This window comes from Curvibacter lanceolatus ATCC 14669, assembly GCF_000381265.1.
Classification (GTDB): domain Bacteria; phylum Pseudomonadota; class Gammaproteobacteria; order Burkholderiales; family Burkholderiaceae_C; genus Curvibacter; species Curvibacter lanceolatus.
Genome location: NZ_KB906256.1, coordinates 1 through 115,343 on the forward strand (window position 1 = coordinate 1; position 115,343 = coordinate 115,343).

The following is a 115,343-nucleotide window of genomic DNA, read 5'->3' on the forward strand; positions in this document are numbered from 1 at the left end:
AGCAGGCGCACCCAATACGCGAACACCTCACGGAGGTTGTCGGGATCGGGCAAACGGGTGGGACCTGATGGCTTTGCAGACACATCCCAAGCATCCGATTCTGATACATTTGCATCTACGGAGTTTGCTTCTCATATCTAGCCGCAATCTCCGCATGACATCCGGCCGGCGCCCAGCTTCGCCATGCCTCGGATTCGTTCATCGGCACGTTTAGGGAGATCTTTGACTCATGAAGTTGAAGCACAAGCTTTTGCTCGGCTATTTCGCAATCGGTTTGCTGTTTGCGGTCTACAGCACCTTCTTCGGCGACACCTCCAACCGCGGTTTCGCCTTCAATCTGGGCCAAGGGGTGGTATGGCCTGCAGTGATGTTCCCAGGCCTTGGGAAGGTCATCGGTGCGCTGGTACTGGTGGCTTTCATTGCCCTGGTGGTCTACAGCTGATCGCCACGAGCGCCCTCCTCCATGGCTTGGCTTGCCAGACTCATCCTGACTGTTCTTTCGGTTGTGGCCTATTTCTGGGCCCTGGGCTTTGTCTGGGGTATTGGGCTCTTGGTGGTGTATTGGCTCGCGACGGTGGCCAAGAAGGAGTAGGTGGCGCTCCACCTCTGAATACTCATCGCCTAGGCACTCACGTGCCTGGCTTCACTGAACATTTCTCATGAGCATGAACAACACGCTGCTGCGAGCGGCCGGCTCGCTGGCGGGCATCGCTGCCCTGACATTGGCCATGGGTTGCTCCGACCAGGCCTCACGTACTCGAAAGCACATGATCAAGGCCTGCATGTCCAACGACGTGTCGGAGGAGAACTGCAAGTGCGCCATCGACAAGACGCTGGAGAAGCATCCCATCGAAGAGATGATGGCCATCGAGGACAAACGCAAAGCGCCTCCGCCAGAGATCTTTGAGGATGTGGCAAACGCCACACTGGCCTGCGTGCGCAAGAACGGACTTTGATGGACTCAGGCGAACGCCTGGGCCACATCGGACATCTCAGGGAAGAAACCATGACTCGCAAACATTGGATCACAGCGCTGGCATTTGCAGGCTGCACTGCCTTGGGGCACGCACAGACACAAGGCATTGAAGGGGTTCTGGAGGTCGGGCCCATGTACTCGGCGCTGTTCACGACCGGCGGCGAGTCGGGTGACTTGATCGGCTATGCCTTCAAGACGCAATCTCCTACAGGCCGCACCATTCTTCAAAAATGCGCTCCAGGCCTGTTCTGCAAGGTGCCTAAAGGCAGTGCCAGGTTGATGAATGACACCTCCGCCCTGAAGTTCAAGGACTCGCCCTCGGGTTGGTACGAAATCACTGCGGCCAGGGACGCGGGGATGGAGACTGTGACGTTTGGCTATGAGAAGGCAGTCAAGACCCGCTTCGGTGTGATCAGCGTTCGATCCGATGACAACCAGCTGTTGTTCAAAGGCAAGCCGATCGTTCCGGCCATCGAAGGCAACAACGGTCTGAGCATCGTGGCCAACTACGAGATGGGCAAGCAAGACGTGGTTTTGGTGCAGAACAATGGAGGAAGCGCATGCCCTGCGATGTTCCTGTTCCTGACGATTTCGGCATCAGGAATTCGAGTCAGTCCAGAGTTTGGGACTTGCACGGACATCATCTATCCGACGCTGGACGACAAAGGTGGCGTCAATGTGGCAATGCCTGATTTCTCCGGACCGTTCGAACCCGCCTCGAAGCAACCACCGGCCAGGTTGAGCACGAAGGTCTTTCGATACCTAGGCGGTCAGCTCTTCGAGAACGGCAAGGTCGTGAAGTAGGCCTGGGTACGGATCGCACCACGGCATAAAGAGCTGCCCCCCGGTTGGGAGCAGCTCTTTTTTTTGTTTGCAATGAGCATTCGCTTGGCCTAGGGCCTCGTTTACCCGCCATCAGGTCAGCGGGAAGCGAACGGCGCGCGTCAAGTTACCTGTCGCCTGAACTAAGCAGCTATTTGCTGTTTTCGTTGTCCTCCTGCATGCGCTTGAACAATAGCCTTTCGCTCCGGATTCAGGGTCACGGCGCCGATCGGCGACCAGTTGCGCGTATCACGTGCCCAGCGAGCGGGATTGCGTTCTCTTGCCTTGACGTAGAGTTCGTGAAGCGCTTTGAGGATCGTGGCGTCTTCGCCGGCATGGCGCTGTGCCGGACTCACGTACCGGATACCGCTGTGACGATGCTCGTGGTTGTACCAGTGCACGAAGCGATGCGCCCATTCACGCGCCGCCTTCAGATCCGCGAAGCCCTTTGTCGGGAACTCAGGTCGATATTTCGCTGTCCTGAACAGACTCTCCACGAAGGCGTTGTCGTCGCTCACACGAGGCCTAGAGTACGACGGCTTCACGCCCAGCCAGTGCAGCATTGCCAGCACCGTCGTCGCCTTGAGCGTGGCGCCGTTGTCCCCGTGCAGCACGGACCTGTCCTCGCGCGGCACCGCGTGGATGCCTTCCGCCAGCGCGGTTCTTTGGACCAGCCGCGCCGCATGGTCGGCATCGTCACTGTCGTGAACTTCGAAGCCCACAATCTTGCGGCTGAATACGTCCAGGATCAGGTACAGGTAGAACCAGCGACCCGCCACCTGGGCAGGCAGATATGTCATATCCCAACTCCACAACTGCCGCTCCGCTGTGGCCACGTGCGTGCTGGGTGGCCGGCTCTGGCGTGGCGCTTTGGCGCGCCCGCGGTGACGCGTTTGCCCCTGTGCACGCAGCACGCGCTGGAAGCTGGACTCGCTGGCGATGTACTGGCCTTCGTCGGCCAGCATGGGCACGATGCGCGCTGGCGGCAGGTCAGCGAAGCGCGGCTCGTTGGCCACGCTCATGATCTGCTCGCGCTCCTCGGGGGTGAGGGCGTGCGCAGGGACGGGCCGCACCGCATCCGGCCTGCCATCGCCCGATACGAGGCCGTCCTGCGCCTTCCAGCACTGCAGCGTTCGCGCAGCAATGCCGACGACCTTGCAAGCCTCCGTCAGCCGCGCGCCAGCCTGGCAGGCGGCTTCGATGTTGCAGGCATGTTCTTGGCGATCTTCCAGGCCGATCATTCGTCCTGATCCTGCGCGATTCTTTGAAAGATCGCCGCCGCATTTTTTAAAGTACCAGCAGTGCCGCTGCCTCCGCCAAAGCCGATTCCTTGCGCCGCAGCTCGCGCTCGAGCTCTTTGATGCGGCGGCGATCCGCCTGGGTTTGCGACGGGCTCGCCCGCGTCTCTTCGGGCGCCGCCAGCGATTGGGTGGCGCTGTCCTTCCACTGCTGCAGCTGATGCGCGTACAGACCGTTCTCTCGGCACCAGGCGTTGCAAGAGACCTCGTCCATCGCCGCTGTGACGATCACGGCCTACAGCCTCGCTGCGGCCGTCCATACCTTGTCTTGAGCGGGCTTGCCCAGGCACTGCGAGCGCCACTTCTCCAGCGTGCTCACGCTCACACCTATCTCACGCGACACCACTTCCGGTGGCGCGCTCTCCGGTGGCAGCATGCGCGCTACCGCTCGGTCTTTGAATTCTTGTCAGTATCGAGCCAAATTGTTCTCTCATCTGCGCCCCCATTCTGAATCTATGGAGACGACAGGTATTCTGACACGGGGGGCATCCACGTCGCTTGTAATCCGGGCGGTGTCCATATAAGCCACACTTAGGCAAGTCCTGGCGCTGCTGATACTTCCGATACCAACCTTTCAATGAGTTCTTGGTTGGGGTACCCCAACTGCTTGATGGCGGCCTGACTCGAATAGCCAGCTTGATGAAGAGTGCAACTGCTCGGATTCTGTCTTCATAGGAATACATGAACTACCTCTTGGTAGCCCAAGTTTTCGTCCGAACTCCCTCCTGGGATTAGTGGGTCACTGCTGCGTGGAAATCAACTGCTCAGCGCAATCTTTGCTCGCAACGCAGCCGCTTTTTGCAGATCTCCGCTTATTATCACGGCGGCGAGATATTTGCCCCATATTCTCGGGGCGTTTAAAAAACTCAACAGCGCGACCAATTTTACATTGGTCGACGTAGCTAGCCACCATACCTGACTGCTCAGATACCACACAAATTCCCATGAGATCTTACGGCGGAATTACTTATTTGTAATCCCCATACTCTGCGCAATAAACTAGAATTCATCTCTGCGTCAGAGGTCTAAAATAAAGACCTGTTTCGATGAAAACATCTAGACTGGTCTTTCGAGACATTCCTCGCGGCGCAGGGAGAGCGCTACCTCTTCAGGTCTTTGTTGGCCGATTTTTCATAGCGCTTATCTTGGCTCTCACCACGACATCAAAAGGCGAGCAATGGGTGATGAAATCAGATTTGAGGATGCAGCGCTGGCCTTGCGCTCTCAGAGGATGACCGTGTTGGCGAGCAATATCGCCAATGCAGATACGCCCGGCTATAAAGCGCGCGACTTCAGGTTTTCCGAAGCGCTTGCTAATGCTACCCGTTTCGTCATGCCTATGCAGCAGACGAATGCAGAGCACATCGCTACGCCCCTTCGATCCACAGTCGATTTGGATTATCGGACTCAATTGCAGCCCGCAATGGACGGGAGCAGCGTCGATATGGACCTCGAACGAGCTGCATATTCCGAAAATTCCGTGAGAACCCAGATCGCTCTCCAGTGGGCCATGGAAGAATATATTGAGACCGGCAATATGATCAATAGCCTAAAGGGCTGAGTGGTGCCGATTCAAATGGACAGGCAGTTCGAGCTGCCTATACAGGCCGTGTACTTCTCGCTGTATTGATCCAGCACCTTCTGCACATGTCCTCTTGGGCTGTGGGTCAAGACCAAGCGTGATCTGGTTAATGTGCAAAATCTTGCACAAAGTTCAAGCCCAAATTTGAATCGGGAGCCAGGGGTTTCGCAGAGTCGCCCTAGGTCAATCTCTTTCTGTCGAGCGGCGCATGCCTAGTTCGACAATCTAGTCGAACTCGGCATGCTCTCGTCCAGCTTCAGTTGATTTCCGAGTCGTTGTTGGCGACATAAACTATCAGTTTCTTGTCGGTGAAGCCTGCGGGAGCGACGGCCTGCAGATTCACACTCCGATGGGTGGCGACATCGAATTTCCAGGTGAACGATTGCTTGCCGTTGGTGAATTGCACCACGTCTCCGCAGTACACATTTACTGTCTTTGCAGTGTTCACGTCCACGACTTTCGTCGCCTGCATCCCTTGGCCGGCTGTTCCGTAGACCGACTGGCCGTTCGGCAACGTCGCTGTGCTGGCCGAGGCAGCACCGGCTGCCAATGTCAGGCTGAGGGCGAAAGCAGAAAAAGTATTGCGATTCATACATTGCTCCTTATGGATATTCGGCGGCCTGCGTTTGGAGGCCTCCAACCGAACACCCTGGTAAGAACTTTAATGAACCAAGCCTGCATCCGTCCGACGCAGAGATTACAAATTGGTAGGCTGCCAGAAAACTGTCTGAAAATTCAAAACTCCAAGAAGCCAGCGGCGATGAAACAAATATTCCCCATTTTCAAGTGGGCACACATTTGCGATGTCGTTGCGGCTATGGCGATGTTCACTCTAATTCGTTCTGCGATATTCGTTATGTAGTAGTGAGCGTCGCCAACCAGCGATTTTCGTACTCCATGAGTCTCATTTGGCCAGAGTCATGGCGATGATCTTGGTATCACCTGGGCTGAGAAGATGTTCAAGTCAGGTGCGTAAATAGCGCTGCGCATTCCGAGCGCACCCATGACGCTGTGAAACACGTTGGATTGGCTGTGGCGAGAGCGTTCACGTAGGCGGTGTTCATCCAGTTGATGCAGGCGCTGGAAAGCGGGAGACATCCAAGCCACGAATGGCACATCTTTCTGTACGTCGGGGGCCAGCGCCATCGGAGTGCCGTGCAAGTACAAGCCGTGTTCCCCAAGTGACTCGCCGTGATCGGACACATATAGCAGGGTCGATGAAATCGACGGCATTTCTTTGAGGACAGCGATGGCGTTGCCAACGACATAGTCCGTGAAAAGAATCGAGTTGTCGTAGGCGTTGATCAGCGACTCTTTGGAGCACTCTCGCAACTCTACCGATTGGCAGACTGGTTTAAATACTTCGAAGGTGGGTGGATATTTCGAGGCGTAAGAAGGCCCGTGACTTCCTCCCAAATGCAAAACGACCAGAATCTTTTTCGCTTCTGAGCTTGCAATGCGCTGAGTGAGGTTGGTGAGCAGCAGGCCATCGTGAGAGCACGCTGGGCCATTGCATTGTTGAGTCAAGTCAGAGGCCCGCTCATACGATCTGATGTGCAGCGGCGGTTCCCCCCAATTATTGGTTCTCCACATCACATCAACACCATGTCGATCCAGATAGCTCGGCAGCAGTTCAACAGAGCCAGCTAGGCGCAGGCTAGGATCGTCATGGGACAAGATGCAAAGCAAGGCCTCCGTGGTGTAGGTAGCACAACTCTGGGCATTGGCCAGCGGGATCGCGCCCATGGCGGACAAGCTAGGGTTGGTCGGGCGCTCGTAGCCATAGAGGGCGTAATTGCGAGCCCGGGACGACTCTCCAATCACCAAAACGACCACCGTCTTGTCCTCGTTCAAGAAGCTGGCATCAGGAAGTGGGGACGCCTTACGCTCGGTCGCCCATTGCGAAGCTTGGTATCGAGCGAGGTTGATGGTGTACGACCATGGCAGGATGAGGCCACCCAGCGATTTGGCATGCTTGTCGATCCAGAGCCATGAACCTGCCGTTGCATACAGCCAGATGGCACCCGCGACCGTGGTCACAACCGCAAAACCTGCCAATCGCAGTCGCCGGGAAGGCCGGATGCGTACCCAGGCCAGCACCAAGCAAGGCCCACCTCCAAAAGCGAGGAGGTACAGAAAAAGCGTGGGATGCCACAACGCACTCGCTTCCTGATAGTGCGTATTGAGGACGTTTCCTATCATGCTTTTGTCCAGCAAGACGCCGTAGGTCTTGATGAAATACAGGGCCAAAGCATTCAGGCAAGCCGCAAGCATGCAAACGGGCTTGAGCAAACGAGACGACACGAGGCCTATCAATGTCAGGCCTATCGTGGTCATCACCGATACCAGCATGAAGAGGGTGCTCAGGACAACGAGATTGTCCAGCAGTCCCCCAGACAGACGCTCGCTAGCAAAGGAGAGCAATGGGGCGTGATAGATCGCGGCATTCATGAACGATGCGGCGCCTACCAGCTTCAGCCCAGAAATCGACGGCCCCCCCTGAAACCAAGCCCGCATTGCGCCGGCTTGTCTTGGCATGAACCTTCGGTGATAGGCGAACACATTCTTCAGCTTGCGCATGGACAGAACATTGAAATTGACGAAACAGTTGCGGAGCGGATCTTCAACTGGACCTGGACAGATGAGGGATCACTGGCTGATCGCTTCGGTGCGACCAGAGTCCCAGGCAGGTTACGAGACCGCACAGGGTTGTCGCAGCCAGAACCACATGCGTGCCAATGAATTCAGTGGGGCGAAGCCACAGCAGAGACGACCAAACCAGAAGCACAGCCGTGAGGGCGAATCGTCCACGACCTGCAAACACCCAGGACCACCAAGTGCTTCGTCGTGCCAGTGCAGCCCCAATGAGCCCCGACAACCATCCGCCTGCAGCGCCAGTGAGTAAATCCAACGGCCAATGCGCTCCGACGGCCACACGCGACATGGCAATGAGACAGGCAAAGCCAAGGACACAGCCCACCAAGGTCCAATCTCGCTGCGATCTCGGGGTGGGTGCCAGCGTCGCAAGCAACGCTGCTGCCACGGCAAAAGCGGTTACGCTGTGACCGGAGGGAAGGCTGTAATGCTGCAGCAGAGGGCCAATCACATTGAACAGCGACGGCTCAATGACCGACGCTGGCCTGGGAACGCTAGCCCAATGTTTACCGACCACAGAAAACAATGCCCCCGTCGGAATGGACGCCAGGATTGCAAACCAAACCTGAGGCTTGGTGAGCACGAACACCGCCAATGCAAGCATCAAGATGGAGGCATCACCCAGCAAGGTGACCATGGCCCAAAACCCAAAAGGCAAGTATGAGAACACCTGATTGAGCATCAGAAAGGCGTCGTGCTGAATTGACCAGTAAGCCGTCCGCACCGGACCGCCACCGTCTAACAGGATACTGACTCCGGTCAACCCCAGTGCGAGAAATGCGGGGGCACTCCATGCCCACCACGCATTTGTTGAGACGGCGTTGGTCAGATGGCCCGCACGACGTCTGCCTTGTCTGTTTGTTTCGTTGTTCATGAATCGATGACGTTTGATTTTGCTGATCGGTCTTCATGCCTTGACGAGCTGCCAGCCTGCCAGCTTTGAGGTCGCCACTGCATGTGGGCAGGTTTGCCGCACCCAGTCATTGCTTGGGCAGTTCGCCAGAGTTCAGGTGACTGAAGCCACCTGCAATCGCCCCTCTTGATCTGTGCGATTGGCGGGCGGGTCACGCTGGCCCGGCCGGAGATAGTGGGCGCGAGACTATTCCTTGTCTCGGCGTTTATGCCGTGAACGAAGGAAGGAGGAAAGTCGGCGCCAAACCAGTCGCCATCTAGCGAGTCTGGTCCGGCAGATCAGCAGCGCGGGGGGCGCTCTAGTCGATCCAAGAATGGGTAGGGATAACCCAAGTCAGAAATGACCGTCGGACGCGTCATTTCTCGGCCGGCGGCAACAACTATGGCTCCAACGACCACTACCACCCGGAAAGTGGAGGTCAGAAAAAGCGCTCGCTTGAGCGCTTTTTCGTTGGCGCCGCCGGTGTGATCGTGACCAGCAGACATGGGGATTCCTTAGGTTGAGTGAACGACAGGCGGTTGGGGATCCGTGTCGTGTTCTTTGACCATCTCGTCGGGCTTGTCTTTATGGTGAGCCCAGCTGTAGAGCAGCGGCAGTACAAGCAAAGTCAGCGCGGTGGACGACAAAATGCCGCCGATCACCACCGTGGCCAAAGGCCGCTGGACCTCGGAGCCAGTACCCGTTGCGAGTGCCATCGGGATGAAGCCCAGAGAGGCGACCATGGCGGTCATCAGCACAGGACGCAGACGCTGCACCGCACCTTCATGAACGGCCTTGTCGAGGGGCATTCCTTCCTCACGCAGGTGGCGGATGAAGGACAGCATCACCAGGCCGTTCAAGACCGCCACGCCACTCAGCGCGATGAAGCCGACGCCTGCGGAGATGGACAACGGGATATCGCGAAGCCACAAAGAGACTACCCCACCGGTGAGCGCGAAAGGGATGCCGGTGAACACCAGCAGACCATCCTTGACATTGCCGAACATGGCGAACAGCAACACAAAGACCATTCCCAGCGACACCGGGATCACGATCTCCAGACGCTTGGTGGCCGATTGAAGGTTCTCAAACTGGCCGCCCCATGCCATCCAGTATCCGGCGGGCAGGGTGACCTGCTGCATCTTCTCTTGTGCCTCTGCGACGAAAGAGCCCAGGTCACGGCCTCTTACGTTCGCACTGATCACGATACGGCGTTTGCCATCCTCACGGCTGACCTGATTGGGGCCTGGCGCCAAGTCAAAGTTGGCGACTTCACTCAAGGGAATGAAGGTCACGGCGTTGGCGTTCGCACCCTTGGGCAAAGCGACAGGCAGGCGCTTGATGGCGTCGAGATCCTGGCGCGTCACCTCGGGCAGACGCACCACGATGCCGAAGCGGCGATCCCCTTCGAACATGATCCCTGAATCACGGCCACCAATGGCCGTCCCAATGGTGTCCTGGACATCGGCAACATTCAGACCATAGCGAGCCGTCTTGGCACGGTCGATGTTCACCGTGAGCATGGGCAACCCGGTAGTCTGCTCAACCTTCGCTTCGGAAGATCCTTCCAGCCCCTGCAGAATCGTCAATGCCTCAGCGGCGGACTTGTTGAGTTGGTCCATGTCGTCGCCGAAGATCTTGACGGCAACGTCGCTCCGAACCCCGGAGATCAGTTCGTTGAAGCGCAGCTGGATGGGCTGAGAGAACTCGTAGCTGTTGCCAGCCATCTTTTCCGCCTCTTCTTGGATTGCATCAAGCAGTTCCGCAGGGGTCTTCCTCGGCTCTGGCCACTGATCCACCGGATTCAGCATGATGTAGCCGTCCGAGATGTTGGGCGGCATCGGATCAGAAGCGATCTCCGCGGTACCCGTTCGAGCGAATACGCGTTTGATTTCAGGGAATTTCTGCTTGAGCATGGTCTCCAGCTTGCTCTGCATCTCGAGCGACTGTGTGAGACTGGTGCCGGGAATGCGAATCGCCTGGATCGCGATGTCACCTTCGCTCAAGTTAGGTGCGAACTCAGTGCCAAGGCGAGTGGCGAGGAGTCCCGACAGCACCACGGCCACTACAGCCAGCGTCACCACGATGGTCCGAGCCGCCATCACCCTGTCGAGCAGAGGTTCATAGCGCAACCGGACCCAGTGCATGAGACGGTTTTCTTTCTCCGCCACGTGCTTGCCGATGAAGAGCGCCACGGCCGCGGGAACGAACGTCACAGACAGCAGCATTGCGCCGAGCAGTGCGATCACGACGGTGAAGGCCATCGGGTGGAACATCTTCGCCTCGACGCCGGTCAGGGCGAAGATGGGCAGGTACACCACCATGATGATGAGCTGACCGAAGATAAGCGGACGTCGTGCCTCCTGAGAAGCGGCAAACACCTCTTTAAAGCGCTCTTTGAACGTTAGATTTCGACCCGATGCAGCTTGGGCGTGCGCCAATCTTCGGACACAGTTTTCCACGATAACCACTGCGCCGTCGACAATGATGCCGAAGTCCAGAGCGCCAAGGCTCATCAGATTGGCGCTGACCTTCTGGCTCACCATGCCCGTAAAGGTGAACAACATCGCCAGCGGAATCACCGTTGCGGTAATCAGGGCCGCACGGATGTTTCCAAGGAACAGGAACAACACAACGATCACCAGGATCGCGCCTTCCAGCAGGTTCTTTTTGACGGTTGCGATGGCCTTGTCGACCAGAACGGTTCGGTCGTAGACGGTGACCGCCTTCACGCCCTTGGGCAGAGAGCGATTGATCTCTACCATCTTCGCGTCCACCGCCTGTGACACGACTCGGCTGTTCTCCCCGATCAGCATGAAGACCGTGCCGAGCACCACCTCGCGCCCATTGTCGGTCGCGGCACCCGTACGCAGTTCCTTGCCGACCATGACTTCCGCAACGTCGCTCACGCGGATGGGCACGCCTGCATAGTTGCCAAGGATCACATTGCGAAGGTCATCCATGTTCTTGACCTGGCCTGGCGCGCGGATCAGGTACTGCTCGCCCTTTCGCTCGATATATCCCGCACCGACGTTGGCGTTGTTGCGGTCGAGCGCCGTCACGATATCGGTCATGGTCAGACCATAAGCAGACATCTTTTCCGGGCTCGGCGCGATCTGGTACTCCTTCGAATAGCCGCCGATGCTGTTGATTTCGGTGACACCCTTCACGTTGCGCAACTGGGGTTTGATGATCCAGTCCTGAATCTCGCGCAGATCTGTGGGTGTGTAGGCCTCGCCATTTGGCTTTCGAGCGTCATCTTCGGCCTCAACAGTCCAAAGGTAGATTTCGCCCAAACCAGTGGAGATCGGACCGATGGCCGGACTCACTCCTATCGGCAACTGATCCCTTGCGGACTGAATCCGTTCGTTCACCAGTTGGCGTGCGAAATAGACATCGGTGCCGTCTTCGAAGATGACGGTGACTTGCGACAGACCGTAGCGTGACAGAGACCGTGTCTGCTTTAGGCCGGGAAGGCCCGCCATGACCACTTCGATCGGGTAGGTGACACGTTGCTCTGCCTCCAGCGGCGAATAACCCGGCGCCGAGGTGTTAATTTGGACCTGGACGTTGGTGATGTCCGGGACCGCATCGATAGGTAGCCGTTGGTAATTGAAGATTCCCAGGCCGATTAGCCCCAGGACGCCCAGCATGACGAACCATCGCTGCGCGATGGAGAAATTGATGATGCGTTCAAACATGATTTGCGATCAGTGCTCGTGGCCTGCGGAACCCTTGCCCTTTTGCGCCTTGACCACATAGCTGTTCTTGCCAGCCAAGGTGGTGCCAGCTTCCAGGCCCGACACAATTTCAACGCGCTTGCCATCGGAGCGACCGATACGCACAGCACGTGCCTCGAAGCCCCCATTGACCTGTACGAAAACAGAAGGCCTTTCTTCGATGGTCTGAATGGCCTCTGCAGAAACTGTCACTGGTGCATTGGACTTACCCGAGACCAACTCAACGGTGACGAACAGGCCCGGGCGCCAGGCGAGATTGGGATTGGGCAACGTCACCCGGGCAACTGCTGTACGGGTTTGCTCACCCAGCAGCGAGCCGACGTAAGAGATCTTGCCCGTCGCAGATTGCTCGAATCCGCTTGCGCGAATCGTGGTGACTTCGCCCACGCGGACTAGGTTGAGGTTGGCGGCGTTTACGTTTATTTGAGCCCATACCGACGACAGGTCGGAGATGGTAAAGACTTGCGCGTCCTCGCGCACGGACTCGCCAAGAGAGAGGTGCTTCTCAACGACCATGCCGTCGAACGGTGCGCGCAACTCATACCGCGCCAGCGTGCCAGAGCCGCCTGTGGCGCCGATGGCCTGGAGCTTCTGAGATGCATTCGACACTGCGATTTCGGCCTCGCGTTGCGCTTGTTCTGCCTGCAAAAAGTCCTGCTGGGCAGAGATCTTGTCTTCGAAAAGACGGCGCTCACGGTCTGCCGTTACCTTTGCCAGTGCAAGCCGCTTTTGCGCGGCCAATAGTTCGCTGCGTTGCTCGGAAACGCCTACGCTGGCAAGCACGGCCAGGACCTGCCCCTTACGCACTTGCTGGCCGAGGTTCACTGAGACGCTCTCGACGACACCGGCGACACGGGGCACGACGTGGGCCGTGCGGTCTTCGTTGAAACGGATCTCACCGGGCAGTTGCACGCTTCCGGCGACTTCAGCGGGGCCCGCAGTTTCGATCTCGATACCGGACGTTGCAATCTGCTCTTTGCTAAATTCGACCTTCTCGTTGTGCTCTGCCTCCTTCCTGGGCGCAGCAGCCTGCTTCTCGCCGGCTGTGCTTGAGTTGTCCGCCACAGCAGCCGACTTCTCTGCTTCGGACTTAGCCGCTTTCGACTTGACGTCGTGACCATGCTCATCCTCGTGTTCGGCCGAACTTTCCACGTGCCCGTCTGCATCTTTGTGGTCTCCGCCGTCCTTTCCTGCAGTCTTGGCGTCGGCATCATGCTCGTCGTGAGCATGACTATCGCGTTGCGCTTTGGCCACCTTGGCGGGGTCGACGTCTTGGCCGGATTTCCCACTACGCATGATTGCCACCCCAGCCACAGCGGCCAGGACGACGATGACTGCGATGACGACCCACTGCTTTGGCGAGGAGCCGGTCGGTACGTTGTTGCTGCTCTTCATGATTCAGAAGGTCCGAGTTATTGGGGTTTGAGCAAGGCCGACGTTTCATCGGAAATGCTGAGAAGACGTTCCAGTTCCGCTGCAGCCTGGTAGGTGTCGGAGAGCGCGCGCAGATACTGCGCCTGGGTCCCGACCAGGGTCCGCTGGGCGTCAAGCGTTTCAAGGTAGCTGAACTTGCCCAAGGTAAATCCCTGGGATGCGGCTTCATAGGCGCTGCGAGCGCCAGGAACGGCGTCGCGTTGAAGGGTCAACGCTTCGGTGCGCGCGGCGCGCAATTGCTCACGAGCCTGGTTGACCTGTGTTGACAGTCTGACTTCTGTCGCAGCAAGTTCATCTTGGGCCTTGTATTCTCGGCTGATAGCCTCGGCGATATTTCCCTGATTGCGGTCGAAGATGGGAATCGGGACAGTGATGCCGACAACTGCCATGGTGACGCCTGCGGTTTGGTCCCGTTTTGCTCCTGCAGTGATCCCGACATCGACCACACCGCGTGCTTTCTCCAAGTTAACGGCGGCCGTAGCCCGTTGGACTTCGACTCGGGCCCTTCGTAACAAAGGGGAATTTTGCATGTGCGCGAAGACAAACTCGTCGGGCAGGTCTGCGGCCGGCATCACTAGATTGCCGAGTACCTCCCCATAGGTCGTGTTCGTTTCGCCCCATAGTGACGAAAGTTGCTTGCGAGCCGCGCGCACATCGCTCTCCGCCCGGGCAAGCTCGGCTTGTGCTGCTGCCTGTGCTACCCGAGCGCGAGTCTCCTCGACCGGAGACACTTTGCCGGCCTGGACGCGCTTGCCTGCAGCATTGGCGCTGCCAGATGACAGGGCCAGCGACTCTTGCGCAAGCTTGAGGCGCTCCTGCGACAAGAGCCCCTCATAGTAGGCGCTGATCACTGCGGCTCGAACGTCTGCGCGTTTTTGCTCGATGTCAAGCGCTGCCTGGTCCCGTACCCTGCTGGCCACTGCTATGCGTGCCTCACGCTTTCCACCGCGCTCGATGGGTACCGTCACCTGCAGGGTCGAAGTACGACGACCGTTCTTGAAGTCTTCCTGCAGGAATGACCCCTCTGGGTTCGGTCGCAAACCTGCCTGCGTGAGGCTACCGGCTGTAGCGTCCCATTCTCGACGGACTGCGGCGAGGTCTGGGTTCGCTGCCAATGCACGCCGGACAGCCTCGACCATGGTGATGCCGTTGGCGGTTGAAGGAACCGTCAGCGTTGTTGCTGTCGATACCGGGGGGGGGGGCTACTTGCGCCTGCGCAGCGCAGGCAGTGAAGAGCAACGCGAACACAACGCGCGGCGCCGCCTCACGAAATGAGGGACGAAGAAATGCCACTGGGAACTCCGAAATAAATGAAAAATTCGGCAAGTCCGGATGATTTACTGGTTATTAACCAGCATCAGGAGATCGCCGCCAGATATTGGCGAAAACCCCATTTGGGCCTTTCTATTTCGCTGGGAGAGCGAGAGCCCTGCGGAGTTACATAATCAGAAATCGTCCACGTTTTGCCTGTGACGATCGGCCAGTCGGCCGCGTCGCATGCTACGAACATCGCAGCAGGCTGTGAGAGCTCATGGAACTGGCAGATGCCGCCAGGTTCGTTCGTGTGGATGAGATGCTGACTGACTCCCGCGATGCCGACGGTGATGGCGGAAATCGCGCCCACGTCATCGCCGACCTCATGCGCCTGTGCCGCGGACCACTGGACCGGGAACAGCATCAGCATTATGACGATGACGAAACGGCTAAACATTTGGACACATTCTTCGAGCGGAGAAGTCAGCGTAGAGGCCACCGTTTCAGAAGCCTTCGCTCGTGCGGATCTGTCCGCCCTTCATAGTGCGCAGCGTCTCGCGCTCGCCTAGATCATGACTCAGGCCATCACCCTCGGGTGCAGGATAGTCCAGCGCATCGCAGGTCGGGCCGAGACTCTGCTTGGCCGCATTGCGCTGCGCGACTGCTTCGGCACGGCTGTTGCTCAGTACTTGGTGCAACGGGGACTCGGTGACACCCTTTTCACTACGGCCGGGATGGATGGGGTCAGCAGCCAGAGAGTAGGTAATGAGGAGGTTGTGAGCCTTAAACATGGTTATTCCTTTCGTTTTGCCTACCTCTCGTGGAGGTGGGCCGGACAACGTGTTACGGTGAATGAATTTTTAAAAACCAGTCCTCTGATTTGCCTACACCAGGATTACAAATAAGTAATCACCCTAGTTGCGTCCGAATTCTTATCATTGCCATATGCGAATATTAGTAATCGAAGACGACCATAAGATGGGTGACTACCTCCGCAAGGGGCTCACTGAAAACGGCTTCCAGGTCGACTTAGCTAGGGATGGACTGCAAGGCCTCAATATGGCGCTGGCGAGCGACTACGACTTGCTGCTCCTGGACGTGATGTTGCCTGGTCTGGACGGCTTCGGTGTGCTTTCCGCAGTGCGCGCGGCAAAGGCGCTGCCAGTTCTGATGCTGACGGCGAAAGACGAAATTGACGACCGCGTGCGAGGACTCCAGGCAGGTGCAGACGACTACCTCCTCAAACCTTTTGCATTTTCGGAACTTCTCGCCCGCCTGCATGCTCTGCTTCGCCGCGGCAAGCTACAGGAAGTCACGCAGTATCAGCTCGGAGGTCTGCAGCTGAACCTGGTGGCCAGGCGAGCCACGCGCGACGGGGTACGACTGGAATTGACCGCTAAGGAGTTTTCGCTGCTCACGCTTCTGATGCGACGTACAGGGCAGGTCCTCTCTCGAACCATGCTGGCCGAGCAGGTCTGGAACATGAATTTCGATAGTGAAACCAACGTTGTGGAGGTCGCGATCCGGCGTCTGCGAAGCAAGATGGACGACCCCTTCGATACCAAACTCTTGCATACCGTGCGCGGCATGGGATATGTCCTGGAAGACAGAGGCGCCTGATGGCCAAACGGTCTATCCAGAGCTCGATGTCTCTGTGGTTGGCAGTTCAAACATTTTTCTTCCTGGCTGTCAGTTCCACCGTCATCTACGTAGTTGCCGACTGGACATTAAAAAAAAGCCAAGAGTCAGAGATCCTGCGGCACGAGGGGATGATTCGTAGTTTGTATGGTCAGGCCCAAAAGTCAGGTGACTTGCAAGAGCTGCGCGCTGAACTCACAGAATTTTTCCGCATCCACGACGAGCTGGCGGTTCAGCTGAAGCTCAACGGCGAAATGATTTTCGAAGCCGGCCCTGACGCATCGAATGACAACTGGCGGCAGGAGCACATGCCGCCGACCGCAGATGCCCCAGAACTCGATCTGATCATGGCGGTAAGGGTCACAGCAGACCGCCAGATGCTCAGTACTTTGGCCATTGCCTTGGTGCTAGTGTCTCTTGCCGCATCTCTGGTGGCATCGATGGTCAGCGCAAGATTGGTCCGGCGCGGCCTTTCTCCCTTGAGAGCGTTGGCCAAAGAGACCCAAGAGGTTGGCCCGCACGCTTCCGGCAAGCGTCTGAACGAGGAGGCTTATGGCACCGAGATGGAGCCCTTCGTCCACCAGTTCAATCTGCTGCTCCAGCGAGCTGAACGCGCCTATCAACAGCTTGAGTCATTTAATGCCGACGTTGCACACGAGTTGCGGACCCCTTTGGCCAATCTGATTGGCGAGGCAGAAGTCGAGCTTGGGCGGCCACGTAATGCCGAGGAGCTCAGAGAGGTGCTTCTTTCGAATCTGGAGGAAGCTCGCAAGCTCTCCGCGATCGTGTCCGACATGCTTTTTCTGTCTCGAGCAGATCGAGGTGTCATTGCACGCACGGTGCAGGTCAACTCCTTGTGCGAACCTACCCTGGAGGTTGTCGAGTTTCACGAGGCATTGCTTGAGACCAAGGATCTCAGGATCGAGGTCAAGGGCGACGCGCAGGTAGAAGCAGACGTCGGGCTGGTCAAGCGCGCAATCTCGAATTTGCTAGGCAATGCAGTTCAGTATGCGAGATACGGCTCCAGAATCCGCATTGACATCCTGATCGAGAGCGACGGTACGTGGATTGACGTCTCCAACGATGGTCCTGATATCCCGCCAGAGACTGGCGACAAGATATTTGAGCGGTTTTATCGTGTAGACCGGAGCCGTACGGGAGCGAACTATGGATTAGGTTTGTCCATCGTGGCAGCGATTGCGCGCATGCACGGCGGCGCGACCAGATCCGTATCCCATCATGGAACCACAACTGTGGGCTTTTCCATAGCCAGCGTCCAGGGCTCGCGAGCTTTCAAGCACAGGCGGTCCAAGGTCCATGAGCAGCCTCCGGGCGGTGGTGGCACATGAAGCAAGTCTACGACCACCAATACGTCGATGGCCAGATCGCGGCCACTTACGTCGTGTTGATCGTTGTCGCTGTGATTGCCCATTTCGCCTGCAAGCGTTGGTGCGACAAACATGAAAAAATGCCTGAGCCCAAGGTTGCCTACACCAAGCAACTTGTCAGATCGGCTCTCAGAGAAAGTGGCCAACCGCACAGGGCAAAGGGCGCACCGGCGCGGCAAGAAGCGTTAAACCCCACACGCCGGTGCAGCACGGGCATTTTTCTCGATGGATTGCATTGCGGCGGTCACCAAGCTGCTGCACACCGCACATCTGCAATGCTAACCAATAACGCATCCCTCGTGGCAAGACCAAATGCATAAAAAACCAGCTGCGCTGGCGGACGCTACAGCCGCGCACAAAGCACGGGCCGGTCTGCATCGACTTTGGTATGCGGGCGGCCACTCGATGGCGGGACTTCGTGCTGCATGGGACGAAACAGCGTTTCGCCAAGAGGTGTGGATTGCTGTTGTATTACTGCCTGCATCGGCGCTTGTCGGTAAAAACTGGGTCGAGGCAGTGTTGCTGGCTAGTACGGTCGTCGCAGTGATAGTCGTTGAGTTGTTGAATTCGGCTGTTGAGGCAGCCGTGGACCGAGTGGGTGTGGAGTGGCATGTGCTTGCGAAACGTGCCAAGGACATTGGGAGTGCAGCAGTGCTTGTGTCGCTGCTGTTATGTGGAACAGTCTGGGCAACTGCGCTCTGGTCTCGCTGGAGATAAGCGGGCCGCATTCGGCATCTATCACTGTCGCATCGGGCGGCTCCGGACTCGCGGCTTAAAGCTCCCTGGCTGAAGTTCGATTTCTCAGCCGAAAAGCCCAAAGCCGCGAGAGAAAAAAACTGAGCGCGGCTTGTCCGGCAATTGTGATGGCCAACCCGCATCGGCCAAGGCCTGTTCGGGTGCCTTGGTTGCACGCACCGCCGCCTTTGTAGCGCGCGTAGAACTCCTTGAGGTCCAGCGCATCGACCGCGTCACTGATGAAGTACGCCAGGTGCCCCTTGGGCAGCCAGTCCTGCAGCGACGCGGGTAGCAACATCTCCTGCTGTGGTTCGCACGGGCGGTAGCTCATGCTCAGTCAACGTTCACCACGTCTGCGCCGTCGTCAGAGACTTCCCTTCTGCCGCCCACGCTCCTAGCCGATGCCTTCCTCAAGCGGAAGCAGGGCCAGAAAGCCGGCAAAGAACATAGCCGTTACCCAGGGACAATCTGGTGTTTCGTGCGCTTCGATCAACAATTCCTCGGTCACGAGGTAAAACAGCGCAATCAGACCAAAGGCGAGGAAGCCGGTCCCAATGGCGCTGGGTAACAACGCCACCGGCGCTCCGAGCAAAGCCCCGATTGGCAGCAAAAGCACGAGAGCGGCTGTGATCCAGACGACCTTGGCACGAGAGCGAACACCTAGTCGAGTTCCGTTGCCACCGTCAAGCCAAGAAACAACACCTCGATGGTCAGCAGCAAGCCGACATTCGGGCCAGCCGCGAACCCGACGCCAAGCACTAGGCCATCAATCACGGATGTCGATGCAGATCACTGTCAACAGGCTGATCGCCCCTTTCGCCAACGCCCCCAAGTGCTTCACTATCAGCATAGTGACGATGCCGATTGCGCCGCCGATCACCCTGGCCCAAGGCGAGCGCCGATGCATGAAGTCGGGTAGGATTTCGCCGGCCGCTGCAACGAACACGACGCCAGCGGCGAAGTGCTGAATCGCGCTGACCAGCGTTGATCCAGGGCGCACGTTCACCGCAACTGCGGCGCTGATGATGGCGGCCACTGCCGGGATCAAGGTGTAAATCCAGGCCGAGATCGCAATGACTCAGATCACCGCGTTGCCACACTGGGCACAGAATTTCGCGCCGATCGGAATGACGCTACTGCACTTCGTGCACGATGCTGGCACCAGCGATGTCCCACACTGGCCGCAAAAGCGAGCGCCTTGCGGATTGATCACTTTGCATTTCGGGCAGGTGATGCCGCTGGCCGAAGGCGCTGGATTGCGCCCCCAATCATGACTGCTGGAGTTGCCGTGGCCGTGGCTATTGCCATGCCCTCCGCCGTGTCCTCTAAAAATTCGATCAAAGATTCCCATCTTCAAACTCCATATTTGGTTTATCGACCCGCCCGCTGCCTGAGCAACCTCAGCCCGTTAAAGACCACCAACAAGCTCGCCCCCATGTCGGCGAACACGGCCATCCACATGGAGGCATCGTCGAAGATCGCCAGCAGCAGAAACACCAACTTGATGCCCAGCGCGAGCGCGATGTTCTGCCATAGCACGGCGTGGGTGCGCCTGGACAGCCGGATCGTTTCGGGCAGGCGGCGCAGGTCGTCATTCATGACCACCACATCGGCAGCCTCCATCGCGGTGTGGGTGCCCGCGCCGCCCATAGCGAAGCCGATGTCAGCCTTCGCCAGCGCCGGGGCGTCGTTGATGCCGTCGCCAGTCATCGCCGTGACGCCCAGGCGCTGCTGAAGCTCGCCGATGGCCTGCAACTTGTCATCGGGCAGCAGGTTGCCGCGCACCTCGGCGATGCCCGCCTGGGTGCCGACGGTCTGCGCCGTCGCCAGGTTGTCCCCCGTCAGCATCACCGGCGTCACGCCCAGCACCTTCAGGTCAGCCACGGCCTGCGCAGATGAAGGTTTGATGGTGTCGGCCACCGCACAGATGGCCATGACCCGTTCGCTGCTGGCCAACAAGGTGACGGTGCGGCCAGCTTGCTCATGCAACGCAAGGCGGACTTCGAGTTCAGCCGAACACTGCCCGCGCTCTTCGATCCAGCGGTGGTTGGCCAGCACATAGGGTTGGCCGTCGATCACCCCCTGCACGCCACGCCCGGCGACAGCCTGAAACTCGCCCACCTCTTGCGCGGCGGTCGACACGCCGTCCGCGATAGCCTTGGACACCGGGTGATCCGACCGCGCCGCGAGGCTTCTGGCCAGTTTCTCCAGCCCCTCCAGGGATTGCTTGCCGAGTCCGGCGTCCACGGGCTCGAAGGCCACCAGCTTGGGCTTGCCTTCGGTGATGGTGCCGGTCTTGTCCAGGGCCACGACCTTGATCTTGCGCGCCTCCTCTAGGTACACACCGCCCTTGATCAGGATGCCCCGTCGCGCCCCGGCGGCCAATCCGCTGACGACGGTGACGGGCGTGGCTATCACCAAGGCGCAGGGGCAGGCGATGACCAGCAGCACCAGGGCCTTGTAGGCGGCCTGCATCCAGGTCAGCCCCATGAGCCACGGTGCCAACAGCGCAACGGCAACGGCCAGGACGAACACCGCAGGCGTGTAAATGGCGGCGAAGCGATCCACGAAGCGCTGGGTGGGCGCGCGGGAGGACTGGGCCTGCTCGACGGCGTGGATAATGCGCGCCAGTGTGCTGTCGGACGCGGGGGCCGTGACGCGAATTTCCAACGCCGCAGCCTGGTTGATGGTGCCGGCGAAGACTTCATCGCCGGGGCTCTTTTCCACTGGCAGGCTTTCGCCGGTCACGGGGGACTGGTCAATTGCGCTCTGGCCCAAGCTCACGACGCCATCCAAAGGAACGCGCTCACCAGGGCGGATACGCACGGTCGCGCCCATAGTGACTTCCTTGACGCTGATGCGCGCCCATCTGCCATCGTCTTGACGCACTTCGGCCTGTTCCGGCGCGAGCGCCAGCAGGCTCTTGATGGCGCCGCGCGCGCGATCCACGGCGCGGGCCTCGATGGCTTCTGCGATGGCATACAGAGCCATGACCATTGCCGCTTCGGGCCACTGGCCGATAAGGAAAGCTCCGGTCACGGCCACGGTCATCAGTGCATTGATGTTCAAGCGGCCCTGCCGCAGCGCGGCCAGCCCCTTGCCGTAGACCGAGAAACCCGACAGCGCGATGCCCGCTGCGGCCAGCGCCATTCCCAACGCCTTGACAGGCATACTGTCTGGAAAGGCGAATGCTAAGCCCTCGGCCACCACAGCAAGCCCCAAGGCACCCAGCGACTTGCCCCACGTCGTCCAAAAGCCCGCTGGCGAGGTGGTCGCAGCAGTGGCCGATGGGCCTGTACCGCCGAGAGGTTCCGGCTTGAAGCCCGCCTTGCGGATCGCGTCCAGCGCCTGCTGCAAGGCAGGACCATCGGCGGCAATGGCCAGTTCGCGGTCGCCCAGGTTAAATTTCAGGCCACGAATCCCCGCCATGCCATCCAGGGTGCGGCGGATCTCCGATTCCTCGTTGGCGCAGTCCATGTTTGCTATGCGAAATCGCTGCGGCTCGGGAGTCATTGCATCAGACGCCGCAGGCTCGCGCACCGCAGGCGCTGCTGCGCTTCCACTCCCGCAGCAGGCAGCATCGGCGTGTTGGTTTTGGTGGGCAGGGCTCATGAAAATCTCCTTGTCAGGTGGATTAGAAACCCTATACCAACTACAGAGTCAAGAGCTTAAATACAATGAGTTCCAAGGTAAACCTGCCACCGCCCAAGGTGAAGCCATGAAAATCGGTGAACTGGCCAAGGCCACACATACTCAGGTAGAGACGATCCGGTACTACGAGCGCGAAGGCTTGCTGCCGGAAGCGGCCCGTACTGGCAGTAACTACCGCATCTACACAGACGAACACGTTGCCCGACTGTCCTTCGTCAGGTATTGCAGGAGGTTGGACATGACGCTAGATGAAATCCGGGTACTGCTGCGCGTCAAGGACGCTCCGAACAAGAACTGCGACCAAGTGAACGACCTGCTTGACGAGCACATCGACCATGTAGCCCTCCGCATCAATGAATTAAAAGCACTGGAATGTCAGCTCAAGATTTTGCGGGAAAGCTGCCGCGAATCCCAGTTGGCCAACCAGTGCGGTATTCTGACCCAGCTGTCCACGGCATCGCAGCATCTACATGAGCCAACGGCGCGCATGGGGCACGTTCATAGAGCACACGATCTCAAGTGACTCCCCCAAAGGAGTCGTGAGCTATCTCCTGATTCCACCATCAAGAGTTGCTTATATGGACACCGCCCGGATTACAAGTGACTTGGATGCGTGAGGGATCGGGAGGACGGGCTGCAGTCTTATGTCCTGCCTGTTGTGCAGGCGTTGCCTGCTGGCCCTGATGGCATTCGCTGATGAGGTTCCCATCTAACACTCGAGCTCGATGCTCTTGGCTCTTATCGGAGTATCCCCATCACGGTCCAACCTATCTGGCCCATCACACATTTGACGTCGCTTGCTCTCCTCAAACAGTGGTTCTTAAATTTCCGATCAAGGCCTCGTCATACGGTTCCCTGCCATGCATTGGTGTTCCCAGGCTGACCCTTGATGAGCACAGCCCAGATGGTGCGCGCCAGTTTGTTGGCGATCGCGGCGACCACGACGTTGTGTGGCCGGCGTTTGACCAGTTCCGTCAGCCATGGCCACGTGCTGCCTTCTTTGCATTTGAGTGCCACTGACCGTGCGGCATGCATCAGCAGTGTTCTCAGGTATGCATCACCTCGCTTGCTGATACCCAGCTGCCTGATGCGGCCCCCAGTCCCGGTTTGCCGAGGCACAAGACCAACCCAGGCAGAGAACTCCCTGGCATCTTTGAACGCTCGCGGGTCGCCCATGCTGGCCACGACCGCCGTTGCAGTAAGTAGCCCCACGCCTGGAATCTGCGCGATGGCCTGACACGAAGGGGATTCGCGCAATTGCTGCGCCAGCCTGCGCTCGATCCTATCAATGTCTTCAGCAATCTGTTTGATGCGTCGCACCTGCTCATCCAAACTGTCCATCAGCATGGCCGGCAAACGCTGCCCTGCTTCGTTCAACGTGTCTGGCAGCGCCAGGAGTAGTTGCCTATGCCCCTCAGGTAGGACGATGCCGAGCTCGTACAGAATGCCATCTAACACGACTCACTTCTGAAGGCCTGCGGAGCAGGTATGCTCTGCGCCCCCAACCAATGCCCTCGCAAGGGATTGCAGGCAAACTGACGGTACTTCAGGGAGATCAGAAGAGCGAGGTGGAGGTGAAGGCAAGCAGTGAAAACAAACTGCGCACAGAAGGCGTGAAAATCGTCCCCGGAACCAAGATCGTTGCAGTACTCAACAACATCCATGGCAAAGCACGTTACCGTGCGTTTCTCGGTGAAATGAGGCCCCAATGAACCGACACATTCTCAACCTTCCTGCACTACAAGGCGGCTTTCTGGCGCTGCTTGCCGCAGCACTCTTCGGTGTGAGCACGCCGCTGGTGCAGAAATTGGGCATGGGCATGGGTCCCTTCTCGACGGCAGCACTGCTCTATGCCGGAGCTGCCGGCATTGGAGCGCTGCTTCGCCAACCGGCAGAAAAAGAGGCTCGCTTGCTGCGTTCGGATTGGCCTCGCCTGATCGCCGTGGCATTGTTCGGAGCGGTGATCGCACCCGTGGCCATGGCGTGGGGCCTGCAGCGAGCCAGCGGCACCGGAGCCTCGCTGATGTTGACCCTGGAGGCACTGTTCACGGCAGTGCTTGCCTGGCGTCTTTATGGCGAGACCATGGACCGCAGAGTCTGGGCAGCCGTGCTGCTGTTGCTCGGTGGTGGCATCGCTTTGGTTTTGGATCAAAGTCAGAGCGGCAGCAGCCAACTCTGGGGCTTGGTGGCGGTCATGGTGGCCACCGTTGCCTGGGGGATGGATAACACGTTGTCGCGAGCCCTGGCTGAGCGCGATCCCGGGCAAGTGGTACTCGCTAAAGCTGTGCTGGGTGTCACCGCCACGGGTAGCCTGGCCGTGCTGACTGGGGAGCCCTTACCGGGCGCAGGGGCTGCCTTGGGCCTGATGGCTGTTGGGGTGAGCTGCTACGGGCTGAGCCTGCGCTTTTACCTATTGGCGCAACGGGCCTTCGGAGCCGCCCGCACGGGATCTATTTTCGCGTTCGTACCCTTCATCGGTGCCGCCTTGGCGATCCTGCTGGGAGATCGGTCTGGTGGATGGGGCATGGTGTTGGGTGGTGCGCTGATGTTGGTCGGCGTTCTCGTCCACCTGATGGAGTCCCATCACCACGAGCATGATCATGTGGCCTTGAAACATGAGCATGCCCACACCCATGCGGATGGCCACCATGACCATGTTCACGACCCCATGCCGACGGGGCAACACAGCCACCTTCATACCCACACGCCGATGCGACACAGACATGCTCATGTGCCCGACGTTCACCACGCGCATCCCCATTGACGTGCCTGCGCGGGTTGATCCCGCCCCTGCCGTTCGACCGATTCAATCAAGTACCCTGGGGCTGCGGGCAAATAGTTCACGGCGCCGGCATCAATCTTTCTGTGGCATCGGCCGTATCAAACCTCGGTACGCCACGAAACGGTCGTCCCGATATTGAAGTTCATCTCCGATACGCACGACGCGATAACAGACGGGCTCGTCCTTGCTGATCTCGGGCTGCAGCAAGCAGAGTCTGTCGCCCCTGATCGACCAGCGTGCGGGCCTGCGTCGGCCGTTCTCTGAGCGTTCGACGCGCCCATCTGAAAAGTATTTTTGCCCCCAATGGTGCTCATCGGTCAACGTACTTGTCGCTGATGGCCGCACGGATCTGCGGACCGGTGCCGTCACAGCACCCCAAAAGCCTGACACCAGAATGCCGACGAAGCAATCGCTGACGTTCGGCTGCGGGAAGTGCGGGTAGAGGCTGGCGGGCTTGTGCCAACTCCTCCAGCCAGGGCGTGTAGTCAGCCCCCCGATCAAACAGTGCGTGGAAGGCCGCTTGCTCGACCATGTCACGGGTGTGCACGTGCAGCAGCCAGGCTTGTCCATCCTCCTGCAGGGCATCGTCGGCAAGTGCTTGCAGTTGGGTGGCCTGCTCCACGTGAGCAGGCAGCAGGTAGGTACCGTCACGCAGTGCAGCACAGCCCAGTGCCTTAAGGATGGTCTGCACAAATGTCGCGTTGCTGTGCTTGCAAGCTCAGTGAACGACTGAGACGATCGCAGCCATGAAGCAACAAAGTCTGGGCCTGGGCCACTCGAACAAGCGCACGCGGCGGCGAGAGCTTCTTGGCGAGATGGAGCACGTGGTGCCGTGGGCCGAACTCGTGGCGCTGGTGGCGCCCTACATGCCTGAAGGCCGCCGGGGCCGTCCGCCTTTTGCGGTGGAGCCGATGCTGCGTGTCCACTTCGTGCAACAGTGGTTCAACCTTTCGGATCCGGCGATGGAAGACGCGCCGCACGATGTGCCACTGTTTCGAGAGTTCGCCGGGCTGGGCGGTTGGGACAACCGAGTGCCCGACGAGAGCACGATCCTGAGGTTCCGCCACCTGCTGGAGCAGCACAAACTGGCCCCGCAGATCCTACAGGTTGTCAATCAGTCGCTCACGGCCAAGGGCCTGCTGCTCAAGAGCGGCACCGTAGTGGGCGCCACAGTGAACGCTGCGCCGAGTTTCACCAAGAACGCTTCGGGCGAGCGCGACCCGGAGATGAAACAGAACAAGAAGGGCAACCAGTGGTACTTTGGCATGAAGGCCCACATCAGCGCGGACGCCGACTCGGGCCTGGTGCACACCGTGCGCGTCATCGATGTGGTGCTGGCCAATAGCCCATTGCACGGACATGAGACCAAAGCCTTGGGTGGCGCGGGTTACAGGGGCGCGCACAAGAGCCTTGATGCTAGGGACGGCGTGAACTGGAGCGCGGCCATGCGCCCAGGCCAGCACCATGCACTGGACATGAATGCCCCTAGGCAACGTCTCATTGACGAGATCGATCGCGTCAAGGCCCGCATCCGCGCGAAGGTGGAGCACCCGTTCAGGGTCGTCAAGCGCCTGTTTGGGCACGTGAAGGTGCGCTACCGCGGGCTGGCCAAGAACACGGCGCAGTTGCACACGCTGTTTGCGCTGGCCAATCTGTGGATGGCAAAGCGCAAACTCATGGGAGTTGCGGCATGAGTGCGTCTGCAGCACGCCAAATCGGCGTGGGCGGCGCTGATTCGCGCCGGCAGTGGGCAAATCGGCGGAGTCAGATGGGCCGTAAACCAGCAGAAGCCCATATACCCCGCCCACTGCCGCGTTCAACTCGTATTTGTGCAGACCATCCTTAACGGCACGCCAAATCCGCATACGAGCCGCGGTGCTTGCGGAGGGAAGGCTGACAACCAACGCCAACCAAAAGTCTGTGGGACGAATCATGGCGGCAGCTTAGTTTGCCGTTGCGATTGCTGCAATGCTGTAGCGATCTCTACAAATTACGTGTCGTTCTTGATTGGAGTCAAGTTACTCAATCACCGCCCCCAGTTGTCAGCACCAAAAATCGGATGCGAATTACCCTCTGGGCGGAATTCCAGCGACAGAGTCGGTGCACCCGTTACCGCGCCTTCCAAAGTATGTCGAGGCCGCTTGATGTCGGCGATCTGGCCCTCCATGATGCGCAAGGTCTGCTCGACCGCTAAGGGACCGACGGCACCAAAAGGCCGCTTGATGTTCCGCTCCAGGCGCAGAATCCCTTGGGTTCTCGTGAGGTACATAGCACAGTGCTTGACCCTGTCCAACTTTGAGTAGAGCTCGGCAAGGTCCGGTGCCATGCCTCGGTAGAGGAAGGGTAAGCCCTCAGCGCAGGTGTCAAAGAACTCCGCACAGGGCCCGGCGACCTGCCGCCATTCGTCAGCGAAGGAGCGCAAGAACTCCTGACGCTCCTCTTTACTTGGCCCATCCACCAGCGCCACGCAGTGAATCACTGGGGCCCACAATGTTTCCTGCAGGCGCCAGGCAAACCCAGAGATCGCTGGGCCGTAGTTGGTCTTGATCCGCTCAACCCAAATCTTCTGCGCTTCCAACAAGTGCTCCAACGTATCGTCTATGGAGTCTTTGCTCTTGTAGCCATCCAACATGCTCAGCTCGAACTGCATGAAGACGGATGAAGGATTCGCCTTCAGCACCTGTTTGAAGTAAGTGCTGTAGAGCTTGTAATCCTCATCACAACGATGTTCAAAGTCATGAATGATCGACTTGATCGTCGTCTTCAGCATTTGCACCCGAACAGCATTGATGATCCAGTTCAGCATCATGGCCATCGCGTTAGGGTTGCTACGGCACGTCGCCTCCAACTCCTCGGGACTGACTGGCACGCATTTGATATCCATCAGAGCCCCGACCAAGATCTGGACGGCAGGATGAACTTGTGTGACGGGGTGAACCAGGACTCGGGGGAAGTTCAACCAAACAGGAAGGTACTGCAGCAGTTGCTTACCCAAGGCGTTCGGACTCAGCACTGGCTTCCCCTGACGCCACACGACACTGCAGCCACGGTGATCAAAGGACTTCGCGGCGGACCAGGCAAAGGAGATTGCAGCCTGCATCGCATCAACAAGCCACCGACCACTTTCAAAGTTGGTAGGCAGCCGTTGAGGGGATCGATCTACTTGAGCGATCATTTCCAGGACGGCTTGGCGAAGAGGCAATTGAGGGGTCTTGAAGGACATTTCTTACTCGACAAAATTTGATGTGAAAACAACTGAAACACCGCTGGGTGCTTCAACGAAAGTCAGGGATGCAAGCGCAGTTCGACGACTGCGCCTTAAGCCTTGTGAGGCTCTGTGGAGCCGGCTGGTTGGGGCTGCTTGCGTGGGCGACCAGGTCTGATGGCCTTGATCCTGGGAAGCTCTCCGCGCCCCATCGTTCGCATGCCACGGGAGAGCTTCACCCCCAGCAGTTGGTCAGCCTTGCAGATGTAGGCCACGTTCTCGCGCAAGCGTTCCCGCAGCAATACATCGTCATGGTTGATCTGCCCGAGGAAAGGCTTTTGGTATTCCGACAGATTGCAGTTGTGGAAGGTGGCCTTGCCAGGCGTCGTCGCTAACGAATCCAAATCTGTCCTTGGTTCGGGCCGGAAGCCTTTCATCGTTTGTAGGTCACGCTCAACCGAACTCACCCACTGCTCTCCGATCTGTTGGACCAGGTGCTTGTGGTTCTGGTGCTTTGATCCATCAAAGAACACCAGCATGTGGTAGTGGAAGCCGCGATCTCTGGTGCATTCCAAGCACCAGATGGAGCCGACCAACATCTGTCCCAGTACCGTGGCCCTGAGCCGGTTCTTGAAGGCCTTGAAGAAGGAATCCACCTGCTTCAGGTCAATGCTCATGACCAGTCGCTTTTCGAAGCCAAGGTCAATGCGCCCAACCAACAACCTGGAGTGCACTTTGAACAGAGCGTCGACATACCCAACACCGCTGTTGTAGGCCTCCTCGCACCGACGCACCGATGCTGAGACCTTGCGGCGGTAATCAGGGCTCTGTACCTCTACCTTCAAGGCTTCGAGTGCCTGGTTGTAGACCTCAGCGGCCAACCGTCCAGAGCGGTCAACGATGTGGCCACCGATGCCATGGACGAGCAAGTCCTTGATGCGCAATTGCCCCATGACTTTGGCAAACGCTTCGACTTGAGGGCTGTAATGAAGACCCGGCGTGAACAGAGTCTCACTGCACATCTCATACAAGCGTGTAAAGGATCTCTGAGGACCATCAAACACCAGTTTCTTGCCGTCCTTCTTTATGAACACGAACGGCGTGCCCTCCAGGGTCGGCAACCGTTCCATGAACTGATGGATGCATGAAACGATCTCAGGCTCGCCACAGCAGTCCTGATATCGGTAGTCCATCCCACCGCCTGGACGGGGCGTGTACACCCTGTACCGGTCTTCCCTGACGTAGTTGCCCACATCAAGTACTTCAGCCCCCTTCGGCACTACTTTTGTAGCTGCCAGGTCTTGGGGACCTGGTGGTTCTTTGGGAATTTCTTCTTTGGCCATAAAATCTCCATGAGGGCACGTATTCACAACGAACCTGCCCAGATGGGTTCATTGCGGCCGAGCTACTCTCTCGGCATGCGTATTCCGATAAAATTCTTCCTAGTGAGGAATCAGTCCTCGAGAGACTGATTCAGATTTGAAGACAGCACTCCCCCTCCGACTAAATCGGATGAATGAGCTGTGATAGGCTTAACGAACTTGCAAGCCCTGATGCATTTGCATCAGCAGAGGTTGAGTGACTGGATAAGCCTCGAAGAGGTCTAATCAACGGTCATGCTCTTGATTGGTCCGCAGTACCCGACTGTGTCGGTTACCTGCATATGAAGATGTATATCGATAGAGTGCCTTACTTGAGCATCTTGAGGATGCGACCAAGAAGGTCTAGAGACTGAGGTGTCCTAAGAGGGGCCATCTGTAGGGTTAGGGATTACCTGCTAGAGCAGGTTTTCCCATGATGTAGATGGATGTTCTTAGATAGCATTAAAAACCAGAATTCCTCGAACCCCAGTTTCTCCAAAAGTCCCTAGACCTTCCCGGCGTTATCCACACAACATACGACAACCCGTTACTACGAGTTACCGCACCAAGCACAGACCATAGACCCAAGTCGTAAAGCCTCTCAGCTCTACGACTTGGGGTGGTTTCTTAGTGCTTGGGCTCAAGTCTATAGGAACAAAAGCTTCCGCCTAATTGACGTAGCAGCTGTGCCGAATCATCCGTCAACTCACATAAACAGCAATACATACAAAACCCTGCAATCAGGCATCGCGACGGATACAATTCTTTACAAAAATCTTTTCAGAGTAACCTTGGAGGCTGCAATGCTTGGAATTTTTAAGCAAAGGAGGTAACGCTAGCGCTGCAACCAAATCAGTAAGACATATAGCACTAGATGTGTTGAATTGGATTTCAGGCAATGGACTGTGACCAACTTCGAGGCCGCTATGGCTAGTTCCTAAGCACGAGCTACCCCCCGCCTTGTTCACCGATCAGCTGGTTTGATACTTTCTGATAGGCGTGCACCGCACCGCACAGCTCTCATCTCAAATTTCAGTGGCAGCAAGATCGCCGCAACATGCCGATCTTCACAAGGCCTAATCATTCACACCACAGACGGCACCAGCAACTTAGGACTCGGCCAAGCGTGTTGTAGCAAGGCATCTTTGGAAGGAACCCCTACGGTTCGAACAGAGAGTTGGTCAGTGGAGACTGATGTCGCGCGCAAAGTCTTGCGCTTCGATCCACTCGCAAAGTGCCGGACAAATTTTCCCAGAAGGGGCCCGTCGGACAACAACTGCGGACAACTTGTAGGGGACGATTTGTGCTCATGCCGATCCGGGGCTGAGCACCGGTACTGTTGAGTCACGAAGTGGCCAGCCTACGTAGAACGCCCTGAACTGCTGCGGGTGGCCAACGAGCTGCGCTTTGCTGATATGCAGCCAGCGCGTATTGTGGCTCTGTTAGCGACGAGGGCCGTTGCCAGACAAGGAGATAGCAATCTTATTGCTGAGGCATCTATGTAGTCACAGAGAACCGGTGATTGGTGCACTGGTTCCTCTGGTTGGCAGAAGTGGGTTGGGGCGAGACTGGTTGCTCACCCTCTGACCAAGCGCCCAAAGCACTGTGCACAGCTAAGCTGCGTTAAGGGGCGCTTAGTACATTTAAGCAGTTGAACGCCTACCCCCAAGGTCTTGAACTCCATCATCACCCATCTCTAACCGAAAGGAACTTCAGATGGACTTCAATCCAACCGCCCCCTACCAAACCTCCAACGAAGCAACGAATGCAGAGACCAGAGGAGCTGACCTTGAGCCCCAAAGTCAAGAACTTGGTGAACCACAAGAGCGGCAAGAAAAGGTCGAACAAGGACAACCGAGCACTAGCCAGAAAAAGCCACGGCCCACACGACAAGACAAGGTTTACCGTCCACTAGTTGAGGTGCGACATGAATTCCTTACAACTGACGAGTTAGCCTACTACCTTAGGCTAAAGGAACAAACCATAAGGAAGAAACGTATGAACGGCACGCTCGGCATAGACCCCGTCAAAATCGGTGGAAGATTGCGCTGGCCGAGGCAATTCGTCATTAATTACCTCAGTAAACTTTTTTCATACCCTGCATGACGTTCTCCAAAAACCAATCCAAAGACCCTTCGGGGTCTTTTTTGTTAACATGGAAAATATTATCACAAGAGTCAATCACCTTAACCAAAAACTCAAGCAACATAGTCAATCAGAAATTTGCAATTCGCAATTAAATCCATCAAAACAATTTAAATCAATACACAGCAAATACATAGAAGACATCACCAATCAGAGCAAACACACAGAAAAACACAAAGCAATAATCAACAAATGCAAAGCCACGCAGACAATACGGATCGCCCACCACTAATCGCAGGTGATCATCTACACCACCTTATCCTTAAGGCTACTGCCTCTTTGGGTGGTCTCGCACCCCAACCATATGCCAAAATACTGCAAAATTGAACGACTACAATACACTAACCACAGAGAATCCTGCTTAGTCACAGCAGAAAAATCAATCAGACAAAATAACAAATTTGTCTATAAGCTTATCAAGCCAATTTTGGCTATCATTCAAATTTCGCTCCGACTTAGAATCAAGAACGATCAACAAATTGTGATTTTCAGGATCACGCCTCAACGGCCAAACAAAATCCTTACCATCAAGACGGGCATACCAACATTCGAGCAAGGAATCTACTGTAGGAAAAGGAGCTCCGGCCGCCCATAATTCTTCAAGTGTTGTATGAACAAATTTAGATCCAGTTCTATCCCTAAAAGGGACCGCCTTCAGCTTACCTTTTACATTCTTTATTTCAGCGCTCCCTCCCCACGGTTTGACCGACCACTTCTTCGAATTAATTAAAGGAACCATCTTATCCGCGGGCAATTCCTTTACCTCATACACCTCACTTTCAGCATACCCAAATAATTTAAAAAATAGATTCTTACTTACAACCAGTGACACGCCTCGCTCGCGAGAATTTTTAATAATACGTTTTGCATCAATAAACGCCCTTGCTTTACAGAAGTCTTCAGAAAACAATTCCCAACAAAAGGAGGCATCGGCAATAGGATATTCACACTCATCATCGACCACGACCAAACCCATATTTGCCATAAATAAAAAACCTCCCTCCGACGTCAAAACTCCGCTATCGAATGATTCGAAATCTCCACGGAAATATGGATTCAGCAATTCCACATCCAAACACATCTCCTTCAACTGACGCATCACACCTTCACGACGAAATTTTCGCTCCCACTCACACCCCGAATAGTCCGCCTTAGTCCAGGGAACAGGAATCCAACACGAATACAAATTTTCGTCAGGGAGTTTAGAGAATATAGGAATTAATTCCTTATTAGTCTCATCCCAGTAATTTGAATAATTTTCAGAAACAAATTGATAGTACTCGAAAGCAAACTTACGGTAATCCTCTATCGTCATTAAACTTTTAAACTTCGAAATCGATGAAGCAGCCTCCAAATCAACAATTATCTTATCTACAACGCTCAAAAACTCATCGTCCTTCGGCAACGCAAGATACCCCGACCATGTAGGTCGAGATTTAACAGCACTAAAAAGCCAATTACCACCTTTTGCAGCTCGAATCCCCGATGCAATCGGAACCGGCGGATACGCAATATCGACGTAAAAATCAACAAGCTGCTTAATTGAGACAGATTTCATGAGACTGAGAACTTTTAAAAAACAACCCAAAATAGTCAAACCTATTAATTGCAAACAAAGCAATTCAGCTTTCAGAGCAACCGCAGCCATGGACTTGCATCCGAGTCATTAACATCACAAGCAATGGAATGAACGCCCCACTAGTTGTCAGCGTCAACAATACTGCCAAGTGAGGGCGTTGATCTTTCACTTGAACCGAGAGGGGCGTCCACTGTCTTGCATGTCCATTTACAAGGGCAAAACGTCAGCATTCATTACAGATCGCCTGAAAAAGTGGTCGCAAGTGGATGCTGGGGCGCGTCGGTGAGCCAACGTTTCCACCATCGCAGCCAACGAATTCATCACTATTCATCGCAATTTGTGCCATCGGTTTCCTTCCTCTTGAGCGGGCTGTGCTTGGCTAGATCATCTCGGATTCTGCGCAGCACGTGTCTCTGAACTCTGCCGAATGGCAACAAAGGCTGGTTGCAGCCCTTCCGACAAGGCCTACCAACCGGCTGCTCTCGATCCTTAGCGATTTTTGGACTCGCCGATCTCGTTGACGAAAAGCGGTAGCTCATGTCTGATCTGTCATTGAGTGGGGCACGGGAGCAAAATATTGGTAAGCCGCAGTTGTCGCTAACTAGCGCGTTCGCTGTTCAGCGCATGGTGAACATCAACCCTGCGTTTGCGATTCAACTTGCTGCCAGTCATCCGCAATAGCCTTCCAATCCACGGTGCGTTCTGTAGCTTGCCCTGCACTGTCCTTGCCTGACCACACCGCCCAAAAGTCCGGATCGTCTGACTTTGGGCGATGATGTTCGAGCAGCGCGTTCATCTGCACTAGCACAGGCAGCTCCGACGCCCATCCCAGCAAGATGGCGTGGCGGGATGGTAGCGAAGGCAAGTCGCGCAGCAGACCACGCAGGTTGTCAGGCACTAGCTTATGCACCAGCTCCTGGTCCCGGTCGTTGCTGATGCGGTGCAGCAGGTAGCTATTACACTGGGACAGCACGGTTGGCGACAGCTCGCTGGGGCGCTGCGAGGACAGGACCAGACCCAGCCCGAACTTGCGCCCTTCACGGGCGATCTTCTCGAACACCTGGCAGCAAATAGCTGCTGAGTTCTGGTTTTCCGCGTCGTCTTGGTAACGTTTGATGAAGGTGTGTGCCTCTTCCATCACCAGCACGGTGGGCAAGGTCTTTCCGTGGTGTAACTTGCGGTAGCGCTGTAGCGCCTCCAGCGTCATGCGGGCGATCACGGCCGCGATGATGTGCACCACCTCGGCAGGTACTAGTGAGAGGTCGATGACGGTGACCGATCCGTTGGATGCCTGATTGTCACCGATGTAGTTGCGCAGCCAGTCGTCCAGCGTAAGGTCTTGGGCGGTGCCTGAGACGATCTTCATGCGGCTGTCAGACAGCAGGGTGCGAATTCGCATCTGCATGGTCTCGACGTACTCGGAGACGCCGAGCAGTTCAGCCGTGGCTTCGACGCTGCGGAGAAGCTGGTCGCCGGTAAATGGGCGCGGCACATCGGCGTCGATGGGTAGTATGTCGGTGTCACTGCCACCGAAGGTGGCGTGCGCGGACTGGATCAGCGACAGAAGTTCGTCGATTTCGCCGCGCGTGAACTCGTAGGTTGGATATTGACCGGTGCGAGCATTGATCAAGCCTGTGAGCTTGTCCCGGACAGCAGCGAGTGCCGCCTTTTCGTCGTGCGAGAAAGAGTCCTGGTCAGCTAATCCTTCCTGCCATTTCTTTAGCTTTTCAAAGAACCCCTTGGGTTGGGGGAACCGACCCCATGGACTACCTGCATTGCGTTCTAGCTGCAGGATGCTGACCAAGGTGCGTAGATAGCGGCGCATTTCATGGCTAGGAGTGACCGTGGCGCCAAACACGCCGTCACGGACTGATCGGAGTGCCTGCACAAGGGTTGGTCGCTGGGTCTTGGAGCTGGCTTGGGTGAATGCACCCCATTCAGCGCTGTTCCAGAACCACAGCGGGATCTGCAGCTGTTCCACGCCTGCGCTTGGCTCAACGGCAAACACTCGCACCTTGCTCATGTCGCGGAAGGTGTTTGCGTACTCGCCGTTAGGGTCGAGTAGGATGAAGCGGGCATTGGGGTCTGCGCCGCCCCGGGCTTTGCTGGCTTCATCCATCGACCAACGGATCAAACCAGCGACCGAGCAGGACTTGCCGCTGCCGGTGTTGCCCAGTACAGCGAGATGACGGCCAAACAGGCGATCTGGGTCGATTCTGACTTCAGCATTGGCGGCCAGTGGGCTTGTGCCAATTAGTACATGGCGGTTGTCGCCAGACTCGACGATGGCGCGTAGCTGGTTTTGCGTGGGCAACAGCACCGCATCGCCCACGGTGGGATAGCTTTCGACGCCGCGCCGGAAGCGATAAACGTCATGGCCCTTTGCGTCTTTACTTTCATACGCCAGTACCCCCAGCGGATTGAGGCTCATCTTGCGCAAGGGATAAGGCAAGTCCACCAGACCGAAGTCCTGCATACCCTTGCGCTTTGGGTACTGCGAGCGCTCAATGGTGATCCACTCGACCTGGGCGACCAGATACCCTTCGTCGCTTGGAATCAGCACATAGCCATTGATACGCGGAAAAGGGCGCGGCGTGCCGGTATTGAGCGCTACGCCGTCGGGTGCCTCAATGTCGAGTAGCACCTTGATCTCGTCGGGCGAGACAAAGTCGATGGAGCCGATGCGCAGTGAGTCGGCATAGGCCAGGGGCGACAAGCTCATACCAAATCACTCCCGTCGAGGGCATCCGACCCGGGTGCCAGTTGTTTAGCTGGCAGAGGTTCTGCCCCCATGCGCTGTTTGAGCAGTTCGCTCATGCGGAAGGTGGTTTTGTCGATGGCTGGCTTCGGTAGGTAATGCTCGGTCAGGGTGGTCAGGTCCGCCAAAGCAGGCCCAATCAACAGGCTGATCTGGGAGGGCCGGCCCAGCTCTTGGTAGGTTTGCATGATGCGGCCCAGTGGGTCGTCGTAGGAAATCACTACCAGATGCGTCGAAGGGATGGTAAGCATGTCGCGGATGACGCGATTGATGTGCTCATCGCCAAAGCTGTAGCCGTAGGTTACTAGCGTGCTGTTCGGGCGGCACACTGCAGCGGCAAGGTCGCGGAACAGCTCCACGTAGGGGTAGTCAGCGGTTTCCCTATCTTTGGCAGCGTTGGGATAGATCATCAGTTCATGCGCTGTGGCTCCACTCAGGCCGGGTGCCTGCAAATAGGGTTCAACGCTAGCAGCCCCAAACGGCAAACCAACGCGGCGAATGTCTTTGGCCGTCTGCACCCAGTCCACCGATCCATGCAGCTTGGTGTAGCGCGCTACGCCTTCCAGATAGCGGGGCTCGCCACGAATGCCGGGCGGGTTGTAATGCATATCCAGATCCAGTCGAGATGACCGGAAGATGGGCATGAGTTTGCCTAGGAAGCGATCCAGCAGGTGTAGTCCGGCCAACTCGGCGCCGGCCTCGATCAGCCGGTCGTAATTAGTGGTGAAGATGTTCAGGCGGTCTCGTACCCCGGTGCGGCTGGCAAAGCTCATCAAGAAGGTGACAAGGGTGTTGAAGGCCTGCTCGCGCTGCTCGTGGTCGGAATTGGCAATGCCTGCCTCGCTCGCAAGAATGGACTGCGCGAAAGCATACATGCCGCCTTGAAGTTCTTTGCGCAGGGCCTCCGACTCGCTGGTCCTCTGCAGGATTTCCAGGCCACGCAGCAATTCGTTGGCCACGCGCAGTTGGTCTTCTAGATTGCCCTTCTCACGCCCGGCCGCTTCGGAAGCCTCTTCTGCAGCTCTATCGATTTCGGTTTGATAGTTGGTTAGCGCCAACGCCCCCATGCCCGCAGCGCCTTTGCCGGCGGCCAGGTAATGAACTGCGTGGGTCAGCCCCGAGCCAGCGAGCAACGATAGATGCTCCGACTGGAACAGCGACGTCAGCCACGGTTCAACGCGGTTGCGCAGTTCTTTACGGCCGAATTCTTCACTGTGTAGCCATGAGACTTGCGAGCCTGTTTGAAGCTTGAACGATTCACCATCCGCAGTGAATACAATTGGTTTAGCGTCATCGCGCGTCTTGAGCGTATTGCTCGCCATTTTTCCTCCCTATGAAATACTTTGCACAGCCTACATCCAAGCAGCCCCATTGTGGCTGCTCGCAGCTAAACAGAGATTGATTTTGCCGGCTGGACGTCTATCTACGTGCTGATGCGATGTGCCGAGGAACGCCCCTCCTCTCACAGACTTACGAGTGGCAGCTACGCGTGAATCAAGTATCGATAACACGCACTTGTCGACACTCAGGTTGGCAGCATGTAGCAAAGCCGCCGATCGTGGGCGGCCGTTACTGGCCGAATTCCGCCTACTGAGGCGCATGCCAACCTAGCCCCATGCCGTTGTTTGCTACCTCTGCAAAAACAGTGAACTCACGATTCGCGATTCGGATGGTGCTGTGGCATACCTTGCCTCTCAGGTAGAGGATGACTGTATCAATGAGCAAATAGTCACCCAACTTCCGATGAACCGCTATCAGCACCGCTTGAATGCCGCGCTCCATGAAATGCGCCAGCAGCACAACTTGCGCCCGATCTTCGATGAGAAGACCATGTTCGTCAACTAGATTGGTCCACTCCACCTCTTCAGCACCTTCTGCTGCAAAGTGAGCACGCATGAGTTCATGAACGCGACGTGGATTCATTTTTCAGCAGTAGTTTGATGGGCGCAGTCAACGGCCGCTCCTGGCCGACATTAGCCTTCCGCAAGCATAGCGCCAAGGTCAGCAATCGCTGCACAGCCGCCTTCAAGCGGTTGATTTTGGCTTCAGGCTGATTGATGTCGCCCAAGCTTTGAGACTCAATGGCCGCTAGAGCTGGCACCGGTCATTCGCAGGCGCGCGCGCGGGATGGCCATAGCTAGAGGCATCGGGTGGCTAAACGATAGCTCTCTCGAGTGACGAATTGGTAGTACCAGCCCAGAGCACTCAGTCGTGACGACAGATTTGGCACCAGCTTGTAACTAACCCGTCGAAACGCCCCCTGCGAGAACCCGCAGCTTTTTCGATGCCATCTTGGAGAGAATCTCAAGTCGCAACGATGAGCCGTCGCGGTAGATTCGGTCGTACGCGCGCCGCGGGACAAGAGCCCAATTCAGGTGCACCTACAATCAAGCATCTTGCGCATACAGGATTAGGGAGTAAGAAAACAATGAACCTGTCTATTGAGGCACTGGAATGGAGTTTGCTGCATCACCGCCGGTACGGCGACACGGACCTATTCCCTCGTGCCTTCGAATTCGAGGTCATCGAGGCGAGGTGGCCGGAATACCGCAAGATGCTGGCTGACCTCGATCTCGCCACCTATACATGGCGAGCAGGGCGGTCTATGCTGTTCATGAAGGATCAAGTTTCTTTCCGCCGGGCAACTCAGTTCGAACCGGTGGATTCGATCCTGTTTGGCGCGTTGATCTGGACAGTCGCGCCGCAAATTGAGGCGCGACGCGCAGCTCGCACGCAGAACGCCGTCTTCAGCTATCGGTTCGAAGCTTCATCGACAGGTCAATTGTTTGCACCAGGTAAGGCCAAGCAAGCCTTTTGGACTCACACTGCCGACGCCTGTAAGGACGAGAAATCCTGGCTGCTGACAACGGACATTGCCGACTTCTACAACCAGATCCGACACTCGTCTATCAAGAGCGAGCTGGATGCCACGGTCTCGAAGAAGCACTCCGCTGTGTTTATGAAGGCACTCTCGGCGGTCCAGAAGAACAAGGAAGTTGGAGTTCCGGTGGGCCCGCACTCGGCACATCTGCTGGCTGAGCTTGTGCTCGCGCCATTCGACGAGCACATGCTTCAGCACAACGACCTACGGTTTCTGCGCTTCGTTGACGACATCCACGTGGCTTGCAAGTCCGAGAATGATGCCCGTGAGGTGCTGTACGAGATCGCGGACTACATGCACCGTCACTTGCAACTGTCTCTGTCTCGGCACAAGACGCAAGTCCTCAACGGCGAGCAAATGCGTGCATATGCGCGCACAGCTCTGGGCCCAACGGAAGGGACCTCCGATGAAGCGCCCCGCACAAAAATCGAGGTACTCGTCGAGGACCACACTTCAGCGGGGGACGATGAAGAAGTCGACATCTCTGGCCTGGATGAGGAGTCGCAACAATCTCTGAGCTCGGACAACGTCAGAGAGACTCTTGACGAGTTGCTCGACAGTGACACTCAGATCAAGCTTCGCAAGTACCTTCGCGGGCTGATGCATTTGCGTGCGCCCGGGGCGGTCGAGTGGGTGGCAGATCACTTGTATGAGATCTTGCCGGTGTTACCTCAAGCGATCGAATACCTGCACAACGTGTTGCCCCGCTATGGCGGCAACAAGAAGTCCATCTTCGAGGTACTGGTTAAGGCGCTACAGCAGCCGATCGTCGCGCGGTCTGAACACATGCAGACCCTTCTCTTGGCCATGTGCGTGCAGTTCCCGAATTTGGTCGATTTCCAGGTCATCAAGAAAATGTCGGGGAAGCTTCTGCCGGCAGCTCAGCGAGAGCTTGTGCTGCTAGCTGGTAAGCTTAAGCATCGTGCTTGGATTAAGGACTTTTCGGCTGTAACCAGCACTGCCGATCCATGGCTTCTGCGTGCGATCGTCGAGGCCGCAAAGTGCCTGAATGAAGACGAACGCCTACCCCTCAAGGTGCTGGCGGAGAAGGTTCTGGGCCCTACTTGGTTGCTTGAAGACTCGACACTACCGATCGGTAGCTCGCTCCACGATTCGCATCTCGCCCCGGAAGTCGTTCGCGAGGCCAGCAAGCTGGATGTGACTCTGACCTTGTCAGGAAGATCGTCTTCTGGATCACCACCAGACTTCTATGGCGGCACATTGAAGGACACAGATGGCATCAACTTTAGGCTTGAGGGCGTCGACCTACCGCGACTGCTTAACGATGCCAGAACGGGTAAGTTGGATGGCAACGGGCGAGTGCCAGACGTCGTCCAGATCATGCTCTCTGATGGTCAGTGCCTGTTCGAGAAATTGCCGGATGTCATCGTGGCGTCGCAGGCTATGACTGACGCCGACAACAATAAGCTAAAGGAGGTCTTAAAGAGCACCGACATATTGATCGTGACGAGCGCTGAGATTGAGAAGCGCGCGGTGCTCGCCCGGTTCACACCTCTTAAGGGTGAAGAAAAGATCCTAGTGGGTACAAGTAAAGGCGTGACATTTCGTTGTGGCCAGTTCGGCCGCTACTCGGCAGCACACGTGCACACGACGCAAGGCCCAGATGGCAGACATGGCGCAACACTAACGACGATGCTGGCTCTCTCGGGAACGAAGTTCAAGGCCTGCTTTGTAATCGGCATCGCCTTTGGCTTCGACCGAAAGAATCAGCGGCTCGGAGATGTGTTGGTTGCCGAGCAGGTACAGCCTTACGAGCACGCTAAAGTCGAGGGGGACGCAGAGCAATTCTCCAGCCGAGGTGCGCCCATTCAATGCGGGCTCGAACTGTCGAATGGATTCAGAAGCCGTATGGACGACTGGGAAAAGCATCGCACTCTCACTCGCGTGAAACTGCATCAGGGTGTTGTGCTTTCTGGTGCCAAATTGGTGAACAGCAAGCCGTTCCGCGACCGGCTCTTGGAGCAATTCAACTCACTCAAGCCGGTGGGTGGCGAAATGGAAGGCCACGCAACCTACGCCGCAGCTCAGGTCGGCAAGGTGGAAATCATTCTCGTCAAGGCGATCTGTGATTGGGCCGACGGCGACAAGGACGACAGCGCTCAGTTGTTCGCAATGGAGATGGCGGTAGACGCGTGCCAACACCTCCTGTCCAAGCCAGACATCCTGTCGGAGTTGAAGGCGAAGGACAGGGGCCTGCCCACGCATACATCGAATGAACTTCCAGATGTTTCTAAGGTGCTGGCAGAACCCAAGAAGGCACAAGCGTCTTTTGAGAACGATTATGAGGTGCCCTTTGACATTTTCGACTAGCCAGGCCTTACCGCGCTCGACACCAAGGAGCAGCCGAGAACGAGGGTGCTGTGGAGAACCCCAGCTCACGGGCACACTGACTACGGATATCGTCCGCAGTTCATTCAGTGTCAGCAGGCATTAAAACTACTCACTTGCGAGCAGTTACGCGACAGGAGCATTCTCTTGACTTCCTGCCAAAAATTTCATATCGGTTTCGTGTCGGGGCCACAAGCTCACCCGGTAGAGAATAACTCGCCGGCGCGACTACCTGCTTGTTGTAGTCCGGTGGCGGCAGTACATCGTAGATCCTCCGCTTATTCCAGCGCCTGTCGCTCATTTCAATGGCTGCTTGATGTCAGAGAGCATTGGTCGCTGGCGGCGGCCAATGGCAGCAACCGCTGCAGAGCCAACGTCCACCAGCGAAAGGCGACTCCAGGCCGCTGGTTTCGGTCATTTAGCCGATGATGAAGGGCCAGCAGCTATCGACCCACAGCTGCCCTACGTTCGACCAAATTCGCCACCCAAAACCTGACGTTCGCGATCAACGGCTGCGAACGTCAGTTACCGACCGATTCTGTTGAAAAGCCGTGTGGTCGCCGTCGCGTGCCGAGTCGACGTAGCGGCCGCTGCGCTGCCGGCACGAATCAACGACCGAGCGGGGTGCATTCCGCCAACACGACCTCAGTCGGTCGGCGGACGCAATGTCAATCGCGCTCTCGATAGCCGTCGACGTAGTGGTCGTGATGCTCTTCGCACAGGAACCCGAGTTCGACTTCGTACTCGGCCGGAGCGTCGCAAAACTCGCACGTCGCCGAGGCAATCCATGCGGCCTCGCGACAGGACGGACAGGTCCGAGCGTCGGCATCAAATTCATCATCGACGAACTCGAAGTCGGCAGGTCTGGTCGTCACACCGCAAACCGAGCAGGGCTCGGTCGTGTGCTCGATCTCTGTGCAGACACCATCGAACGGCGCTGCGTTCACGGCGCCGCCGCCAACCTCGGTCGCGAGTCGACCGCTACTCACGATGGACCCCGCGATTGAGCGCGGCGAGAAGCGCCGCGTCGCGCTCCCAGGCGGTCGAAAGACGCCACTGGGGACGATGTTTCATGGCCAGAGCCCGGAAGTCGGCGTCGATGACCTCGTGCACCAACGCGAACATCAGCGGACGCACGGGGCCGCCGTCGATCACGACCATGCCCGAAGTGAACTCCATAATGCGATCGACGAGCGAGTTCGCCCAGCGCGCGCCAGCGTCGAGCGCGAGCAACGCGATCTCCAAGGCGTCGGCGAAGTCACCTTCGACGACCAAGAGCTCAGCCAAGGTAGACAGCGCGTGCGGAAATTTGCCATCATGCGCGCGGAGCAAGCAATCGACCGCCTCGTCGCCGAGCGGCCGCTCTGAAGTGAGCAACAGCGCTGCGACCCAGTTTGCATAGACGTGGCCCTCGTCGGCGATTCGAATCATCTCTGCCGCGTCGGAATCTTCGGCCCAGCAGTCCAGACCACACAGCACGCGTCGATCGCGCTCTGAGCGCGCGCTGGCCCTCACATCGATGGCCAACACCTTGTCGAACGCCGCAACGAAGCGCCCGACCACCACCCCCCGCAGCTCGCTGACGAGCACGCCGTACGAACGGCCGAAGTGGGTCTTGGCGTACTCGTCGAGACGGCGGTTGCCCGACTCGATATGGGCGAACTGCTCGTCGGCCAGAGCTCGAATGTCGCCAACGGTATTCGCGTTGGAGGTGGCGCTCGACGGCAAGCGCATGTATTGATCACGAACCACCACCTTGGCCGCGTCAAACACACCCTGCATCTCCATGGCCTCCAACTCGAACGAGTTACGGGGCAGGAGCGCGACGAAATCGTATTCGCGAGGCGGCTTGCCTTCCTCCGACTCGTGCCGGATCGTGCGCATGAACTCCGACTTGTCGTAGCGTCGTCGGAACACCGGGTGGCGCTTCGCGAGCGCCTGGATGGTGAATTGAGGAACTTTGGCCATAGGGCCCTCCGGAAAAAAAATGCGCCGCCCCGCCGCTCGTCATCGATCGAGCGTGCAGATGATTGGAGGGGCCGCAGTTCTCGCCAGGGGGCGACGCGAGCGTCGCTGACGATGGAGGGCGAATGCCGTAGCCAGAATTTAGCATAAGCACAGGACACGCGGCGAACACGACGAGAGCACAGCCTTCGCGTCTCGAACTTGTGTTCGCAGCGGCGGCTGCCCCCCTCAGAACCAAGGACATCAAGTCCGGCAAGCTTGCCGGACTTGATGTCATCTGGTACTCAGTACAACACTCGGAATTTGGCTACACAGTGGCTACACGTCTCAGAAAAACAAAAACATCGCTACTAATTCGATAGCGCGATTTCCTTGTCTAGCTTGGTAGGGTTTGAGGGACTTGAACCCGCGACCAAAGGATTATTAGACCCACTCCAGGCCGGCATAGACATTCCCCTTGCGACCCACGGTCGCCCCCACGGCGCGCAAAGCAAGGGAGTAGACCGACGTGAGACAGGCGTTAACGTTGATCTCTATGGATTCAATTTGCCTACAGATTGCCTACAGGCACCCCAAAAACAAAAAAACCTTGCTACGTTTTCGGTAGCAAGGTTTCCTTGTGTACTGGAGGAGAGAGAGGGATTCGAACCCTCGATACAGCATAACTGTATATCGGATTTCGAGTCCGACGCATTCGACCACTCTGCCATCTCTCCGTGGTCCCGAAACACAGGATGCCGGTTTGAAGGGCTTCTTGTGCCGCTCTGCGCGAGACCGCAGAGCTGAATTTTTTGACATTCGGTATGCTGCCGTTTGTCGAGCCTCGAATTCTAGCAGGGTTTTTTGGCCCTTTTGAAAAATCTCAGCAACAACGCCCCATGCGCCCTTTGCCGCCACCGTAGCGGGCCTCCTGGCGCTCGCGGAAGAAGGCCTCGTAGCTCATCATCGGCTCACCGGGGTGGGTGCGCTGGCGGTGGGCCACGTAGGTGTCGTAGCTGGGCTGGCCCACCATCAGCCGAAACGACTGGGCGATGTAGCGCCCGGCTTCCAGCAGCGGGCTGCCGGGGCCTAAGCCGGCGGCGGTGCCGGTGCCAGAGGTGGGGGCAGGCGCAGGGTTCATGCCCGGGCCTCGGCCGGCAGGGGCTGGTAGGGCACTTCGCGGGTCTGGTCCTTGGCCTGGCCGCGGGCACGCAGGCAGGCGCGCACGCTGTAGACCAGGGTGCTCAGCACCACGGCCATGAACAGCACGCACAGGCCGGCGTCCAGGCGGTCGTTGAACACCACGCGGGCCATGGCGGCCGCGCTCTTGGCCGGGGCCAGCACCTGGCCTTGGGCCAGGGCGTCGGCGTAGCGGTTGGCGTGGGCCAGAAAGCCCACCTTCACATCGGCCGAGAAGATCTTCAACCAGCCGGCCGACAAGGTGCAGGCCAGCAACCAGGCGGCCGGCAGCGCCGTCACCCAGGCGTAGCGCTCGCGCTTCATGTTGAACAGCACCACGGTGCCCAGCATCAGGGCCACGGCCGCCAGCATCTGGTTGGAGATGCCGAACAGCGGCCACAGGGTGTTGATGCCGCCCAGCGGGTCTTGCACGCCCTGGTACACAAAATAGCCCCAGGCCGCCACGGTCAGGCCGGTGGCCAGCAGGTTGGCGCCCAGCGATTCGGTGCGCTTGAGGGCGGGCACAAAGGTGCCCAGCAGGTCTTGCAGCATGAAGCGGCCGGCGCGGGTGCCGGCGTCCACCGCGGTCAGGATGAACAGGGCTTCGAACAGAATGGCGAAGTGGTACCAGAAGGCCATCATGGCCTGGCCGCCCACGGCCTGGTGCAGGATGTGGGCCATGCCCACAGCCAGGGTGGGTGCGCCACCGGCCCGCGCCAGGATGGTGTTCTCGCCCACGTCCTTGGCGGTCTGGATCAGCACGTCGGGGGTGATCACAAAGCCCCAGGTGGAGATGACCTGGGCCACCGCCTCGGGCGTGTTGCCCACCAGGGCGGCCGGGCTGTTCATGGCGAAGTAGATGCCGGGGTCGATCACCGAGGCCGCGGCCAGGGCCATCACGGCCACAAAGGATTCGGCCAGCATGCCGCCGTAACCGATGAAGCGGGCCTGGGTTTCGTTCTCCAGCATCTTGGGCGTGGTGCCCGACGAGATCAGCGCGTGGAAGCCCGACACCGCGCCGCAGGCGATGGTGATGAACAGGAAGGGGAACAGGTCACCCGCCCACACCGGGCCATTGCCCTGGGCAAACTGGGTGATCGAGGGCATGGCCAGCGTGGGGTTGACCACCACGATGCCCACGGCCAGCGCCAGGATGGTGCCGATCTTCAGGAAGGTCGACAGGTAGTCGCGCGGGGCCAGCAGCATCCACACCGGCAGCACCGAGGCCACAAAGCCGTAGCCGATCAGGATCCAGGTCAGCGCCTCGGGGCTGAAGTCGAAATACGGGCCCCACACCGGGCTCTCGAACACGGCCTGGCCGCCTACGATGGCCGCCATCAGCAGCACAAAGCCGATCACCGACACCTCGCCGATGTGGCCCGGGCGCAGGTAGCGCACATAAAAACCCATGAAGAGCGCAACCGGCACGGTGGCCATCACGGTGAAGGTGCCCCAGGGCGAATGCGCCAGGGCCTTCACCACGATCAGCGCCAGCACGGCCAGGATGATGATCATGATCATGAAGGCGCCGAACAGCGCGATCACGCCGGGCACATTGCCCATCTCCTGCTTGACCATCTCGCCCAGCGAGCGGCCGTCACGGCGGGTCGAGATGAACAGCACGATGAAGTCTTGCACCGCACCGGCCAGCACCACGCCTGCCAAGATCCACAACAGGCCGGGCAGGTAGCCCATCTGCGCGGCCAGCACCGGGCCCACCAGCGGGCCGGCGCCGGCAATCGCGGCAAAGTGGTGGCCGAACAGCACGTACTTGTGGGTAGGCACAAAGTCCAGCCCGTCGTTGTGGCGCCAGGCCGGGGTGTTGCGCGTGGCGTCCAGGCCCAGCACCTCGTTGGCGATGAACAGGCTGTAGTAGCGGTAGGCGATCAGGTAGACACAGATCGCGGCCATCACCAGCCAGGTGGCGCTGACGGCTTCGCCGCGGCTCAGGGCCAGGGTGGCCAGGCCCCAGGTGCCGAGCAAGGCCACGGCCAGCCACGGCAGGTGGCGTTTCAAGAATTCCATGCAGGTCTCCGTTGTGTGAGAAGGCCGGCGCCGCCCCTGCTGGGGCACGGCGCCGCGGTGCGGCCATTGTCAAGAGCGGGTCGTGCCGCCGCATCCGTCGCACCACGTGGGGGCGCACGCGGCAACACCTAATGGAAAACCCTGATCAAACCGTCAGGATCACAGACGCCCCTGCTGCGCCTCGAAGGCCGCCAGCGTGCGTTTGGCGATGTTCAGTTGGTGGATCTGGCTGGTGCCCTCATAGAGCCGGAACAGGCGCACATCGCGGTAGAAACGCTCGATCGGGTGGCCATGGATGTATCCGCTGCCGCCCAGCATCTGCACACAGCGGTCGGCCACCCGGCCACACATCTCAGAGGCAAAGTACTTGCAGACCGAGGCCTGCAGGCTCACGTCCTCGCCCTCATCGCGTTGGCGGGCGGTTTGCAGGATCAGGGCGCGCGCCGCCTGGATGTCGGTCTGGCAATCGGCGATCAGGGCCTGCACCAACTGAAACTGCGCCACCGGCTGACCGAACTGGTGGCGCTGTGTGGTCCAGCGCATGGCCTCTTCCAGCATGCGGATGGCCGGGCCAGTGCACAGGGCGGCCAGGTGGATGCGCTGTTTGTTGAGCACCTTCATGGCGGTCTTGAAGCCCTGCCCTTCGCGCCCCCCGATCAGGTTGGCGGCCGGCACCCGGCATTGGTCAAAGTGCACCTCGGACACCGGGGAGCCCGCCTGCCCCATTTTTTTGTAGGGCTGCCCGGTCTGCAGGCCCGGTGTGTCGCGCTCGACCAGGAAGGCCGAGATGCCGTGCGCGCCCGCCTGCTCGGGGTCGGTGCGGGCCAGCACCGTGAACAGGCCGGCCAGCGGCGCATTGGTGATGAAACACTTGGTGCCGGTCAGGAGGTAGTCGCTGCCGTCGCGCTCGGCCCGGGTGCGCAGGGCCGTGGCATCCGAGCCGGTCTCGGGTTCGGTCAGGGCGAAAGCGCCCGTGATCTCGCCGCTGGCCAGGCGGGGCAGGTAGCGGGCCTTCTGCTCGGGCGTGCCGTCGGCCACCAGGGCCTCGGAGCCGATGCCGGTGTTGGTGCCCACCCGGGCCCGGAAGGCCACCGAGGCCTGCGACAGCGCCATGGCGGCCAGCACCAGCTCTTCGGTCGTCATGCCCTGGCCGCCCCATTCCTCGGGAATGGACCAGCCGAAATAGCCCAGGCTGGCCATCTCGGCTACCAGCTGCGGGGGCACTTCATCACGGGCCTCCACCTCGGCCTCGCTCGGGATGAGACGCTCACGCACATGGCGCTCGATGGATTGCAGGGCTTGGGAAAACGCTTGGGGGTCTCGGATCATGCTGTCTCCGTTCTTGCGGCGCTCCGAAGGGAGGCCATCGACAAGAGCCTAGAGCGCGAAACCTCTGTGCTCCCACGTGACGGCACCAGATCGAACAGAGACCGCCAGAAGCGCCCTTCGGCACGATCAAGGGCGCCTGTCACCGGCCTGTCACCGCCCCATCACCTCCCCATCACCCGCTCCTGCGCGCCCACGCCCGCGTCAATTTCAGCGCTGAAACCCGGTCTCAGGCCCCGCCTCACTGCCCGCCCGCATGCTCCACCGCGTACTTGATCAGCTCGGCCTGGCCCTCGATGCCCAACTTGCGCTTGATGCTCTGGCGGTGCGCCTCGACGGTGCGAAAGCTCAGGCCCAGGCGGGCCGCCATCTGCTTGCTGGATTCACCGCGCCCCAGGGCGCTCAGCACCTCGGCCTCGCGGGGTGACAGCAGCGGTTTGGGCTGGTCGTTGCGGAACAACCGACCCGACACGCCCGGGCTCAGAAAGGTGGCCCCGCTCATCACCACGCCAATGGCGGCCACGATCTCGTCGGCCGGCGCGTCCTTCAGTAGGTAGCCGCTGGCCCCGGCCTGCAGGGCGCGCTGCACGAATTCGGGGTTGTCATACATGCTGAACATCAGCACCTTGAGGCGCGGCCAGCGCGCCAGCACCTGGGCCGTCAGCTCGAGGCCATTGACCGGCTTCATGCCGATGTCCATCAGCACCAGGTGGATGTCGTGCCGGGCCAGGCTTTGCAGGGCCTCGGTGGCCGAGCCGGCCTCGTCGACCACCTTGAACTGCGCCACATGGCTCAGGCGGGCTCGCAGGCCCTCACGCACCATGGGGTGGTCGTCCACCAGCAGCAAGCGCACTTCAGATTCGCTCATCCTTCAGACTCCTGATTCAAACCTGGGGCAGCCCCGGGGCCCAGGGGCACCTGGGCATCGAGCTGGGTGCCCTGCCCTGGCGCGCTCAAGAACTCCACCGAGCCGCCCACCGCGGCCATGCGCTCGCGGATGTTGCGCAGCCCGATGCCCTGCTGCGGATCGTGGTGCAGGCGCTCGGCCTCGAAGCCCCGCCCGTCGTCGCTGATCTGCAGGTGCAGCGTGGGGCCCGCGCCGGGGCGGCCGGCGTCGGCCAGCAGGCTCAGCTGCACCTGGCTGGCGGCCGCGTGCTTGGCCACATTGGCCAGGGCCTCCTGTGCCACCCGGAACAGCGCCGTCTTGATCTCTTCGCCCAGCTCGGGCACCTGGGGGCCCACAAAGACCTGCGCGGCCACGCCGCTGGCCTCGCTCCATTCGGCCACCAGCCGCTCCAGCGCGGCCGGCAGGCCCAGACGGTCGAGCATGGCGGGGCGCAGGCGGTGCGACAGGCGCCGGATCTCGGTCAGGCTGTCGCCCAGGCGGGCCAGGGCCTGGCGCAGGCTGTGCTCGGGCGGCGGCCCGCCGTGCTGCACCGTGTGCAGGGCCGATTCGAGCAGCAGCTTGGTCGACACCAGGGTCTGGCTGCTGCCGTCGTGCAGTTCACGGGCCAGGCGGGCGCGCTCGTCTTCTTGTGAACGCACCAGGCGCTGGGCCAGCAGGCGCAGCTTCTGGTCCGCGATGCGCTGCTCGCTGAGGTTCAGCCACAGGCCGCTCACGCTCAGGCACAGCAGGGCCAGGCCGGCAATGCCCAGCATCCACCACAGGGTGGCACTGATGTTGCCGCGCACCTGCTGGTCCAACTGGGTCAGGGTGTCGTCCATGTCGTCCAGGTACAGGCCCGTGCCCAGCATCAGGTGCCAGCGCGGCAGGGCCACCACATAGCCCAGCTTGGGCACCATCTTGCCGCTGGAGGGCTTTTGCCACAGGTACTCCACGTAGCCGCCACCCTGGCGGGCCTGGGCGATCAGCTGCTGGATGGTGGGCTGGCCCCGGGGGTCGCGCAGGTTCCACAGGTTGCGCCCCAGCAGCTCGGGCTGGCGTGAGTGCATGAGCACTTCACCATCGAGGTCGTACACGAAGAAGTAGCCGTCGCTGCCGTAGTCGAGCGAGGCCAGGCGCTGGATCGCCTGCTGGCGCGTGGCCGGGTCGGTCTGCCCGCTGTCGTACAGGGGGCGCACCGTGCTGACAGCCAAATCCACGTAGTGGCGCAGCTCCACCCGGCGCGCGTTCATGTAGGTCTGCAGCACCAGCACGCGCTCGCGCTCGGCCAGCTCGTGGTCCTGGTGGGCCACGGTCAGCGCCATCAGGCCCAGCGCCCCCAGCAGGGGCAGCAGGGCCAGCAGCACGAACTTGGCGCGCAGGCGGCGCGCGGGTGACCAGCCGCCCAGGCGAAACATCATGCGCTCAACCGGGCGGCGCCTGGGTGGGCCAGGCTCAGGGCTTGAGCACCGTCAGGCCGCCCATGTAGGGGCGCAGCACTTCGGGCACGGTGATGCTGCCGTCGGCCTGCTGGTTGTTCTCCAGCACGGCCACCAGGGTGCGGCCCACGGCCAGGCCCGAGCCGTTCAGGGTGTGCACCAGCTCGTTCTTGCCTTGGGCGTTCTTGAAGCGGGCCTGCAGGCGGCGCGCCTGGAAGGCTTCGCAGTTCGACACCGAGCTGATCTCGCGGTAGGTGTTCTGCGCCGGCAGCCACACTTCCAGGTCATAGGTCTTGGCCGAGCCAAAACCCATGTCGCCGGTGCACAGCGCCATCACACGGTAGGGCAGGCCCAGCTTCTGCAGAATGGCCTCGGCATGGCCGGTCATGGCCTCCAGGGCTTCGTAGCTGCGCTCGGGGTGCACGATCTGCACCATCTCGACCTTGTCGAACTGGTGCTGGCGGATCATGCCGCGGGTGTCGCGCCCATAGCTGCCGGCTTCGGAGCGGAAGCAGGGGGTGTGGGCCGTGAGCTTGATCGGCAGTTCGGCCTCGGCCAGCACCACGTCGCGCACAAAATTGGTCAGCGGCACTTCGCTGGTAGGGATCAGGTAGAGCGCGGCGTGGTCAGGCACGGGCTCCCCATCCTGACCGCCCTTCTTGGCGGCAAACAGATCGCCTTCGAACTTGGGCAACTGGCCCGTGCCCTTGAGCGAATCGGTGTTCACGGCGTAGGGCACATAGCACTCGGTGTAGCCGTGCTCTTGCGTCTGCACATCGAGCATGAACTGCGACAGCGCACGGTGCAGGCGGGCGATCTGCCCCTTCATCACGGTGAAGCGCGAGCCCGACAGCTTGACGCCCATGTCAAAGTCCAGGCCCAGGGGTTCGCCCAGGTCAACGTGGTCTTTCACCTCGAAGTCGTACTGGCCCGGAGTGCCCCAGCGGCGCACCTCGACGTTGCCCGACTCGTCCGAGCCCACCGGCACCGACTCGTGCGGCAGGTTGGGCACGGCCATCAGCAGGTGGTTGAGTTCGGGCTGCAGGGCCTCCAGGCGGGCGGCCGAGGTGTCGAGCTCGGTCTTGATGGCGGCCACGGCGGCCATGATGTCGTCCACGCTCTCGCCCTTGGACTTGCGCTGGCCGATCTGCTTGGACAGCGTGTTGCGCTGGGCCTGCAGTTCTTCGGTGCGGGTCTGCAGGGTCTTGCGCTCGGCCTCCAGGGTGCGGAAGGCGTCCACATTCAGGTAGGCCTGGGGCTTTTTGCGGGTTTCAAGGCGGGCGACGACCGAATCGAGGTCTTTGCGCAGGGAATTGATGTCTAGCATGGGGCGATTTTAACGAGGGGTCTTGGGGCAGTTCCGGTGGCGCGCTTCAGGCCAGGGTGGCGGGGTCGAAATTGGCGCCACACAGCACCAGGCACACCTTCTCGCCGGGGGCCGGCACATAGGCGCCCGACTGCAGGGCGGCCAGGCCCAGCGCGGCGGCCGGCTCGACCGCCAGCTTGAACTCGCTCCACAGGGTTTTGCGGGCCCGGGCGATGGCGTCGTCGCCCAGCAGCAGGGCCTGGCCCACCTGGGCCTGCGTCACCTGCCAGCCGATGGCCCCGATGCGCCGCGCGCCCAGCGAGTCGGCCGCAATGCCCGACACGGCCACATCCACAGGCTGGCCGGCCTCGCGGGCGCGGAACAGGGTGGGCGCACCTTCGGGCTCCAGGGCCACCACACGGGCGCGTTGCTCGAACCAGGCGGCAATGCCGCCGATCAGGCCGCCGCCGCCCACACTCACCAGCACGCTGTCGGGCAGGCCGGCCTCGGCCTCGATCTCACGCGCCAGGGTGCCGGCACCGGCCACCACCTCGGGCTGGTCGTAGGCATGGGTGATCAGGGCCCCGCTGACCTGCTGGCGCGCCATGCAGGCCTCAAAGGCCTCGGCATAGGTGGCGCCCACCACCTGCACCTGGGCGCCCAGTTCGCGCAGCTTCTGGCGCTTGGCTTCAGGGGAGACCTCGGGCACGAACACCTCGCAAGGCACGCCCAGAGCGCGGGCCGCCGCCGCAGTGGCAATGCCGGCATTGCCGCCCGAGGCCACGATCACCCCGCTGGCCGGGATGGGCTGGGCCAGCAGGCGGTTCAACATGCCACGGGCCTTGAAACTGCCGCTGACCTGCAGGTGCTCCAGCTTGAGCCAGACCTCGGCCGCGGCCACCCCCAGGGTGGCACCGGGCAGTCGCCACAGCGGTGTGGCACGCAAAAAACCTTGGGGGCCCTGCTGTTGCAGGCGGGCCGAAGCGGCCTCAATGTCGGAACGCAAGATCATGGCGCAGGCAATCGTCGCAAAATACGAAGCTCGCAGTGTATCCAGCCCTGATCGTCAGGGCGGCCCCACCGCTGGCCCCCACGGGCGGCTCCGGAGAAGCGCATGTTCTACGTTTTTGGTCTGGGTGGCCCCATCTACCGGGGCACGATGGAAAACTTGGCCGATCTGAGCCCGGTGCGCGCCTTGTCGGCCACGCGCGCCTTGCACCGCAGCGATGCCCTGCACCGCGATGCCTTCGAGCTGCCGCCCGCCACCCCGCGCCCGCCGGCCAATGCCCTGCACACCCGGCGCAACGACGCCATGGCCGCCTACGCCGATGCCCAGCAGGCCAAGCCCCCGGCGCGCCAGCCACTGGACCGGGTGCAGGACGTGATGAGCCGCGAGGTGTTCAGCGTGTCGCCCGAGCTCACCGTGGCCGAGGCCTGGGAGGCGCTGGCCACACGCGGCGTGGGCCAGGCCCCGGTGCTGGATGCCCAGGGCTTGCTGATCGGGCTGCTGCTGCGCGCCGACATGATGCCGCCGGTGCTGATGCCCGCCCCCAGCGCCACCGGCATCTCGGCCTGGCAGTTGGCCCAGAAAAGCGTGCGCGACATCATGCTCACCCCCGTGCCCGCCGTGGCCGGCGACACCTCGCTGCGTCGCGCGGCCCGGGTGCTGCTGGACATGGGCCTGCCCGGCCTGCCCGTGACCCAGGACGACGGCCACGTGATCGGCTTTCTGTCGCGCGCCGACATCCTGCGCGCCGTGGTGGCCGACCCGCCGCTGGATCTGTGGACCTGAGCCCTGCGGCTCAGGTCCAACATCCTCAAGCGTCGAGCTTGAGACCCTTGGGCAGCGGAAACTTCAGCGTTTCCTCGATGCCATCCATCTTGCGCACCGCCACCGCCCCGAAGGCGCGCAGGCGCTCGATCACCTGCTCCACCAGCAGTTCGGGCGCCGAGGCGCCGGCCGTCAGGCCCACGCGGGCCTTGCCCTCGAACCAGGCGGGTTGCAGTTCGGCCGCGCTGTCCACCATGTAGGCGGGGGTGCCCAGCTTTTCGGCCAGCTCGCGCAGGCGGTTGCTGTTGGAGCTGGTCGGGCTGCCCACCACGATCACGATGTCCACCTTCGGGCTGAGGATCTTCACCGCGTCCTGGCGGTTTTGCGTGGCGTAGCAGATGTCCTGCTGCTTGGGCTCGCGCACCTTGGGGAAGCGCTGGCGCACGGCCTCGGCGATCTCGGCGGCGTCGTCCACGCTCAGCGTGGTCTGGGTCACCACGGCCAGCTTGTCGGTCTGGCCAGGCTGCACGCGGGCCACATCGGCCACGTCTTCCACCAGATGGATGCCGTGGTCCAACTGGCCCATGGTGCCCTCCACCTCGGGGTGGCCCTTGTGGCCGATCATGATGAACTCATAGCCCTCGCGCGCCAGCTTGGCCACCTCGACGTGCACCTTGGTCACCAGCGGGCAAGTGGCATCGAAGATCGAAAAACCGCGCGCCCGGGCTTCTTCCTGCACCGCCCGGCTCACGCCGTGGGCGCTGAACACCAGGGTGGCGCCCGGGGGCACATCGTCGAGCTCTTCAATGAAGATCGCACCCTTGTTCTTGAGGTCGTTCACCACATAGGTGTTGTGCACGATCTCGTGGCGCACATAGATCGGCGCCCCGAACTTCTGCAGCGCACGCTCCACGATCTCGATGGCCCGGTCCACGCCGGCACAAAAGCCGCGCGGCTCGGCCAGGGTGATTTCGGACAGGGAGGTGGCGGGGGCGCTGCTCATCACAAAACACCAATCAGTTGCACTTCAAAGGTGACCGGCTGGCCGGCCAGCGGGTGGTTGAAATCGAACAGCACCGCGTCGTCGCTCAGCTGCTGCACCGCGCCGGCATAGCTGCCGGTGCCGTCGGGCGTGGGGAACTGCACCACATCGCCCACGTCGTACTGCTCGTCCGGGTCGCCAAACTGGGCCAGCAGCTTGCGCGCCACCCATTGCAGCATGTCGGGATTGCGCTCGCCAAAGGCCTCGCCGGCCGGGATCTCGAACTGGGTGCGGGTGCCCTCGGCCAGGCCGATCAACCGCTGCTCCACCGCAGGCGACAACTCGCCCGAGCCCAGCGACAAGGTGGCGGGTTTGTCGTCGAAAGTATTGATGATGTCCCCTGCCGGCCCGGCCAGGCGGTAATGCAGGGTCAGGAAGGAAGACGGCTGAACGACAGATGCTTGAGAGGGCGTTGTTGACATGGAAGTCCCGATAAACTGGCCGCCATTGTAAAAAACCAGCCAGAGCCCCTTTGAGCCCGGGGCTCTATGCCCCCAGCTTTCGCTTCTTTTCAGCTTCTTTTCAGCTTCTTTTTTGCGTCCTTTTTGCTTCTTTTCCGGCCCTCCTCACCTTTCCCGCGCTTCAGCCCCCTCCTCCGCCACCACCCCATGAGCCCGCTGAACCTGCCCCCCGAAGCCCGCCCGCGCGAGAAGCTGATCGCACGCGGCGCCGGCGCGCTCAGCGATGCCGAGCTGCTGGCCCTGCTGCTGCGCACCGGCCTGGCCGGCAAAAGCGTGCTGATGCTGGCGCAAGAGCTGCTCGACGCCTTTGGCGGCATGGCCGGCCTGCTGCAGGCCAAACTGGACGATCTGAAACGCATCAAGGGCCTGGGCGGCACCGCCAAGCGGGCCGAACTCAGCGCCGTGCTGGAGCTGGCCCGCCGCGCCCTGGCCCAGCAGCTGAGCGAGCGTGCCGTGTTCGACTCGCCCGATGCCGTGCGCCGCTACCTGCAGCTGCACCTGGCGCACAAGGGGCATGAGGTGTTCGCCGTGCTGTTTCTCGACAGCCAGAACCGGCTGCTGGCCTTTGAAGAGCTCTTTCGCGGCACGATCAACCAGACCTCGGTCTACCCGCGCGAGGTGGTGCTGCGCGCCCTGCACCACCAGGCCGGCGCCGTGGTGCTGGCGCACAACCACCCCAGCGGCCAGGTGCAGCCCTCGGCCGCCGACCAGGCCCTCACCCAGCACCTGAAGGCCGCCCTGGGACTGATCGATGTGCGCGTGCTCGACCACCTGATCGTGGCGCCCGGCCAGGCCTTGTCGATGGCCGAAGAAGGGCTGCTGTGATGCGATCGCCTCAGCTCCATCACCCGGCCGCCTCCACCAGCGCCCCACCGGCCGCCCTGGTGCTGCACTCGCTGCAAGACCTGAAGCAGTTGCAAAAACGCCTGGCCCAGCAACGCGCCGAGGCCGAAGCCCTGGAGCGCGCCCGCCGCGAGGCCGCCGCCCGCGAGCAGGCCCGGCACCGCCTGTTCGAGCTGGCCGTGGGCCCGGTGATCCCGCTGCGCCACCATGGCCGCGTGCTGTTGCAGAACGACCCGCCGGCGCCCATCCCCTACCAGCACCAGCTCGACGAGCAACGTGTGCTGCTCGAATCCATCAGCGACGACTTCGACGTCAGCACCCTGCTCGACACCGACGACGCCCTGAGCTTTCGCCGCCCGGGCATCAGCGTCGAGGTCACACGCAAGCTGCGCCGTGGGGTCTGGAGCATCCAGCGCCAGCTCGACCTGCACGGCCTGCGCACCGACGAAGCGCGCGAGGCGCTGGGCCAGTTCATCCGCGAAGCCCACAAGATCGGCCTGCGCTGTGTGCGCGTGGTGCACGGCAAGGGCCTGGGCTCGCCGGGCAAAAGCCCGGTGCTCAAGGGCCGGGTGCAAAGCTGGCTGGTGCAGAAGAACGAGGTGCTGGCCTTTGTGCAGGCCCGGCCGGCCGAAGGCGGGGCCGGCGCCCTGGTGGTGCTGCTGCGGCCGTCACCGGGTTGACACAAGCCAGGCCTGGGGCTCGGGCCACAATGGCAAGACCTATTTCACAGGCCCCGCCATGACCTCACAGCCCTCCTCACCCGCTGACGCCCTGCTCGACCTCGATGCCCGCACCCAGGTGGCCGCGCTGGCAAGTGGCCAATGCAGCGCCCTGGCCCTCTGCGAGGCCGCCATCGCCCGCATCGAAGCGCAAGATGGCGCCATCAACGCCGTGGTGGTGCGCGACTTCGAGCACGCCCGCAGCCAGGCCCGAGCGGCCGACGAGGCCCTGGCGCGTGGCGAACGCCGGCCCCTGCTGGGCCTGCCCATGACGGTGAAAGAATCTTTCAACCTGGCCGGCCTGCCGACCACCTGGGGTTTCGAGTTTGCCCGCGGGCTGCGCGCCGGCAGCGATGCGCTGGCGGTGACGCGCCTCAAGGCAGCGGGCGCCGTGATCCTGGGCAAGACCAATGTGCCGGTGGGCCTGGGCGACTGGCAATCCGCCAACCCGATCTACGGCCGCACCCGCAACCCGCTGGACCTGAGCCGCACGCCGGGCGGCTCGTCGGGCGGTGGCGCCGCCGCGCTGGCGGCGCGCTTTGTGGCGCTGGAGCTGGGCTCGGACATCGGTGGCTCGATCCGGGTACCAGCGCATTTCTGCGGCGTGTACGGCCACAAGCCCAGCCTGGGCCTGCTGCCGGCGCGCGGCCATGATTTTCCGGGCCTGGGCAGCGGGGCCCCCAATGAGTTGGCCGTGATCGGCCCGCTGGCACGCAGCGTCGATGACCTGGAACTGGCCCTGAGCGTGCTGGCGGGCCCCGAGGCCCCGAAGTCGAAGGCCTATGCGCTGCAACTGCCCCCCGCGCGCGACATGGCGCAGGCACGCTGCCTTCTGCTCGACCAGCACCCGGGCCTGCCCGTGTCGCAAGACACCCAGGCCGCCTTGCAGGCGGTGGCCGACACCCTGCAGGCCGGCGGCTGCACCGTGTTGCGCAGCAGCGAACGCCTGCCCAATCTGCAGACGGCCCACCAGATCTATGCCGGCCTGCTCAACACTTTCATGACCCGCGGCCAGCCGGGTGCCACGTCCATCAGTGCCCACGAATGGCTGATCCTGCTCGACCGCCGCGCTGCCCTGCAACAGCAGTGGCAAGCCTTGTTCGAGCACGTCGACGTGGTGCTCACCCCCGTGCTGGGCTGCACCGCCTACCCGCACATCGACCCCATGGACTGGGCCAGCGCCACGGTGCAGATGGACGGCCAGGCCCAACCCCTGGGGCCGCAGGTCTTCTGGCCCGGCATCGCCACCGTGGCCGGCCTGCCCGCCACCAGCGCCCCGGTGGGCCGCGACCGCGATGGCCTGCCCATCGGCCTGCAGGTGATCGGCCCGATGTTCGAAGACCTCACGCCGCTGGCCCTGGTGCGGCGGCTGGAGGCGCTGCGCGCCCAGGCTTGATTCAGGGGAAAGCTCAGACCGGCCGGCCAAGCCGCGTCAAGGCTTCGCCCGTGACACGGCAGATGCGCCAGTCGGGCATCACCGTGGCGCCCATGGCCTGGTAGAAATCGATCGCGCTCTGGTTCCAGTCCAGCACCGACCACTCAAAGCGCCCGCAGCCGCGCTGCACAGCCAGCTCGGCCAGGGCCTTGAGCAAGGCCTTGCCCACGCCGCGCCCACGCGCTTCGGGGCGCACGAACAGGTCTTCGAGGTACAGGCCGCGCTGAGACAGAAAGGTCGAGTAGTTGTGAAAGAACAGCGCAAAGCCCTGCACCTGGCCATCGAGCTCGGCCAGCAGCACCTCGGCGGCGGGGTGGGCGCCGAACAAGGTGTCGGCCAGCTTCTCAGGCGTGGCCACCACGCGGTCCAGCAGGTTCTCGTACTCGGCCAGGCCCCGGATCAAGCCCAGGATGGTGTCAACATCGGCCTGGGTGGCGGGGCGCAGGCGCACGGAGGAAGAAGTGGTTTCGGTCATGGCCGCGTATGTTACGCACCCAGGCCCGAGGCGCTCAGATGCCCTTGTTGCGCATCCAGTCGGCCGTGCCGAAAAAGCTCTCCTTGAGGCGAGCCCGCAAGTCCTCAGGCACGCCTGTCTCGCCCATGGCCTGGTCCATGCAGGCCACCCACTGGTCGCGCTCCTTGATGCCGATCGGGAAAGGCAGGTGCCGCGCCCGCAGCATGGGGTGGCCAAAGCGGTCGGTGTAATACGAAGGGCCGCCCAGCCAGCCGCACAGAAACCAGAACAGGCGCTGGCGCGCATTCGACAGGTCGGGCCCGTGCGCGGCGCGCAGGTCGTGGTAGCCGGGCTCCAGGTCCATCAGATCATAAAAGCGCTCGGTCAGCGCCAACACGCGCTCTTCACCGCCGATCCATTCGAAGGGGGTGGCGGGGGCGGGGTTGGACGTTTGCGGGGTGTCATCGGTGCTCATAGGCCACCATTGTCGCTTCCGTAAACCGCGGCTTGCGGCTCAACACCGCCCAGGCCGGGCTCAGGCCGCAGCCCGCCGCAGCGTCTCCACCACCGGCCGGCGCAGCACCTCGCGCAGGCCCCACCAGCCGGCGGCCAGGGCCAGCACGGCGCCGGCGGCGGCGCCGCCCAGCAGGACCCAGGGCGAGGCCGCCCAGGGGAACTCGAACACGAAGTGCGCCAGGCCCCAGCCCACGCCGGCCGCCACCGCACTGGCCAGAAAACCGGCCAGCAGGCCCACGCCCAGCAGCTCGGCGCCCTGCACCTGGCGCAGCAGGCGGCTGCTGGCGCCCACGGCACGCATGATGGCGAACTCGCGGGCGCGCTCTTCGCGGGTGGCGGTGACGGCGGCAAACAGCACCACCAGGCCGGCGGCCAGGGTGAAGCCGAACAGGAACTCCACCGCCTGCACCACCTGGTCGAGCACGCGCTGGATCTGGTTGAGCGTGCTGCTCATGTCCACATTGGTGATGTTCGGAAACTGCCGCACCAGGCCATTGTCAAAGCCGCGCTGGGCCGGGGCGCGGAAGGCCGCCAGGTAGGTGACGGGCACATCGGGCAGGCTGGCCACGGGGTAGATGACGAAGAAGTTGGCATGCAGCGAGCCCCAGTCCACCTTGCGCAGCGAGGTGATGCGCGATTCGGTCTGCACGCCGCCGATGTCGAAACGCAGCTGGTCGCCGAGCTTGAGGCCCAGCGTCTGGGCAATGCCTTCTTCGACACTCACCGCGCCGGTCTCCTCGGGCGTCCAGCGGCCCGCCACCACGGGGTTGTGCGGGGGGCGTTCGGCGCTGTTGGAGAGGTTGAACTCGCGGTCGACCAAGCGCTTGGCCCGCTCGCTGGGGTAGTCCTCGGGCTTGACGGGCTGGCCGTTGATGCTCACCAGGCGGCCCCGGATCATGGGGTACCAATCGAACTGGCCTACCCCGGCCTGGCGCAGCGTGGCCTGAAAATCAGCCGCCTGCTCGGGCAGCACATTGATCACGAAGCGGTTGGGCGCGTCGGGTGGCGTAGCCTGACGCCAGCTGCTGATGAGGTCGGTGCGCAGCAACACCAGCAGCACCAGGGCCAGCAGGCCCACCGCCAGCGCGCTGACCTGCACCACCGCATAGGCCGGGCGGGCCGACACCTGGCGGGTGGCCAGCACCAGCCAGCGCGGCGCGGTGCTTTCGTTGACGCTGCGGCGCAAGGCCTGCACGGCCAGCCAGCTCAGGCCGGCAAACAGCAGCACGGCGCCGGCAAAGCCGCCCACGGCGATCAGGCCCAGCAGGCGGTCGCTGCTGACGGCCATCAGCAAGGCCGCAAAGCCCGCCACGCCCAGGCCCAGCACCAGCAGCGAGGCCGGCTTGAGCCCGCCCAGGTCGCGCCGGATCACGCGCAGCGGCGGCACCTGCGCCAGTTGCAGCACCGGCGGCAGACCAAAGGCCACCAACAGGGTCAGGCCCATGCCCAGGCCCAGCAGCGCGGGCCAGGCCGTGGCGGCCGGCAGGGCCGCGTCCACCAGGCCCGCCAGCAGGGCCACAAAGGCGTAGTGCACCGCATAGCCCAGCACCACACCGAGCAGGCTGGCGGCCGCGCCGGCCAGCACAAACTCGAAGGCATAGGCCAGCGCGATGGTGCGCTGGCTTTGCCCCAGCACCCGCAGCATGGCGCAATCGTCCAGGTGGCTGCCGGCAAAGCCGCGTGCGGCCAGGGCCACGGCCACGGCACTCAGCAAGGCGGCCAGCAAGGCCACCAGGTTGAGGAATTTCTCGGCCCGATCCAGGGTCTGGCGCATCTCGGGGCGGCCGCTGTCCAGCGACTCGATGCGGGCGCCACGCAGGCCGCTGCGTTTCATCTCGGCCTCGGCCCAGTCGGTGAAGGCCTTGACGGCCGGGCCCTCGCCCGCCACCGCCAGGCGGTGGTTGATGCGGCTGGCGGGCTGCACCAGGCGGGTGGCCGCCAGGTCGGTTTCGCGCACCATGACCCGCGGGGCAAAGTTCATGAAGCCGGCGCCGCGGTCGGGCTCCAGCACCAGCACGCGCGCAATGCGCAGGCGGCTGTCGCCCAGCAGCAAGGGGTCGCCCAGGTGCAGGTCCAGCGATTCGAGCACCGCCGCATCCACCCACACCTCGCCGGGCCCCGGCACCTCGCGCGTGGGCTCGCCAGCGCCGTCGGCCGTGGTCGACACCAGCAACTGGCCGCGCAGCGGGTAGCCCGGGCTGACCGCCTTCAGGGCCACCAGGCGGCTGGCACCGCCCTGCTCATCGGGCGCGCGCCCCATGGTCGGGAAGGTCTGGGTGGCCCCCACCTGCAGGCCCAGGGCCCGCGCCCGCTCGGCAAAGGCGGCCGGGGCCGGGTTGTCGCTGGCCAGCACCGCGTCGCCGCCCAGCAGTTGGCGGGCATCGCGCTGCAGCCCCCCTTTGAGCCGGTCCGAAAAGAACCCCACCGCACTCAGGGCCGCCACCGCCAGGGTCACGGCCACGATCAACAGGCGCAGCTCACCGGCGCGCAGGTCACGCCACAGGGTGCGCCACCCCAGACTGAAAAATGAAGGCTTCATGCGCGTCACCATAGCGCAAAGCTGTGTCAGCCGTGGCAGGGTGTGGGCAAGACCGGAAGTGGCGCTCAGACCCACCCACTGGCACGACCCGGCCACGGGTCGTGCTGGGCGCTGCGGCCTCTGATCAGGGCCCCAGCCGCGCCTCCAGCGCCCCCAGCACCGGCACCAGGCCCGCGCCCAGGCGCATCTGCGGGTTGGACGGGCCGTCGGGCTTGCCGGCCTCGACCTCGCGCTTGGCAATCAGCGGGCGGGCCCGCTCGAAGGCCTGGGTGAAGGAATGGGTCTGGCGCAATTGCTCGTCGACCACGGCCCGGCCGAAGAAGGTCAGCTCCGACAGGCGGCCGCAGCCGTAGGAGGTGTGCTCGGCATCCGAGGCGGTGATCACCAGGCTGGTGTCGGTGGCCAGGGGCTCGATCCAGCCGCCGGCAAAGCAGGCCGACACCATGATCACCCGGTTGCGGATGCCCGCCTCGTCGAGCAGGCGGCGCAGCAGGCCGGGGTCGACCGGGGCCACCTCCAGCGGGTCGTTGTTGGCGGCCAGCTGAAAGTTCTGCGCCCCGTGCGAGGTCAGGTACACCACCAGCAGATCGTGTTCGCGGTCCATGTGGGCGGCCAGCAGGCCGATGGCGCGGCCCAGGTTCTCGGGCGTGGCCCAGGGCAAGGTGGTGGCGGTCTCGGGGTTGTTCAGCAGGTGCAGCACCCGGCCTTCGGCATCAAAGCGCTGGCGCAGCACGTCGGCCACCAGCTGGCTTTCGCGGCGGAACACCGCCTCGCTGCCGTCGGGGGCGAACACCAGGCCATAGACATCGACCACACCGTCGCGCTGCGCCGCAAGCCCCTGCTCGGCGGCAGGCCACAGGGCTTGCTGGGCCTCGAACACGGCCTGGCTCAGGTGCAGGCGCGGGGGCTCGGGGGTGTCGGGGGCGGCGGCCAGCTCGGCGCTTTCGTCAGGGGCCCAGGGGCGGTCCGGGAACTGCCAGATGGCCAGGGCGAACAGGCCGGCCAGCAAGGCCGCAAACAGGCCCAGGCGCCAGCGCGGGCCGGCAAAGCGCGCCGTCAGCCGCACCACCGCCGCCCACAGCCACACCGACAGGCCCAGGTACAGGCCCCAGTAGACCCATTGCAGGGCCACGGTCTGCGCCGGCAGCCATTCGCGCACCACGGCGATCGACAGGGCCTGCAGCACCAGCTGCGCGGGCAGGGCCACGCCCGAACTGAGCGCAAACCAGGTGCCCAGGCCGCGCAGGTGCCAGGGGTCGTCATCGATCTCGGCCACGCGCTCGGGCGGCAGGGCAAACCAGGCGCCCCACAACGACAGCAGCGTCATCCACCAGGGCACCAGCCAGGCACGCCAGTCAAAAATGGCGGGGCCGGGCACCTCCAGCCGCGCCAGCCCCAGCAGCAGGCCCGAAGCCAGCACCGTGAGCAGCAGCACCTGAAAAGGCGAAGGCTGGGCATGGCCCACGCCCGGCGAGACAAAAAAGCCCGCCTTCAGCCCGCCCAGCATCCAGCGCCCCAGGGACACCCGTTCGGCCGGATAGGGGCGCGCCTCACCCACGGCCCAGATCGGGCCGGCCGCATCGGCCAGCGCCAGGGGCGCCGTGTCCTCGTCGTCGATGGCGACGGTGTCGTTCCAGTCCTCGGATTCGTAACTGTTCGTCATCCCGTCATGATGCCAGCAAGCTGAACGGTCAAACTAGCCATATAGGCGCATAGTGGGCCGGAGAACGCCGGTTCAAGAAGCCTTTTTGCGCCCCGAAACCGCCCCGCTCCGACCGAAAGTCCCCTGACATGCGAGCCCTGCTGCCCCGCTGGCTGGCGCCCCTGCTGCGCCGCCGCTACACCAACCGCCTGTTTGGCCGCCACGCCTGGCTGGACCACAGCCTGGCCCACCCGCCCGAGGCGCGGCCCAGCGCCGCCGGCCCGCTGGTGCCGCTGCTGATGCGGGCCGCCCAGGCCACACCCGAACAAGTGCTGGCGCAGTTGCAGGCGACCGCCGGCGGCTTGAGCGAGGCCGAGGCCGCCGAGCGCTTGCGCCGCGTGGGCCCCAACGAGGTGGCCCACGACCAGCCGCCCACCGCTGGCCAGCGCCTGTGGCGGGCCTACAACAACCCCTTCAACCTGCTGCTGACCCTGTTGGCCGCCGTGTCGTGGCTCACCGATGACAGCAAGGCCACGGTGGTGATCGGCAGCATGGTGGTGCTGAGCACGGTGATCCGTTTCGTGCAGGAGGCCCGCTCCAGCCGGGCTGCCGAGGCGCTCAAGGCCCTGGTCAGCAACACCGCCACGGTGTGGCGGGTGCCGGCCGGCGGCGCGGCACCGCAGTCGCAGGAGCGCCCCATCCGCGAGCTGGTGCCGGGCGACCACCTGCAGCTGTCGGCGGGCGACATGATCCCGGCCGACTGCCGGGTGCTGAGCGCGCGCGACCTGTTCGTGGCCCAGGCCGCCATGACCGGCGAATCGATGCCGGTGGAGAAGTTTGTCAGCGCACAAGACCCGCACGCCCCACCCAACCCGCAGCCCACCGAAGCCGCCGCGGGCCAGGGCCCGCTGGAACAGCACAACCTGTTGTTCATGGGCACCAACGTGGTCTCGGGCTCGGCCACCGCGGTGGTGCTGGCCACCGGCAACCAGAGCTACTTCGGCACCGTGGCGGCCCACATGAACGCGGGCGAAGGCACGGTGACGGCCTTCCAGAGCGGGGTCAACAGCGTGAGCTGGCTGCTGATCCGCTTTGCGCTGGTGATGGTGCCCATCGTGCTGCTGGTCAACGGCTTCACCAAGGGGCATTGGGGCGAGGCCTTTCTGTTTGCCATGTCGGTGGCGGTGGGCCTGACGCCCGAGATGCTGCCCATGATCGTCACCACCACCCTGGCCAAGGGCGCGGTGATGCTGTCGCGCAAGCAGGTGATCGTGAAACGCCTGGACGCGATCCAGAACTTCGGCGCCATGAACGTGCTGTGCACCGACAAGACCGGCACGCTGACCCAGGACCGCATCGTGCTGGAGCGCCACACCGATGTGTTCGGCCAGGCCAGCGACGAGGTGCTGAAGTTCGCCTACCTCAACAGCCACTACCAGACCGGCCTGAAGAACCTGCTCGACCGGGCCGTGCTGGAGCATGTGGAGATGGCCACCGAGCTGCGCCTGGCGCAGGACTACCGCAAGGTGGACGAGATCCCGTTCGACTTCGTGCGCCGCCGAATGTCGGTGGTGGTGGCGGAGCAGGACCACCACCATGAGCTGATCTGCAAGGGCGCACTCGAGGAGATGCTGGCCATCTGCACCCAGGTGCGCACACAGGGCCCCGAGGGTCAGACCGACCAGCCCCTGGACGGCGAGGTGCTGGCCCGCGTGCACGAGGTGGCCGCCCAGCTCAACCGCGAGGGCCTGCGCGTGGTGGCCGTGGCCATGAAAGAGCTGCCGCTGGACCAGACCGTGTTCGGCGTGGCCGATGAAAGCGCCCTCACCCTGATCGGCTATGTGGCTTTTCTCGACCCACCCAAGGACTCCACCGCGCCCGCCCTGCAGGCCCTGGCCGACAGCGGCGTGGCCGTGAAGGTGCTGACCGGCGACAACGAACTGGTCACCGCCCGGGTCTGCGCCCAGGTGGGCCTGCCGGTGCAGACCGTGGTGCGGGGCCCCGAGCTGGACGCGCTGGACGACACGGCGCTGGCCGCCTGCGTGGAGCAGCACCAGCTGTTTGCCAAGCTGACCCCGCTGCACAAGGAGCGCATCGTGCGCGCCCTGCGCCGCAACGGCCATGTGGTGGGCTTCATGGGTGACGGCATCAACGACGCGCCCGCGCTGCGCGCCGCCGACATCGGCATCTCGGTGGACAGCGCGGTGGACATCGCCAAGGAGGCCGCCGACATCATCCTGCTCGAGAAAAGCCTGATGGTGCTGCAGGAGGGCGTGCTGGAGGGCCGACGCACCTTCTGCAACCTGCTGAAGTACCTGCGCATGACGGCCAGCTCGAACTTCGGCAACGTGTTCTCGGTGCTGGTGGCCAGCGCCTTCCTGCCGTTTCTGCCCATGCTGCCGCTGCAGTTGCTGGTGCAGAACCTGCTGTACGACTTCTCGCAGACCGCCATCCCCTTCGACCGCGTCGACGACGAGCTGGTGCAAAAGCCGCTGCGCTGGAACCCCGATGGCATCGGCCGTTTCATGGTGTATTTCGGGCCGCTGAGCTCGGTCTTCGACATCGCCACCTTTGCCCTCATGTGGTGGGTGTTCGGGGCCAACAGCGAGGCGCGCCAGACCCTGTTCCAGTCGGGCTGGTTCGTGGTGGGCCTGCTCACCCAGACGCTGATCGTGCACCTGCTGCGCAGCCCCAGACTGCCCTTTGTGCAAAGCCGCCCGGCCCCGCTGCTGCTGGGCATGACCGCCGGTGTGGCCGCTCTGGGCGTCTTCCTGGTGCAAGGCCCTTGGGCCGGCTACTTCAGGCTGCAGGCCCTGCCGCCGGCCTACTTTGGCTGGCTGCTGCTGATCCTGCTGGGCTATGGCCTGCTGACCACGGCGGTCAAGCGCTGGTATGCCGGGCGCTTTGGCTGGCAATGAGGGTGGTCATGAAGGCGGCGATGAAGGTGACAGCTCAAAAAGACGCAGAATTAACAATCTGTCACATCCACCGCGGGCCGAGCTGATGCGCCGGCCCGCTCTTTCAGGAGATCCCACCCGATGAGCAAGCCGGCCGCCAACCCCTTCAAGCAAGCCCTGCGCGAAAAGCGCGCCCAGATCGGCCTGTGGCTGTCTGCCGCCTCACCGTACCTGAGCGAGGTGAGCGCCACCGCCGGCTTCGACTGGTTGTTGATCGACGGCGAACACGCCCCCAACACCCTGCAGACCACGCTGCAGCAGCTGCAGGTGGTGGCCCCCTACCGCTCGCAGCCCGTGGTGCGCGCCGTCGAAGGCCAGGTGGCCTTGGTCAAGCAGTTGCTCGACATCGGCGCGCAGAACCTGCTGATCCCCATGGTCGACACCGCCGAGCAGGCCGAGCTGATGGTGCGTGCCGTGCAGTACCCGCCCCAGGGCATCCGCGGGGTGGGCAGCGCGATTGCCCGCGCCTCGCGCTGGAGCCTGCGCGCCGACTACCTCGATGTGGCCGACGACGAGATCTGCCTGCTGGTGCAGGCCGAGAGCGTGACCGCCCTGAAGAACCTGAGCGCGATTGCCGCCGTCGAGGGCGTGGACGGGGTGTTCATCGGCCCGGCCGATCTGGCGGCCTCGATGGGCCACCGCGGCAAACCCGGCCACCCCGAGGTGCAGGCCGCCATCGAAGGCGCCATCCAGACCATCGTCGGCGCCGGCAAGGCCGCCGGCATCCTGACCTCCGACCCGCAACTGGCGCGCCACTACCTGGCCCTGGGCGCCACCTTTGTGGCCGTGGGCGTGGACGTGTCGCTGTATGCCCAGGCGGCGCGGCGACTGGCGGCCGATTTTCTGGGGGCCGAGGGCAGCGCGGCGGCGCCACGGGCCGGCGCGGTCTATTGACGGCTTGGCGCAGCGGGGGCCGTTCGCATGGGCTTTCGGAAGAAGCGCGCTCTAACGTGTTCTAACGTGTTCTAAGGCCCGCGCCATTGGGCATGCCGCACGCCAAGCTGGAGCTGCTGGATGCGGCGGTGGATGGTGGAGCGGCTGACGCCGAGCTGGCGTGCTGCCTCTGAGACATTGCCCTGGCATTGCGCCAGCAGTTGCTCCAGCGCCTGGGCGGCAGGCACGCCGGTGCTGTGGGCCATGGCGGCGCCATTTGGGGCACGGTTCAGCGCATCGGGCAGGTGCTCGGGCTCGATGCGGCCGTCGCCATCGGGCCCACACAGGGCTGCGGCATAGCGCAGCGCGTTGTGCAGCTCGCGCAGGTTGCCGGGCCAGGCGTGTGCGGCCAGCAGGGCGCGCGCGGCGTCGCCCAGGTGCAGATGGCGGCCGAAGGTGGCCAGCATCTGCTCGGCCAGGGGCAGAAGGTCGCTGCGCTGGCGCAGCGCAGGCAGGTGCAGCTCGGCGGCGTTGAGGCGGTAGAGCAGGTCTTCGCGGAAGCTGCCGCGCTGCACCAGCTCGGCCAGCGGACGGTGCGAGGCCGAAATGAAGCGCACGGACACCGCCCGTGGCGCACGAGCCCCCAACGGGGTGATCTCGGATTCAGACAAGACCCGCAGCAGCTTGGCCTGCAAGGCAAGCGGCATGTCACCGATCTCGTCGAGGAACAGCGTGCCTTCGTGTGCCGCGGCGATCAGCCCTTCGCGGCCCTTGCTGGCGCCGCCGGTCCAGGTGCCGGGCAAGTAGCCAAACAGTTCGCTTTCCAGCAGGGCCTCGGGAATGGCTGCGCAGTTGATGGCGACGAAGGCGCCGCTGCGACCGCTGCAGGCATGCAGGGCGCGGGCCAGGTATTCCTTGCCTGCGCCGGTCTCCCCCTGCACCAGGATCGGCAGCGCTTGCGGCGCGAGCCGGGCGGCCTTGCGCAGCAGCGCTTGCAGTGCGGCATCGCCCTTTTCCAGCGCCTGCAGCGCAGCAGGCAGAGGGGGCTGCGGCGGCGTTGCCTGCGCGGGCGGGCGGCGTGGGCGGCGTTGCGGCTCCATGGCGTGGGCGAAGAGGATGCTGCCATCGCGGGCGCGGATGAGGCGCTCCTGCGCCGGGCGATGACGGCGCAGCTCGGACAGGTCGCGCAGGTCCAGGTCGAAGAAACGCTCCAGCGGCTGGCCGATGAGGCTCTGGCGCTGGCGCCAGTCCAGTTGCGCGACGGCGGCCAGCAGGCGGGCGCCCGCGTGGGTCATGGCGCGGATGCGGCCGCGTGCGTCGACGCTGATGGAGGCGTCGGGATCGACGTCGAGGAAATCGGGTGACTGGGCCAGGCGCACCACCCAGTCATGACCCGACTGCGCCATCAGGTTGGCCTGCTCCACGCGCCGCGCGGCGGCCACGACGAGGTTGAGCGCCAGGTTCTGGCTGGCCCGCTCGACGGGCGAGCGCAGCAGCGACAGGTCCAGCACCGCCGCGAGTTCGCCGCGCAGGTCGTAGATCGGCGCGGCCGTGCAGGACAGGCCGGTGTGGGTGAAGTCGAAATGGTCGCTCTGGTGCACGGTCAACGCTTCGCCGGTTTCCAGGCAGGCCCCCACGGCCGAGGTGCCGGAGTGGTCCTCGCGCCATTGCGCGCCCAGGTACAGGCCCGCACGGCGCAGGTCGCCGGCATCGGCCTCGTGCCCCATGAAGTCCACGGCCACGCCATGCCGGTCCGCCAGCAGCAGCACGTAGTCCAGACCTTTGAGCTGGTGGTACAGCCGCTCAAGGGCCTGACGGGCGATGTGGATCAGCGCTTCGGATTCCTCGCGGTGCGTGCGCAACTGGCCTTCGGTGACGACATGGGCTTCGCTGGTACGGGCCGGATCGAGCCGGTGCGAATCGATGCAGCGGCGCCAGCTGCGCAGCACCGCGCGGTCGCGCTCTTGCCCACGGTTGGAGTAACCCAGGCCGAAGGCTTCGATTTCCTGGACGTGCGAGGCGTAGGACTGCAGGGACATGGGAGGGCTTCGATGCGGTCGGTGAACGTGCCGCCGACGATTCTGTGCCCCGTGCCTGCCCGCGCCAATGGAGGTTTACCCACTGCCGCTGCTGCACTGCAGCAGGCCCGGTGCAACAGGTGTCGCAGGGCTGCGCCAGCTGTCGCGTGCGGCGGGGGTGAAAGACGGGGCCCAGGGCCCAGGGTTTGTGCCAGGGGCCTGCACGCAAGTCATTGATTTTGCTGGCACGGCATGCCTGCCCGGCTGACCGCTCAGGCATGGCATGGCGATTGCCTGAGAACGCCTGCCCGCAGCAAAACCAGCGGGCATGACCAACATTCAGGAGACAACCATGACCCATGACACGGCCCGCGCCCGGGCGCAGGCGCTGCTCGACACACTCAACCATGCTTTGGCAGACCGCGATGCCGCGGCCGCCAGCCACCTGTTCGCCGACGAATGCTACTGGCGCGACCTGGTGCTGCTGACCTGGAACCTCAAGACCCTGGAAGGGCGCAGCCAGATCGCCGACATGCTGGCCGCCCAGCTCGACGCCGTGGCGCCCGTGCGCTTTTCGCTGGACGAGCGCGAGGCGGTGGAGGAAGCCGACGGCATGGTGTCCGCCTGGATCGTGGTCGACACGCGCCATGCGCGCGGCAGCGGCCATGTACGCATCAAGGACGGGCGCATCTGGACGCTGCTGACGGCCGCCCAGGAGCTCAAGGGGCATGAGGAGCCCCTGGGCACGCGCCGCCCCATGGGGGCCGAGCATGGCATCCGGCGCGGCCGCCAGACCTGGCTGGAGCGCCGCCAGCAGGAGGCCAAGGAACTGGGCCGCGACACCCAGCCTTTCGTGCTCGTCATCGGTGGCGGCCAGGGCGGCATTGCGCTGGGTGCGCGGCTGCGCCAGCTGGGGGTCTCGCACATTGTCATCGACCGGCAGGCGCGCCCTGGCGACCAGTGGCGCAACCGCTACAAATCGCTGTGCCTGCACGACCCGGTCTGGTACGACCACCTGCCCTACATGCCTTTCCCCGACAACTGGCCCGTGTTCGCACCCAAGGACAAGATTGGCGACTGGCTGGAGATGTACACCAAGGTGATGGAGGTGAATTACTGGCCCTCCACCAACTGCCTCAACGCCCGCTTCGATGAGGCCAGCCAGGCGTGGGAGGTCACCGTGGAGCGCGATGGCGAGACGCTGGTGCTGCGCCCGAAGCATGTGGTGTTCGCCACCGGCATGTCGGGCAAGGCGAACGTGCCCAAGATCAAGGGCCAGGAGGTCTTCCAGGGCGAGCAGCAGCACTCGTCGCAGCACCCGGGCCCCGACGCCTACGCGGGCAGGAAGGTGGTGGTGATCGGTGCCAACAACTCCGCGCACGACATCTGCGCGGCCTTGTGGGAGCATGGCGCCGATGTGACCATGGTGCAGCGCTCGTCCACCCACATCGTGCGTTCCGATTCGCTGATGGACATCGGCCTGGGCGACCTGTATTCGGAGCGCGCCGTGACCAGCGGCGTGACGACCAGGAAGGCGGACCTGATCTTCGCCTCGCTGCCCTACCGCATCATGGCCGACTTCCAGGTGCCGCTGTACGACCGCATCCGCGAGCGCGACGCGGAGTTCTACCGCCAGTTGGAGGCGACCGGCTTCATGCTGGACTTCGGCGATGACGGCTCGGGCCTTTTCATGAAGTACCTGCGCCGCGCCTCGGGCTACTACATCGACGTGGGCGCCTGCGATCTGGTGATCGACGGCAGCATCAAGCTGCAGGCGGGCAAGCAGATCAGCCACCTGTCGGAAAACGCGGTGGTGCTGGACGACGGCACCGAGCTGCCGGCCGACCTGGTGGTCTACGCGACCGGTTACGGCTCGATGAACGGCTGGGTGGCCGACCTGATCAGCCAGGAGGTGGCAGACAAGGTGGGCAAGGTCTGGGGCCTGGGCTCGGACACCACCAAGGACCCAGGCCCCTGGGAGGGCGAGCAGCGCAATATGTGGAAGCCCACACAGCAGCAGGCGCTGTGGTTCCACGGCGGCAATCTGCACCAGTCGCGCCATTACTCGCTGTACCTGGCGCTGCAGCTCAAGGCGCGCCAGGAAGGGCTGCCCGTGCAGGTCTACGGCCTGCAACAGGTGCACCACCTGCGGTAACAACCTGTTCACGATCTTCCATGGGGCGGCCCTGCCGCCCATTGACCCAGCCTCACAGACCAGAAAGTTGAATCATGAAAGCAGCACGTTTCTACGACCGTGGCGACATCCGCATCGAAGACATACCCGAACCCGTGGTGGAGCCCGGCACCGTGGGCATTGCCGTGGCCTGGTGCGGCATCTGCGGCACGGACCTGCATGAGTTCATGGAAGGGCCGATCTTCATCCCGCCCTGCGGCCATCCGCACCCCATCTCGGGGGAGTCCGCGCCCATCACCATGGGGCATGAGTTTTCAGGCGTGGTCTACGCCGTGGGCGCGGGGGTGGACGACATCGAGGTCGGCCAGCACGTGGTGGTCGAGCCCTACATCGTGGCCGACGACGTACCCACGGGGCCGGGCGACCACTACCACCTGTCCAAGGACATGAACTTCATCGGCCTGGGCGGGCGTGGCGGCGGGCTGTCCGAGCGGATTGCCGTGAAGCGCCGCTGGGTGCATCCGATCTCCCATGCCATTCCACTGGATCAGGCCGCGCTGATCGAGCCGCTGTCCGTGGGCCACCATGCCTACACCCGCAGCGGCGCCAAGGCGGGCGACGTGGCGCTGGTGGGCGGGGCCGGCCCCATCGGCCTGCTGCTGTCCGCCATCCTGAAGGCCAAGGGCCTGACCGTCTTCATCACCGAACTGAGCGCCAAACGCAAGGAAAAGGCGCGGGAATCCGGCGTGGCCGACCACATCCTCGACCCCTCCGAAGTGGACGTGGTGGCCGAGGTGATGCGGCTCACCGGCGGCAAGGGCGTGGACGTGGCGTTCGAATGCTCCAGCGTCAACCCCGTGCTCGACACGCTGGTGGCCGTGACGAAGGCCACGGGCGTGGTGGTGATCGTGTCCATCTGGAGCCATCCGGCCACGATCAACGTGCACAGCGTGGTCATGAAGGAGCTGGACGTGCGCGGCACCATCGCCTACTGCAACGACCACCAGGCCACCATCGAGCTGGTCGAGCAGGGCAAGATCAAGCTCGCGCCCTTCATCACCCAGCGCATCCAGCTGGAGGACCTGGTGGCCCAGGGTTTCGACACGCTGATCCACAACAACGAGTCGGCGGTGAAGATCATCGTGCAGCCGCGGTTCCAGCCGGCGGAGTAGCCGGTCGGCCGCCGGGGTGCGGCCGATTTTCTGGGCGCCCCGGACGCCTCGGGGGTGGCCGCCCTGCCCCGCGGCGGCACCGTCTACTGAGGCCGGCGGCGGTGCTCGAGTGCGCCCGGGAAATGCATCTCGGCATAGGGCACCAGCCGGCTGCCGTGCACCAGGCGCCAGCCCCACCACATGGCCAGAAACACCGGAATGCCCAGGTAGGTGGCGATCAGGTCGCCCCAGGGCACGGGCCCGCTGCCGTGCAGGGCGTCAAAACTCTGGCCCAGCACCACCAGCAGGCACATGCCGAAGGCAAAGAAAGGCCCCCAGGGAAAGAACGGTGACTGGTAGGGCAGCAGGCCGGCGATGTCGATGCCCTGCACCTGCAGCCCGCGGCGGAAGCGGTAGTGGCTGATGGCAATGCCCAGCCAGGCGATGAAGCCCGTCATGCCCGACAGGTTCAGCAGCCACAGGTACACGGTCTGCCCCTCCCCCAGCGAACTCAGAAAGCACAGGGCCCCCATGGCCGTGGTGGCCAGCAAGGCCGGCACCGGCACACCGTGGCCGCTCAGGCGCTTGAACACGGCCGGGGCCCGCCCTTCCACCGCCAGGTTGTAGAGCATGCGGGTGGAGGCATACAGGCCCGAATTGCCGGCCGACAGCACGGCCGTCAGGATCACCGCATTCATCACCCCGGCGGCCAGGGCCAGGCCGGCGCGCTCGAACACCAGGGTGAAGGGGCTCACGCCCACCTCGCGCAGGTCGGTCTTGATGAGGTTGGGGTCGGTGTAGGGCAGCAGCACGCCGATCACGCCCACGGCCAGCACATAGAACAGCAGGATGCGCCAGAACACCTGGCGCACCGCGCGCGGGATGTTGCGCGCCGGGTCGACCGATTCACCGGCGGCCACGCCCACCAGCTCGGTACCCTGGAACGAGAAGCCCGCGATCATCACCACCCCCAGCAGGGCCGGCATGCCCCCCACAAAGGGCGCCTCGCCCAGCGTGAGGTGGCTCAGCCCCGGGCTGGGCTGGCCGCGGAACACGCCCAGGATCATCAGCAGGCCCAGCACCACGAAGCTCAGCACGGTCAGCACCTTGATCAGGGCGAACCAGAACTCGGCCTCGCCAAAGCCACGCACCGAGATCACATTGAGCGCGAACACCAGCAGCAGGAACAGCGCACTCCACCACACCCCCGGCACGGCCGGAAACCAGTACTGCATGACCAGTTGGGCCGCCACCAGCTCCACCGCCACCGTGACCGCCCAGTTGTACCAGTAGTTCCAGCCCAGGGCGAAGCCGAAGCCGGGGTCGACATACAGCGATCCGTAGGTGGAGAACGAGCCCGCCACCGGCATGTAGGCGGCCAGCTCGGCCAGGCTGGTCATCAAGAAGTACACCATGGCGCCGATCAGCACATAGGCCAGCAGCGCCCCGCCGGGGCCGGCCCGCGACACCATGGCGCCCGAGGCCACGAACAGGCCGGTGCCGATGGAGCCGCCGATGGCGATCATGCTGAGGTGGCGCGCCTGCAGCGAGCGCTTGAGGCCCGGAGCCGGCGTGTCGGCGTGGGGTGGCACGGTGGCGGGAGGTGGGGTCATGGCAGGGGGCGGCCTTGTGCCCCGGCTCGCCCGGCGGGCACGGTGCCGGGCCGGGGCGGGGGTCGCTGATTAAAAACGCCGCCGCGGTGGCGCCGGGGCGGCCCGGGCGGGCCAATCCCCCCAGCGGTCAAATCACACCGCCGAACGGCAATCAGCGGGCGGGCGGCAAGGCCTCGCTGAGGCGCGCATGGTGGGCCATCACGGCCTCGCGCATGAAGGGATGCAGGGCCTGGCCGGCCTCGGCGTCAAGTTGCTGCAGAAATTGAGCGCGCATGCGCGGCTCCCAGAACTTGCGGATGTGCTCGGCGGCGCCGGCCAGGGCATCGGCGCGGTCGGGCATGGACTCGAAAAACTGGCCGATGCGATTGGCCATCTGGATCAGGTTCTGGGTGTGCAGATCGGTGCTCATGGCTCAGGCCTCAAGGATCACGCGCTGGGCATGGGTGTAGATGGAAAAATCGTCGCCGCGGGCAAAGCCCAGCAGGCTCAGGCCGGCCGCGTCGGCGGTGTGCACGGCCAGCTCGGTCACGCCCGACACCGCCGCCAGCAGCGGCACGCCGGCGGCCGCCGCCTTTTGCGCCATCTCATGGCTGGCGCGGCTGGTGACCACGATGAAGCCGCTGCCCGCCTGGGCCGCCAGCGGCTGGCCGGGGCGCAGCAGGGCGCCGATGAGCTTGTCGAGCGCGTTGTGCCGGCCCACGTCTTCACGCGCCAGGTGCAGCTGGCCGGAGGCGTCGCACCAGCCGGCGGCATGGGTGGCGCCGGTGGCGCCCAGCAGAGGCTGGTGAGCGCGCAACTGGCCCATGCCCCGGCTCAGGGCCTGGGGGCTGAAGCGGGCCGTGCCGCCCACCGGCTTGACCTGGCGCACGGCCTGGGCCAGGTTCTCGGCACCGCACAGGCCGCAGCCGGTGCGGCCGGCCAGGCTGCGCCGCTGGTCCTTGAAGCGCGCAAAACAGGCCGAGGCCACTTCGATGCGCAGGGTGAGACCGGCGGGGCTGTCGTCGATGTCGATGCCGTACACCTGCTCGGCCCGGTCCACCAGGCCCTCGGTGAGCGAGAAGCCCAGTGCAAAGTCGGCCAGATCATCCGGCGTGGCCAGCATCACGGCATGCGACAGGCCGTTGTACTCGAGCGCCACGGGGCGCTCCTGGGCCACCAGGTCCTGGGCTTCGTGCCATTGGCCCTGGCGCCAGCGGCGCACCGGCACGGGGGTGCAGCCGGTGGGCTGGGGGGGGACGTCGTCGGGCTTCATGGCGGTCAAGGCGATCAGAGCGGACTCATTCGCCCTGGCTGGCGGCGTGCAGCAGTTCGAGCTGGGTTTCATGGAACTGAGCATAGCTGCGCTGCCACGCCGACTGGGGCTCGGACTGGTGATCGGACTGCTGATCGGGCTGCTGCACCGGCATCACATTCACCGCCGTCACCTTGTACTCGGGGCAGTTGGTGGCCCAGTCGCTGCTGTCGGTGGTGATCACATTGGCCCCCGATTCGGGGAAGTGGAAGGTGGTGTAGACCACGCCTGGGGCCACGCGCTCGGTGACGGTGGCGCGCAGCACGGTCTCGCCCGCGCGGCTCTGGATGCCCACCCAGTCGCCGTGGCGGATGCCGCGCTCCTCGGCGTCATGCGGGTGGATCTCGAGCCGGTCTTCGTCGTGCCACTGGTTGTTGGCGGTGCGCCGGGTCTGGGCCCCCACGTTGTACTGCGACAGGATGCGCCCGGTGGTCAGCAGCAGCGGGTATTTGCGGGTCACCTTCTCATCGGTGGGCACGTACTGGGTGATGATGAAACGCCCCTTGCCGCGCACAAAGCGGTCCACGTGCATGATGGCCGTGCCGGCCTCGTCGGTGCTGTCGTTGCAGGGCCACTGCACGCTGCCCAGGCGCTCGATCTTGTCGTAGCTGACGCCGGCAAAGCTGGGCGTGAGCGCCGCGATCTCGCGCATGATCTCTTCGGGGTGCGCGTAGTTCATCGGGTAGCCCAGGGCGTTGGCCAGCTTCTGGGTCACCTCCCAGTCGGCATAGCCGGCCTTGGGCGGCATCACCTTGCGCACCCGCGAGATGCGGCGCTCGGCATTGGTGAAGGTGCCGTCTTTTTCGAGGAAGGACGAGCCCGGCAGGAACACATGCGCGTACTGGGCGGTTTCGTTGAGGAAGATGTCCTGCACCACCACGCACTGCATGGCCTTGAGCGAGTCGATCACGTGCTGGGTATTGGGGTCGCTCTGCACGATGTCCTCGCCCTCGCAGTACAGGCCCAGGAAGCTGCCCTGCTGGGCGGCCTCGAACATGTTCGGGATGCGCAGGCCCGGCTCGGGGTTCAGCGTCACCCCCCAGGCCGACTCGAACAGGCTGCGCGTGGTGCTGTCGCTGATGTGGCGGTAGCCCGGCAGCTCGTGCGGGAAGCTGCCCATGTCACAGCTGCCCTGCACATTGTTCTGGCCGCGCAGCGGGTTCACGCCCACGCCTTCGCGCCCCACGTTGCCGGTGGCCATGGCCAGGTTGGCAATGCCCATCACCATGGTCGAGCCTTGGGCGTGTTCGGTCACGCCCAGGCCGTAGTAGATGGCGGCATTGACCTGGCGAGCGCTCTTGCGGCCTTCGCTGTTGCCGGTGGCATACAGGCGGGCAGCGGCGCGCAGCTCGGCCGCCGGCACGCCGCTCACGGCCTCCATGGCCTCGGGCGAGTTGTCGGGCCGGGCCACGAACTCGCGCCACTCGCGGAAGGACTTGTCGTCGCAGCGCTCGGCGATGTAGGCCTCGTCCAGCAAGCCCTCGGTGACGATCACATGCGCCATGGCGCTGATCACGGCCACATTGGTGCCCGGGCGCAGCTGCAGGTGGTGGGCGGCGCGGATGTGGGGCGACTTCACCAGGTCGATGCGGCGCGGGTCGATCACGATCAGCTGGGCGCCCTCACGCAGGCGCTTCTTCATGCGCGAGCCGAACACCGGGTGGGCATCGGTGGGGTTGGCGCCGATGACCAGGATCACGTCGGCCTTCTCGACCGACTTGAAGGTCTGGGTGCCGGCCGAGGTGCCGTAGGTCTGGCCCAGACCGTAGCCGGTGGGCGAATGGCAGACCCGGGCGCAGGTGTCGACGTTGTTGTTGCCGAAGGCCGCACGGATCAGCTTCTGCACCAGGTAGGTCTCTTCGTTGGTGCAGCGCGACGAGGTGATGCCGCCGATCGAATCGCGCCCGTGCTCAGCCTGGATGCGGCGGAACTCGCTGGCCGCGTAGCCGATGGCCTCGTCCCAGCTGACCTCCTGCCAGGGGTCGGCGATGCTCTTGCGGATCATGGGCGTGGTGATGCGGTCTTTGTGGGTGGCATAGCCCCAGGCAAAGCGGCCCTTGACGCAGGCATGGCCTTCGTTGGCCTTGCCGTCCTTCCAGGGCACCATGCGCACCACCTCGTTGCCCTTCATCTCGGCCTTGAAGGCGCAGCCCACGCCGCAGTAGGCGCAGGTGGTGATCGTGCTGTGCTCGGGCTGGCCGAGCTGGATGATGGATTTCTCTTGCAGCGTGGCGGTGGGGCAGGCCTCGACACAGGCGCCGCAGCTCACGCACTCGGATTCCATGAACGACTGCCCCTGGCCCGGCGAGACGCGCGACTCGAAGCCCCGGCCCTGGATGGTCAGCGCAAACGTGCCCTGGGTCTCCTCGCAGGCGCGCACGCAGCGGTTGCAAACGATGCACTTGCTGGCGTCGTAGCTGAAATAGGGGTTGGAGTCGTCCACCGCGGGCTTGCTGTCGCCACGGAAGTGGTTGGCGCCGTCCAGGCCGTAGCGCACCTCGCGCAGGCCGGTGACACCGGCCATGTCCTGCAGCTCGCAGTTGCCATTGGCCGAGCAGGTCAGGCAGTCCAGCGGGTGGTCGGAGATGTACAGCTCCATCACGCCCTTGCGCAGCTCCTGCAGGCGCGGGCTCTGGGTGCGCACCTTCATGCCGGCCTCGGCCGGGGTGGTGCACGAGGCCGGAAAGCCCTTGCGGCCCTCCACCTCGACCAGGCACAGCCGGCACGAGCCGAAGGGCTCCAGGCTGTCGGTGGCGCAGAGCTTGGGCACGCGCACGCCGGCGTCCACCGCGGCCCGCATCAGCGAGGTGCCCTCGGGCACCGAGACGGCGACACCGTCGATCTCCAGGGTGACTTCGCGCTCCGACACCCGCAGCGGGGTGCCGTGATCGGTTTCTTTCAGATGAGCCAGCATGTTGAACTCCTCAGGCGGCTTGAGTGACTTGGGTGGCTTCGGCTTGCGGCGCGTCCGGTACGCTGAGTCCGAAGTCCTGCGGGTAGTGGTTGAGGGCCGACAACACCGGGTACGGGGTCATGCCGCCCATGGCGCACAGCGAACCATGCAGCATGGTGTCGCACAGGTCGCGCAGCAGCTTGACCTGCTGCGGCTGTTGCGGGCCACCGGCGGTGATGCGGTCGATCACCTCCACGCCGCGGGTCGAGCCGATGCGGCAGGGCGTGCACTTGCCACACGATTCGAGGGCGCAAAAGTCCATCGCATAGCGGGCCAGGCGGGCCAGGTTGGCCGTGTCGTCGTGCACCACGATGCCGCCGTGGCCCACCACACCGCCAAAGGCGGCATAGGCCTCGTAGTCCAGCGGCACATCCCATTTGTCTTCAGGAACATAGGCGCCCAGCGGGCCCCCCACCTGGATGGCCTTGATGGGCCGGCCCGAGGCCGTGCCGCCACCAAAGCCGTAGACCAGCTCGCGCAGGGTCAGGCCAAAGGCCTTCTCGACCAGGCCGCCGTGCCGGATGTTGCCGGCCAACTGGAACGGCAGCGTGCCGTGCGAACGGCCCACGCCGTAGTCGCGGTAGAACTGCGCCCCACGCGCCAGGATGATGGGGGCCGAGGCGAAGGTGATCACGTTGTTGATCACCGTGGGCTGGCCGAACAGCCCCTTCAGGGCCGGCAGCGGGGGCTTGGCGCGCACGATGCCGCGCCGGCCCTCCAGGCTTTCAAGCAGCGCCGTCTCTTCGCCGCACACATAGGCGCCGGCGCCCATGCGCACATGCAGGTGGAAGGCGTGCCCGCTGCCCAGCACCGAGTCGCCGATGAAGCCGGCGGCCTTGGCCCGCGCCAAGGCCTCGTTCAGCGTGGCCACGGCATGCGGGTACTCGGAGCGCACATAGAGGTAGCCCTGGGTGGCGCCCACGGCCAGGGCGGCAATGGTCATGCCCTCGATCAGCACATAGGGGTCGCCCTCCATGGTCATGCGGTCCGAGTAGGTGCCCGAGTCGCCCTCGTCGGCATTGCAGACGATGTACTTCTGCGCGGCCTGGGCATGGGCCACGGTCTTCCATTTGATGCCGGCCGGGAAGGCCGCCCCGCCGCGCCCGCGCAGGCCCGAATGGGTCACCTCGTGGATGATGGCGGCGCTGTCCATGGCCAGGGCGCGGCGCAGGCCGGCCCAGCCCTCATGGGCCTCGTAGTCGGCCAGGCTCAGCGGGTCGGTCACGCCCATGCGGCGGAAGGTGAGGCGCTCTTGCAAGGCCAGGTAAGGAATCTGTTCGGTGACGCCCTGGCGCAGCGCGTGCTCACCACCCTGCAGCAGGCCGGCGGCCAGCAGGGCGGGCACGTCTTCGGGGCTCACCGGGCCGTAGGCCACGCGGCCGGCGGGGGTTTGCACCTCCACCAGCGGCTCCAGCCAGAACAGGCCGCGCGAGCCGTTGCGCACCAGCTCGATGCTGTCGCCAGCGGCGGCCTGCAGGGCCTGGGCCACCTCGTCGGCCCCCACGGCCAGGGCGGCGGAATCACGCGGCACGAAAACACGGATCTTGGCAGTCATGGCTCAGGCCTCCTGGGTTTGCAAGGGCGCCACCAGCTGGTCGAAACGCGGCAGGCTGACGCGGGCATGCACCCGATCGTCCACCGCGATGGCGGGGGACGAGGCGCACAGGCCCAGGCAGTACACGGGCAGCAGGGTCACGCTGGCGTCGGCGTTGGTGGCGCCGTGATCGCTGTCGGCGCAGCCCAGGCGGCTGCAGGCATGGGCCCACAAGGCCTCGGCACCGCGCGACTGGCAGGACTCGGCCCGGCACACCTGCACCACATGGCGCCCAGGCGGGCTGCTGCGGAAGTGGTGGTAGTAGCTGATCACCCCATGCACCTCGGCCCGCGACAGGTTGAGCGCCTGGGCAACCAGGGGCACGCCGGCCTCGGGCACATAGCCCAGGCGGTCTTGCACCGCGTGCAGGATGGGCAGCAGGGCGCCGGGCAGGTGGGCCAGTTCGTCAACCGCCTGCTGAACGATCTGCAGTGCGGCTTTCGGTGCCGCAGCGTCTGCGGTGGCTGCGGAATCTGAGGCGTGGGGGGTGCTCATGGGGTCCTCTTCTTGTCTTGTGTCGATGGCGTGCGTGTCAACCGAACAACTTGAGCACGCTCAGCAGGGTGCGGTACACCCCCCAGGCCAGGGGAATGCCCACGGCCGCCCAGGCCAGGGCCACCACGGCGGGGCTCACGCTGTCGGGGCGACCGTTGCTGGTGCCGGTGGTGCTGGCCGAAGCCGCCTTCTCGTGGGCCAGGCGCTTCTCTTCGGCCAACTCGGCGTCGCTCATAAACCATTTGTCGGCCACGGGGCGCACCAGCAGGTTGCAGATCAGGCCGATCACCAGCATGCCGACCAGGATGTACATGGTCTGGTTGTAGACCTGCTCGCGCGCAATGCCCAAGCCCAGCTGGTACTCGCGCATGTAGTTCACCACCACCGGGCCCAGGATGCCGGCCGTGGCCCAGGCCGTCAGCAGGCGGCCATGGATGGCGCCGACAAACTGGGTGCCGAACAGGTCGGCCAGGTAGGCCGGCACGGTGGCAAAGCCGCCGCCGTACATGCTCAGGATGATGCAGAAGGCCCCCACGAACAGCACGGTGCTGCCCGCTGCGGCGCTGCCCGGCACGCCGAAGTACAGCACCCCGCCGAGCACGAAGAACACCACATAGGTCATCTTGCGCCCGAGCTTGTCGGACAGGCTGGCCCAGAAGAACCGGCCCCCGATGTTGAACAGGCTCAGCAGCGCGGTGAAGCCGGCCGCCACACCGGCGATCGCGGCCAGCTGGGTCTTGTCGAGCTCACCGTACTTGGCCGCCACACCGATCAGCGAACCGCCAAACACTTCTTGCAGCATGGGCGAGGCCATGCCGATCACACCGATGCCGGCGCTCACGTTCATGCACAGCACCATCCACACCAGCCAGAACTGCGGGATCTTGAAGGCGTTCTTCACGTGCACATGGCGCTGCGTGATCATGGTGTTGGAGGCATGGATGGCCGGCGGCGTCCAGCCTTCGGGCTGCCAGCCGGTGGCGGGCACGCGGTAGCCCAGGGCACCGGCCATCATGAAGACGAAATAGATCAGCGCCATCACGATGAAGGTGGGCATCACGCCCACGCTCTCGGGGCTGGCAAACACCTTCATCAGGTCGGCCGCCAGCGGCGAGCCGATCATGGCGCCGCCGCCAAACCCCATGATGGCCATGCCGGTGGCCATGCCGCGCCGGTCCGGGAACCACTTGATCAGCGTGGACACGGGCGAGATGTAGCCCAGGCCCAGCCCGATGCCCCCGATCACGCCCGAGCCGAGCAGCATCATCCAGAACTGGTGCAGGTGGATGCCCAGGGCCGAGAACAGCATGCCGCCACACCAGCACAGGGCCGACACCACGCCCGCCTTGCGCGGGCCGGCGCGCTCCAGCCAGCCGCCCCACAGCGCGGCCGAACAGCCCAGAAAGACAAAGAACAGGGTGTACATCCAGCCCAGGGTCGAAATCTTCCAGTCGCAACTGGTGGTGAACATCTCGGCAAAAAAGCCCACCTCGGGGCCGCACTTCACGCTCTCCTTGATGCCCAAGGCCTTGGACAGCGGGAGCCAGAACACCGAAAAGCCATAGGCCATGCCGATGCAGAGGTGGATCGCGAGCGCCGCCGGCGGCACCAGCCATCGGTTGAAACCGGGCCCGGCAATGATGCGTTCCTTGTCAAGAAAACCTGCCATGTGTCTGTCTCCATTGTTGTGGTGAGGAGGAAAGGGATGTGTGTTTTCCGCCCCGGCGCCGCTCAGGTCGTGGCCTGGCGTTGTGCCGGGCCGCAGTGTCTGGGCTGGGGGGCGGTGCGGTCAAATTGAATCGGGACATGCCTTGATTCAAAGATTGAATCAAGGAGGGCTGGAGTCTAGGGCCATCGCACGGCCCGTTCTGATTCGCCATGGGGGTTGCTGGCGGTTGAATGCGCGCTGCTGATGCCGGTTGCTTTGGCGGTTGTTCCAATGCACTGCCGCACTCAAAAAACAACATCAAATCAAAGACTTGAGAAAAACCTCACGACAAAACAGCGGCTCGATTTGGCGGTTAGGTTGGCGGTTGATTTGGTGCTTGCCCCACCAAGCCAAGCGCCCCCTCAAGTCCCCAGCGCCCCGCTGTAGGCCGCGGCATGGGCCAGCCAGGCCGGGTCCTGGGCCAGCGCCAGGGCGGCGGCCAGGGCGCGCGAAGGGCGTTCGGCCTGGGTCAGCATGAAGCCGATGGGGGTGCGCACCTCGGGGCTGATCAAGGGGTGGGCCTCCAGCTCGGCATAGCCCAGGGCGGCGCCGACCAGGGCCCCGGGCAGCACGCTGCAGACCTCGCCCGCCACCACGCTGAGCGACAGGGTGAGGATGGAGTTGGTCTCGATCACGGGCGTGACCTCGGCCCCGGCCAGCGCAAAGGCGCTGTCCACGATGCTGCGGTTGTGCATCTCGGGCGTGAGCAGGCACAGGGGCTGGGCCGCGGCCTCGACCCAGCGCATGGGCTCGCCACGGCGCATGCCCACGGTGCCCGCCACGGCGGGCTGGCGGTCCCGGCACACCAGAAAATACTGCTCGCTGTACTGCGGCAGCACCCGCACCCCCGACTGCTGACCCAGGCGGTCGGTGTAGCCCAGGCCCAGGTCCAGGGTCAGGGCATCGAGACCGTTTTCGATCTCGGGCGAGGACAGCGACAGCACGGCCGGGCGGATGCCCGGGTGGCGCGCCTGCAGCCAGGCCGCAAAGCGCGCCACGATGGGAATGGCCGTGGGCACGGCGCCGATGCGCAGGCGCCCGCGCGGCTGATCGGCCTCGCTGGCCAGGTCCTGCTGCAGCAGTTCGTGCTCGCGCAGCATGCGCTGCGCCGTCACCAGCACGCGCTCGCCCTCGGGGGTGAAGCCCGCGTACTGGCGCGCCCGCTTGACGATGACCACGCCGAACTCGGCCTCGAGTGCGCGCAGCGCATTCGACAGCGCGGGCTGGGTGATGTGGCAGGCCTGGGCAGCCCGGCCGAAGTGCTGGTGCTCGCTCAGCGACACCAGGTAGCGCAGCGAGGCCAGGATGTTCATGGCGCGGGCGGCTGGCGGCGGGGCTCAGGTGCCCTGGCTGACGGTGATGGTCGGGAACTTGGACGAGAAATCCTTGGCCTGCTGGGCCACTTTCAGCGCCACCTTGCGGGCCACGGTCTTGTACAGGCCGGCCACCTCGCTGTCGGGGGCGGCCACCACGGTGGGGTTGCCACTGTCGGCCTGCAGGCGGATGTTGATGTCCAGCGGCAGCCCGCCCAGGTAGTCCATCTTGTAGTCGGCGGCCATGCGCTGGCCGCCATCGGCGCCGAAGATGTGCTCCACATGACCGCAGTTGCTGCACACGTGCACTGCCATGTTCTCGACGATGCCCAGAATGGGCACGCCCACCTTCTCGAACATCTTGATGCCCTTGCGGGCGTCGAGCAGGGCGATGTCCTGCGGCGTGGTCACCACCACGGCACCGGTCATGGGCACGCGCTGCGACAGGGTGAGCTGGATGTCGCCCGTGCCCGGGGGCATGTCGACGATCAGGTAATCCAGGTCTTTCCAGTTGGTCTGGCGCAGCAGCTGCTCCAGCGCCTGGGTGGCCATGGGGCCGCGCCAGATCATGGCTTCGTCCTGCGCCACCAGAAAACCGATCGACATCACCTGCACACCGTGCTTGAGCATGGGCTCCATGGTCTTGCCATCGGTGCTGGCCGGGCGGCCCTCGATGCCCATCATCATGGGCTGGCTGGGGCCGTAGATGTCGGCGTCCAGCAGGCCCACGCGGGCGCCTTCGGCAGCCAGCGCCAGCGCCAGGTTGGCCGCCGTGGTGCTCTTGCCCACGCCGCCCTTGCCCGAGGCCACGGCGATGATGTTGCGCACCTCGGGCAGCAGCGGCACACCGCGCTGCACCGCGTGGGCCACCACCTTGCTGCGCACGTTGGCCTGCACCTGGGTGACGCCCGCCACGCTGCGGGCGGCGGCGTCCAGAGAAGCGACCAGGGTGGGGATGAAGGTGCGCGCCGGGTAGCCCAGCTCGATGTCGAAGGACACGTTGCCGCCCTCGACCTTGAGGTTCTTCAGGGCCTTGGTGGAGACGAAATCCTGGCCGGTGTGGGGGTCGACAACGGTTTGCAGGGCCTGCAGAAGGGCTTCGGTCGTGGGCATGGGGGGCTCTTTTTGGAAGGGTCGGAATGCGAAACCGGTTAGTTTAGCCAGCATCGATGCAGCCCTGCGGATCCCAGGGCTTCCCGAACGAGGCGACGCGCCGCCGCCTCCAAGCCCCATCCGCTTCTAAAATCACGGATTCGCCCGAAACCGAAGAACACCATGTCTGCCCAACGCAAGCTATTCGTTACCACCGCCCTGCCGTACGCCAACGGCAATTTCCACATCGGCCACATCATGGAATACATCCAGGCCGACATCTGGGTGCGGGTGCAGCGCATGCTGGGCCACCAGGTCAACTTTGTGGGCGCCGACGACACCCATGGCGCGCCGATCATGATCGCGGCCGAGAAGGCCGGCAAGACGCCGCAGCAGTTCGTGGCCGACATCGCCGCCGGCCGCAAGCCCTACCTCGATGGCTTTCACATCGCCTTCGACAACTGGCACAGCACCGATGCCCCCGAAAACCACCAACTGGCGCAGCAGATCTACCTCGATCTGAAGGCCGCCGGCCTGATCGAGACCCGCGTGATCGAGCAGTTCTTCGACCCCGAGAAGAACATGTTCCTGCCGGACCGCTTCATCAAGGGCGAGTGCCCCAAGTGCCACGCCAAGGACCAGTACGGCGACAACTGCGAGGTGTGCGGCGCGGTGTACGCCCCGACCGACCTGATCGAGCCCTTCTCGGCCCTGTCGGGCGCCAAGCCGGTGCTCAAAAGCTCGGAGCATTTCTTCTTCCAGCTGTCCGACCCGCGCTGCGTGGCCTTTCTCGAAGAATGGACCCAGGACGGCCGGCTGCAGCCCGAGGTGGCCAACAAGGTCAAGGAGTGGTTCACCGTGCGAACCAACCCCGACGGCACCACCAGCGAAGGCCTGGGCGACTGGGACATCAGCCGCGACGCACCCTACTTCGGCATCGAGATCCCCGGCGCGCCCGGCAAGTACTTCTATGTGTGGCTGGACGCCCCGGTGGGCTACCTGGCCTCGCTGAAGAACCTGCTTGAAAAGCGCGGTGAAGACTACGCGGCCTACATGGCCGACCCGGCGCTGGAGCAGTTCCACTTCATCGGCAAGGACATCGTCACCTTCCACACCCTGTTCTGGCCCGCGATGCTGAAGTTCAGCGGCCGCAAGACGCCGGACTCTGTGTTTGTGCACGGCTTCCTCACCGTGAACAACGGCGAGAAGATGAGCAAGAGCCGCGGCACCGGCCTGGACCCGCTCAAGTACCTGAGCCTGGGCATGAACCCCGAGTGGCTGCGCTACTACCTGGCGGCCAAGCTCAGCGCGCGCAACGAAGACATCGACTTCAACCCCGAAGATTTCATGGCCCGGGTCAACTCCGACCTGATCGGCAAGTTCGTCAACATCGCCTCGCGCGCGGCCGGCTTCATCCACAAGCGCTTTGGCGGCCAGCTGGCGGCCGTGTCGGCCGACGGTGACGCCCTGCTGAGCCACCTGCAGGACGCCGCCCCGGGTGTGGCCGAACTGCTGGCCGAACGCGACTACGGCAAGGCGCTGCGCGAGATCATGCTGCTGGCCGACCGCGTCAACGAGTACGTGGACCAGAACAAGCCCTGGGAGCTGGCCAAGCAAGAAGGCATGGAGGCCCGCCTGCAGGACGTGTGCAGCGCCTGCATCGAGGCGTTCCGCCTGCTGAGCATCCTGCTCAAGCCCGTGCTGCCCGCGCTGGCCGTCCAGGTCGAGGCCTTTTTGCAGGTGGGCCCCTTCACCTTTGACAGTGCCCGCAGCCTGCTCGGCTCCGGCCACCGCATCCAGGAGTACAAGCACCTGATGCAGCGCGTCGACGTGAAGCAGCTCGACGCCCTGTTCGAGCCACCGGCCGCCCCTGAGCCCGAAGCCACCGTGCCCGGCGGCGAGGCGCTGGCCCCCACCATCGGCATCGACGACTTCGCCAAGATCGACCTGCGCATTGCCCTGATCGTCAACTGCGAACCCGTGGAAGGCTCGACCAAGCTGCTGCGGCTGACGCTGGATGTGGGTGAAGGCAAGCACCGCAATGTCTTCAGTGGCATCGCCAGCGCCTACAAGCCCGAAGACCTGATCGGCAAGCACACCGTGATGGTGGCCAACCTGGCCCCGCGCAAGATGAAGTTCGGCATCAGCGAAGGCATGGTGCTGGCCGCCAGCCATGGCGATGAAAAGGCCCAGCCCGGCATCTACGTGCTCAACCCCTGGCCCGGCGCCACGCCCGGCATGCGGGTGCACTGAGCCCCCGCAAGACGGGCCTGCGGGCCCTGAGGCCTAGGCGCGTGGCGAGGTGGTGAGCTGGTCGCTCCAGCTCAGGGATGTGGGTGGCGTGGCCGCCCGCCCGGAGTCGGTGGCCGGGTCCTGCCCCGGCTGCAGCAACTGCAGGGCGCGTCCACTGGCGGTGGCGTTCATCGCGTCGAGCAATGCCCCCAGGCGCTGCAGCAAGGCTTGGGCATCGCAGCCCGGAAAAAACCCCGCGGTGCAGGTCACCTGCAGGCGCAAAGTGGCCCCACCTGGCAGGCGCCCCGGTTGTGCCAGACCGCGTGCAATGATCATTTGCGCCAAGTCCAGCACCCCCTGGGGTTTGAAGTCTCCCTCCATCAGCAGCACGAAATCACCGTCGGCCAAGCGGGCCAGCGTGTCACCACTGCGCCGCACCACCTGCGAGATGCACTGGCTGGCCTGCAAGGTGGCCGCATCGAGCGCCGGCAGACCGGCCTCACGAAAGATGGCCTGCAGGTTGGCGATGCGGATGCGCATGACGGCACCCAGCCGGTGCTGCCGGTGCTGGCGCAAGATCAGGTGGTCCAGACGCTCGATCACCACATGCTCACTCGACAGGCCGGTCAGCGAGTCAATCCGCTTGAGTGCCAGGCGTTGCACCGCCTGGTCGCGCTGCAGCCGGCAGCGCCAGGCCAGCGCCAGCCCCAACAGACACAGCGCCAGCGCCAGGCCCGACGGCGCCCAACGCAGCAACACCCCCTCCCCCGGCAAGGCCCAGGCCGTGCCGCGCCAGGCGCCAACCCATTGCCAAGGGCCGAGCAGCAGCCAGCCGCCGAGCAACAGGGCCCCCAGGCCACGCTCACGCCGAACGGCAAGCCACGCCACGGCGCAGCCAAGCAGCCAGACCAGGGCGCCATAGCCACCGGCCGCCGGGCCCAGGGCCACACCCGACAAGGCCATCAAATTCAGCACCAACCCCAGCACCCCGAGCACCCCGCAGGCACTGCGCCAGCGGGGGGCCAGCGCGCTGCGCGCGAGGCCGCTGATGAACAAAAGCCCGAAGCCCTGTGCCAGCGATTGCCAAGCCTCGAACATTCGCTGGCTCCAGCCCCCACTGTCGGGCCACAGGTATTCGGCCCCCACCCCCCCTTGGGCGGCGGCAGCCACCGCCAGCGCCAGGCAGGCGCCCGAAAAATACAGGGGCAGGCTGTTCCGGTATTGCAGGGCCTGAACCAGCGACAGCACCCCCAGCAGCGACATGGCGCCCAAGGCAGCCCCCCACAGCAGGTGCACGGCCCGAGCATGGCGATCGAAGGCCGTGCGGTCCCACAGGCGCCAGGCCAGTTCGGCCGGCTGGCGCCCCTCCAGGCTCAGGTAAACCCGGCTCTGCCCGGGCTGCACCGTCCAGACGAATGCGGGGGACAAATGGGCCACTGGCCAGCGGGCCACCGGCAGCGACGCACCGGCCTCGGCCAAAAACCAGCGCTCATCCGCCAACGGCGCATGGAAGACCAGGCGCTGCACATCGGCCATCGGGATCTCCAGCACCACCTCACGCGGAGCCTGAACAGCGGGCAAGTCAACCGCCAGCCAATGCACGTTCGCGGGGCCCAGCGTGACGCGCTCGCCCGGACGGGCCGCGGCCCCCTCGGCGGCCGCAAAACGGCTCATCACACGGGCCGGCGTCTGGACTCCGCCCCCATCGACCAAATGCCAGGCCGGCACGGTCAGACCGCGCCAGGGCTCGGACAGAACCGGCGCCAGGGTCTGGGCGCCCAAAGGCCAAGTCAGCAAAAGGCCCAGCCCCAACCCCAGCCCCAGCAGCCAGCCCTGCCAGCGCCGGCCGGCACAGACACCGATCGACACCGCCCAAGATGCGATGAACGTTCCCATATACACAATGTAACAATTTTGCAAGCACCGGGACATCCCCGATCTGGGTGATGTGGACGCAGGCGCCAGCGCGGAACAGAATCCGAGCCAATGCACCTGCCTCACGCCCTTGCCCGTTTCCACCCCCGCCTGCTCGACACCTGCCGCGATTACAGCCGCGCCCGCTTCTGGCGCGATGCCGGCGCCGGGGTCACGGTGGGCATCGTGGCCCTGCCGCTGGCCATGGCCTTCGCGATTGCCTCGGGCATGAAGCCCGAGGCGGGGCTCTGGACCGCCATCATCGCGGGCTTTCTGATCTCGCTGCTGGGGGGCTCCAACGTTCAGATCGGCGGCCCGGCAGGCGCCTTCATCGTGGTGGTATACGGCATCATCGAGCGCCACGGCCTGGCCAATCTGCTGATTTCCACCAGCCTGGCGGGCGTGCTGCTGTTCCTGATGGGGCTGCTGCGCCTGGGCACGCTGGTGCGCTATGTGCCGGTGACCATCGTGGTCGGCTTCACCAACGGCATTGCGGTGCTGATCGCGCTGTCGCAGATGAAGGACTGGCTGGGCCTGCAGGTGCCGCGCATGCCGGCCGATTTCTTTTCGCAGCTGAACACGCTGTGGCTGCACCGGGGCAGCTTCAACCCGGCTGCCTTCGGCCTGGGCCTGGCCTGTGTGGTGGGGCTGTTCGCCTGGCCCTGGCTGTGGGGGCGCAAGCACCGCTTCCAGGCCACCCTGGACGACATCCCCGGCATGCGCCGCGCCTGGCGTGCGACCTCGCGCCTGCCCGGCCCGGTGGTGGCCCTGGTCACCCTCACGCTGCTGGCCTGGGTGCTGGGCCTGCAGGTCGAAACCATCGGCAGCCGCTTCGGCACCATCCCTACCGGCCTGCCTGAACTGGCCCTGCCCGATTTCAGCTGGGAAACCGCCAAGCACCTGCTCAACCCCACGCTCACCATCGCGCTGCTGGGGGCGGTCGAGTCGCTGCTGTGCGCCCGGGTGGCCGACCAGATCAGCAACACCCCGCGCCACGACCCCAACCAGGAGCTGATGGCCCAGGGCGTGGCCAACTTCGTCACGCCCCTGTTCGGCGGCATGCCGGCCACCGGCACCATCGCCCGCACCGTGACCAACATCCGCTCGGGCGCCAGCTCGCCAGTCTCGGGCCTGGTGCATGCTGTGACGCTCGCGCTGATCGTGCTGCTGGCCGCCCCGCTGGCGCTGTTGATTCCGCTGCCCGTGCTGGCCGGCATCCTGCTGTTTGTGGCCTGGAACATGGGGGAATGGCACGAGTTTGCCGACCTCAAGCACTACTCCGGCCATTACCGGCTGGTGATGCTGGGCACCTTTGTGCTCACCGTGGTGTTTGACCTGACGGTGGCCATCGAGGTGGGGCTGCTGCTGGCCTGCGCCCTGTTCATCCGGCGCATGAGCTCGCTGTTCAGCGTGGCCCCCCTGCCCGGCCAGGGGCCGGAGCTGCGCTTTCAGCTCTATGGCGCCCTGTTCTTCGGCGCGGTGGACCGCATCGACCGGCTGGTGAGTGCGGTGGAGCAGGCCCCGCCCGGCACCCGTGTGGTGCTGGAGGCGCATCAGCTCATCGCACTCGACTCGACCGGGGTCGATGCCTTGCGCCAGCTGCACCGGGTGGTGCGCCAGCACGGCGGCACCCTGCACCTGGAAGGGCTGCAGCCCCAGCCGCACGACCTGGCCAGGCGCTCGGGACTGAGCGCCGAACTGGCGGCTGCACAGGCCGAAGCACAGGCCCAAAACGACACCAGCCCCGGGCTTTGAGAGCCTGGCCACCCGAGGCCGCTAAAATCGCGCCCCAAAGGACTTGCAACATGTCGATCTTCGCCCGCCCACACTACACCTCTGACGCCACCCAGTTCATCGAACAGCTCAAGGCCGCCAAGCCCGAACTGGACGCCCAGCAACAAGCGGGCCGCGGCCTGCTGTGGGACCGCGAGCAAGACCGCGAATCCCAGGCAGGCTTCAAAGAGGCCCGCGTGCCGCAAAAGCCCTACGTCTACCAAAGCGGCCACTGAGGCCCCGGCCCGGCGCCCCACCCCCGGCCACTCACCGGCCCACCGCCCGGCGCGCGCCTGCCCCGCCCCCACCCATGAAGCCCAGCCCAGGCGCCGACACGGCGCAGCTCCCGCCTGCCCCTGACGGTGCCCCCGAAGGCGCGGCGATGCCAAGCGTGGTCGATCACGTGGCCGTGGCCCGCCTGTATGGCGAACCGCTGTTCGCCATGCCGACCGACCTGTACATCCCGCCCGATGCGCTGGAGGTCTTTCTGGAGGCCTTCGAAGGCCCGCTGGACCTGCTGCTCTACCTGATCCGCAAGCAGAACTTCAACATCCTCGACATCCCGATGGCAGGGGTGACGCGCCAGTACCTGGTGTATGTGGACGAGATCCGCACGCGCAACCTCGAACTGGCAGCCGAGTACCTGCTGATGGCGGCCATGCTGATCGAGATCAAGTCGCGCATGCTGCTGCCGCCCAAGCCCGCCCCCGAAGGGCAGGAGCCCGAAGACCCGCGTGCCGAGCTGGTGCGCCGCCTGCTCGAATACGAGCAGATGAAGCTGGCCGGCGCCAAGCTCAATGCCCTGCCCCATTTCGGGCGCGACTTCATGCGCGCCCAGGTGTACATCGAGCAAAGCCTGCAGCCGCGCTTTCCCGATGTGCACGTGGTCGACCTGCAGGAGGCCTGGCGCGACATCCTCAAACGGGCCCGCCTGGTGCAGCACCACCGCATCACCCGCGAAGAACTCAGCGTGCGCGAATACATGAGCAAGGTGCTGCGCGCCCTGCAGGGCCGCCGCTTTGTCGAGTTCGAAGACCTGTTCGAACCCGAAAAAGGCAGCACCGTGCTGGTGGTCACCTTCATCGCCCTGCTGGAGCTGGCCAAGGAAACCCTGATCGAGATCACCCAGGCCGAGGCCTTTGCCCCGATCTACGTGCGCCTGGCCTACACCCCGGCCTGAACGCCCCCCAGGGCCTGGCCCTGTGCCTTTTCACACTCCCCCACTGACCGTGACCGAATTCGACACCCTCATCGTCGGCAGCGGCCTGGCTGGCCTGTGCGCCGCCCTGCTGCTGGCCCCCACCCGCCGTGTGGCGGTGATCAGCAAGACCTGCCTGGACGCCGGTGCCAGCGGCATGGCCCAGGGCGGCATTGCCGCCGTGCTGGCCGAAGGCGACAGCTTTGACGACCATGTGCGCGACACCCTGGTGGCCGGGGCCGGCCTGTGCGACGAGGCCGCCACGCGTTTCGTGGTGCAGGGCGCACCGGCCGCCATGGCCTGGCTGCTGGCCCAGGGCGTGCCCTTCACCCAAGAACAGGGCACGCTGCACCTGACGCGCGAGGGCGGGCACAGCGCCCGCCGCATCGCCCATGTGGCCGATGCCACCGGCGCGGCCGTGCAGCGCACCCTGATGGACGTGGTGCGCCAAACCCCGGGCATCACGGTGCTGGAGCAGCACAGCCTGGTCGATCTGGTGCTGACCCCGGCCAGCGCCGACGGCGCCGCACGCCGCTGCCTGGGCGTGGAACTGCTGGACACCGCCCGTGGCCTGCGCCGCACCCTGCTGGCCCCGCACACCGTGCTGGCCAGCGGCGGCGCCGGCCAGGTGTTTGCCCACACCACCAACCCCGACACCTCCACCGGCTGCGGCATGGCCGCCGCCTGGCGCGCCGGTTGCCGCGTGGCCAACCTGGAGTTCGTGCAGTTCCACCCCACCAGCCTGTGCCACCCCGAGGCCCAGGGCTTTCTGATCAGCGAGGCGGTGCGCGGTGAAGGCGGCCTGCTCAAACGGCCGGCCGCGGCCGGCGGCCAGCGCTTCATGCCCGAGTACGACGCGCGCGCCGAACTGGCCCCGCGCGACGTGGTGGCCCGCGCCATCGACGCCGAGATGAAGCGCCACGGCCTGCCCTGTGTCGAACTGGACATCTCGCACCAGAGCCCGGCCTTTTTGCATGAGCACTTTCCCAACATCGCGGCGCGCTGCGCGGCCCTGGGCATCGACATCACGCGCCAGGCCATCCCGGTGGTGCCCGCCGCCCACTACACCTGCGGCGGCGTGCTGACCGACCTGGCCGGGCGCACCGACCTGCCGGGCCTGCTGGCCATTGGCGAGGTGGCCTGCACCGGCCTGCACGGTGCCAACCGACTCGCCAGCAACTCGCTGCTCGAATGCCTGGTGTTCGCGCGCGCCGCGGCCGACCACGTGCTGGCCGAGGCCCTGCCTGCCAGCCGCCCTGCCGCCCCGCCTGATCAAGCCCTGACCCCACCCGACCCGGCGCTGGAGGCCGATGCCGCCGCGCTGCGCCAGCAGCTGCGCGCCCTGATGTCGGCCCAGGTCGGCATCGTGCGCAGCGACGCCAGCCTGCAGGCCGCTGCCGAGGCCCTGGCCCCGCTGCAGGCCGCCAGTGAGCGCCTGTGGGCCCTGGGCCGGCCCAGCCGCGCCCTGCTGGAGCTGCGCAACCTGAGCCAGGTGGCCGCGCTGATGGTGCGCTCGGCGCGGCAACGCCAGGAGAGCCGGGGCCTGCACTTCAGCACCGACCACCCGCAGACCGACGCCGTGGCCCGGCCCACCGTGCTGCCTGGATCCCACTGAGAAGCCCCTGAGGAGACACACCATGAGCACCACCGACGCCCCCTTGAGCTCGCCCTACGGCACCCTGCCCCCGGCCTCGCCCGTGGCCACGCGCAAGCCGCTGAGCCTGCCGCGCCTGGCCGAGCTGCACGCCCGTGGCGAGAAGATCACCATGCTCACCGCCTACGACGCCACCTTCGCCGCCATGGCCGATGCCGCCGGGGTGGAGTGCCTGCTGGTGGGGGATTCGCTGGGCATGGTCTGCCAGGGTCTGCCCAGCACCGTGGGCGTGAGCCTGGACACCCTGTGCTACCACACCGAAAGCGTGGCCCGGGGCCTGCGCCGCGTGCAGGGCACGGCCTGGATCATCGGCGACCTGCCCTTTGGCAGCTACCAGAGCAGCCGCGAGCAGGCGCTGGAAAGCGCCGTGGCCCTGCTGCAGGCCGGCGCCCACATGGTGAAGCTCGAAGGGGGTGGCTGGACCACCGAGACGGTGCGCTTCATGGTGGAGCGCGGCATCCCCGTGTGCGCCCACCTGGGCCTGACCCCGCAGACCGTGCACGCCCTGGGCGGCTACCGGGTGCAGGGCCGGGGTGACAGCGCCGCCCTGCTGAAGGAACAGGCCCTGGCCCTGGAGGCCGCAGGCGCCAGCATGCTGGTGCTGGAAATGGTGCCGGCCGCCCTGGCCGGCGAGCTGACCCGCGCGCTGACGCGCTGCGCCACCATCGGCATCGGCGCCGGCCCGGACACCGCGGGCCAGGTGCTGGTCATGCACGACATGCTGGGCATCAACCTGGGCAAGAACCCGAAGTTCGTGCGCAACTTCATGGACGGCGCCGGCAGCGTGCAGGCCGCCCTGCAGGCCTATGTGCGCGCCGTCAAGGACGGCAGTTTTCCGGACCCGGCGCTGCACGCCTGGTGAGTCAGGCCCCTTTTTCAGCGTCGATGCGCGAGGTGCTGCGCGTGTCGCGCATGCACCAGCACACGATCAACGTGCAGGCGATCACGGCGGTGGCATACCAGTAGAAGCCGCTCTCCAGCCCCGCCTGCTTGAACCACAGCGCCACGTACTCGGCCGTGCCGCCAAACACCGACACCGCCAGCGCATAGGGCACGCCCACCCCGGTGGCGCGGATGGCGGCCGGGAACAACTCGGCCTTCACCACCGCATTGATCGAGGTGTAGCCCGACACGATCAGCCAGGCGCAGGCGATCAGGCCAAAGGCCTCCCACGGGCCTTGGGCATGGCGGATGGCGCTCAGCAGTGGCACGGTGAAGATCGTGCCCAGCAGCGCAAAGCCCACCAGCAAGGGGCGGCGGCCCACGCGGTCGGACAGCGCGCCGTAGATCGGCTGCAGCAGCATGGCAAACACCAGCGAGGCGGCCGACACGGCGGTGGTCTGGCTGTCTGTCAAGCCCACCGACAGGCGCAGAAACTTCTGCATGTAAGTGGTGTAAACGTAGAACGCCAGCGTGCCGCCCATGGTCAGGCCGATCACCAGCAACACCTCGCGCGGGTGCTGGGCCAGTTGGCGCAGGCCGCTCAGGGGCTTGGCCTTGCTGCGGTTGGCCTCGAACGAGGCGGTTTCATGCAGGTCTTTGCGCATGCGCAAGGCCAGCACGGCCAGGCCGGCACCGATCAGAAACGGAATGCGCCAGCCCCAGTCACGCAGCTGGGCATCGGTCAGCAACAGGTGCTGCAGCACCAGCAAGACCAACAGTGCCGTCAGCTGCCCGCCGATCAGGGTCACGTACTGGAAGCTGGCGTAAAAACCCCGGTGCTTGGAGGTGGCCATCTCGGACAGGTAGGTGGCGCTGGAGCCATATTCGCCGCCCAGGCTCAGGCCCTGCAGCAGGCGCGCCAGCAACAGCAGCGCGGGTGCCCAGGCCCCGGCCACCGCATAGGTGGGGGCGCAGGCAATGATCAGCGAGCCCAGGCACATCAGCAGCACCGAGCCCATCAAGGCGTTCTTGCGCCCGCTGCGGTCGGCGATGCGGCCAAACAGCAGACCGCCCAGCGGCCGGATGAAAAAGCCCAGCGCAAAGATGCCCGCGGTGGACATCATCTGCGCCGTGGCGTCCTGGGCCGGGAAGAAGGAATTCGCAAAGTACAGCGAGAAGGCCGCGTAGGTATAGAAGTCATACCACTCGACCAGGTTGCCGGCCGAGCCGATCAGGATGGCGCGCAGGCGCCGGGCTTCAATGCGTTCGGGCGCGGCAGCCGAGGCTGCAGCGCCGCGGGCGGGTGCATTCATGTGGTTTGTCTCCATGCAAAGGGTTTCACGCCATTGTCAAAATCGCCGCGCCACACCGCATCCGTGCCCGCCGGGGCACCGTTCTGCGTAAAACTACGCAGAAACTGCCGCTCAAGCGTCTGGTCACGACCGCTCGCGCTATCGTTGGCGCCCACCCCTCCAGCCTGACCACCGTGCTCCACCGCCTCCAGCCCCTCATCCAGCCCCAGCTGCAACGCCTGGCCCACCCGCGCGCGCTGGCCTGGCTGGGCCTGGGCCTGCTGACTGCCGTGGCCGTGGGCGGGGCCGGCCATTGGGCCGAACGCCGCGAGCTGCAGGCCAAGACGGCCGAACTGCACCAGGCCGCCGAGGTGTACAGCCTGGCCCTGCGCGGGGTGGCCGAGCGCTACGACTACCTGCCCTATGCGGCGGCCCGCCACCCCGAGGTGCTGGCCCTGCTGGCCCAGCCCGATCTGCCCCAGCGGCGCCAGCAGGTGAACCGCTACTTTGAAGACCTGCGCGGGCGCACCGACTCGGCCGCGCTGTACGTGATGGACCTGAACGGCCAGGCCCTGGCCGCCAGCAACTGGGCCACCCCGAACAGCTTTGTGGGCCAGTCGTACCGGCAGCGGCCCTACTTTGAGCAAGCCAGCCAGGGGGTGCGCAACACCTTCTATGGGGTGGGCCTGACCACCGGGGCCCCGGGCCTGTTCATTGCCGAGCCCGTGCGCCAGCAAGGCGTGGTGCGCGGCGTGGTCGCCGTCAAGGTGGGGCTGGACGAGCTGAGCCGCGCCTGGGCCAAGGCCGCCGCACCGGTGCTGCTGCAAGACAGCCGCGGCATCGTGTTCTTGAGCTCCGAGCCCGACTGGCTGTACCGCAGCAGCCGCCCGCTGTCGCCCGAGGACCTGGCCTGGCTGGCCCGGCACGAGCAGTACGGCCCGCCGCAGACCCAGACCTACCCGGCCCTGCCCTGGCGGCTGGAGCGCTCTGCCGATTTGGCCGAGTACCGGCTGCACACACGCCAGGGTGGGCGCCAGCGCGAGCTGCTGGCCCTGGACACGCCCCTGCCCGAGCTGGGCTGGACCCTGACCGTGAGCACCGACCTGGCCGAGGTGGACCAGGCCCGGCACCAGGCCCTGGCCCTGGCCACCCTGGGCGCGGCGGTGCTGCTGCTGGCCGCCCTGGGCTGGCAGCAGCGCGAGCGCCGCTTTGCCGAGCAGCGCCAGGCCCGGCAGGAGCTGGAGCTGCGCGTGCAGGAGCGCACACGCGACCTGCAACTGGCACACGCCTTTCGCAAGGCCATGGAAGACTCGCTGCTGGTGGGCATGCGGGCACGCAACCGGGAAGGCCGCATCATCTACGTCAACCCCGCCCTGTGCGAGATGGTGGGCTACCGGGTCGACGAGCTGCTGGGCTGCCTGCCGCCCTACCCCTACTGGCACCCCGACGAGCTGGACCGCCACCAGCGCGACAGCGAGGCCGCGCTGCAAGGCCGCGCCGCGCCACAAGGTTTCGAGTCGCGCATCCGGCACCGCGACGGGCATGACGTGATCACCATGGTCTACACCGCCCCGCTGATCGACGAGCAGGGCCAGCACCTGGGCTGGATGAGCTCGGTGGTGGACATCACCGCCCAGCGCCAGGCCGAGCAGCGCCAGCGCGAGCAGGCCCTGCAACTGCAGCGCAGCGCGCGCCTGGCCAGCCTGGGCGAGATGGCCTCCACCCTGGCCCACGAGCTGAACCAGCCGCTGATGGCCTTGTCGAACTTTGCCCTGGCGGCCCAGACCCTGGCCCGCCAGGGCCCGCCCGAGCTGCTGCAATCGGCGCTGGGCGACATCGTGGCCCAGGCGCGCCGCGCCGGCGAGATTGTGCAGCGCGTGCGCGGCCTGATCCGCCCCCAGGGCGGCCAGCACCAGGCCTGCGATCTGGCCCAGGTGGTGGAGCGCGTGCAGGGCCTGCTGCAGGCCGAGCTGGCCGCCGCCCCGCTGCAGCTGGACCGCGCCGCACTGGCCGCCCTGCCCCCCGTGCGCGGCGACCGCCTGCTGCTGGAGCAGCTGCTGATCAACCTGCTGCAAAACGCGCTGCAGGCCACCGAACACCTGCCCGCCGCCCGCCGCGCCCTCGAATTGAGCGCCGGCGTGCAGGGCGAACAGGTGGAGCTGTGCGTGGCCGACCACGGCCCAGGGGTGTCGGCCGCCCTGCGCGAACAGGTGTTCAACCCCTTTTTCAGCACCAAGGCCGACGGCCTGGGCCTGGGCCTGAACATCTGCCGCACCCTGGTGGAGGCCCACGGCGGCCAGCTGGGGGTGCGCGGGCGCGATGATGGGCAAGCGGGCGCCGTGTTCTTCTTCACCCTGCCCCTGATGGCCCTGGCGCCCCCAGAACATCCAGAGCCACTGACACCCGCATCGACATGAGCCCCACCACCCCCACCCTGTTCCTGGTTGACGACGACGAGGCCGTGCGCCGCTCGCTGTTGCTGCTGCTGTTTGCCCAGGGCCTGCCGGTGCAGGGCTTTGAATCGGGCGAAGCCTTCTTGCAGGCCTTGGCCCCCGGCCAGACCGGCTGCGTGGTCCTGGACCTGCGCATGGGTGGGCAAAGCGGCATGGCCGTGCTGGAGCAGCTGCGCCAGCGCCGCAGCCCGCTGGTGGTGCTGTTTCTGTCGGGCCATGGCGACATCCCCACCGCGCTGGAGGCGGTGCGCCAGGGCGCCTTCGACTGGGTCGTCAAACCCGACACCGGCCGCCTGCTGGAGCGCCTGCCCGCGGCCCTGGCCGAAGCCCAGGCGCGCGCCCACGCCCTGCAGCAATGGGACAGCCTGACCCAGCGCGAACGCGAGGTGGCCCGCCTGGTCGGCCTGGGCTGGGCCAACAAAGAGATCGCCCGCCAACTGGAGCCGCCCTGCAGCCCCCGCTCGGTGGAAACCCACCGCGCCCACCTGTTTGCCAAGCTGGGCCTGGGCAACGACAACGAGCTGGGGCGGTGGCTGACGCGGCAGGGGTGGCTGGTGGGGGGTGGGGTCTGAGCAACACCGCGCTTTGAAGCCCGCTCGACCCGTCATTGCGATGACCGGGGCTCAGCAATGATCTTCGCGGCAACAACCTTTGCCGAAGCTTTATCTGCAACAAACGCCAACAGGTATCCCTTGCCGTATTCGCTTTCAACAGCGTTCGACCCCACCCAATAGGCTGGATTTTCGTCGTCGTAGTACGCAGTCGGCGTTCCGAATTCGTGGGCTGTGGTGGCCTGGCGGTACGCTGGGTAGGCTGAACATCAATATAGGGCCCAAGTCAGCCACACCAGCAGCCGCACCTCGGGTGGTGCGCGCCACTGGCTTGTGCAGCAGCCCTCACTCGGCGACGGCCACCCGCGCCGGAATCACCCCCCGCAAACTGTTCACAAACGCCAGCGCCTGCACCCGGGGCAGGTCACTCACGCGCACCACGTCCTCGCTCAGCCAGCCCTCCTGCAGGGCGGCTTCGCGGCCCACGCCGTCGAGCAGGCCGCAGTGCAGGGGCGGGGTGAGCCATTGGCCGTCGAGCAGCAGGGCCACGTTGCCGCGGGTGCATTCGGTGATCTCACCACGCTCGTTCCACAGCAGGGTGTCGAAGATGCCGGGCTGGGCCGGGGCCATGGCTTCGTAGTGAGCGCGGCGCGTGGTCTTGTAGCGGGTGAATTCGCTGAAGGCCTCGCGGAAGGCGCCGGGGGCCAGGCGCAGGGTGACCTGGGGGGGCGAATCGTCCAGGGCAAAGGCCTCGGCGTGGGCCAGGCCCTGGGCATCGAGCAGCAGGCGCACACGCCAGCGGCCCTGGGGGTGGCGGCGCACCAACTGGGCCAGCACCTTGTGCACGTGGTCCTCATCCCAGCGCACATTGAAGTGGCGGGCGGCACGGGCCATGCGGGCCAGGTGCAACTGGCCGTGGCACAGGGCGCCGTCCTGCAGTCTCAGGGTTTCCAGAATCTCGAAGGGCTGGCTGGCGCGCTCCAGAAAGCCTTGCTTGTGTTGCCATTCACGCCATTCGCCCACCGCCTGGGCGGCCGCGGTGATGCCGCTGCCGACACCGCAGCGGGCCTCACGCCCCTGCAGGCCCACAGTGCGGATGGGCACGTTGAAGGTGGCCGCCCCGCCGGGGCGCAGCACGCCGATGGCGCCGCAGTACACGCCGCGCGGCCCGGCCTCCAGGGCCTGGATGGCCTTCATCGCCTGCACCTTGGGGGCGCCGGTGACCGAGCCGCAGGGGAACAGGGCGCTGAACACGTCCAGCAGCCGGGTGCCGGGCCGGGTGCGGGCCTGCACATCGGAGGTCATCTGCCACACCGAAGGCAGGGCTTCGACCTGGAACAGCTGCGGCACGCTGACGCCAAAGGGGTCGGCCAGGCGTGACAGGTCGTTGCGCAGCAGGTCGACGATCATCACGTTCTCGGCCTGCTCCTTGGCGCTCTCAAGCAGGGCCTGGCGCTGCGCCGCGTCGGCGGCCGGGGTGGCGCCGCGCGGGGCGGTGCCTTTCATGGGGCGGGTGAGCAACTGGCCGTCGCGCCAGTCAAAGAACAGCTCGGGCGAGACCGACAACCATTGCTCTTCACCGGTCTGGATCAGCGCCGCATAGCCGCCGGGCTGGGCGCGTTGCAGGGCGTCGAACAGGGCGCGGCCGGCCTCGGCCTCGGTGATGCGCAGATCGGGCTCGGTGTCCACCAACTGGCCCAGGCGCTGCGCCGTGAGGTTGACCTGGTAGAAGTCGCCCGCGGCAATCTGCTGCTGCAGCTGCTCGAAGGGGCGCTGAAAATCCGCGGCCTCGTCCAGCGGCTGCCAATCGACGCGGGCCGGCAGGGCCTCGCCCTCGTCGGGTGCGGGCCAGGGCCGGGGCTGGTCGAACACGGCAAACCAGGCCAGCGGCCCTGCTTCGGCGGGGTGCACCTGCAGCGCCGAGTCAAAGGCTGGCGCGGCTTCGTAGCGCAAATAGCCCAGCACCCAGCGGCCGGCCTGGGCCGCGGCCTCGGCGGCCAGCAGCACCGGGGCCACCTCGCTCAGCTCGCGGGCCTGCAGCACTTGCTGGGGCTGGGTGAAGGCGTGGCGGGTGCGCGGGCCGGCCGGGTCGTGGGGGTCGGCAAAGTCGAGCAGAACGCGCACATCACCCGGGGTGTTCAAGCGGCCCCCAGGTGCGGCACCAGGCCGGCGGTGGGCTGGCCGTTCTTGAGCGCGGCGGTGTAGGCCAGCATGCGGTCGATGGGCAGGCGGGCGCGCGGGATCAGGGCCGGGTCCACCAGCACTTCGTTGGCGCCGGTCTCGAGCACGCGGGCCACGTCGGCCAGGCCGTTCATGGCCATCCAGGGGCAGTGCGCGCAGCTCTTGCAGGTGGCGCTGTTGCCGGCGGTGGGCGCCTCATAGAAGGTCTTGCCGGGGTTTTGCGTGCGCAGCTTGTGCATCATGCCGTTGTCGGTGGCCACGATGAACTCGCTGGCCGGCAGCTCGCGCGCCGCCTTGAGGATGACCGAGGTGGAGCCGACCACGTCGGCCAGGGCCACCACATCGGCCGGCGACTCGGGGTGCACCAGCACCTTGGCCTGGGGGTGCTGCGCCATCAGGGCCTGCAGCTCGAAGGCCTTGAACTCGTCGTGCACGATGCAGGCGCCGTTCCAGAACAGCATGTCGGCACCGGTTTCGCGCTGGATGTAATGGCCCAGGTGGCGGTCGGGCGCCCACAGGATCTTCTGGCCCTGGTCTTTCAGGGCCTGCACGATGTCGAGCGCGCAGCCCGAGGTGACCATCCAGTCGGCACGGGCCTTCACGGCGGCGCTGGTGTTGGCGTACACCACCACGGTGCGGTCGGGGTGGGCGTCGCAGAAGGCACTGAAAGCGTCGGTGGGGCAACCCAGGTCGAGCGAGCAGGTGGCATCGAGGTCGGGCATCAGGATGCGCTTGTGCGGCGACAGGATCTTGGCGGTCTCACCCATGAAGCGCACGCCCGAGACCACCAGGGTCTGGGCCGCGTGGTCGCGGCCGAAGCGGGCCATCTCCAGCGAGTCGCTGACCAGGCCACCGGTCTCTTCGGCCAGGTCCTGCAGGTCGGGGTGCACATAGAAGTGCGACACCATGACGGCGTTGCGCTCTTTCAGCAGGCGGCGGATGCGGTCTTTGAGCGCCCCGCGCTCGGCCTGGCTGGGCTCGGGCGGCACGCGGGCCCAGGCGCGGCGGGTGTCGCACACGCTGCCTTCGGCCAGGGCCGGCTGTTCGTAGTCGATGTCAATCACGGCGCTCATGCCCAGTCCTCGAATCGCATGGAGAAATCGGTGGCCTTGACGTCCTTGGTCAGGCCGCCGATGGAGATGCGGTCGACCCCGGTGGCGGCCAGTTCGGCCAGGCGCTCCAGGGTCACGCCGCCCGAGATCTCGAGCACGGCACGGCCGGCGTTCAGGCGCACGGCCTCGTGCAGGGTGGGCAGGTCCATGTTGTCGAGCAGCACCATGCGGGCGCCAGCGTCAAGCGCCTCTTGCAGCTGGGCCAGGGTCTCGACCTCGATCTCGATGAACTGGGCCTGCGCCGCCACCGCCTGGGCCGCGGCCAGCACGGGGCGGATGCCGCCGGCGGCAGCAATGTGGTTCTCTTTGATCAGCACGGCGTCGTACAGGCCGATGCGGTGGTTCAGACCGCCCCCGGTGCGCACGGCGTATTTCTGGGCCAGACGCAGGCCGGGCAGGGTCTTGCGGGTGTCGACGATGCGGGCCCGGGTGCCCTGCACCGCGGCCACGTGCTGGGCGGTGCGGGTGGCCACAGCACTCAGCAGTTGCAGAAAATTGAGGGCCGTGCGCTCGGCCGTGAGCAGGGCCCGGGCCTCGCCCTGCACCTCCAGCACCACCTGATCGGCCTGGCAGGCCTGGCCTTCGGCCACCTGCCAGCGCAGCTCGGCGCTGGGATCGCAGTGGCGGATCACGGCCTCGGCCCAGGGCTGGCCGCACAGCACGGCGGGTTCACGCACCAGCACGCGGGCGGTGATGCGGCGCCCCGGGGGCACCAGGGCGGCGGTCAGGTCGGCCGGGCCCACATCCTCTTGCAGTGCCCGGGCCACATCGGACTGCGCCAGCGCCGCCAGCTCGGCTGGCGAGAACTCAAGCAATTTCGTCATGGGCGCGAAGCATAGCCGCTGCGCCAAGGGCTTTCAGCAAACTGTCATGTTTTGTACAAACGGACAGCGCTGTCTTGCGCCAATGCACCCCATCGATACATTTTGATACTTCACCGGCGATTACACTCGCGCCCATTTTGGGCCTGGCCCAAGCTGATGTCGGAGACAGAACTTGAAGATTGTTCACAGCGTGGCGGAGCTTCGCCAGACCCTTGCCAGCGCCCAGCGCCCGGCTTTTGTGCCCACCATGGGCAATCTGCACGAGGGGCATCTGTCGCTGATCCGGCAGGCCCGCCCCCTGGGCGATGTGAGCGTGGCGAGCATCTTTGTGAACCGGCTGCAGTTTCTGCCGCACGAAGACTTTGACAGCTACCCGCGCACCTGGGAGGCCGACTGCGCCAAGCTGGAAGCCGCGGGCTGCGATGTGCTGTTTGCCCCGCGCGAGGTCGATCTGTACCCCGAGCCCCAGACCTTCAAGGTGCAGCCCGACCCGGCACTGGCCGATTTGCTGGAGGGCGAGTTCCGCCCCGGTTTCTTCACCGGCGTGTGCACGGTGGTGATGAAGCTGTTCTCGGCGGTGTTTGCCGGCCATGCCGAAGGGGTGTCGGTGTTCGGCAAGAAGGACTACCAGCAGCTGATGGTGATCCAGCGCATGGTGCAGCAGTTTGCGCTGCCGATCACGGTACTGGGGGCCGAGACCACGCGCAGCGAGGCCGGCCTGGCCCTGTCCTCACGCAATGGCTACCTGAGCGAGGCCGAGCGCGCCGAGGCGCTGCAACTGTCGCTGGCGCTGCGGGGCCTGGGGCGCGAGGCGCTGGCCGCGGCGCATGCGCTGCCGCAGCAGCGCGAGGCCCTGGAGGCCGCCGCCCTGGGCGCCCTCAAGGCGCGCGGTTGGGCACCCGACTACCTGACCGTGCGCCGCCGCAGTGACTTGCAGGCCCCCCAGGCGGGCGACCCGCTGGTGGTGCTGGGTGCGGCGCGCCTGGGCAGCACGCGCCTGATCGACAACCTGGAGATCTGAACCGGTGTTGACCCGCTGAGCCCACCGGGCTCAGACCATCTCACCCTTGGGGCCGCGCCCCATCAGGGCGGCCACGGCTTCGGCCGGCTGCAGCTGGCCGTCGAGCAAGGCCACCACGGCCTCGGAGATCGGCATCTCCACCCCCAGCAGGCGGGCACGCTGCACCACGGTGCGGGCGCTGTACACGCCCTCGGCCACGTGGCCCAGCGAATCGACCGCCTGTTGCAGGCTGTGGCCGGCCGCGAGCAGCAGGCCGACCTGGCGGTTGCGGCTCAGGTCGCCGGTGGCGGTGAGCACCAGATCGCCCAGGCCCGACAGGCCCATGAAGGTGTCGGCCCGGGCGCCCAGGGCCAGGCCCAGGCGGGTCATCTCGGCCAGGCCACGGGTGATCAGGGCGGCCCGGGCGTTCAGGCCCAGGTCCAGCCCATCGCACAGGCCGGTGGCAATGGCCAGCACGTTCTTGACCGCGCCGCCCACCTCGACGCCCACCAGGTCGTCGTTGGCGTACACGCGCAGGCTGGGTCCGTGCAGGGCCTCGACCAGGGCCTGGCGCACAGACGCCTGCTGGCTGGCCGCCACCAGGGCGGTGGGCTTGGCCTCGGCCACCTCGCGAGCGAAGCTGGGGCCGCTCAGGGTGCCCACCGCCAGACGCGGGGCCACCTGCTCGGCGATTTCATGGGCCAGCAAGCCGTGCAAGCCCTGGCCTGCATCGGCATCGGCCACGCGTTCAAACCCCTTGCACAGCCAGGCCACGGGCACCGTCAGGTCCGCCAGCGCGGCCAGGGTGGCGCGCAAGGCGGCCATGGGGGTGCCGATGATCACCAGATCGCTGTCGGCCGCCAAAGGGGCCAGCGGCGCGGCGCTCAGGGCGAGGGATTCGGGCAGGGGGGACTGCGGCAGGTAGCGCTGGTTGCGGCGCAAGGCCTGCATGGCGGCCACCTGGGCCGCATCACGGCCCCACAAGGTGACCTGGTGGGCGGCCGGTGCAGCACAAACGCCAATGGCCAGGGCCGTGCCCCAGGCACCGGCTCCGGCGACGACTATTTTCATATCGGACGCAACAGGCACCCGGCCCTGCCAAGGCAGGCCGGGCGCAGCGGCTGTTTACTGAGCCACCTGGCCTGCGGCCTGGGCTTGCTGCTGTTCGTACATGGCCTGGAAGTTGATTTCAGCCAGGTGCACGGGCGGGAAGCCGCCGCGCTGGATGATGTCGGCCACGTTGCCGCGCAGGTAGGGGTACACGATCTGCGGGCAGGCGATGCCCAGGATGGCGCCCATCTGGTCTTCGGGCAGGTTGCGGATCTCGAAGATGCCGGCTTGCTTGGCCTCGACCAGGAACACGGTGCGGTCCTTGATCTTGGTCTGCACGGTGGCGGTCACGGTCACTTCGACGATGCCGTCGGCCACCGGGGTGGCGTCCACGCCGAGCTGGATGTCGACGCTGGGCTGCTCTTGTTCGAGCAGGATGGCGGGGGAATTCGGCTGCTCAAGCGACAGGTCCTTGAGGTAAACGCGCTGGATCTGGAAAACGGGATCTTGTTGCTCGGCCATGAGGTTTCTCGGTTCACAAAAACAAGACACCGCCTGCAGTCCAGGGTCGGTGCCCATTAAAAGAAAACCCGCCGCGGAAGCGTTACCGCAGCGGGCACTCAAGCGCCATTATCTCAGCAGAAAAAGGCGCTTTTGCGGCAGCGCGTTGAGGCGTTCAAGCGCCCAGCAGAGGCAGCAGGCCGCCACGCCCGTCCAGGGCCATCAGATCGTCGCAGCCGCCCACATGGGTGTCGCCGATGAAGATCTGGGGCACGGTGCGCCGGCCGGTGATCTGCATCATGTGGTCGCGCTGGGCGGGGTCGGCATCGATGCGGATCTCTTCGATCTCGGTCACGCCCTTGGCCTTGAGGATCTGCTTGGCGCGGATGCAATAAGGGCAGACGGCAGTGGTGTACATCTTCACGGGCTGCATGGGGACAATTTCCTTGCTGGGTAGATACAGGAGATGGGCCCGGGTCAGGCCTTTTCAACCGGCAGATTAGCCTCTTTCCAGGCTTTGAGCCCGCCGCTCAGGGCTTGGGCCTGCTGGTAACCCAGTTTTTGGGCGGTCTTGACGGCCGGGCCGCCGCGCGAGCCGCTGGCGCACACGAAGATCACCGGCAGGGCCTTGTTCTTGACCACCTCGGGCAGGCGCGCCTCCAGTTGGTCCAGCGGCACGCTGCGCGCGCCGTTCACATGGGCCTGGGCATAGTCGGCCGCATCGCTGACATCCACCACCACGGCTTTTTCGCGGTTGATGAGCTGCACGGCATCGGCGGTGGACAGGCCCACGGCAGAGGCGCCCTTGAGGGTGGGCCACAGCAGCATCACGCCTGAACTCAGGGCAATGACGAGCAGCATCCAGTTGTCGGTAATGAATTTCACGGGGTTCCTTGGGTTGGCAAACCCGACAATTTTAGAATGCTGGGTTTCGCACTGGAAAAATTGAGGGCTTCGCATGTACAAACTCGTTCTCGTCCGCCATGGTGAATCCACCTGGAACCTTGAAAACCGCTTCACCGGCTGGACCGATGTGGACCTGACCCCGACCGGGGTGGAGCAGGCCAAGAACGCCGGGCGCCTGCTCAAGGCCGAGGGCTACGACTTCGACCTGGCCTACACCAGCGTGCTCAAGCGGGCCACCCGCACTCTGTGGCACACCCTGGACGAGATGGACCGCACCTGGCTGCCGGTGGTGCACAGCTGGCGTCTGAACGAGCGCCACTACGGCGCCCTGCAAGGCCTCAACAAGGCCGACATGGCCAAGCAGTACGGCGACGCCCAGGTGCTGGTGTGGCGCCGCAGCTACGACACCCCGCCGCCGGCCCTGGAAGCCACCGACCCGCGCTGCGAGCGTGGCGACACCCGCTACGGCCGCCTCAAGCCCGAAGACGTGCCACTGACCGAATGCCTGAAAGACACCGTGGCCCGCGTGCTGCCGTTCTGGAACGAGTCCATCGCCCCCGCCATCAAGAGCGGCAAGCGTGTGGTGGTGGCCGCCCACGGCAACTCGATCCGTGCCCTGGTCAAGTACCTCGACAACATCGGCGATGACGACATCGTGGGCGTGAACATCCCCAACGGCATCCCGCTGGTGTACGAACTCGACGCCGATCTGAAGCCGATCCGCCACTACTACCTGGGCGACGCCGAAGCCGCTGCCAAGGCCGCTGCGGCCGTGGCCTCGCAAGGCAAAGCCTGAGCGCGTGCTCCGGGCGACCCGGTAAAGGCCGGGTAAAGCCAGCCCCCGACACCGCAGATTCCCCGGGCGAATGAAGGGGACTGCGGAACCTGGCCTGACGCGGCCCATCCTAGGTGTATATTGCGTCGCAAAAAGGTGATTTCATGGGTGAAAAACTCCGTATCGCAGGCTGGATTTCCATTGGTGTGGTGGCCGGCGCGCTGACCACGGTCTCGCTGCAAACCGTGGCACGGGGCAGCATTTCCCCGCTTCCGCTCGAAGAACTGCAGCAACTCGCTGCGGTGTTCGACATGGTCAAGACCGACTACGTCGAACCGGTGGACGAAAAGAAGCTCATCACCGACGCCATCTCGGGCATGGTGGCCAGCCTGGACCCGCACTCGCAGTACTTCGACAAGAAGTCCTACAAGGAATTCCGCGAAGGCACCTCGGGCCAGTTCGTGGGCGTGGGCATCGAAATCACCCAGGAAGACGGTCTGATCAAGATCGTCTCGCCGATTGAGGGCTCCCCCGCCTACCGCGCGGGCCTCAAGACCAATGACCTGATCACCAAGATCGACGACACCGCCGTGAAGGGCCTGGCCCTGAACGACGCCGTCAAGCGCATGCGCGGCGAGCCCAACACCAAGGTGCTGCTGACCGTGTTCCGCAAGGACGAGAACCGCACCTTCCCGGTGACCATCGTGCGCGAGCAGATCCGCACCCAGTCGGTGCGCGGCAAGGTGATCGAACCCGGCTATGCCTGGATCCGCCTGAGCCAGTTCCAGGAACGCACGGTGGACGACTTCGTGAAGAAGGTCGACGAGATCTACAAGCAAGAGCCGAATCTGAAGGGCCTGGTGCTCGACCTGCGCAACGACCCGGGGGGTCTGCTCGATGCGGCCGTGGCCGTGTCCAGCGCCTTCCTGCCCGAGAACGTGACGGTGGTCTCCACCAACGGCCAACTGGCTGAAAGCAAGTTCACCTTCAAGGCCTCGCCCGAGTTCTACCAACGCCGCAGCGGCCCCGATCCGCTCAAGAAGCTGCCGGCCGCCCTCAAGAACGTGCCGCTGGTGGTGCTGGTCAACGAAGGCTCGGCCTCGGCCAGCGAGATCGTGGCCGGTGCCCTGCAAGACCACAAGCGTGCCACCGTCATGGGCAGCCAGACCTTCGGCAAGGGCTCGGTGCAGACCGTGCGCCCCCTGGGCCCCGACACCGGCCTGAAGCTGACCACGGCCCGCTACTACACCCCCAGTGGTCGTTCGATCCAGGCCAAGGGCATCGTGCCCGAGGTGATGGTGGACGACACCGAAGAGGGCAGCCCGTTTGCAGCGCTGCGCATGCGTGAGGCCGACCTGGAAAAGCACCTGAACAGCGGCCAGGGTGAAGAAAAGCCCGACCCCGAGCGCGAAAAGGCCCGCGACGAGGCGCGCAAGCGCCTTGAAGAAGAAGCCAAGAAGCCTGTGGCCGACCGCAAGCTGCCCGAGCTGGGCAGTGACAAGGACTTCCCGCTGGTGCAGGCCCTGAACCAGCTCAAGGGTCGCCCGGTGGTGGTCAGCAAGACCCAGACCGAGCGCAAGGAAGAAAAGACCAGCAACTGAGCCCTGTACAACAGGGATCACCAGCGCCCTGCGGGGCGCTTTTTTTTCATGAACGACGACCAGCTGCTCCGCTACTCCCGCCACATCCTGCTCGACGAGATCGGCATCGAGGGGCAGGAGCGCCTGCTGGCCTCGCACGCCGTGGTGGTGGGTGCGGGGGGCTTGGGCTCGCCCGCCGCCCTGTACCTGGGCGCGGCCGGGGTGGGCCGCCTCACGCTGATCGATGACGACGAAGTGGACCTGACCAACCTGCAGCGCCAGATCGCCCACACCCAGAGCCGGGTCGGGCAGGCCAAGGTCGACTCGGCGCGCGAGGCCATCCTGGCGCGCAACCCCGAGGTGCGGGTGGACGCCCTGCGCCAGCGCGCCGACGCCGCCCTGCTGGACCGCCTGCTGCCCGAGGCCGATGTGGTGCTGGACTGCAGCGACAACTACGCCACGCGCCAGATGGTGAACGCGGCCTGCGTGCGCCATCAACGCCCCCTGGTGTCGGGTGCCGCGATCCGCTTCGATGCCCAGGTCAGCGTGTTCGACCCGCGTCAGGCCGGGAGTGCCTGCTACGCCTGTGTGTTCGACCCCGCCGAAGCCCCGGAAGAAACCCGCTGTGCCACCCTGGGCGTGTTTGCGCCCCTGGTGGGCATTGTGGGCAGCCTGCAGGCCGCCGAGGCGCTCAAGCTGCTCAGCCAGGCCGGCACCCCCCTCACCGGCCAACTGCTGATGCTGGATGCGCGCAGCATGGAGTGGACGCGCATGAACCTGTCGCGCCATCCGAACTGCCCGGTGTGCGGGCCGGTGTGCGGCCCGGCCGTGTAGGACTGGTCTGACATCCCAAAAACGATGTGACTGGCACAATTCACCGACCTGAACTTACCGCACAAGCGCGATCCAAACCCGTTGGTCTGGGTTGTGTCTTCTGAATGCGGGTGAACAAGGCCTTCACTTGGAACTCCGAACCTACATCGTCGAAGACAACGCCACGATCCGCGAGAACCTGGTGGGCACTCTGGAAGAGCTGGCCGAGGTGCGGGCTGTGGGTTTTGCCGAAACAGAACACCAAGGCACCGAATGGCTGCACCAGCACCACAGTGACTGGGACCTGGCCATCGTGGACCTGTTTCTCAAAGAGGGCAGCGGCCTGGGCGTGATCTCGGCTTGCCAGCAACGCCAGCCGCACCAACGCCTGATCGTGCTGACCAACTATGCCACGCCCGACATCCGGCTGCGCTGTGCCAGCCTGGGCGTGGATGCGGTGTTCGACAAATCCAACGAGATCGACGCTCTGATCGATTTCTGCACGCTGCAAGCCTCCTCGAACGCTTGAGGCTGGCCTGACTCGATCAATCCATCAATCTATCAATCGGTTCTTGAGCGCGTAGTAGGTCAGGTCGCTGTTGGAGGCCAGGCCCATTTTTTCCATCAGACGGGTGCGGTAGGTGCTGACCGTCTTCACGCTCAGGGACAGCGACTTGGCCACATCGCCGGCCGTCTCGCCCCGGGCCAGCTTGAGAAACACCTGGAACTCGCGCTCTGACAACTGTTCGTGCAGCGGCACATCGTCCTTGCGGCCCAGTTGCTGGGCCAGCAGATCGGCCACGGTGCGGGTGATGTAGCGCTTGCCCAGCGCAATGGTGCGCACCGCCTCCACGATCTCGGTGGGGTCACACTCCTTGTTGAGGTAACCACTGGCGCCTTGCCGAATGAGGTTCATGGCGTAGTGCTCCTCCGGGTAGCCCGAGAGGATCAAAATGCCCACATCGGGCGCCTTGGCCCGGATCATGGCCAGTGCGTCCAGCCCCGACTGGCCTGGCATGGCCAGGTCCATCAGCAGCACATCCATCTCAGTGGTGCGCACCAGGTCGATCGCCTCGCGCCCGTTGGCCGCCTCACCCACCACCCGCAGGTCCACATGGTCGGCAAAGAAGTTGCGCAAACCCGAGCGCACGATGGCGTGGTCATCCACTATGCCTATTCTGATCATCGATATTGTCTTTCGTCATTTGTGAGAATTGACCCACAAATGCGCCGACAATAACCGAAACTGCAACCACAGAACAAAGTTTCGCCAGCTTCCCAGCTGTGCGCAGGGAATAAGGGCCGCTCGTGGCCCACCACGCCCGGAGTTTTCAATGACAAGGTTTGCATCCTTGCCGGTCTGGCTGAAGCAGCCTCTTTTCGGCGGCCGGCCTTTGACCATCACGCGCCAGTGGATCTGCCTGCCACTGGCCTTGCTGGCCACCCTGAGCCTGATCGGCATCAACGAGCTGGGCTATGAACGCTCAGCGGGCACCGTCAAACGCATTGCAGCCACCCAGGAGACCCGGGCCACGCTGCACAAGCTGCTGGCCCTGATGCTGGACGCCGAAACCGGCTTGCGGGGCTACCTGCTCAGTGGCGACGAAAGCTACCTGGCGCCGTACAACAGCGCCGTGTCCGAGGTGAACCAGACCTTGGACCAGTTGCGCCAAAGCGATCAAGCCCACCCTGTCGACCCCGCCGCCCTGGTCGCCCTGTCACGCCATGTGTCGCGCAAGCTGGCCGAGATGGACCTGAGCCTGAAGCTGCGCAAGCAGGGCAAGGAAGAGGCCTGGAAGTTCGTGATGCACACCGATGTCGGCAAGGAACACATGGATGCCATCCGGGAGCAGTCGGCCGCCCTGATCGACGAAAGCAGCCGGCAAACCGAATTGGGCGAGCGGCAGATCCTGCGTTCACTGATGGTGTCGCGCCTGGGCATCGCCCTCACAGCGCTGGTGGGCCTGCTGTCTTTTTACCTGTACCTGAGGCAGTCGAACGCCCTGAAGGTGGCGGGTCAGCGCGAGCAACAGACGCTCAAGCAGGAACGCGACCGGCTGGAAAGCCTGGTGCGCGACCGCACGGCCTCCCTGGCCAAGCTGGCCACCTATTTGCAGCAGGTGCGCGAGGACGAGCGGGGCCACCTGGCGCGCGAACTGCACGATGAATTGGGCTCTCTGCTGACCGCTGCCAAGCTGGACGTGGCACGCATCAAATCACGCCTGGGCGACCACGCGCCTGAGGCCTTGCAACGCCTGCAGCACCTGACCGAAACCCTGAACCGGGGCATTGCCCTGAAGCGCCGCATTGTCGAAGACCTGCGCCCCTCTTCCCTGTCCAACCTGGGCTTGCTGCCTTCGCTGGAAATCCTCACGCGGGAGTTTTCAGAACGCTCAGACCTGGTGCTCGACACCCGGCTGGAAGCCGTGGAGCTGGATGAGTCGTCGCAACTGACTCTGTACCGTCTGGTGCAGGAAGCCCTGACCAACATCGGCAAGTACGCCCGCGCCCGGCAGGTCTCGGTGCAGTTGCAGAACACGGACACACATGCATTGCTGACGGTGAGCGACGACGGCATCGGCTTCAACCCCGAGCAGATCGGGGCCGGCTCGCATGGGCTGGAGGGGATGCGCCACCGCGTGGAAGCCACCGGCGGCCGCCTGCTGGTCGAGTCCACCCCCGGGCAGGGCAGCCGCATCACCGCCTACCTGCCCACCCTCACCAGCCCGGTGTGAGCACGCTGTGGGCCAGCACCTACAAGCAGGCAGCGCCGACGCCGACAGGTGGGCTGCGTCACCACTGACCAACCTCTCGTCCACCCAAGAATACCCTTCGTAGAAGCGATAGCCCACGATCCGCGTGGCTCGTCAAGCACACTGGACTTCTGCATGGACGCTTCATCCTCTACGGACCCGAACTTCGATCAGCCCATCATCCGCGACACCACGCGTCTGCGCTTCCCCCCCGAGGACAGCAACAACGACGGGATGGACTGCGTTGATCTGCTGATCCGGCGCAGCCACCCGCTGAGCCATCTGGCCCCGTCGGTGCAGCCACTGCCCTCCGAAGCAGGCCAGGTCGCCTGGAGCCGGGTGTCCTGGCCCTGGGCCTCCAATGGCATGCAGGCCGCGGGCCGACCCCGCGGGCGCTGGCTCTCCAGTGAAGCTCAGCCGACCAGCGACTGAGCCTGCTGTGGGGCGCGCGCCGCCCGGTTTGTGGCGGTGCCAGCCAGGGCGCCGACGGACTGACGGAGGCTGAGGCATGATCAAAGGCTCGATGGCTTCGAAGTTGACCGCCCCATGAGTACCCTGATTTTTCTGCCCGGCCTGGCCGCTGACGCCGACCTGTGGGCCGACCAGACCCGCGCCCTGCCCCACGACTTGCGCTGGGCCATCAGCCTGGTGCATTTCCGCCACCCCAGCATCCGCGCCATGGCGGCAGCCGTGCTGCGCGAACACAGCGGCCCCCTGGCCCTGTGCGGCACCTCGATGGGCGGCATGATCGCCCTGGAGGCCCTGCGCCAGGCGCCCGAACGCATCACCGGGCTGGCCCTGCTGGGCAGCAACGCGCGCCCCGAGACCGAGGCCATGCGTGGGCTGCGCAGCGCGGCCGTGCAAAAGTTCAGAGCGGGCCAGTTGCGGGAGGTGATCGAGCCCAACATCGCCCTGGCCTTTCATGCCGACGGTGCCGCCCGGCCCGACCTGCGGGCACGCTACTGGCGCTTCATCCAGTCGGCGGGTGGCGAAGCCCTGGCGCGTCAGAACGAGGCCGTGATGGACCGCCCCGACGCCCGCCCCCACCTGGCCCGCATCCAGTGCCCGACGCTGGTGGCGTGTGGCGCCAACGACCTCTTGACCCCGCCTGAATGCTCCTACGAGATGGCCGAGGCCATCGCTCATGCGCAAATGGCGCTGATTCCGCGCTGCGGCCACATGCTGACGATGGAGCGCGCACCCCAGGTCAACGCCTTGTTGAAAGACTGGATCGCGCGCTGGCATCGCCCCTGAAAGAGCGAGGCCGCCGCGCCGGGCTCACTCGCGGCCCAGGCTGCGCACCTTCTCGGCCAGGCGCTCCTGCACCAGCGGCGAGACGAATTTGTCGACCTCGCCTCCGAGCACGGCGATCTCGCGCACAAAGGTGCTCGAAATGAATTGGTACTTGTCGCTGGGGGTGAGGAAGACGGTCTCGACGTCGGGCATCAGGCTGCGGTTCATGCCGGCGAGCTGGAATTCATAGTCGAAGTCGGTGACCGCACGCAGGCCGCGCACCATGGCCTTGCCGCCGCGCGCCACCACAAAATCGCGCAGCAGGCCCCCGAAAGTGGCCACCTCGACCTGAGGGAAGGGCTCCACGGCGGAACGCACCATGTCGACACGCTCTTGCAGGCTGAACAGGGTCTTTTTGTGGTGCCCCGCGGCCACTGCCACGATCACGTGGTCAAACAGCTGGGTGGCACGGCGCACCACATCTTCGTGGCCCAAAGTCATGGGGTCGAAGGTACCCGGGTAAATCGCGATCACGTTCTGGGCCATGGCGGTGCGTCTCCTGCAGATGGGGCTGGTGCATTGTTTGCGCGCATTATGCATGGCCCCTGTAACGCCGCTGACACCGCCTTGCCACAGGCCGCTACCGCCGATGCGGGCACCGGGATCAGACCACCGGGCTGGCCCGTTTCAGCAGGTGGGCGTGCACGGCGCCGGCCTTGAGGTAGCGGTAAGGCTGCAGACCCAGGGGCAGCAGTTCCTCGGCCGTCCAGGCGCGGGGGGCCTCCAGGTACAGAAAGCCTTCGGCTTGCAGGGCCTGCGCCCCGGCCCGCAAAGCGGGCTCGAACAGGTCGGAGGCAAAGGGCGGGTCCAGCAGCACGAGGTCGAGGCCGGCGTCGCGTTGCTGCACCAGCTGGGCCACGCCATCGCCGCGTTGCACCCGCACCTGGCTGGCCTTGAGGCGGATCGAACTGGCCTGCAGGCGCTGCACCAGGGCGCTGTCCTGCTCCATCAACCAGACTTCGCGCGCCCCGCGCGAGGCGGCCTCGAAGCCCAGGGCGCCGGTGCCTGCAAAGGCATCGAAGCAGCGCCAGCCCCCCAGGTCCTGGCCCAGCCAATTGAAAAGGGTTTCGCGCACGCGGTCGGGCGTGGGGCGCAGGCCCGGGCGGTCGGGCACGGCCAGACGGGTGCGCTTCCAGAGGCCGCCGATGATGCGGATCTCACCCGGGGCCTTGCTGACGTTCGGGCGCACGGGGGCCTTGCCTGCCGGCGCTGCGGGGGCCTTGCCTGGGCGGGGCATGGACGGACGGGTCATGGGCGGGCTCCTACGGTCACGGTGACCAGGCGATCAGGCTGCAGGTGACGCTGGAAAGCCGCCCGGATGTCTTGCACGCTGACCCGGTCGATCTGCTGCGTCCAGGTGTCCAGGTAGTCCCACGGAAGGTTGTGCAGGGCCATGTTGGCCACGTTGTCGAGCAGCTTCTTGTTGCTGTCGATGCGCAGCGCAAAGCCGCCCACCAGGTTGTCCTTGGCCGCCTTGAGTTCGGCCTCGGTGGGCCCCTCGGCCACGTAGCGGCTGAGCACCTCACGCGCCACCTTCACGGCCTCGGCGGCCTGGTCAGGGCGGGTCTGCAGGCCGATGGTGAAGGCCCCGGCATGCAGGCCCGGGGCAAAGTAGCTGTAGACGCTGTAACTCAGGCCGCGCTTTTCGCGCACCTCGCTGGTCAGGCGCGACACAAAGCCGCCGCCGCCCAGGATGTAGTTGCCCACCAGCAGGGCAAAGTAGTCGGGGTCGGCGCGGCGGATGCCGGGCTGGCCGATGAACACATGGGCCTGGGCCGAATCGAAAGGCAGGCTCACGGTTTCGGCCTGGGTCAGAGGCGCCACCTCGGGCACGGCTGGCTGCGGCGGGCAGGGCCCGGCCGGCAGCAGGGCCAGCAAGCGGGTGACCAAGGCATCGGCCTGCTCACGGCTGACGGCCCCGACCAGGCTGACGCGGGCGTCGCAGGCACGCACCGAGCGCTTCAGGTAGCTGCGCAGGTCGCTGACCTGGAGGGTGGCCAGCGTGGCGGCACTCATCTCGTAGCCATAAGGGTGGGCTCCATAGACCGCGCGGGCAAAGGCCTTGGCGGCCTGGGTGCCGGGGCGGGTGTCCTCCTCCTTGAGCGAGGCCACCAGGCGCTCGCGCTCGCGGCGCCACACCGCCTCGGGCAAGGCCGGTTCGGCCAGTTGCCGCGCCGCCAGGGCCACGGCGCGGTCCAGCAGATCCGGCTCGGTCAAGGTGCGCAGACCGAATGTGAGGCGGTCGCTGCTGGCACTGCCGCCAAAGCTGGCGCCCAGATCGGCCCAGGCCTCGCTGAGGGCGTTTTCGTCGAGGGCGGGGGCGCTGCCATGGGCCTGCACGCCCCGGGCGCTCATGAGGGCACTGACCGAGGCCAGGCCGGCCTGGCGGGCCGGATCGCGGCGCGAACCGGCGTCGAAGTCGATCTGCACATCCAGCATCGGGATGGCCGGGCTTTCCACCAGGGCCACACGGGCCCCGCTGGGCTGGGTCCAGTGCTGGATGGGCAGCGCGGCCTGGGCGGCTGCGGTGGCCAGCAGCAGGGCCAGAGGCAGGGCCATGGAAAGGCCGGCACGCCGGGCCAGCGGCAGGCGCCGCTGCGGCGTCGAAACGGGAAGAGTCATGGGGTCACCTGTGGAAACGCGCAGGCCGAAAGCCTGGCCCAGGGTAGGGAGAGAAAGGGCAGAGAACAAAGCGGCAGACATCGGGCGACAACCTCGCCTCAGGAGCCATGGCGCCCGGCAGGCGCCGCCTTGCGCGGGCGCTG

Annotated in this window: 97 protein-coding genes, 1 tRNA gene and 3 pseudogenes (1 of these 101 running past the window's edge); 37 read left to right on the plus strand and 64 right to left on the minus strand. The window is 64.3% G+C overall.

What is annotated here, in order from left to right:
- Window positions 1-229: 229 nt before the first annotated feature.
- The 3 genes from F624_RS0108805 (at window position 230) to F624_RS0108820 (ending at window position 1,780) form a co-directional block, all read left to right on the plus strand.
- Window positions 230-442 (plus strand): hypothetical protein, encoded by a 213-nt coding sequence (locus tag F624_RS0108805; RefSeq protein ID WP_019573927.1) that lies wholly within the window; start codon window positions 230-232, stop codon window positions 440-442.
- Between the two features lie 217 nt (window positions 443-659).
- Window positions 660-956 (plus strand): hypothetical protein, encoded by a 297-nt coding sequence (locus F624_RS0108815; RefSeq protein WP_019573929.1) that lies wholly within the window; start codon window positions 660-662, stop codon window positions 954-956.
- Window positions 956-1,780, plus strand: a complete 825-nt coding sequence (locus tag F624_RS0108820; RefSeq protein WP_245573592.1) for a hypothetical protein — start codon at window positions 956-958, stop codon at window positions 1,778-1,780. The genes F624_RS0108815 and F624_RS0108820 overlap by 1 nt, the downstream gene beginning before the upstream one ends.
- Window positions 1,781-1,941: 161 nt before the next feature.
- On the opposite strand, the gene F624_RS0108825 is transcribed toward F624_RS0108820, so the two are convergent.
- Together F624_RS0108825 and F624_RS35720 are read right to left on the minus strand one after the other, a co-directional pair.
- A complete protein-coding gene (locus F624_RS0108825) occupies window positions 1,942-3,171 on the minus strand; it encodes an IS3 family transposase (RefSeq protein ID WP_245573605.1) in 1,230 nt (409 codons plus the stop codon).
- The gene (locus F624_RS35720) at window positions 3,086-3,328 is read right to left on the minus strand and encodes a hypothetical protein (protein ID WP_245573593.1); all 243 of its coding nucleotides are present in this window, start codon (window positions 3,326-3,328) and stop codon (window positions 3,086-3,088) included. The genes F624_RS0108825 and F624_RS35720 overlap by 86 nt, the downstream gene beginning before the upstream one ends.
- 945 nt (window positions 3,329-4,273) lie before the next feature.
- On the opposite strand from F624_RS35720, the gene flgB reads away from it, so the two are divergent.
- Window positions 4,274-4,657 (plus strand): flagellar basal body rod protein FlgB, encoded by a 384-nt coding sequence (gene flgB, locus F624_RS0108840; protein WP_019573933.1) that lies wholly within the window; start codon window positions 4,274-4,276, stop codon window positions 4,655-4,657.
- Between the two features lie 277 nt (window positions 4,658-4,934).
- On the opposite strand, the gene F624_RS34025 is transcribed toward flgB, so the two are convergent.
- From F624_RS34025 to F624_RS0108885, 8 genes are all read right to left on the minus strand, one after another.
- Window positions 4,935-5,270, minus strand: coding sequence for a CzcE family metal-binding protein (locus F624_RS34025; protein ID WP_084679460.1), 336 nt, complete (start codon window positions 5,268-5,270; stop codon window positions 4,935-4,937).
- Between the two features lie 326 nt (window positions 5,271-5,596).
- Window positions 5,597-7,258, minus strand: coding sequence for a phosphoethanolamine--lipid A transferase EptA (gene eptA / locus F624_RS0108855; RefSeq protein ID WP_019573936.1), 1,662 nt, complete (start codon window positions 7,256-7,258; stop codon window positions 5,597-5,599).
- Between the two features lie 43 nt (window positions 7,259-7,301).
- The gene (locus F624_RS34030) at window positions 7,302-8,207 is read right to left on the minus strand and encodes a phosphatase PAP2 family protein (RefSeq protein ID WP_084679461.1); all 906 of its coding nucleotides are present in this window, start codon (window positions 8,205-8,207) and stop codon (window positions 7,302-7,304) included.
- Between the two features lie 533 nt (window positions 8,208-8,740).
- Window positions 8,741-11,926, minus strand: a complete 3,186-nt coding sequence (locus F624_RS0108865; RefSeq protein WP_019573938.1) for a CusA/CzcA family heavy metal efflux RND transporter — start codon at window positions 11,924-11,926, stop codon at window positions 8,741-8,743.
- 9 nt (window positions 11,927-11,935) lie between these two features.
- Window positions 11,936-13,360, minus strand: coding sequence for an efflux RND transporter periplasmic adaptor subunit (locus tag F624_RS0108870; RefSeq protein WP_019573939.1), 1,425 nt, complete (start codon window positions 13,358-13,360; stop codon window positions 11,936-11,938).
- A 17-nt stretch (window positions 13,361-13,377) separates the two neighbouring features.
- A complete protein-coding gene (locus F624_RS0108875; RefSeq protein WP_019573940.1) occupies window positions 13,378-14,538 on the minus strand; it encodes a TolC family protein in 1,161 nt (386 codons plus the stop codon).
- Window positions 14,539-14,756: 218 nt separating this feature from the next.
- A complete protein-coding gene (locus F624_RS0108880) occupies window positions 14,757-15,110 on the minus strand; it encodes a hypothetical protein (protein ID WP_019573941.1) in 354 nt (117 codons plus the stop codon).
- Between the two features lie 46 nt (window positions 15,111-15,156).
- On the minus strand, window positions 15,157-15,444 hold the full coding sequence (locus F624_RS0108885) for a hypothetical protein (protein ID WP_031254548.1): 288 nt from the start codon (window positions 15,442-15,444) through the stop codon (window positions 15,157-15,159).
- A gap of 154 nt (window positions 15,445-15,598) precedes the next feature.
- Here F624_RS0108885 and F624_RS0108890 point away from each other — a divergent pair, with 154 nt between their 5' ends.
- The 4 genes from F624_RS0108890 to F624_RS34035 are packed head-to-tail and all read left to right on the plus strand — an operon-like array spanning window position 15,599 to window position 18,396.
- Window positions 15,599-16,273 (plus strand): heavy metal response regulator transcription factor, encoded by a 675-nt coding sequence (locus F624_RS0108890; protein ID WP_019573943.1) that lies wholly within the window; start codon window positions 15,599-15,601, stop codon window positions 16,271-16,273.
- Window positions 16,274-16,299: 26 nt separating this feature from the next.
- Entirely contained in the window at window positions 16,300-17,640 is a 1,341-nt protein-coding gene (locus tag F624_RS0108895; protein ID WP_169426568.1) for a heavy metal sensor histidine kinase, read from the plus strand.
- Window positions 17,637-17,999, plus strand: coding sequence for a hypothetical protein (locus tag F624_RS34785; protein ID WP_157443391.1), 363 nt, complete (start codon window positions 17,637-17,639; stop codon window positions 17,997-17,999). The genes F624_RS0108895 and F624_RS34785 overlap by 4 nt, the downstream gene beginning before the upstream one ends.
- The gene (locus F624_RS34035; protein WP_084679462.1) at window positions 17,992-18,396 is read left to right on the plus strand and encodes a diacylglycerol kinase; all 405 of its coding nucleotides are present in this window, start codon (window positions 17,992-17,994) and stop codon (window positions 18,394-18,396) included. The genes F624_RS34785 and F624_RS34035 overlap by 8 nt, the downstream gene beginning before the upstream one ends.
- A 184-nt stretch (window positions 18,397-18,580) precedes the next feature.
- Here the strand turns inward: F624_RS34035 and F624_RS34790 are convergent.
- From F624_RS34790 to F624_RS0108915, 5 genes and pseudogenes are all read right to left on the minus strand, one after another.
- Window positions 18,581-18,745, minus strand: a pseudogene (locus F624_RS34790) (IS5/IS1182 family transposase); the annotation flags it as partial.
- A 63-nt stretch (window positions 18,746-18,808) separates the two neighbouring features.
- A complete protein-coding gene (locus tag F624_RS35725; protein WP_245573594.1) occupies window positions 18,809-19,030 on the minus strand; it encodes a ZIP family metal transporter in 222 nt (73 codons plus the stop codon).
- A 150-nt stretch (window positions 19,031-19,180) separates the two neighbouring features.
- Complete coding sequence (locus F624_RS35730) at window positions 19,181-19,462, minus strand: hypothetical protein (RefSeq protein WP_245573595.1); 282 nt, start codon at window positions 19,460-19,462, stop codon at window positions 19,181-19,183.
- 30 nt (window positions 19,463-19,492) lie between these two features.
- Complete coding sequence (locus tag F624_RS34040) at window positions 19,493-19,765, minus strand: double zinc ribbon domain-containing protein (protein ID WP_031254550.1); 273 nt, start codon at window positions 19,763-19,765, stop codon at window positions 19,493-19,495.
- 20 nt (window positions 19,766-19,785) lie between these two features.
- Entirely contained in the window at window positions 19,786-22,026 is a 2,241-nt protein-coding gene (locus F624_RS0108915; RefSeq protein ID WP_031254551.1) for a heavy metal translocating P-type ATPase, read from the minus strand.
- A 106-nt stretch (window positions 22,027-22,132) separates the two neighbouring features.
- On the opposite strand from F624_RS0108915, the gene cadR reads away from it, so the two are divergent.
- Window positions 22,133-22,588 (plus strand): Cd(II)/Pb(II)-responsive transcriptional regulator, encoded by a 456-nt coding sequence (gene cadR, locus F624_RS0108920; RefSeq protein ID WP_031254552.1) that lies wholly within the window; start codon window positions 22,133-22,135, stop codon window positions 22,586-22,588.
- 320 nt (window positions 22,589-22,908) lie between these two features.
- Here the strand turns inward: cadR and F624_RS0108925 are convergent.
- Window positions 22,909-23,520, minus strand: a pseudogene (locus F624_RS0108925) (IS110 family RNA-guided transposase); the annotation flags it as partial.
- A 253-nt stretch (window positions 23,521-23,773) separates the two neighbouring features.
- Between F624_RS0108925 and F624_RS0108935 the strand changes: the two are divergent.
- On the plus strand, window positions 23,774-24,829 hold the full coding sequence (locus tag F624_RS0108935; protein WP_019573950.1) for a DMT family transporter: 1,056 nt from the start codon (window positions 23,774-23,776) through the stop codon (window positions 24,827-24,829).
- A gap of 409 nt (window positions 24,830-25,238) precedes the next feature.
- Here F624_RS0108935 and F624_RS34795 read toward each other — a convergent pair.
- Window positions 25,239-25,526, minus strand: a pseudogene (locus tag F624_RS34795) (chromate resistance protein ChrB domain-containing protein); the annotation flags it as partial.
- Window positions 25,527-25,593: 67 nt separating this feature from the next.
- On the opposite strand from F624_RS34795, the gene F624_RS0108945 reads away from it, so the two are divergent.
- Window positions 25,594-26,541, plus strand: coding sequence for an IS5 family transposase (locus F624_RS0108945; RefSeq protein ID WP_019573952.1), 948 nt, complete (start codon window positions 25,594-25,596; stop codon window positions 26,539-26,541).
- Window positions 26,542-26,873: 332 nt separating this feature from the next.
- Here F624_RS0108945 and F624_RS0108950 read toward each other — a convergent pair whose 3' ends face one another.
- Together F624_RS0108950 and F624_RS0108955 are read right to left on the minus strand one after the other, a co-directional pair.
- Entirely contained in the window at window positions 26,874-28,070 is a 1,197-nt protein-coding gene (locus F624_RS0108950) for a hypothetical protein (protein ID WP_157443392.1), read from the minus strand.
- 95 nt (window positions 28,071-28,165) lie between these two features.
- A complete protein-coding gene (locus tag F624_RS0108955; RefSeq protein WP_084679463.1) occupies window positions 28,166-29,395 on the minus strand; it encodes a YagK/YfjJ domain-containing protein in 1,230 nt (409 codons plus the stop codon).
- Between the two features lie 1,734 nt (window positions 29,396-31,129).
- On the opposite strand from F624_RS0108955, the gene F624_RS34800 reads away from it, so the two are divergent.
- On the plus strand, window positions 31,130-31,519 hold the full coding sequence (locus tag F624_RS34800; RefSeq protein WP_157443393.1) for a helix-turn-helix domain-containing protein: 390 nt from the start codon (window positions 31,130-31,132) through the stop codon (window positions 31,517-31,519).
- A gap of 418 nt (window positions 31,520-31,937) precedes the next feature.
- Here the strand turns inward: F624_RS34800 and F624_RS34805 are convergent, their stop codons facing one another.
- From F624_RS34805 to F624_RS34815, 5 genes are all read right to left on the minus strand, one after another.
- Window positions 31,938-33,206: a hypothetical protein gene (locus F624_RS34805; protein WP_157443394.1), complete on the minus strand. Its 1,269-nt coding sequence runs from the start codon at window positions 33,204-33,206 to the stop codon at window positions 31,938-31,940.
- 565 nt (window positions 33,207-33,771) lie between these two features.
- Window positions 33,772-35,859 (minus strand): ATP-binding protein, encoded by a 2,088-nt coding sequence (locus tag F624_RS0108970; protein WP_019573957.1) that lies wholly within the window; start codon window positions 35,857-35,859, stop codon window positions 33,772-33,774.
- Window positions 35,856-37,217: an SIR2 family protein gene (locus tag F624_RS0108975; protein ID WP_019573958.1), complete on the minus strand. Its 1,362-nt coding sequence runs from the start codon at window positions 37,215-37,217 to the stop codon at window positions 35,856-35,858. Before F624_RS0108975 ends, F624_RS0108970 begins: the two co-directional genes overlap by 4 nt.
- Before the next feature lie 265 nt (window positions 37,218-37,482).
- Window positions 37,483-37,791: a hypothetical protein gene (locus F624_RS34810; protein WP_157443395.1), complete on the minus strand. Its 309-nt coding sequence runs from the start codon at window positions 37,789-37,791 to the stop codon at window positions 37,483-37,485.
- Window positions 37,792-37,795: 4 nt separating this feature from the next.
- Window positions 37,796-37,963, minus strand: coding sequence for a hypothetical protein (locus F624_RS34815; protein ID WP_157443396.1), 168 nt, complete (start codon window positions 37,961-37,963; stop codon window positions 37,796-37,798).
- Between the two features lie 360 nt (window positions 37,964-38,323).
- On the opposite strand from F624_RS34815, the gene F624_RS0108985 reads away from it, so the two are divergent.
- Window positions 38,324-41,107 (plus strand): reverse transcriptase domain-containing protein, encoded by a 2,784-nt coding sequence (locus F624_RS0108985; protein WP_019573960.1) that lies wholly within the window; start codon window positions 38,324-38,326, stop codon window positions 41,105-41,107.
- Between the two features lie 686 nt (window positions 41,108-41,793).
- Here F624_RS0108985 and F624_RS0108990 read toward each other — a convergent pair.
- From F624_RS0108990 to F624_RS0109040, 10 genes are all read right to left on the minus strand, one after another.
- Window positions 41,794-42,072: a hypothetical protein gene (locus F624_RS0108990; protein WP_245573596.1), complete on the minus strand. Its 279-nt coding sequence runs from the start codon at window positions 42,070-42,072 to the stop codon at window positions 41,794-41,796.
- Between the two features lie 34 nt (window positions 42,073-42,106).
- Window positions 42,107-43,093 carry a hypothetical protein gene (locus tag F624_RS0108995; RefSeq protein WP_019573962.1) on the minus strand — a complete coding sequence of 329 codons (987 nt, stop codon included), beginning with the start codon at window positions 43,091-43,093 and terminating at the stop codon, window positions 42,107-42,109.
- Window positions 43,094-43,715: 622 nt separating this feature from the next.
- A tRNA-Ser gene (locus F624_RS0109000) sits at window positions 43,716-43,806 on the minus strand.
- 146 nt (window positions 43,807-43,952) lie between these two features.
- Window positions 43,953-44,210 carry a YbdD/YjiX family protein gene (locus F624_RS0109005; RefSeq protein ID WP_019573963.1) on the minus strand — a complete coding sequence of 86 codons (258 nt, stop codon included), beginning with the start codon at window positions 44,208-44,210 and terminating at the stop codon, window positions 43,953-43,955.
- Window positions 44,207-46,273, minus strand: coding sequence for a carbon starvation CstA family protein (locus F624_RS0109010; protein ID WP_019573964.1), 2,067 nt, complete (start codon window positions 46,271-46,273; stop codon window positions 44,207-44,209). Before F624_RS0109010 ends, F624_RS0109005 begins: the two co-directional genes overlap by 4 nt.
- A gap of 159 nt (window positions 46,274-46,432) precedes the next feature.
- Window positions 46,433-47,602, minus strand: coding sequence for an acyl-CoA dehydrogenase family protein (locus tag F624_RS0109020; protein ID WP_019573965.1), 1,170 nt, complete (start codon window positions 47,600-47,602; stop codon window positions 46,433-46,435).
- Between the two features lie 238 nt (window positions 47,603-47,840).
- A complete protein-coding gene (locus tag F624_RS0109025) occupies window positions 47,841-48,467 on the minus strand; it encodes a response regulator transcription factor (RefSeq protein WP_019573966.1) in 627 nt (208 codons plus the stop codon).
- On the minus strand, window positions 48,464-49,903 hold the full coding sequence (locus tag F624_RS0109030; protein ID WP_019573967.1) for a cache domain-containing protein: 1,440 nt from the start codon (window positions 49,901-49,903) through the stop codon (window positions 48,464-48,466). Before F624_RS0109030 ends, F624_RS0109025 begins: the two co-directional genes overlap by 4 nt.
- Before the next feature lie 34 nt (window positions 49,904-49,937).
- Window positions 49,938-51,248 (minus strand): serine--tRNA ligase, encoded by a 1,311-nt coding sequence (serS, locus tag F624_RS0109035; RefSeq protein WP_019573968.1) that lies wholly within the window; start codon window positions 51,246-51,248, stop codon window positions 49,938-49,940.
- Between the two features lie 46 nt (window positions 51,249-51,294).
- Window positions 51,295-52,239, minus strand: a complete 945-nt coding sequence (locus F624_RS0109040; protein ID WP_019573969.1) for a threonine/serine dehydratase — start codon at window positions 52,237-52,239, stop codon at window positions 51,295-51,297.
- A gap of 102 nt (window positions 52,240-52,341) precedes the next feature.
- Between F624_RS0109040 and F624_RS0109045 the strand changes: the two genes are divergently transcribed.
- Window positions 52,342-53,019 (plus strand): CBS domain-containing protein, encoded by a 678-nt coding sequence (locus F624_RS0109045; RefSeq protein WP_031254563.1) that lies wholly within the window; start codon window positions 52,342-52,344, stop codon window positions 53,017-53,019.
- Window positions 53,020-53,044: 25 nt separating this feature from the next.
- Here F624_RS0109045 and ispH read toward each other — a convergent pair whose 3' ends face one another.
- Both ispH and F624_RS0109055 read right to left on the minus strand, forming a co-directional pair.
- Window positions 53,045-54,001 carry a 4-hydroxy-3-methylbut-2-enyl diphosphate reductase gene (ispH, locus tag F624_RS0109050; protein ID WP_019573971.1) on the minus strand — a complete coding sequence of 319 codons (957 nt, stop codon included), beginning with the start codon at window positions 53,999-54,001 and terminating at the stop codon, window positions 53,045-53,047.
- A complete protein-coding gene (locus F624_RS0109055; RefSeq protein ID WP_019573972.1) occupies window positions 54,001-54,462 on the minus strand; it encodes an FKBP-type peptidyl-prolyl cis-trans isomerase in 462 nt (153 codons plus the stop codon). Before F624_RS0109055 ends, ispH begins: the two co-directional genes overlap by 1 nt.
- 186 nt (window positions 54,463-54,648) lie before the next feature.
- Here F624_RS0109055 and radC point away from each other — a divergent pair, with 186 nt between their 5' ends.
- The 3 genes from radC to F624_RS0109070 are packed head-to-tail and all read left to right on the plus strand — an operon-like array spanning window position 54,649 to window position 57,459.
- A complete protein-coding gene (gene radC, locus F624_RS0109060; protein ID WP_019573973.1) occupies window positions 54,649-55,326 on the plus strand; it encodes a RadC family protein in 678 nt (225 codons plus the stop codon).
- Entirely contained in the window at window positions 55,326-56,024 is a 699-nt protein-coding gene (locus F624_RS0109065; RefSeq protein ID WP_019573974.1) for a Smr/MutS family protein, read from the plus strand. The genes radC and F624_RS0109065 overlap by 1 nt, the downstream gene beginning before the upstream one ends.
- 58 nt (window positions 56,025-56,082) lie before the next feature.
- On the plus strand, window positions 56,083-57,459 hold the full coding sequence (locus F624_RS0109070) for an amidase family protein (protein WP_019573975.1): 1,377 nt from the start codon (window positions 56,083-56,085) through the stop codon (window positions 57,457-57,459).
- 13 nt (window positions 57,460-57,472) lie between these two features.
- Here the strand turns inward: F624_RS0109070 and F624_RS0109075 are convergent, their stop codons facing one another.
- The 4 genes from F624_RS0109075 to F624_RS0109090 form a co-directional block, all read right to left on the minus strand.
- The gene (locus F624_RS0109075; protein WP_019573976.1) at window positions 57,473-57,973 is read right to left on the minus strand and encodes a GNAT family N-acetyltransferase; all 501 of its coding nucleotides are present in this window, start codon (window positions 57,971-57,973) and stop codon (window positions 57,473-57,475) included.
- Window positions 57,974-58,007: 34 nt separating this feature from the next.
- On the minus strand, window positions 58,008-58,427 hold the full coding sequence (locus tag F624_RS0109080) for a group II truncated hemoglobin (RefSeq protein WP_019573977.1): 420 nt from the start codon (window positions 58,425-58,427) through the stop codon (window positions 58,008-58,010).
- 60 nt (window positions 58,428-58,487) lie between these two features.
- Window positions 58,488-61,007: an ABC transporter permease gene (locus F624_RS0109085; protein WP_031254565.1), complete on the minus strand. Its 2,520-nt coding sequence runs from the start codon at window positions 61,005-61,007 to the stop codon at window positions 58,488-58,490.
- Window positions 61,008-61,131: 124 nt separating this feature from the next.
- Window positions 61,132-62,670: a C13 family peptidase gene (locus F624_RS0109090; RefSeq protein ID WP_019573979.1), complete on the minus strand. Its 1,539-nt coding sequence runs from the start codon at window positions 62,668-62,670 to the stop codon at window positions 61,132-61,134.
- Between the two features lie 128 nt (window positions 62,671-62,798).
- Here F624_RS0109090 and mgtA point away from each other — a divergent pair, with 128 nt between their 5' ends.
- Together mgtA and hpaI are read left to right on the plus strand one after the other, a co-directional pair.
- Complete coding sequence (gene mgtA, locus F624_RS0109095) at window positions 62,799-65,567, plus strand: magnesium-translocating P-type ATPase (RefSeq protein ID WP_019573980.1); 2,769 nt, start codon at window positions 62,799-62,801, stop codon at window positions 65,565-65,567.
- A 120-nt stretch (window positions 65,568-65,687) separates the two neighbouring features.
- A complete protein-coding gene (gene hpaI / locus F624_RS0109100; protein ID WP_019573981.1) occupies window positions 65,688-66,500 on the plus strand; it encodes a 4-hydroxy-2-oxoheptanedioate aldolase in 813 nt (270 codons plus the stop codon).
- 71 nt (window positions 66,501-66,571) lie between these two features.
- On the opposite strand, the gene F624_RS0109105 is transcribed toward hpaI, so the two are convergent.
- Window positions 66,572-68,518: a sigma-54-dependent Fis family transcriptional regulator gene (locus F624_RS0109105; protein ID WP_019573982.1), complete on the minus strand. Its 1,947-nt coding sequence runs from the start codon at window positions 68,516-68,518 to the stop codon at window positions 66,572-66,574.
- A gap of 331 nt (window positions 68,519-68,849) precedes the next feature.
- On the opposite strand from F624_RS0109105, the gene F624_RS0109110 reads away from it, so the two are divergent.
- Window positions 68,850-70,652 (plus strand): NAD(P)/FAD-dependent oxidoreductase, encoded by a 1,803-nt coding sequence (locus F624_RS0109110; RefSeq protein ID WP_031254567.1) that lies wholly within the window; start codon window positions 68,850-68,852, stop codon window positions 70,650-70,652.
- 74 nt (window positions 70,653-70,726) lie between these two features.
- Window positions 70,727-71,803: a 2,3-butanediol dehydrogenase gene (locus F624_RS0109115; RefSeq protein ID WP_019573984.1), complete on the plus strand. Its 1,077-nt coding sequence runs from the start codon at window positions 70,727-70,729 to the stop codon at window positions 71,801-71,803.
- Between the two features lie 83 nt (window positions 71,804-71,886).
- Here F624_RS0109115 and F624_RS0109120 read toward each other — a convergent pair whose 3' ends face one another.
- The 9 genes from F624_RS0109120 to apbC form a co-directional block, all read right to left on the minus strand.
- Window positions 71,887-73,395 carry an amino acid permease gene (locus F624_RS0109120; RefSeq protein WP_043425804.1) on the minus strand — a complete coding sequence of 503 codons (1,509 nt, stop codon included), beginning with the start codon at window positions 73,393-73,395 and terminating at the stop codon, window positions 71,887-71,889.
- A gap of 151 nt (window positions 73,396-73,546) precedes the next feature.
- Window positions 73,547-73,792 carry a formate dehydrogenase subunit delta gene (locus tag F624_RS0109125; RefSeq protein ID WP_031254569.1) on the minus strand — a complete coding sequence of 82 codons (246 nt, stop codon included), beginning with the start codon at window positions 73,790-73,792 and terminating at the stop codon, window positions 73,547-73,549.
- Between the two features lie 15 nt (window positions 73,793-73,807).
- A complete protein-coding gene (gene fdhD, locus F624_RS0109130; protein ID WP_019573987.1) occupies window positions 73,808-74,647 on the minus strand; it encodes a formate dehydrogenase accessory sulfurtransferase FdhD in 840 nt (279 codons plus the stop codon).
- 25 nt (window positions 74,648-74,672) lie between these two features.
- Complete coding sequence (gene fdhF / locus F624_RS0109135) at window positions 74,673-77,600, minus strand: formate dehydrogenase subunit alpha (RefSeq protein ID WP_019573988.1); 2,928 nt, start codon at window positions 77,598-77,600, stop codon at window positions 74,673-74,675.
- Between the two features lie 10 nt (window positions 77,601-77,610).
- The gene (locus F624_RS0109140) at window positions 77,611-79,194 is read right to left on the minus strand and encodes a formate dehydrogenase beta subunit (protein ID WP_019573989.1); all 1,584 of its coding nucleotides are present in this window, start codon (window positions 79,192-79,194) and stop codon (window positions 77,611-77,613) included.
- A 3-nt stretch (window positions 79,195-79,197) separates the two neighbouring features.
- On the minus strand, window positions 79,198-79,728 hold the full coding sequence (locus tag F624_RS35735; protein ID WP_019573990.1) for a formate dehydrogenase subunit gamma: 531 nt from the start codon (window positions 79,726-79,728) through the stop codon (window positions 79,198-79,200).
- Window positions 79,729-79,765: 37 nt separating this feature from the next.
- Window positions 79,766-81,397, minus strand: coding sequence for an OFA family MFS transporter (locus F624_RS0109150; protein WP_019573991.1), 1,632 nt, complete (start codon window positions 81,395-81,397; stop codon window positions 79,766-79,768).
- A 401-nt stretch (window positions 81,398-81,798) separates the two neighbouring features.
- Window positions 81,799-82,749 carry a LysR family transcriptional regulator gene (locus F624_RS0109155; RefSeq protein WP_019573992.1) on the minus strand — a complete coding sequence of 317 codons (951 nt, stop codon included), beginning with the start codon at window positions 82,747-82,749 and terminating at the stop codon, window positions 81,799-81,801.
- Between the two features lie 24 nt (window positions 82,750-82,773).
- Window positions 82,774-83,862 carry an iron-sulfur cluster carrier protein ApbC gene (apbC, locus tag F624_RS0109160; RefSeq protein ID WP_019573993.1) on the minus strand — a complete coding sequence of 363 codons (1,089 nt, stop codon included), beginning with the start codon at window positions 83,860-83,862 and terminating at the stop codon, window positions 82,774-82,776.
- Window positions 83,863-84,024: 162 nt separating this feature from the next.
- Between apbC and metG the strand changes: the two genes are divergently transcribed.
- Window positions 84,025-86,094 carry a methionine--tRNA ligase gene (gene metG, locus F624_RS0109165; protein ID WP_019573994.1) on the plus strand — a complete coding sequence of 690 codons (2,070 nt, stop codon included), beginning with the start codon at window positions 84,025-84,027 and terminating at the stop codon, window positions 86,092-86,094.
- Between the two features lie 33 nt (window positions 86,095-86,127).
- Here the strand turns inward: metG and F624_RS0109170 are convergent, their stop codons facing one another.
- A complete protein-coding gene (locus tag F624_RS0109170) occupies window positions 86,128-87,969 on the minus strand; it encodes a 7TM diverse intracellular signaling domain-containing protein (protein ID WP_019573995.1) in 1,842 nt (613 codons plus the stop codon).
- Window positions 87,970-88,059: 90 nt separating this feature from the next.
- Here F624_RS0109170 and F624_RS0109175 point away from each other — a divergent pair, with 90 nt between their 5' ends.
- From F624_RS0109175 to panB, 5 genes are all read left to right on the plus strand, one after another.
- On the plus strand, window positions 88,060-89,742 hold the full coding sequence (locus F624_RS0109175) for a SulP family inorganic anion transporter (RefSeq protein ID WP_019573996.1): 1,683 nt from the start codon (window positions 88,060-88,062) through the stop codon (window positions 89,740-89,742).
- Between the two features lie 50 nt (window positions 89,743-89,792).
- A complete protein-coding gene (locus F624_RS0109180) occupies window positions 89,793-89,996 on the plus strand; it encodes a DUF3460 family protein (protein WP_019573997.1) in 204 nt (67 codons plus the stop codon).
- Between the two features lie 74 nt (window positions 89,997-90,070).
- Window positions 90,071-90,940: a segregation and condensation protein A gene (locus F624_RS0109185; RefSeq protein WP_019573998.1), complete on the plus strand. Its 870-nt coding sequence runs from the start codon at window positions 90,071-90,073 to the stop codon at window positions 90,938-90,940.
- A gap of 43 nt (window positions 90,941-90,983) precedes the next feature.
- A complete protein-coding gene (gene nadB, locus F624_RS0109190; protein ID WP_031254571.1) occupies window positions 90,984-92,573 on the plus strand; it encodes an L-aspartate oxidase in 1,590 nt (529 codons plus the stop codon).
- 22 nt (window positions 92,574-92,595) lie between these two features.
- A complete protein-coding gene (gene panB / locus F624_RS0109195; protein ID WP_019574000.1) occupies window positions 92,596-93,474 on the plus strand; it encodes a 3-methyl-2-oxobutanoate hydroxymethyltransferase in 879 nt (292 codons plus the stop codon).
- Between the two features lies 1 nt (window position 93,475).
- On the opposite strand, the gene F624_RS0109200 is transcribed toward panB, so the two are convergent.
- Window positions 93,476-94,807, minus strand: coding sequence for an MFS transporter (locus F624_RS0109200; protein ID WP_043425806.1), 1,332 nt, complete (start codon window positions 94,805-94,807; stop codon window positions 93,476-93,478).
- Window positions 94,808-94,980: 173 nt separating this feature from the next.
- Here F624_RS0109200 and F624_RS0109205 point away from each other — a divergent pair, with 173 nt between their 5' ends.
- Window positions 94,981-97,203: a PAS domain S-box protein gene (locus F624_RS0109205; protein ID WP_245573597.1), complete on the plus strand. Its 2,223-nt coding sequence runs from the start codon at window positions 94,981-94,983 to the stop codon at window positions 97,201-97,203.
- Complete coding sequence (locus F624_RS0109210; RefSeq protein ID WP_019574002.1) at window positions 97,200-97,811, plus strand: response regulator transcription factor; 612 nt, start codon at window positions 97,200-97,202, stop codon at window positions 97,809-97,811. The genes F624_RS0109205 and F624_RS0109210 overlap by 4 nt, the downstream gene beginning before the upstream one ends.
- Window positions 97,812-98,135: 324 nt before the next feature.
- Here the strand turns inward: F624_RS0109210 and F624_RS0109215 are convergent, their stop codons facing one another.
- From F624_RS0109215 to nadC, 3 genes are read right to left on the minus strand one after another with little or no spacing between them, the layout of a single operon-like run.
- Window positions 98,136-99,932, minus strand: coding sequence for a chorismate-binding protein (locus F624_RS0109215; protein WP_245573598.1), 1,797 nt, complete (start codon window positions 99,930-99,932; stop codon window positions 98,136-98,138).
- A complete protein-coding gene (gene nadA / locus F624_RS0109220; protein ID WP_019574004.1) occupies window positions 99,929-101,044 on the minus strand; it encodes a quinolinate synthase NadA in 1,116 nt (371 codons plus the stop codon). The genes F624_RS0109215 and nadA overlap by 4 nt, the downstream gene beginning before the upstream one ends.
- Window positions 101,041-101,907, minus strand: a complete 867-nt coding sequence (gene nadC / locus F624_RS0109225) for a carboxylating nicotinate-nucleotide diphosphorylase (RefSeq protein WP_019574005.1) — start codon at window positions 101,905-101,907, stop codon at window positions 101,041-101,043. The genes nadA and nadC overlap by 4 nt, the downstream gene beginning before the upstream one ends.
- Window positions 101,908-102,079: 172 nt before the next feature.
- On the opposite strand from nadC, the gene panC reads away from it, so the two are divergent.
- Window positions 102,080-102,928: a pantoate--beta-alanine ligase gene (gene panC, locus F624_RS0109230; RefSeq protein WP_019574006.1), complete on the plus strand. Its 849-nt coding sequence runs from the start codon at window positions 102,080-102,082 to the stop codon at window positions 102,926-102,928.
- 30 nt (window positions 102,929-102,958) lie between these two features.
- Here the strand turns inward: panC and F624_RS0109235 are convergent, their stop codons facing one another.
- The 4 genes from F624_RS0109235 to F624_RS0109250 form a co-directional block, all read right to left on the minus strand.
- Window positions 102,959-103,978, minus strand: a complete 1,020-nt coding sequence (locus tag F624_RS0109235; protein ID WP_019574007.1) for an NAD(P)H-dependent glycerol-3-phosphate dehydrogenase — start codon at window positions 103,976-103,978, stop codon at window positions 102,959-102,961.
- Window positions 103,979-104,032: 54 nt separating this feature from the next.
- Window positions 104,033-104,479, minus strand: a complete 447-nt coding sequence (secB, locus tag F624_RS0109240; protein ID WP_019574008.1) for a protein-export chaperone SecB — start codon at window positions 104,477-104,479, stop codon at window positions 104,033-104,035.
- Window positions 104,480-104,633: 154 nt separating this feature from the next.
- The gene (grxC, locus tag F624_RS0109245) at window positions 104,634-104,891 is read right to left on the minus strand and encodes a glutaredoxin 3 (protein WP_019574009.1); all 258 of its coding nucleotides are present in this window, start codon (window positions 104,889-104,891) and stop codon (window positions 104,634-104,636) included.
- Between the two features lie 44 nt (window positions 104,892-104,935).
- Entirely contained in the window at window positions 104,936-105,343 is a 408-nt protein-coding gene (locus F624_RS0109250) for a rhodanese-like domain-containing protein (protein WP_031254577.1), read from the minus strand.
- A 73-nt stretch (window positions 105,344-105,416) separates the two neighbouring features.
- Here F624_RS0109250 and gpmA point away from each other — a divergent pair, with 73 nt between their 5' ends.
- The 4 genes from gpmA to F624_RS0109270 all read left to right on the plus strand — a co-directional run bounded on the left by gpmA (window position 105,417) and on the right by F624_RS0109270 (window position 109,061).
- Window positions 105,417-106,160, plus strand: coding sequence for a 2,3-diphosphoglycerate-dependent phosphoglycerate mutase (gpmA, locus tag F624_RS0109255; RefSeq protein ID WP_019574011.1), 744 nt, complete (start codon window positions 105,417-105,419; stop codon window positions 106,158-106,160).
- Window positions 106,161-106,303: 143 nt separating this feature from the next.
- Window positions 106,304-107,740 (plus strand): S41 family peptidase, encoded by a 1,437-nt coding sequence (locus F624_RS0109260; protein WP_031254579.1) that lies wholly within the window; start codon window positions 106,304-106,306, stop codon window positions 107,738-107,740.
- A gap of 48 nt (window positions 107,741-107,788) precedes the next feature.
- Window positions 107,789-108,553 carry a HesA/MoeB/ThiF family protein gene (locus tag F624_RS0109265; protein WP_019574013.1) on the plus strand — a complete coding sequence of 255 codons (765 nt, stop codon included), beginning with the start codon at window positions 107,789-107,791 and terminating at the stop codon, window positions 108,551-108,553.
- A 127-nt stretch (window positions 108,554-108,680) separates the two neighbouring features.
- Complete coding sequence (locus F624_RS0109270; protein WP_019574014.1) at window positions 108,681-109,061, plus strand: response regulator; 381 nt, start codon at window positions 108,681-108,683, stop codon at window positions 109,059-109,061.
- 24 nt (window positions 109,062-109,085) lie between these two features.
- Here the strand turns inward: F624_RS0109270 and F624_RS0109275 are convergent, their stop codons facing one another.
- A complete protein-coding gene (locus F624_RS0109275; protein WP_031254580.1) occupies window positions 109,086-109,718 on the minus strand; it encodes a response regulator in 633 nt (210 codons plus the stop codon).
- Window positions 109,719-109,866: 148 nt separating this feature from the next.
- Here F624_RS0109275 and F624_RS0109280 point away from each other — a divergent pair, with 148 nt between their 5' ends.
- The 3 genes from F624_RS0109280 to F624_RS0109290 all read left to right on the plus strand — a co-directional run bounded on the left by F624_RS0109280 (window position 109,867) and on the right by F624_RS0109290 (window position 112,539).
- Window positions 109,867-111,267, plus strand: coding sequence for a CHASE3 domain-containing protein (locus F624_RS0109280; RefSeq protein WP_084679466.1), 1,401 nt, complete (start codon window positions 109,867-109,869; stop codon window positions 111,265-111,267).
- A 153-nt stretch (window positions 111,268-111,420) separates the two neighbouring features.
- Window positions 111,421-111,717 carry a hypothetical protein gene (locus F624_RS0109285; protein WP_019574017.1) on the plus strand — a complete coding sequence of 99 codons (297 nt, stop codon included), beginning with the start codon at window positions 111,421-111,423 and terminating at the stop codon, window positions 111,715-111,717.
- Between the two features lie 114 nt (window positions 111,718-111,831).
- Window positions 111,832-112,539 (plus strand): alpha/beta fold hydrolase, encoded by a 708-nt coding sequence (locus F624_RS0109290; protein WP_019574018.1) that lies wholly within the window; start codon window positions 111,832-111,834, stop codon window positions 112,537-112,539.
- A gap of 24 nt (window positions 112,540-112,563) precedes the next feature.
- Here the strand turns inward: F624_RS0109290 and coaD are convergent, their stop codons facing one another.
- The 4 genes from coaD to F624_RS0109310 form a co-directional block, all read right to left on the minus strand.
- Window positions 112,564-113,064 carry a pantetheine-phosphate adenylyltransferase gene (gene coaD / locus F624_RS0109295; RefSeq protein WP_019574019.1) on the minus strand — a complete coding sequence of 167 codons (501 nt, stop codon included), beginning with the start codon at window positions 113,062-113,064 and terminating at the stop codon, window positions 112,564-112,566.
- A gap of 118 nt (window positions 113,065-113,182) precedes the next feature.
- Entirely contained in the window at window positions 113,183-113,815 is a 633-nt protein-coding gene (gene rsmD / locus F624_RS0109300) for a 16S rRNA (guanine(966)-N(2))-methyltransferase RsmD (protein WP_019574020.1), read from the minus strand.
- Window positions 113,816-113,826: 11 nt separating this feature from the next.
- Entirely contained in the window at window positions 113,827-115,200 is a 1,374-nt protein-coding gene (locus F624_RS0109305; RefSeq protein ID WP_157443398.1) for a M16 family metallopeptidase, read from the minus strand.
- 98 nt (window positions 115,201-115,298) lie between these two features.
- Window positions 115,299-115,343, minus strand: partial view of a M16 family metallopeptidase gene (locus F624_RS0109310; RefSeq protein WP_043425808.1) — the final stretch only. 1,437 nt of this gene lie beyond the right edge of the window; the window shows 45 of its 1,482 coding nt (coding positions 1,438-1,482); its start codon lies off the right edge, out of view — the gene reads right to left on this strand; it ends in the stop codon at window positions 115,299-115,301.

Excerpts from the sequence above, each read along its gene's own strand:
- F624_RS0109290 (WP_019574018.1), top strand. The coding sequence starts at position 111,832 with ATGAGTACCCTGATTTTTCTGCCCGGCCTGGCCGCTGACGCCGACCTG.
- F624_RS0109275 (WP_031254580.1), bottom strand. The coding sequence starts at position 109,718 with ATGATCAGAATAGGCATAGTGGATGACCACGCCATCGTGCGCTCGGGT.
- F624_RS0109150 (WP_019573991.1), bottom strand. The coding sequence starts at position 81,397 with ATGGCAGGTTTTCTTGACAAGGAACGCATCATTGCCGGGCCCGGTTTC.
- F624_RS0109025 (WP_019573966.1), bottom strand. The coding sequence starts at position 48,467 with ATGAGCGAATCTGAAGTGCGCTTGCTGCTGGTGGACGACCACCCCATG.
- F624_RS34035 (WP_084679462.1), top strand. The coding sequence starts at position 17,992 with ATGCATAAAAAACCAGCTGCGCTGGCGGACGCTACAGCCGCGCACAAA.
- F624_RS0108805 (WP_019573927.1), top strand. The coding sequence starts at position 230 with ATGAAGTTGAAGCACAAGCTTTTGCTCGGCTATTTCGCAATCGGTTTG.
- F624_RS0108945 (WP_019573952.1), top strand. The coding sequence starts at position 25,594 with ATGAAGCAACAAAGTCTGGGCCTGGGCCACTCGAACAAGCGCACGCGG.
- F624_RS0109180 (WP_019573997.1), top strand. The coding sequence starts at position 89,793 with ATGTCGATCTTCGCCCGCCCACACTACACCTCTGACGCCACCCAGTTC.
- F624_RS0109265 (WP_019574013.1), top strand. The coding sequence starts at position 107,789 with ATGAACGACGACCAGCTGCTCCGCTACTCCCGCCACATCCTGCTCGAC.
- F624_RS0109185 (WP_019573998.1), top strand. The coding sequence starts at position 90,071 with ATGAAGCCCAGCCCAGGCGCCGACACGGCGCAGCTCCCGCCTGCCCCT.
- F624_RS0108880 (WP_019573941.1), bottom strand. The coding sequence starts at position 15,110 with ATGTTTAGCCGTTTCGTCATCGTCATAATGCTGATGCTGTTCCCGGTC.
- panB (WP_019574000.1), top strand. The coding sequence starts at position 92,596 with ATGAGCACCACCGACGCCCCCTTGAGCTCGCCCTACGGCACCCTGCCC.
- F624_RS0108970 (WP_019573957.1), bottom strand. The coding sequence starts at position 35,859 with ATGAGCTTGTCGCCCCTGGCCTATGCCGACTCACTGCGCATCGGCTCC.
- F624_RS0109175 (WP_019573996.1), top strand. The coding sequence starts at position 88,060 with ATGCACCTGCCTCACGCCCTTGCCCGTTTCCACCCCCGCCTGCTCGAC.
- fdhF (WP_019573988.1), bottom strand. The coding sequence starts at position 77,600 with ATGCTGGCTCATCTGAAAGAAACCGATCACGGCACCCCGCTGCGGGTG.
- metG (WP_019573994.1), top strand. The coding sequence starts at position 84,025 with ATGTCTGCCCAACGCAAGCTATTCGTTACCACCGCCCTGCCGTACGCC.
- F624_RS0109120 (WP_043425804.1), bottom strand. The coding sequence starts at position 73,395 with ATGACCCCACCTCCCGCCACCGTGCCACCCCACGCCGACACGCCGGCT.
- F624_RS0108865 (WP_019573938.1), bottom strand. The coding sequence starts at position 11,926 with ATGTTTGAACGCATCATCAATTTCTCCATCGCGCAGCGATGGTTCGTC.
- rsmD (WP_019574020.1), bottom strand. The coding sequence starts at position 113,815 with ATGCCCCGCCCAGGCAAGGCCCCCGCAGCGCCGGCAGGCAAGGCCCCC.
- F624_RS0109140 (WP_019573989.1), bottom strand. The coding sequence starts at position 79,194 with ATGACTGCCAAGATCCGTGTTTTCGTGCCGCGTGATTCCGCCGCCCTG.
- F624_RS0108870 (WP_019573939.1), bottom strand. The coding sequence starts at position 13,360 with ATGAAGAGCAGCAACAACGTACCGACCGGCTCCTCGCCAAAGCAGTGG.
- serS (WP_019573968.1), bottom strand. The coding sequence starts at position 51,248 with ATGCTAGACATCAATTCCCTGCGCAAAGACCTCGATTCGGTCGTCGCC.
- F624_RS0109030 (WP_019573967.1), bottom strand. The coding sequence starts at position 49,903 with ATGATGTTTCGCCTGGGCGGCTGGTCACCCGCGCGCCGCCTGCGCGCC.
- F624_RS0108995 (WP_019573962.1), bottom strand. The coding sequence starts at position 43,093 with ATGGCCAAAGTTCCTCAATTCACCATCCAGGCGCTCGCGAAGCGCCAC.
- F624_RS0108895 (WP_169426568.1), top strand. The coding sequence starts at position 16,300 with ATGTCTCTGTGGTTGGCAGTTCAAACATTTTTCTTCCTGGCTGTCAGT.
- F624_RS0109305 (WP_157443398.1), bottom strand. The coding sequence starts at position 115,200 with ATGACTCTTCCCGTTTCGACGCCGCAGCGGCGCCTGCCGCTGGCCCGG.
- radC (WP_019573973.1), top strand. The coding sequence starts at position 54,649 with ATGAGCCCGCTGAACCTGCCCCCCGAAGCCCGCCCGCGCGAGAAGCTG.
- F624_RS0108985 (WP_019573960.1), top strand. The coding sequence starts at position 38,324 with ATGAACCTGTCTATTGAGGCACTGGAATGGAGTTTGCTGCATCACCGC.
- nadA (WP_019574004.1), bottom strand. The coding sequence starts at position 101,044 with ATGAGCGCCGTGATTGACATCGACTACGAACAGCCGGCCCTGGCCGAA.
- F624_RS0108975 (WP_019573958.1), bottom strand. The coding sequence starts at position 37,217 with ATGGCGAGCAATACGCTCAAGACGCGCGATGACGCTAAACCAATTGTA.
- F624_RS0109005 (WP_019573963.1), bottom strand. The coding sequence starts at position 44,210 with ATGAACCCTGCGCCTGCCCCCACCTCTGGCACCGGCACCGCCGCCGGC.
- F624_RS0109070 (WP_019573975.1), top strand. The coding sequence starts at position 56,083 with ATGACCTCACAGCCCTCCTCACCCGCTGACGCCCTGCTCGACCTCGAT.
- flgB (WP_019573933.1), top strand. The coding sequence starts at position 4,274 with ATGGGTGATGAAATCAGATTTGAGGATGCAGCGCTGGCCTTGCGCTCT.
- F624_RS0108935 (WP_019573950.1), top strand. The coding sequence starts at position 23,774 with ATGAACCGACACATTCTCAACCTTCCTGCACTACAAGGCGGCTTTCTG.
- F624_RS34785 (WP_157443391.1), top strand. The coding sequence starts at position 17,637 with ATGAAGCAAGTCTACGACCACCAATACGTCGATGGCCAGATCGCGGCC.
- F624_RS0108950 (WP_157443392.1), bottom strand. The coding sequence starts at position 28,070 with ATGTCCTTCAAGACCCCTCAATTGCCTCTTCGCCAAGCCGTCCTGGAA.
- secB (WP_019574008.1), bottom strand. The coding sequence starts at position 104,479 with ATGGCCGAGCAACAAGATCCCGTTTTCCAGATCCAGCGCGTTTACCTC.
- F624_RS0109280 (WP_084679466.1), top strand. The coding sequence starts at position 109,867 with ATGACAAGGTTTGCATCCTTGCCGGTCTGGCTGAAGCAGCCTCTTTTC.
- F624_RS34810 (WP_157443395.1), bottom strand. The coding sequence starts at position 37,791 with ATGCGTGCTCACTTTGCAGCAGAAGGTGCTGAAGAGGTGGAGTGGACC.
- F624_RS0109110 (WP_031254567.1), top strand. The coding sequence starts at position 68,850 with ATGACCCATGACACGGCCCGCGCCCGGGCGCAGGCGCTGCTCGACACA.
- F624_RS0109170 (WP_019573995.1), bottom strand. The coding sequence starts at position 87,969 with ATGGGAACGTTCATCGCATCTTGGGCGGTGTCGATCGGTGTCTGTGCC.
- F624_RS34800 (WP_157443393.1), top strand. The coding sequence starts at position 31,130 with ATGGACTTCAATCCAACCGCCCCCTACCAAACCTCCAACGAAGCAACG.
- F624_RS0108890 (WP_019573943.1), top strand. The coding sequence starts at position 15,599 with ATGCGAATATTAGTAATCGAAGACGACCATAAGATGGGTGACTACCTC.
- hpaI (WP_019573981.1), top strand. The coding sequence starts at position 65,688 with ATGAGCAAGCCGGCCGCCAACCCCTTCAAGCAAGCCCTGCGCGAAAAG.
- F624_RS0109260 (WP_031254579.1), top strand. The coding sequence starts at position 106,304 with ATGGGTGAAAAACTCCGTATCGCAGGCTGGATTTCCATTGGTGTGGTG.
- F624_RS0109235 (WP_019574007.1), bottom strand. The coding sequence starts at position 103,978 with ATGAAAATAGTCGTCGCCGGAGCCGGTGCCTGGGGCACGGCCCTGGCC.
- nadC (WP_019574005.1), bottom strand. The coding sequence starts at position 101,907 with ATGACGAAATTGCTTGAGTTCTCGCCAGCCGAGCTGGCGGCGCTGGCG.
- F624_RS0109010 (WP_019573964.1), bottom strand. The coding sequence starts at position 46,273 with ATGGAATTCTTGAAACGCCACCTGCCGTGGCTGGCCGTGGCCTTGCTC.
- apbC (WP_019573993.1), bottom strand. The coding sequence starts at position 83,862 with ATGCCCACGACCGAAGCCCTTCTGCAGGCCCTGCAAACCGTTGTCGAC.
- gpmA (WP_019574011.1), top strand. The coding sequence starts at position 105,417 with ATGTACAAACTCGTTCTCGTCCGCCATGGTGAATCCACCTGGAACCTT.
- coaD (WP_019574019.1), bottom strand. The coding sequence starts at position 113,064 with ATGGCCCAGAACGTGATCGCGATTTACCCGGGTACCTTCGACCCCATG.
- F624_RS0108915 (WP_031254551.1), bottom strand. The coding sequence starts at position 22,026 with ATGAGCCCTGCCCACCAAAACCAACACGCCGATGCTGCCTGCTGCGGG.
- cadR (WP_031254552.1), top strand. The coding sequence starts at position 22,133 with ATGAAAATCGGTGAACTGGCCAAGGCCACACATACTCAGGTAGAGACG.
- F624_RS0109090 (WP_019573979.1), bottom strand. The coding sequence starts at position 62,670 with ATGACGAACAGTTACGAATCCGAGGACTGGAACGACACCGTCGCCATC.
- F624_RS0108885 (WP_031254548.1), bottom strand. The coding sequence starts at position 15,444 with ATGTTTAAGGCTCACAACCTCCTCATTACCTACTCTCTGGCTGCTGAC.
- F624_RS34030 (WP_084679461.1), bottom strand. The coding sequence starts at position 8,207 with ATGAACAACGAAACAAACAGACAAGGCAGACGTCGTGCGGGCCATCTG.
- eptA (WP_019573936.1), bottom strand. The coding sequence starts at position 7,258 with ATGCGCAAGCTGAAGAATGTGTTCGCCTATCACCGAAGGTTCATGCCA.
- fdhD (WP_019573987.1), bottom strand. The coding sequence starts at position 74,647 with ATGAAGCCCGACGACGTCCCCCCCCAGCCCACCGGCTGCACCCCCGTG.
- F624_RS0109065 (WP_019573974.1), top strand. The coding sequence starts at position 55,326 with ATGCGATCGCCTCAGCTCCATCACCCGGCCGCCTCCACCAGCGCCCCA.
- F624_RS0109200 (WP_043425806.1), bottom strand. The coding sequence starts at position 94,807 with ATGAATGCACCCGCCCGCGGCGCTGCAGCCTCGGCTGCCGCGCCCGAA.
- F624_RS0108820 (WP_245573592.1), top strand. The coding sequence starts at position 956 with ATGGACTCAGGCGAACGCCTGGGCCACATCGGACATCTCAGGGAAGAA.
- F624_RS0109155 (WP_019573992.1), bottom strand. The coding sequence starts at position 82,749 with ATGAACATCCTGGCCTCGCTGCGCTACCTGGTGTCGCTGAGCGAGCAC.
- F624_RS0109045 (WP_031254563.1), top strand. The coding sequence starts at position 52,342 with ATGTTCTACGTTTTTGGTCTGGGTGGCCCCATCTACCGGGGCACGATG.
- F624_RS0109085 (WP_031254565.1), bottom strand. The coding sequence starts at position 61,007 with ATGAAGCCTTCATTTTTCAGTCTGGGGTGGCGCACCCTGTGGCGTGAC.
- F624_RS0108815 (WP_019573929.1), top strand. The coding sequence starts at position 660 with ATGAGCATGAACAACACGCTGCTGCGAGCGGCCGGCTCGCTGGCGGGC.
- F624_RS34025 (WP_084679460.1), bottom strand. The coding sequence starts at position 5,270 with ATGAATCGCAATACTTTTTCTGCTTTCGCCCTCAGCCTGACATTGGCA.
- F624_RS34040 (WP_031254550.1), bottom strand. The coding sequence starts at position 19,765 with ATGGGAATCTTTGATCGAATTTTTAGAGGACACGGCGGAGGGCATGGC.
- F624_RS35735 (WP_019573990.1), bottom strand. The coding sequence starts at position 79,728 with ATGAGCACCCCCCACGCCTCAGATTCCGCAGCCACCGCAGACGCTGCG.
- F624_RS0109210 (WP_019574002.1), top strand. The coding sequence starts at position 97,200 with ATGAGCCCCACCACCCCCACCCTGTTCCTGGTTGACGACGACGAGGCC.
- F624_RS0109075 (WP_019573976.1), bottom strand. The coding sequence starts at position 57,973 with ATGACCGAAACCACTTCTTCCTCCGTGCGCCTGCGCCCCGCCACCCAG.
- F624_RS0108955 (WP_084679463.1), bottom strand. The coding sequence starts at position 29,395 with ATGGCCAAAGAAGAAATTCCCAAAGAACCACCAGGTCCCCAAGACCTG.
- mgtA (WP_019573980.1), top strand. The coding sequence starts at position 62,799 with ATGCGAGCCCTGCTGCCCCGCTGGCTGGCGCCCCTGCTGCGCCGCCGC.
- F624_RS0109105 (WP_019573982.1), bottom strand. The coding sequence starts at position 68,518 with ATGTCCCTGCAGTCCTACGCCTCGCACGTCCAGGAAATCGAAGCCTTC.
- F624_RS0108875 (WP_019573940.1), bottom strand. The coding sequence starts at position 14,538 with ATGGTCGAGGCTGTCCGGCGTGCATTGGCAGCGAACCCAGACCTCGCC.
- F624_RS0109115 (WP_019573984.1), top strand. The coding sequence starts at position 70,727 with ATGAAAGCAGCACGTTTCTACGACCGTGGCGACATCCGCATCGAAGAC.
- F624_RS34805 (WP_157443394.1), bottom strand. The coding sequence starts at position 33,206 with ATGGCTGCGGTTGCTCTGAAAGCTGAATTGCTTTGTTTGCAATTAATA.
- ispH (WP_019573971.1), bottom strand. The coding sequence starts at position 54,001 with ATGAGCAGCGCCCCCGCCACCTCCCTGTCCGAAATCACCCTGGCCGAG.
- F624_RS0109055 (WP_019573972.1), bottom strand. The coding sequence starts at position 54,462 with ATGTCAACAACGCCCTCTCAAGCATCTGTCGTTCAGCCGTCTTCCTTC.
- F624_RS0109285 (WP_019574017.1), top strand. The coding sequence starts at position 111,421 with ATGGACGCTTCATCCTCTACGGACCCGAACTTCGATCAGCCCATCATC.
- F624_RS0109080 (WP_019573977.1), bottom strand. The coding sequence starts at position 58,427 with ATGAGCACCGATGACACCCCGCAAACGTCCAACCCCGCCCCCGCCACC.
- F624_RS0109020 (WP_019573965.1), bottom strand. The coding sequence starts at position 47,602 with ATGATCCGAGACCCCCAAGCGTTTTCCCAAGCCCTGCAATCCATCGAG.
- grxC (WP_019574009.1), bottom strand. The coding sequence starts at position 104,891 with ATGCAGCCCGTGAAGATGTACACCACTGCCGTCTGCCCTTATTGCATC.
- F624_RS0109040 (WP_019573969.1), bottom strand. The coding sequence starts at position 52,239 with ATGATCTTGCGTTCCGACATTGAGGCCGCTTCGGCCCGCCTGCAACAG.